Annotated in this window: 111 protein-coding genes and 1 tRNA gene (2 of these 112 running past the window's edge); 36 read left to right on the top strand and 76 right to left on the bottom strand. The window is 68.8% G+C overall.

The features are described 5' to 3' along the window. The 4 genes from modA to NMI01S_RS23415 form a co-directional block, all read left to right on the top strand. Positions 1-633, top strand: the 3' portion of a protein-coding gene (gene modA / locus NMI01S_RS23400; RefSeq protein ID WP_063000471.1) for a molybdate ABC transporter substrate-binding protein. The gene continues 153 nt to the left of window position 1, outside the view; only the last 633 of its 786 coding nucleotides appear in the window; its start codon lies beyond the left edge, outside the window; it ends in the stop codon at positions 631-633. Further along, complete coding sequence (modB, locus tag NMI01S_RS23405; RefSeq protein ID WP_063000473.1) at positions 630-1,445, top strand: molybdate ABC transporter permease subunit; 816 nt, start codon at positions 630-632, stop codon at positions 1,443-1,445. Before modA ends, modB begins: the two co-directional genes overlap by 4 nt. Continuing rightward, complete coding sequence (locus tag NMI01S_RS23410) at positions 1,442-2,491, top strand: ABC transporter ATP-binding protein (protein WP_063000475.1); 1,050 nt, start codon at positions 1,442-1,444, stop codon at positions 2,489-2,491. The genes modB and NMI01S_RS23410 overlap by 4 nt, the downstream gene beginning before the upstream one ends. Before the next feature lie 123 nt (positions 2,492-2,614). Next, a complete protein-coding gene (locus NMI01S_RS23415; RefSeq protein WP_063000477.1) occupies positions 2,615-3,571 on the top strand; it encodes an MspA family porin in 957 nt (318 codons plus the stop codon). A 78-nt stretch (positions 3,572-3,649) separates the two neighbouring features. Here NMI01S_RS23415 and NMI01S_RS23420 read toward each other — a convergent pair whose 3' ends face one another. The 5 genes from NMI01S_RS23420 to NMI01S_RS23445 all read right to left on the bottom strand — a co-directional run bounded on the left by NMI01S_RS23420 (position 3,650) and on the right by NMI01S_RS23445 (position 7,881). Next, a complete protein-coding gene (locus NMI01S_RS23420; RefSeq protein ID WP_063920827.1) occupies positions 3,650-4,828 on the bottom strand; it encodes a glycosyltransferase family 9 protein in 1,179 nt (392 codons plus the stop codon). Continuing rightward, on the bottom strand, positions 4,819-5,253 hold the full coding sequence (locus NMI01S_RS23425; protein ID WP_084513192.1) for an SDR family NAD(P)-dependent oxidoreductase: 435 nt from the start codon (positions 5,251-5,253) through the stop codon (positions 4,819-4,821). The genes NMI01S_RS23420 and NMI01S_RS23425 overlap by 10 nt, the downstream gene beginning before the upstream one ends. Positions 5,254-5,271: 18 nt before the next feature. Continuing rightward, complete coding sequence (locus tag NMI01S_RS23430; protein ID WP_063000482.1) at positions 5,272-6,483, bottom strand: glycosyltransferase; 1,212 nt, start codon at positions 6,481-6,483, stop codon at positions 5,272-5,274. Positions 6,484-7,012: 529 nt separating this feature from the next. Next, entirely contained in the window at positions 7,013-7,435 is a 423-nt protein-coding gene (locus tag NMI01S_RS23440) for a four-helix bundle copper-binding protein (protein ID WP_063000487.1), read from the bottom strand. 29 nt (positions 7,436-7,464) lie between these two features. Next, on the bottom strand, positions 7,465-7,881 hold the full coding sequence (locus tag NMI01S_RS23445; protein WP_063000490.1) for a ChaB family protein: 417 nt from the start codon (positions 7,879-7,881) through the stop codon (positions 7,465-7,467). A gap of 133 nt (positions 7,882-8,014) precedes the next feature. On the opposite strand from NMI01S_RS23445, the gene NMI01S_RS36570 reads away from it, so the two are divergent. Then, the gene (locus tag NMI01S_RS36570; protein ID WP_439956293.1) at positions 8,015-8,137 is read left to right on the top strand and encodes a hypothetical protein; all 123 of its coding nucleotides are present in this window, start codon (positions 8,015-8,017) and stop codon (positions 8,135-8,137) included. A 39-nt stretch (positions 8,138-8,176) separates the two neighbouring features. Here NMI01S_RS36570 and NMI01S_RS23450 read toward each other — a convergent pair whose 3' ends face one another. Next, positions 8,177-10,246 (bottom strand): catalase, encoded by a 2,070-nt coding sequence (locus tag NMI01S_RS23450; RefSeq protein ID WP_063000492.1) that lies wholly within the window; start codon positions 10,244-10,246, stop codon positions 8,177-8,179. Between the two features lie 469 nt (positions 10,247-10,715). On the opposite strand from NMI01S_RS23450, the gene NMI01S_RS23455 reads away from it, so the two are divergent. Beyond that, positions 10,716-11,384, top strand: coding sequence for a chymotrypsin family serine protease (locus NMI01S_RS23455; protein ID WP_063000494.1), 669 nt, complete (start codon positions 10,716-10,718; stop codon positions 11,382-11,384). 215 nt (positions 11,385-11,599) lie between these two features. Here NMI01S_RS23455 and NMI01S_RS23460 read toward each other — a convergent pair. After that, positions 11,600-11,672 (bottom strand) — tRNA-Asn (locus NMI01S_RS23460). A gap of 283 nt (positions 11,673-11,955) precedes the next feature. Here NMI01S_RS23460 and NMI01S_RS23465 point away from each other — a divergent pair. After that, a complete protein-coding gene (locus tag NMI01S_RS23465) occupies positions 11,956-12,201 on the top strand; it encodes a hypothetical protein (RefSeq protein WP_036499775.1) in 246 nt (81 codons plus the stop codon). A 62-nt stretch (positions 12,202-12,263) separates the two neighbouring features. On the opposite strand, the gene NMI01S_RS23470 is transcribed toward NMI01S_RS23465, so the two are convergent. From NMI01S_RS23470 to NMI01S_RS23490, 5 genes are all read right to left on the bottom strand, one after another. Further along, positions 12,264-13,091: an alpha/beta fold hydrolase gene (locus NMI01S_RS23470; protein ID WP_063000496.1), complete on the bottom strand. Its 828-nt coding sequence runs from the start codon at positions 13,089-13,091 to the stop codon at positions 12,264-12,266. A gap of 14 nt (positions 13,092-13,105) precedes the next feature. After that, positions 13,106-15,016 carry a DNA primase gene (gene dnaG, locus NMI01S_RS23475; protein ID WP_063000498.1) on the bottom strand — a complete coding sequence of 637 codons (1,911 nt, stop codon included), beginning with the start codon at positions 15,014-15,016 and terminating at the stop codon, positions 13,106-13,108. A 49-nt stretch (positions 15,017-15,065) separates the two neighbouring features. Beyond that, the gene (locus NMI01S_RS23480; protein ID WP_281186742.1) at positions 15,066-16,328 is read right to left on the bottom strand and encodes a deoxyguanosinetriphosphate triphosphohydrolase; all 1,263 of its coding nucleotides are present in this window, start codon (positions 16,326-16,328) and stop codon (positions 15,066-15,068) included. A 24-nt stretch (positions 16,329-16,352) separates the two neighbouring features. Further along, the gene (locus NMI01S_RS23485; RefSeq protein ID WP_063000500.1) at positions 16,353-17,045 is read right to left on the bottom strand and encodes a YdcF family protein; all 693 of its coding nucleotides are present in this window, start codon (positions 17,043-17,045) and stop codon (positions 16,353-16,355) included. Between the two features lie 78 nt (positions 17,046-17,123). Next, positions 17,124-17,819, bottom strand: coding sequence for an MBL fold metallo-hydrolase (locus NMI01S_RS23490; protein ID WP_063001017.1), 696 nt, complete (start codon positions 17,817-17,819; stop codon positions 17,124-17,126). Positions 17,820-17,883: 64 nt separating this feature from the next. Between NMI01S_RS23490 and NMI01S_RS23495 the strand changes: the two genes are divergently transcribed. Next, the gene (locus NMI01S_RS23495) at positions 17,884-19,881 is read left to right on the top strand and encodes a TPM domain-containing protein (protein WP_063000502.1); all 1,998 of its coding nucleotides are present in this window, start codon (positions 17,884-17,886) and stop codon (positions 19,879-19,881) included. A 10-nt stretch (positions 19,882-19,891) separates the two neighbouring features. Here NMI01S_RS23495 and NMI01S_RS23500 read toward each other — a convergent pair whose 3' ends face one another. From NMI01S_RS23500 to NMI01S_RS23530, 7 genes are all read right to left on the bottom strand, one after another. Beyond that, positions 19,892-20,350 carry a VOC family protein gene (locus NMI01S_RS23500; protein ID WP_063000504.1) on the bottom strand — a complete coding sequence of 153 codons (459 nt, stop codon included), beginning with the start codon at positions 20,348-20,350 and terminating at the stop codon, positions 19,892-19,894. 34 nt (positions 20,351-20,384) lie between these two features. After that, positions 20,385-20,996: a response regulator transcription factor gene (locus tag NMI01S_RS23505; protein WP_218021090.1), complete on the bottom strand. Its 612-nt coding sequence runs from the start codon at positions 20,994-20,996 to the stop codon at positions 20,385-20,387. A gap of 84 nt (positions 20,997-21,080) precedes the next feature. Continuing rightward, complete coding sequence (locus tag NMI01S_RS23510; RefSeq protein ID WP_157126321.1) at positions 21,081-22,274, bottom strand: sensor histidine kinase; 1,194 nt, start codon at positions 22,272-22,274, stop codon at positions 21,081-21,083. Positions 22,275-22,362: 88 nt separating this feature from the next. After that, entirely contained in the window at positions 22,363-23,139 is a 777-nt protein-coding gene (locus NMI01S_RS23515) for an ABC transporter permease (protein WP_063000508.1), read from the bottom strand. 1 nt (position 23,140) lies between these two features. Next, the gene (locus tag NMI01S_RS23520) at positions 23,141-24,076 is read right to left on the bottom strand and encodes an ABC transporter ATP-binding protein (protein ID WP_063000509.1); all 936 of its coding nucleotides are present in this window, start codon (positions 24,074-24,076) and stop codon (positions 23,141-23,143) included. Between the two features lie 68 nt (positions 24,077-24,144). Beyond that, entirely contained in the window at positions 24,145-25,065 is a 921-nt protein-coding gene (locus NMI01S_RS23525; protein ID WP_063001021.1) for an NADP-dependent oxidoreductase, read from the bottom strand. 202 nt (positions 25,066-25,267) lie between these two features. Next, the gene (locus NMI01S_RS23530; RefSeq protein ID WP_063000510.1) at positions 25,268-26,659 is read right to left on the bottom strand and encodes a glycine--tRNA ligase; all 1,392 of its coding nucleotides are present in this window, start codon (positions 26,657-26,659) and stop codon (positions 25,268-25,270) included. Between the two features lie 253 nt (positions 26,660-26,912). Here NMI01S_RS23530 and NMI01S_RS23535 point away from each other — a divergent pair, with 253 nt between their 5' ends. Next, positions 26,913-27,308, top strand: coding sequence for an ArsR/SmtB family transcription factor (locus NMI01S_RS23535; protein ID WP_025351935.1), 396 nt, complete (start codon positions 26,913-26,915; stop codon positions 27,306-27,308). Continuing rightward, the gene (locus NMI01S_RS23540; protein WP_157126322.1) at positions 27,305-27,736 is read left to right on the top strand and encodes a Fur family transcriptional regulator; all 432 of its coding nucleotides are present in this window, start codon (positions 27,305-27,307) and stop codon (positions 27,734-27,736) included. The genes NMI01S_RS23535 and NMI01S_RS23540 overlap by 4 nt, the downstream gene beginning before the upstream one ends. A 76-nt stretch (positions 27,737-27,812) precedes the next feature. On the opposite strand, the gene NMI01S_RS23545 is transcribed toward NMI01S_RS23540, so the two are convergent. After that, positions 27,813-28,406 carry a TetR/AcrR family transcriptional regulator gene (locus NMI01S_RS23545; protein WP_063000511.1) on the bottom strand — a complete coding sequence of 198 codons (594 nt, stop codon included), beginning with the start codon at positions 28,404-28,406 and terminating at the stop codon, positions 27,813-27,815. A 116-nt stretch (positions 28,407-28,522) separates the two neighbouring features. Here NMI01S_RS23545 and NMI01S_RS23550 point away from each other — a divergent pair, with 116 nt between their 5' ends. Beyond that, on the top strand, positions 28,523-29,710 hold the full coding sequence (locus NMI01S_RS23550; protein WP_063000512.1) for an FAD-dependent monooxygenase: 1,188 nt from the start codon (positions 28,523-28,525) through the stop codon (positions 29,708-29,710). A 16-nt stretch (positions 29,711-29,726) separates the two neighbouring features. Here the strand turns inward: NMI01S_RS23550 and NMI01S_RS23555 are convergent, their stop codons facing one another. The 3 genes from NMI01S_RS23555 to NMI01S_RS23565 all read right to left on the bottom strand — a co-directional run bounded on the left by NMI01S_RS23555 (position 29,727) and on the right by NMI01S_RS23565 (position 31,821). Then, the gene (locus NMI01S_RS23555; RefSeq protein WP_036499762.1) at positions 29,727-30,125 is read right to left on the bottom strand and encodes a hypothetical protein; all 399 of its coding nucleotides are present in this window, start codon (positions 30,123-30,125) and stop codon (positions 29,727-29,729) included. An 8-nt stretch (positions 30,126-30,133) separates the two neighbouring features. Beyond that, on the bottom strand, positions 30,134-30,922 hold the full coding sequence (locus NMI01S_RS23560) for an isoprenyl transferase (RefSeq protein ID WP_439956294.1): 789 nt from the start codon (positions 30,920-30,922) through the stop codon (positions 30,134-30,136). An 80-nt stretch (positions 30,923-31,002) separates the two neighbouring features. After that, complete coding sequence (locus NMI01S_RS23565; protein WP_063000515.1) at positions 31,003-31,821, bottom strand: SAM-dependent methyltransferase; 819 nt, start codon at positions 31,819-31,821, stop codon at positions 31,003-31,005. Positions 31,822-31,976: 155 nt separating this feature from the next. Here NMI01S_RS23565 and NMI01S_RS23570 point away from each other — a divergent pair, with 155 nt between their 5' ends. Further along, positions 31,977-32,852 carry an LLM class F420-dependent oxidoreductase gene (locus tag NMI01S_RS23570; protein WP_063000517.1) on the top strand — a complete coding sequence of 292 codons (876 nt, stop codon included), beginning with the start codon at positions 31,977-31,979 and terminating at the stop codon, positions 32,850-32,852. A gap of 9 nt (positions 32,853-32,861) precedes the next feature. On the opposite strand, the gene recO is transcribed toward NMI01S_RS23570, so the two are convergent. From recO to NMI01S_RS23610, 8 genes are all read right to left on the bottom strand, one after another. Further along, the gene (gene recO / locus NMI01S_RS23575; protein WP_063001025.1) at positions 32,862-33,635 is read right to left on the bottom strand and encodes a DNA repair protein RecO; all 774 of its coding nucleotides are present in this window, start codon (positions 33,633-33,635) and stop codon (positions 32,862-32,864) included. A gap of 149 nt (positions 33,636-33,784) precedes the next feature. Continuing rightward, positions 33,785-34,198, bottom strand: coding sequence for a hypothetical protein (locus tag NMI01S_RS23580; RefSeq protein ID WP_104394168.1), 414 nt, complete (start codon positions 34,196-34,198; stop codon positions 33,785-33,787). A 312-nt stretch (positions 34,199-34,510) separates the two neighbouring features. Further along, entirely contained in the window at positions 34,511-35,431 is a 921-nt protein-coding gene (gene era, locus NMI01S_RS23585; RefSeq protein ID WP_063000521.1) for a GTPase Era, read from the bottom strand. Beyond that, the gene (locus NMI01S_RS35585) at positions 35,428-35,808 is read right to left on the bottom strand and encodes a cytidine deaminase-like protein (protein WP_063920844.1); all 381 of its coding nucleotides are present in this window, start codon (positions 35,806-35,808) and stop codon (positions 35,428-35,430) included. Before NMI01S_RS35585 ends, era begins: the two co-directional genes overlap by 4 nt. Next, positions 35,795-37,153 (bottom strand): hemolysin family protein, encoded by a 1,359-nt coding sequence (locus NMI01S_RS23595; protein WP_063000525.1) that lies wholly within the window; start codon positions 37,151-37,153, stop codon positions 35,795-35,797. The genes NMI01S_RS35585 and NMI01S_RS23595 overlap by 14 nt, the downstream gene beginning before the upstream one ends. A 145-nt stretch (positions 37,154-37,298) precedes the next feature. Beyond that, positions 37,299-37,853 carry an rRNA maturation RNase YbeY gene (gene ybeY, locus NMI01S_RS23600; protein ID WP_030512859.1) on the bottom strand — a complete coding sequence of 185 codons (555 nt, stop codon included), beginning with the start codon at positions 37,851-37,853 and terminating at the stop codon, positions 37,299-37,301. A gap of 114 nt (positions 37,854-37,967) precedes the next feature. After that, a complete protein-coding gene (locus tag NMI01S_RS23605) occupies positions 37,968-39,044 on the bottom strand; it encodes a PhoH family protein (RefSeq protein ID WP_063001027.1) in 1,077 nt (358 codons plus the stop codon). A gap of 195 nt (positions 39,045-39,239) precedes the next feature. Beyond that, the gene (locus NMI01S_RS23610) at positions 39,240-40,136 is read right to left on the bottom strand and encodes a LysR family transcriptional regulator (protein WP_063000528.1); all 897 of its coding nucleotides are present in this window, start codon (positions 40,134-40,136) and stop codon (positions 39,240-39,242) included. A gap of 101 nt (positions 40,137-40,237) precedes the next feature. On the opposite strand from NMI01S_RS23610, the gene NMI01S_RS23615 reads away from it, so the two are divergent. Continuing rightward, positions 40,238-41,518 (top strand): MFS transporter, encoded by a 1,281-nt coding sequence (locus NMI01S_RS23615; RefSeq protein WP_063000531.1) that lies wholly within the window; start codon positions 40,238-40,240, stop codon positions 41,516-41,518. Positions 41,519-41,568: 50 nt separating this feature from the next. Here NMI01S_RS23615 and NMI01S_RS23620 read toward each other — a convergent pair whose 3' ends face one another. From NMI01S_RS23620 to NMI01S_RS23645, 6 genes are all read right to left on the bottom strand, one after another. Then, a complete protein-coding gene (locus NMI01S_RS23620; protein WP_063000533.1) occupies positions 41,569-42,309 on the bottom strand; it encodes a 16S rRNA (uracil(1498)-N(3))-methyltransferase in 741 nt (246 codons plus the stop codon). 7 nt (positions 42,310-42,316) lie between these two features. After that, on the bottom strand, positions 42,317-43,465 hold the full coding sequence (gene dnaJ / locus NMI01S_RS23625) for a molecular chaperone DnaJ (protein WP_036499695.1): 1,149 nt from the start codon (positions 43,463-43,465) through the stop codon (positions 42,317-42,319). A 130-nt stretch (positions 43,466-43,595) separates the two neighbouring features. Then, a complete protein-coding gene (hrcA, locus tag NMI01S_RS23630; RefSeq protein WP_063001029.1) occupies positions 43,596-44,627 on the bottom strand; it encodes a heat-inducible transcriptional repressor HrcA in 1,032 nt (343 codons plus the stop codon). Positions 44,628-44,860: 233 nt separating this feature from the next. Beyond that, on the bottom strand, positions 44,861-45,070 hold the full coding sequence (locus NMI01S_RS23635) for a hypothetical protein (RefSeq protein WP_063000536.1): 210 nt from the start codon (positions 45,068-45,070) through the stop codon (positions 44,861-44,863). Positions 45,071-45,268: 198 nt separating this feature from the next. Further along, positions 45,269-46,471 carry a radical SAM family heme chaperone HemW gene (gene hemW, locus NMI01S_RS23640; protein ID WP_084513193.1) on the bottom strand — a complete coding sequence of 401 codons (1,203 nt, stop codon included), beginning with the start codon at positions 46,469-46,471 and terminating at the stop codon, positions 45,269-45,271. 45 nt (positions 46,472-46,516) lie between these two features. Beyond that, entirely contained in the window at positions 46,517-47,326 is an 810-nt protein-coding gene (locus NMI01S_RS23645; RefSeq protein WP_084513194.1) for an AraC family transcriptional regulator, read from the bottom strand. Between the two features lie 54 nt (positions 47,327-47,380). On the opposite strand from NMI01S_RS23645, the gene NMI01S_RS23650 reads away from it, so the two are divergent. From NMI01S_RS23650 to NMI01S_RS23675, 7 genes are all read left to right on the top strand, one after another. Beyond that, positions 47,381-48,445: a zinc-binding dehydrogenase gene (locus tag NMI01S_RS23650; protein WP_084513226.1), complete on the top strand. Its 1,065-nt coding sequence runs from the start codon at positions 47,381-47,383 to the stop codon at positions 48,443-48,445. A gap of 105 nt (positions 48,446-48,550) precedes the next feature. Then, complete coding sequence (locus NMI01S_RS36435; RefSeq protein ID WP_368854180.1) at positions 48,551-48,643, top strand: Ms4527A family Cys-rich leader peptide; 93 nt, start codon at positions 48,551-48,553, stop codon at positions 48,641-48,643. A 132-nt stretch (positions 48,644-48,775) separates the two neighbouring features. After that, positions 48,776-50,554 carry a nitrite/sulfite reductase gene (locus tag NMI01S_RS23655; RefSeq protein ID WP_063000539.1) on the top strand — a complete coding sequence of 593 codons (1,779 nt, stop codon included), beginning with the start codon at positions 48,776-48,778 and terminating at the stop codon, positions 50,552-50,554. A gap of 13 nt (positions 50,555-50,567) precedes the next feature. After that, complete coding sequence (locus tag NMI01S_RS23660) at positions 50,568-51,284, top strand: phosphoadenylyl-sulfate reductase (RefSeq protein WP_063000541.1); 717 nt, start codon at positions 50,568-50,570, stop codon at positions 51,282-51,284. Then, positions 51,263-52,195 carry a sulfate adenylyltransferase subunit CysD gene (cysD, locus tag NMI01S_RS23665; protein WP_157126323.1) on the top strand — a complete coding sequence of 311 codons (933 nt, stop codon included), beginning with the start codon at positions 51,263-51,265 and terminating at the stop codon, positions 52,193-52,195. Before NMI01S_RS23660 ends, cysD begins: the two co-directional genes overlap by 22 nt. Next, a complete protein-coding gene (locus NMI01S_RS23670; RefSeq protein WP_063000545.1) occupies positions 52,195-53,484 on the top strand; it encodes a sulfate adenylyltransferase subunit 1 in 1,290 nt (429 codons plus the stop codon). Before cysD ends, NMI01S_RS23670 begins: the two co-directional genes overlap by 1 nt. A gap of 67 nt (positions 53,485-53,551) precedes the next feature. Then, entirely contained in the window at positions 53,552-54,322 is a 771-nt protein-coding gene (locus tag NMI01S_RS23675) for a sirohydrochlorin chelatase (RefSeq protein WP_063001036.1), read from the top strand. A gap of 45 nt (positions 54,323-54,367) precedes the next feature. Here the strand turns inward: NMI01S_RS23675 and NMI01S_RS23680 are convergent, their stop codons facing one another. Next, entirely contained in the window at positions 54,368-55,156 is a 789-nt protein-coding gene (locus tag NMI01S_RS23680; protein WP_063920828.1) for an HAD family hydrolase, read from the bottom strand. Positions 55,157-55,343: 187 nt separating this feature from the next. Between NMI01S_RS23680 and NMI01S_RS23685 the strand changes: the two genes are divergently transcribed. Then, on the top strand, positions 55,344-56,105 hold the full coding sequence (locus tag NMI01S_RS23685) for an SDR family NAD(P)-dependent oxidoreductase (RefSeq protein WP_063000548.1): 762 nt from the start codon (positions 55,344-55,346) through the stop codon (positions 56,103-56,105). 9 nt (positions 56,106-56,114) lie between these two features. Here the strand turns inward: NMI01S_RS23685 and NMI01S_RS23690 are convergent, their stop codons facing one another. Then, positions 56,115-57,047 carry a helix-turn-helix transcriptional regulator gene (locus NMI01S_RS23690; RefSeq protein ID WP_063000550.1) on the bottom strand — a complete coding sequence of 311 codons (933 nt, stop codon included), beginning with the start codon at positions 57,045-57,047 and terminating at the stop codon, positions 56,115-56,117. Between the two features lie 89 nt (positions 57,048-57,136). Between NMI01S_RS23690 and NMI01S_RS23695 the strand changes: the two genes are divergently transcribed. Then, positions 57,137-57,535: a VOC family protein gene (locus NMI01S_RS23695; RefSeq protein WP_063000554.1), complete on the top strand. Its 399-nt coding sequence runs from the start codon at positions 57,137-57,139 to the stop codon at positions 57,533-57,535. Positions 57,536-57,639: 104 nt separating this feature from the next. Here the strand turns inward: NMI01S_RS23695 and NMI01S_RS23700 are convergent, their stop codons facing one another. The 3 genes from NMI01S_RS23700 to NMI01S_RS23710 form a co-directional block, all read right to left on the bottom strand. Next, the gene (locus tag NMI01S_RS23700; protein ID WP_063000556.1) at positions 57,640-59,934 is read right to left on the bottom strand and encodes an Hsp70 family protein; all 2,295 of its coding nucleotides are present in this window, start codon (positions 59,932-59,934) and stop codon (positions 57,640-57,642) included. A 420-nt stretch (positions 59,935-60,354) separates the two neighbouring features. Next, on the bottom strand, positions 60,355-61,938 hold the full coding sequence (locus NMI01S_RS23705; RefSeq protein ID WP_063920829.1) for an FAD-dependent oxidoreductase: 1,584 nt from the start codon (positions 61,936-61,938) through the stop codon (positions 60,355-60,357). Between the two features lie 14 nt (positions 61,939-61,952). After that, complete coding sequence (locus NMI01S_RS23710; RefSeq protein WP_063000560.1) at positions 61,953-62,960, bottom strand: AurF N-oxygenase family protein; 1,008 nt, start codon at positions 62,958-62,960, stop codon at positions 61,953-61,955. 282 nt (positions 62,961-63,242) lie between these two features. On the opposite strand from NMI01S_RS23710, the gene NMI01S_RS23715 reads away from it, so the two are divergent. Next, positions 63,243-63,902 carry a GntR family transcriptional regulator gene (locus NMI01S_RS23715; RefSeq protein ID WP_063000562.1) on the top strand — a complete coding sequence of 220 codons (660 nt, stop codon included), beginning with the start codon at positions 63,243-63,245 and terminating at the stop codon, positions 63,900-63,902. Further along, the gene (locus NMI01S_RS23720; protein WP_063000564.1) at positions 63,902-65,167 is read left to right on the top strand and encodes an MFS transporter; all 1,266 of its coding nucleotides are present in this window, start codon (positions 63,902-63,904) and stop codon (positions 65,165-65,167) included. Before NMI01S_RS23715 ends, NMI01S_RS23720 begins: the two co-directional genes overlap by 1 nt. A 176-nt stretch (positions 65,168-65,343) precedes the next feature. Here the strand turns inward: NMI01S_RS23720 and NMI01S_RS23725 are convergent, their stop codons facing one another. The 8 genes from NMI01S_RS23725 to NMI01S_RS35565 all read right to left on the bottom strand — a co-directional run bounded on the left by NMI01S_RS23725 (position 65,344) and on the right by NMI01S_RS35565 (position 72,016). Continuing rightward, a complete protein-coding gene (locus NMI01S_RS23725; protein WP_157126324.1) occupies positions 65,344-66,540 on the bottom strand; it encodes an Hsp70 family protein in 1,197 nt (398 codons plus the stop codon). 467 nt (positions 66,541-67,007) lie between these two features. Continuing rightward, positions 67,008-68,003, bottom strand: a complete 996-nt coding sequence (locus tag NMI01S_RS23730; RefSeq protein ID WP_063000566.1) for a sulfate/molybdate ABC transporter ATP-binding protein — start codon at positions 68,001-68,003, stop codon at positions 67,008-67,010. Continuing rightward, positions 68,000-68,809, bottom strand: coding sequence for a sulfate ABC transporter permease subunit CysW (gene cysW / locus NMI01S_RS23735; protein ID WP_036499655.1), 810 nt, complete (start codon positions 68,807-68,809; stop codon positions 68,000-68,002). Before cysW ends, NMI01S_RS23730 begins: the two co-directional genes overlap by 4 nt. Beyond that, positions 68,806-69,717: a sulfate ABC transporter permease subunit CysT gene (gene cysT / locus NMI01S_RS23740; RefSeq protein WP_439956295.1), complete on the bottom strand. Its 912-nt coding sequence runs from the start codon at positions 69,715-69,717 to the stop codon at positions 68,806-68,808. Before cysT ends, cysW begins: the two co-directional genes overlap by 4 nt. Positions 69,718-69,753: 36 nt before the next feature. After that, positions 69,754-70,812 (bottom strand): sulfate ABC transporter substrate-binding protein, encoded by a 1,059-nt coding sequence (locus tag NMI01S_RS23745; protein ID WP_063000570.1) that lies wholly within the window; start codon positions 70,810-70,812, stop codon positions 69,754-69,756. A 189-nt stretch (positions 70,813-71,001) separates the two neighbouring features. Then, positions 71,002-71,094, bottom strand: coding sequence for an Ms4533A family Cys-rich leader peptide (locus NMI01S_RS36440; RefSeq protein WP_310400397.1), 93 nt, complete (start codon positions 71,092-71,094; stop codon positions 71,002-71,004). Between the two features lie 235 nt (positions 71,095-71,329). Beyond that, positions 71,330-71,587, bottom strand: coding sequence for a hypothetical protein (locus tag NMI01S_RS23750; RefSeq protein ID WP_063000572.1), 258 nt, complete (start codon positions 71,585-71,587; stop codon positions 71,330-71,332). A gap of 114 nt (positions 71,588-71,701) precedes the next feature. Next, positions 71,702-72,016: a hypothetical protein gene (locus tag NMI01S_RS35565; RefSeq protein ID WP_157126325.1), complete on the bottom strand. Its 315-nt coding sequence runs from the start codon at positions 72,014-72,016 to the stop codon at positions 71,702-71,704. 111 nt (positions 72,017-72,127) lie between these two features. On the opposite strand from NMI01S_RS35565, the gene NMI01S_RS23760 reads away from it, so the two are divergent. Beyond that, on the top strand, positions 72,128-74,176 hold the full coding sequence (locus NMI01S_RS23760; RefSeq protein WP_063000576.1) for a glycoside hydrolase family 15 protein: 2,049 nt from the start codon (positions 72,128-72,130) through the stop codon (positions 74,174-74,176). Positions 74,177-74,238: 62 nt separating this feature from the next. Here NMI01S_RS23760 and NMI01S_RS23765 read toward each other — a convergent pair whose 3' ends face one another. The 3 genes from NMI01S_RS23765 to lepA form a co-directional block, all read right to left on the bottom strand. Further along, positions 74,239-76,023 carry a P-loop NTPase family protein gene (locus NMI01S_RS23765; RefSeq protein ID WP_245716989.1) on the bottom strand — a complete coding sequence of 595 codons (1,785 nt, stop codon included), beginning with the start codon at positions 76,021-76,023 and terminating at the stop codon, positions 74,239-74,241. After that, entirely contained in the window at positions 76,020-78,449 is a 2,430-nt protein-coding gene (locus tag NMI01S_RS23770; RefSeq protein ID WP_063000577.1) for a hypothetical protein, read from the bottom strand. Before NMI01S_RS23770 ends, NMI01S_RS23765 begins: the two co-directional genes overlap by 4 nt. Positions 78,450-78,693: 244 nt before the next feature. Continuing rightward, the gene (gene lepA / locus NMI01S_RS23775; protein ID WP_083870661.1) at positions 78,694-80,535 is read right to left on the bottom strand and encodes a translation elongation factor 4; all 1,842 of its coding nucleotides are present in this window, start codon (positions 80,533-80,535) and stop codon (positions 78,694-78,696) included. A gap of 223 nt (positions 80,536-80,758) precedes the next feature. Between lepA and NMI01S_RS23780 the strand changes: the two genes are divergently transcribed. Further along, positions 80,759-81,352, top strand: a complete 594-nt coding sequence (locus NMI01S_RS23780) for a type II toxin-antitoxin system PemK/MazF family toxin (RefSeq protein WP_063000579.1) — start codon at positions 80,759-80,761, stop codon at positions 81,350-81,352. On the opposite strand, the gene NMI01S_RS23785 is transcribed toward NMI01S_RS23780, so the two are convergent. After that, positions 81,342-82,133, bottom strand: coding sequence for an aquaporin (locus tag NMI01S_RS23785; RefSeq protein ID WP_063000581.1), 792 nt, complete (start codon positions 82,131-82,133; stop codon positions 81,342-81,344). The two genes, NMI01S_RS23780 and NMI01S_RS23785, sit on opposite strands and share 11 nt — an antisense overlap. A 324-nt stretch (positions 82,134-82,457) precedes the next feature. On the opposite strand from NMI01S_RS23785, the gene rpsT reads away from it, so the two are divergent. Then, a complete protein-coding gene (rpsT, locus tag NMI01S_RS23790) occupies positions 82,458-82,721 on the top strand; it encodes a 30S ribosomal protein S20 (protein WP_030512822.1) in 264 nt (87 codons plus the stop codon). Between the two features lie 198 nt (positions 82,722-82,919). Further along, on the top strand, positions 82,920-83,936 hold the full coding sequence (locus NMI01S_RS23795; RefSeq protein WP_063000583.1) for a phosphatidylinositol-specific phospholipase C: 1,017 nt from the start codon (positions 82,920-82,922) through the stop codon (positions 83,934-83,936). A 39-nt stretch (positions 83,937-83,975) separates the two neighbouring features. Here NMI01S_RS23795 and holA read toward each other — a convergent pair whose 3' ends face one another. The 13 genes from holA to NMI01S_RS23860 form a co-directional block, all read right to left on the bottom strand. Beyond that, positions 83,976-84,950 (bottom strand): DNA polymerase III subunit delta, encoded by a 975-nt coding sequence (gene holA, locus NMI01S_RS23800; protein ID WP_063000585.1) that lies wholly within the window; start codon positions 84,948-84,950, stop codon positions 83,976-83,978. Continuing rightward, positions 84,947-86,467 (bottom strand): ComEC/Rec2 family competence protein, encoded by a 1,521-nt coding sequence (locus NMI01S_RS23805; RefSeq protein WP_245716990.1) that lies wholly within the window; start codon positions 86,465-86,467, stop codon positions 84,947-84,949. The genes holA and NMI01S_RS23805 overlap by 4 nt, the downstream gene beginning before the upstream one ends. A gap of 143 nt (positions 86,468-86,610) precedes the next feature. Beyond that, a complete protein-coding gene (locus NMI01S_RS36035) occupies positions 86,611-87,858 on the bottom strand; it encodes a ComEA family DNA-binding protein (protein ID WP_157126326.1) in 1,248 nt (415 codons plus the stop codon). Positions 87,859-87,993: 135 nt separating this feature from the next. Further along, positions 87,994-88,836: a DegV family protein gene (locus tag NMI01S_RS23815; protein WP_063000587.1), complete on the bottom strand. Its 843-nt coding sequence runs from the start codon at positions 88,834-88,836 to the stop codon at positions 87,994-87,996. Positions 88,837-88,853: 17 nt separating this feature from the next. Beyond that, positions 88,854-89,609, bottom strand: a complete 756-nt coding sequence (gene octT, locus NMI01S_RS36445; protein ID WP_063001044.1) for a diglucosylglycerate octanoyltransferase — start codon at positions 89,607-89,609, stop codon at positions 88,854-88,856. Between the two features lie 475 nt (positions 89,610-90,084). Further along, entirely contained in the window at positions 90,085-90,756 is a 672-nt protein-coding gene (locus NMI01S_RS23825; protein ID WP_063000589.1) for a histidine phosphatase family protein, read from the bottom strand. 101 nt (positions 90,757-90,857) lie between these two features. Then, positions 90,858-91,262 carry a ribosome silencing factor gene (rsfS, locus tag NMI01S_RS23830; protein WP_063000591.1) on the bottom strand — a complete coding sequence of 135 codons (405 nt, stop codon included), beginning with the start codon at positions 91,260-91,262 and terminating at the stop codon, positions 90,858-90,860. 81 nt (positions 91,263-91,343) lie between these two features. Further along, positions 91,344-91,976: a nicotinate-nucleotide adenylyltransferase gene (nadD, locus tag NMI01S_RS23835; RefSeq protein ID WP_084513195.1), complete on the bottom strand. Its 633-nt coding sequence runs from the start codon at positions 91,974-91,976 to the stop codon at positions 91,344-91,346. Between the two features lie 159 nt (positions 91,977-92,135). Then, a complete protein-coding gene (locus NMI01S_RS23840) occupies positions 92,136-92,702 on the bottom strand; it encodes a hypothetical protein (RefSeq protein WP_157126328.1) in 567 nt (188 codons plus the stop codon). A gap of 303 nt (positions 92,703-93,005) precedes the next feature. Then, positions 93,006-93,341 carry an MmcQ/YjbR family DNA-binding protein gene (locus tag NMI01S_RS23845; RefSeq protein ID WP_218021091.1) on the bottom strand — a complete coding sequence of 112 codons (336 nt, stop codon included), beginning with the start codon at positions 93,339-93,341 and terminating at the stop codon, positions 93,006-93,008. A gap of 14 nt (positions 93,342-93,355) precedes the next feature. After that, complete coding sequence (locus tag NMI01S_RS23850; protein ID WP_063001045.1) at positions 93,356-94,795, bottom strand: vWA domain-containing protein; 1,440 nt, start codon at positions 94,793-94,795, stop codon at positions 93,356-93,358. 48 nt (positions 94,796-94,843) lie between these two features. Further along, positions 94,844-95,737 carry an AAA family ATPase gene (locus tag NMI01S_RS23855; protein ID WP_128145391.1) on the bottom strand — a complete coding sequence of 298 codons (894 nt, stop codon included), beginning with the start codon at positions 95,735-95,737 and terminating at the stop codon, positions 94,844-94,846. A 147-nt stretch (positions 95,738-95,884) separates the two neighbouring features. Next, positions 95,885-97,153: a glutamate-5-semialdehyde dehydrogenase gene (locus tag NMI01S_RS23860; protein WP_063000600.1), complete on the bottom strand. Its 1,269-nt coding sequence runs from the start codon at positions 97,151-97,153 to the stop codon at positions 95,885-95,887. A gap of 91 nt (positions 97,154-97,244) precedes the next feature. Between NMI01S_RS23860 and NMI01S_RS23865 the strand changes: the two genes are divergently transcribed. The 3 genes from NMI01S_RS23865 to NMI01S_RS23875 all read left to right on the top strand — a co-directional run bounded on the left by NMI01S_RS23865 (position 97,245) and on the right by NMI01S_RS23875 (position 100,284). Then, a complete protein-coding gene (locus NMI01S_RS23865; RefSeq protein WP_063001046.1) occupies positions 97,245-98,840 on the top strand; it encodes an MFS transporter in 1,596 nt (531 codons plus the stop codon). An 80-nt stretch (positions 98,841-98,920) separates the two neighbouring features. After that, a complete protein-coding gene (locus tag NMI01S_RS23870; RefSeq protein ID WP_063000602.1) occupies positions 98,921-99,379 on the top strand; it encodes an SRPBCC family protein in 459 nt (152 codons plus the stop codon). A 50-nt stretch (positions 99,380-99,429) separates the two neighbouring features. Next, complete coding sequence (locus NMI01S_RS23875) at positions 99,430-100,284, top strand: ribokinase (protein WP_063000604.1); 855 nt, start codon at positions 99,430-99,432, stop codon at positions 100,282-100,284. A gap of 121 nt (positions 100,285-100,405) precedes the next feature. Here NMI01S_RS23875 and NMI01S_RS23880 read toward each other — a convergent pair whose 3' ends face one another. Then, positions 100,406-100,972 carry a TetR/AcrR family transcriptional regulator gene (locus tag NMI01S_RS23880; protein ID WP_063000606.1) on the bottom strand — a complete coding sequence of 189 codons (567 nt, stop codon included), beginning with the start codon at positions 100,970-100,972 and terminating at the stop codon, positions 100,406-100,408. 130 nt (positions 100,973-101,102) lie between these two features. On the opposite strand from NMI01S_RS23880, the gene NMI01S_RS23885 reads away from it, so the two are divergent. After that, on the top strand, positions 101,103-102,794 hold the full coding sequence (locus NMI01S_RS23885) for a nitroreductase family deazaflavin-dependent oxidoreductase (RefSeq protein ID WP_063000608.1): 1,692 nt from the start codon (positions 101,103-101,105) through the stop codon (positions 102,792-102,794). 60 nt (positions 102,795-102,854) lie between these two features. On the opposite strand, the gene NMI01S_RS23890 is transcribed toward NMI01S_RS23885, so the two are convergent. The 5 genes from NMI01S_RS23890 to NMI01S_RS23910 form a co-directional block, all read right to left on the bottom strand. After that, positions 102,855-103,733 (bottom strand): VOC family protein, encoded by an 879-nt coding sequence (locus NMI01S_RS23890; protein WP_063000610.1) that lies wholly within the window; start codon positions 103,731-103,733, stop codon positions 102,855-102,857. Positions 103,734-103,761: 28 nt separating this feature from the next. Beyond that, a complete protein-coding gene (locus tag NMI01S_RS23895; RefSeq protein ID WP_084513196.1) occupies positions 103,762-104,865 on the bottom strand; it encodes a ferredoxin--NADP reductase in 1,104 nt (367 codons plus the stop codon). Positions 104,866-104,918: 53 nt separating this feature from the next. Then, complete coding sequence (locus NMI01S_RS23900) at positions 104,919-105,158, bottom strand: hypothetical protein (protein WP_063000612.1); 240 nt, start codon at positions 105,156-105,158, stop codon at positions 104,919-104,921. An 11-nt stretch (positions 105,159-105,169) separates the two neighbouring features. Beyond that, positions 105,170-106,312 carry a 3-ketosteroid-9-alpha-monooxygenase, oxygenase component gene (locus NMI01S_RS23905; protein ID WP_063000614.1) on the bottom strand — a complete coding sequence of 381 codons (1,143 nt, stop codon included), beginning with the start codon at positions 106,310-106,312 and terminating at the stop codon, positions 105,170-105,172. Between the two features lie 219 nt (positions 106,313-106,531). Continuing rightward, entirely contained in the window at positions 106,532-107,032 is a 501-nt protein-coding gene (locus tag NMI01S_RS23910; RefSeq protein ID WP_157126329.1) for a flavin reductase family protein, read from the bottom strand. Between the two features lie 233 nt (positions 107,033-107,265). Here NMI01S_RS23910 and NMI01S_RS23915 point away from each other — a divergent pair, with 233 nt between their 5' ends. Beyond that, a complete protein-coding gene (locus NMI01S_RS23915; protein ID WP_036501211.1) occupies positions 107,266-108,108 on the top strand; it encodes an IclR family transcriptional regulator in 843 nt (280 codons plus the stop codon). A 38-nt stretch (positions 108,109-108,146) separates the two neighbouring features. After that, a complete protein-coding gene (locus NMI01S_RS23920; RefSeq protein WP_063000618.1) occupies positions 108,147-108,773 on the top strand; it encodes a PadR family transcriptional regulator in 627 nt (208 codons plus the stop codon). Positions 108,774-108,813: 40 nt separating this feature from the next. Here NMI01S_RS23920 and NMI01S_RS23925 read toward each other — a convergent pair whose 3' ends face one another. After that, positions 108,814-109,476, bottom strand: a complete 663-nt coding sequence (locus tag NMI01S_RS23925; protein WP_063000620.1) for a class I SAM-dependent methyltransferase — start codon at positions 109,474-109,476, stop codon at positions 108,814-108,816. A gap of 147 nt (positions 109,477-109,623) precedes the next feature. Between NMI01S_RS23925 and NMI01S_RS23930 the strand changes: the two genes are divergently transcribed. Continuing rightward, positions 109,624-110,865: a bifunctional 3,4-dihydroxy-2-butanone-4-phosphate synthase/GTP cyclohydrolase II gene (locus NMI01S_RS23930; RefSeq protein WP_063000622.1), complete on the top strand. Its 1,242-nt coding sequence runs from the start codon at positions 109,624-109,626 to the stop codon at positions 110,863-110,865. Positions 110,866-110,897: 32 nt separating this feature from the next. Here the strand turns inward: NMI01S_RS23930 and NMI01S_RS23935 are convergent, their stop codons facing one another. Next, positions 110,898-111,260 (bottom strand): MmcQ/YjbR family DNA-binding protein, encoded by a 363-nt coding sequence (locus NMI01S_RS23935; RefSeq protein ID WP_063001049.1) that lies wholly within the window; start codon positions 111,258-111,260, stop codon positions 110,898-110,900. A 54-nt stretch (positions 111,261-111,314) separates the two neighbouring features. Further along, positions 111,315-112,226, bottom strand: a complete 912-nt coding sequence (locus NMI01S_RS23940; protein ID WP_063000624.1) for an LLM class F420-dependent oxidoreductase — start codon at positions 112,224-112,226, stop codon at positions 111,315-111,317. Positions 112,227-112,396: 170 nt separating this feature from the next. Between NMI01S_RS23940 and NMI01S_RS23945 the strand changes: the two genes are divergently transcribed. Continuing rightward, positions 112,397-114,037: the 5' portion of a LuxR C-terminal-related transcriptional regulator gene (locus NMI01S_RS23945; RefSeq protein ID WP_063001051.1), read on the top strand. The gene runs 642 nt beyond the window's last position; the window shows 1,641 of its 2,283 coding nt (coding positions 1-1,641); the start codon lies at positions 112,397-112,399; the stop codon falls past the right edge of the window.

Raw genomic sequence — 114,037 nt, forward strand, 5'->3', positions numbered from 1 at the left:
ACGTTCACGAAACTCGGACACGACTTCGAGGCCGCCCATCCCGGCGTGAAGGTCGTCTACAGCTTCGGCGGCAGCTCGGCACTGGCCGCGCAGATCGAACAGGGGGCACCGGCCGATGTCTTCGCCTCCGCCGCCCCGGCCAATATGCAGCAGGTGGTCGACGCCGGTGAGGTCATCGCGAAACCGGACACCTTCGTGAGCAATCGGCTGGAAATCGCTGTGCCCAAGGGCAATCCGGGCAAGATCAGCGGGCTGGCCGATTTCGGCAGGACCGAACCGCGGATCGCGTTGTGCGCGGTGCAGGTGCCGTGCGGCGCCGCCGCGGAGAAGGTCTTCCAGATCTCCGGCATCACCCCGCAACCCGATACCCGCGAGCAGGATGTCAAGGCCGCGCTCACCAAGGTGACCCTGGACGAGGTCGACGCGGCCCTGGTCTACCGCACCGATGTGCAGGCGGCCGGCGACACGGTGCAGGGCATCGACTTCCCGGAATCGGGGAAGGTGATCAACACCTATCCGATCGCGCCGCTCGCGAAGGCGCCCAATGCCGCCGCGGCCGCCGCCTTCGTCGGCTACATCCACTCCGATCCGGCGAAGAAGGTATTCGCCGCCGCGGGATTCGACACCCCGTGAGCAGGCCGCGAACGCGGCGGCGGGCGGCATCGGGACGGCGGCCGGTCGTGCTGGTGCTGCCCGCGCTCTGCGCGCTGGCGTTCCTGGTGATCCCGCTGATCGGCCTGCTGGTACGCACCCCGTGGGCGAGTCTGACCGATCGGCTGTTCAGCGCGGAAGTCGGTACCGCACTGCGACTTTCGCTGATCTGCGCCACCTGCGCGACCGTGATCTGCCTGGTGCTGGGCATCCCGCTGGCCTGGCTGCTGGCGCGGGCGCAGCTGCCGGGCCGGGGACTGATCCGCGCGCTGGTGACGGTGCCACTGGTGCTGCCGCCGGTGGTCGGAGGGGTGGCGCTGCTGCTGGTGTTCGGCCGGCGCGGGCTGCTCGGGCAGTATCTGTACGACTGGTTCGGCGTCTCGCTGCCGTTCACGACCCCGGGGGTGGTGGTGGCCGAGGCGTTCGTCGCCATGCCGTTTCTGGTCATCTCGGTCGAGGGCGCGCTGCGCAGCACCGACACCCGCTACGAGGAAGCCGCCGCCACCCTCGGCGCGACCCCCTGGCACACCTTCCGCCGCGTCACCCTGCCCGCGATCCTGCCGGGTGTGATCGCCGGCGGCGTGCTGTGCTGGGCGCGGGCGCTGGGCGAATTCGGCGCGACCATCACCTTCGCCGGGAATTTCCCCGGCCGCACCACCACCATGCCGCTCGCGGTGTATCTCGCGCTGGAAACCGATCCCGAGGCCGCGATCGTGCTCAGCCTGGTGCTGCTGCTGGTCTCGGTCGCGGTGCTGGTGTCGTTGCGCGAGCGCTGGATTGGAGGAGCGGTATGACGCTGCGGGCCGAACTCGAGGTGCGGCGCGAGCGCTTCCGCCTCGACCTCTCGCTCACCGTCGCACCCGGTGAGGTGGTGGCGCTACTGGGCCCCAACGGCGCCGGGAAGACCACGGCACTGCGCGCGCTGGCCGGACTGGTCCCGCTCACCGGCGGGCGCCTCACCGTCGCCGACGCGGTCTGGGACGAGCCGCCGGGCGTCTTCGTCCCGCCGGAGCAGCGACAGGCCGGCGTCGTGTTCCAGGATTACCTTCTGTTCCAGCATCTTTCGGCGCTGGAGAACGTCGCGTTCGGCTTGCGGGCGCGCGGTATGCGGCGTGCCCGAGCCCGGGCCCGGGCCGCCGACCGGCTCGAGCGGGTCGGCCTCGCCGAACACGCGCACGCCACCGCGCGCACCCTTTCCGGCGGGCAGGCGCAGCGGGTGGCACTCGCGCGTGCCCTGGCCACGGACCCCCAGCTACTGCTGCTCGACGAACCACTGGCCGCCCTCGACGCCGGGTCCCGGATGCAGGTGCGCGCCGACCTCGCCCGGCATCTGCGTGACTATCGCGGACACACCGTGGTGGTCACCCACGATCCGCTCGATGCGATGGTGCTCGCTGATCGGCTCGTCATCCTCGAACAGGGCACGGTCGTCCAGCAGGGCGCACCCGCCGAGATCGCCCGGCGGCCACGTTCGGATTATGTCGCGGATCTGATGGGGCTCAACCTGTTTCGCGGCACGGCCCACGGCACCGGTGTCGAGATCGACAACGGCGGGCACCTCACCGTCGCCACGCCGGCCACCGGCCGGGTCTTCCTCGCCTTCCCGCCCACCGCGGTGAGCCTGCATCCGCAGCAACCAATTGGCAGCCCTCGCAACTCCTGGCCGGTGACTGTCGGCAGCCTGGAACACCACGCCAACCTCACCCGCGTCCGACTCGACGGAGCGCCGCCGGTGCTCGCGGACATCACCCCGGCAGCGGTGGCCGACCTGCGCATTCAACCGGATATGCGGGTGTGGGCCGCGGTCAAGGCCGCCGAGATCCACGTCTACCCCGCTTGATATCTCGGGGTCGGCGGCGTGGCGCGCACCGATATCCCGGTCGGCGCGGATTCGAGCATTATGCTTGCCGGTCGATAGCTGTTCGCGATCTGCTGCCATGACATCGAGGAACAGGATCCAGCCATGCGACGTCCCCTCATCGCCGCCGCGACAGGCATCGCCGCGGTGACCGCCGTCGCGTCGATCTTATGGACCGGCGGGAGCGAAACGAGCCACGCTCAGCCACCCGGCACGGACGTGACCGGTTCGGGGGTCCATCTCACCGCGTCGGTGGACAACATCGGCGTGAACCCACCCGGTGACCGGACACCGAACTACCTCATGACGTTCTCGCACGCCGCGCAGTTGTCCGGGAATTTCTCGGTCAACATCGACGGTGACCCGATCACCTCGGGTCAGGCGATCGCGGGATTCCTGCTCGGGTGCGGGATCAGCGTGGCCGGCGGTTTCGACGTGGGCATCTCGCCCGAACAGGGGCTCGAATTGAGCATCTCCCCGACCTTCACGCCACCGTCCTTGACGACCGCCGCCGCCCCCATCGCCACCAGCGGCAGCGCCACTCCGACGACGACCACCGGCGCCAAGCCCTCCCCCACGACCGCCCGCACCACGTCCACCCCCACCAGGGCTGTCCGTACGAGTGTTCCGCCCACCACGAGCACCACCCCCACGACGACTGTCACGCCCCCGACCACTGTCACAACCCCGACGACCGTCATCCCCACTACGGACACCCCCACGATCACCACCCCGAGCCTGCCCACCACATCCGGCAGTGCCGGGCTGCCCGGAGTATCGCCGCCCGGATTCGACCTCGGGCCGAGCGTCGGCGGCTCGCTCGGTCTGTCCGAGAACCTGGACGCGAACATCGGTCCCGGTCAGGTCACCACCGCCACCACCGCGACGGCCAACCTGGACAACACGACGGCCTTCCCCTACCACATCGCCTTCAACAATGCCGCGTTGAACGTCTCCCAGTGCGCGTCCCCGGTTGCGGCCGTCCCGTTCGTCTCCGCCACGGTGTCGACGCCCACGGGGCTAGTTCAGACCACCGCGTACGGCGATCAGTTCACCTTCTGAGCCGCACTCCCACAGCACGCAGCCTGGGCCGCCCGCATCGCGGGCGGCCCAGGTGTATTCAGGTCGAGACATCCAGGGTCAGGACATCGCCTCGCTCACCGCGTTCGGGCCGTCGAACATACGGTCGGGCATGCTCTCGAGCGCGTCGACGATCTCCGCGCCGGCGCCGTTACTCCGCGCCGCGCGGACGATATCGCGGCGGTCACACGGATAGTCCACGCCGGAGAGATACTTCTGCACCTGAATGGGATTCACCTTCTGGCTCATCGTTTCTCCTCTCTCGGTACTGTCCGTACGGGATTGGAACGACGGGGCGATACCACCGGAATCGGAGCCGAAACATCGCAGTTGCCGAATCGCTGCCGCGATGACCTGCCCGGCTCCGATCCGCAACAGTCCGGGGTCCGGCACGGCGGCGTGCGGATCGCCGATATGCCCCGCCCACAGGGCGATATGGTTCGCCGTGGGCGGCGGTCCCCACCACGCCGGCGGGGTGGGGCCGAAGATCACCACCGACGGTGTCGCGAAGGCGCTGGCGAGATGTCCGATGCCGGTATCCCCGCTGATCACCAGTGCGGCATTCGCGACGACCGCGGCCAGTTCGGTCAGTGTCAGGTCACCGGCCAGCACCGATCGCCGCGGCACGCCCGCCCCGTCGGCGACCTGCGCGGCGAGCGCGATCTCCTCGGCATTTCCCGTGACGGCGATGCGGTAGCCCAGGCCCTGCAGGTGGGCGGCGACAGCGGCGAAACGTTCCGGCGGCCAGCGCCGCGCTTGCGCACTGCCCCCGGGATGCACCACGACCCGACCAGCCGGTGCGTCGATGCTCGGCTTCCGGATATCGAGGTGGGTGGGATCGGACGGGATGTCCGCCGAATCCAGCAGCCGGCACCAGCGGTGGACCTCGTGTACCTGCTCGGGCCAGGCGGGGCCGGCGACGTCGGGAAAGTCCGGATGGCAGTAGGTGAGCAGCCGGCGGGGACGGATGCTCGTCAGATCGCCGATACTCTGCGGACCACTGCCGTGCAGATTCACCGCCAGGTCCGGCGGCGGGCGGTCCCAGCGCAGTGCGCCCAGCCCCGCGGTGGGCAGTATTTCGTCGGCACAGTCGGCGAGTTCGACCATCGGCGCCAGCCACCGTGGAGCCGCCAGCACCAGGTGATCGTCACCGCGCGCGGCCCGCAACGCCCGCAGGGCCGGCACCGCCGTCAGCAGATCACCCAGGCCCAGCGCCCGCAGGGCCAGCGTCACCCCCATGACGACGGAAATGCCGGCCGGCTCGCCACAGCGGTCACGACCGCGTGGGCCGGTCGCGTCTCGCGCAACGCCGGCAGCGCGGCGCGGATCACCGCCGCCGTACCGAGCAGATTCACGCGCACCACCCGCTCCCAGGCGGCCGCGTCGACCTCCTCCAGCGGGCCGCAGGCATCGACTCCGGCGGCGGTGAACACCCCGTCGATGCGGCCCCCGGCCCGGTCGGCGAGAGCTCGCGTCGCCTCCTCGGCGGCGGCCGAATCGGCGAGATCGGCTTGCTCCCAATCGACTTCGGTGTGGGGACGGTTGCGATCGACAACCAGCCGAACGCCGCCGACGGCGCGTACCGCGTCCACAGTCGCCGCGCCCAACCCGGGCGCACCACCGGTGCCGGCGACAGCGCCCAGGGGTCGAGCCGGTTGATTCATCCGCGAGTCCTCCTGATCTCAGCGAGCGGACGACGCGATATCGCCCGCAGCGGCCGTCGCGGCGGTCCGTCGATAGGCCGCCGAGGTATCTCTGGAGATCCGATCCCACGAATAACGTCCGCGGGCTCGCCGCAGACCCGCCTCCCCCATCGCCCGGCGCGCCTGGCGGGTATCGAGCAAGCCGGAGAGGACCTCGGCCAAAACCACGGGATCACGTGGGGGGACCAGACGTCCGGTCACCCCTTCCAGGACGGTATCGAGCAGCCCTCCGACCGCGGTGGCGACCACGGGCTTCGCACACGACATCGCTTCGAGTGGAACGATGCCGAACGGCTCGTACCACGGCGTGCACACGACCGCGTCGGCCGAACGCATCAGCATCGGCATCTCCGCACGCGGCACCGGACCACGCAACCGGACCCGTTGCGACACACCGTATTCCGTGGCGACGGCGCGCAATCGCGTCTGTTCGGCCTCGTCCTCGGCACTCGCCGAGCCCCCCGCGATCACCAATTCGGTATCGGGAACCTCCGACAATGCCGCGATCGCGGTGTCGAATCCCTTCCTCGGCACCATGCGGCCGACCGAGACGATCCGCCGCGGCAGCTCGGGTTCCTCGGCAGGACCGTCGGGAGTGAACAGCGACAGGTCGACACCGCAGGGCACCACCGACGTCCGCTCGCGCGGCACACCTATTTTGCCCAGCTCCCGGACCTCGTCGGAAGAGGTCGCGACGATATGTGTAGCGCCGGCGGCCACCCTGCGCTCGGACTGGATGCGGGAGCGCGGGCTGGTGTCGGCCAGCCCCTGATAGCGCCGCTTCACGGTCCCCAGGGCGTGGAAGGTCAGCACGACCGGGACGCCGAGATCGTGTGCGGCGCGTTCGGCGGCGATACCCGACATCCAGAAATGAGCGTGCACGACATCGGGGGTATCGGCACTCCACTGTCGGCGCAGGAACGCCGTGAACTCGGTGAGGAACGGCAGGATGTCATCCTTCGGAATGTGCCGCGGCGGGCCGGCCGGAACGTGGATCACCCGATATCCCGCCCCCACCAGCACCTCGGTGGGAATATCGGGGTCGTCCCGGCGGGTGTAGACCCGCACGTCGTGCCCCAACCGGGCCAGTCCCGCGGCGAGCTCGGCCACATGCACGTTCTGCCCGCCCGCGTCCACGCCACCCAGGGGCGCCAAGGGGCTCGCGTGCTCGGACACCATCGCAATCCTCACGCTTCCTCCGATCCGCGTTGCCGCCGGTGGATCTCGCGCTCTCGAACGGCGCCATTGCTGGCGGAAACCGTGCCATGGATGTCGTGCGACTCGCTGCGACCGGCTCGATCGTTCGACTCCTGAACCGGTTCGTGGTCGACATGCCCGCGCAGACTCGATGCAAACTGTCCGGCGGGGAACTGTTCGACGACCGGGCGGGAGTAATCCCGGACCCGGCCTACGGCGCGGCGCCGGAGCGGATGCGCGCGATGACTTGTGATGTCGAGTGGTCGGCAAGATAACTCAGCACCCGCACCTCACCGCCGTAGCCGTTGACGATCGGCGCCTCCGTCAGCATGTCCGGGCGGTAGTCGCCACCCTTGACATAGAGCTCGGGTGTAGTCGCGTGCAGGAGGGCGGCGGGGATGTACCACCGTGGCGTACTGCCGGGCGAGACGATCGATGATCTCGGGAACCGGACTCAGTGAAACCGGTATCCCCGCTTCACGATTCATGTGCCCTCCCTCGAGCCGGCGGGTCTTCGGGGGCGTCAGTGCGACGGCAGCAATTTCTCCAGCACGTCCTGACAGGCCCGCTCACAGCGATGGCACGCCTGCGCACACTGCTCACAGTGGGCCATCCCGGTGTGCGACGCGCATTCCTCGGCGCACGAGGCACACGCCGCCGCGCACGCCCGCACCAGCGCGGCGGCCACGAACGGCACGAACGCGGTGCGCCGCGCCAAGACCCGAGCGGTGGCCGCGCAGATGTCGGCGCAGTCCAGATCCGCGCGGATGCACTGCCGCAGTGCGGCCACATCCGGTTCGGCCAGACACGAGTCGGCGCAGATCGTGCAGGCCGTCTGACAGGCCACACATTCCGCTACGCATCGGGCTGTCTCGTCGGCGGTCAACGCGCCGGATCCACCGGGCCCGGCGGGATGCGTGCCGAACATGTCGAACACCGTCGTCATGGCACCTCCTTCGGGTCGGGGCCGGTGAATCAGTTCCGCCGGCGCGCGCGTTCGTTGGACCGCTGGATGGATTCGATCAATTCCTTCTTCGTCATCCGGGAGCGGCCGCTGATATCGAGGCGTTTCGCGATATCCAGCAGATGCTGTTTCGACGCATTGGCGTCTACACCTCCGGCAGTCTTCCCCGCCGGCTCGGGCCCGCCGTGGCGGGCGCGCTCGTCGGAGGGCCCCTTCTGCTTCTTCGGTTCCCAGTGGTCGCCGACCTTCTCGTAACTGTGTTTCAGCGCGGCGTAGGCGACGCGATGCGCGCGTTGTTCACTCCGATACTCCTCCAGCGCCGAATCGTGAACCTCGGCGAATATCCGCTGCGCGTGCTCATCGGATTTCCGTATAGTGCTGGGCAATTCGGAGAGTCTCGGGTCACCACGCCGAGTGGTCTTGGGCATCGTCTGCTCCCTTCGTCGACGGACAACTGCTCGGGACACCGAACCGGCGCCCCTTGCCGACGCACTACCCGGACTGCTCCGGCATATTCGCCGCAACCATCTCCTGCGGATTGCCGATGTTCACCGGACCGCGATGACCGGACTCCGCCAGCGCGAGCGGCCCGCGGACGGTGTCGTCGACGTAGCAGATCGAGCGCGTCTGCTCACCGTCACCGCGATAGTTGCCCGCAGCGTCTGCACTCCGAGCCAGGCGTAATGGATCGGCGACCGCGAAACCTCGGCGCGCTCGCCATCGTCAGCCTTCGAACCTGGCCCAGTATCGGACTTCCCGGCACCGGCCGAGGAAGTCGGCCACCGATGCGCCCGCAGCGAGATCCGTGACACCGTCGTCGAGTTCACCGGTCAGTCCGGCGGCGGCGAAGAGCGCACCGGCATTGCGATGAGCGATGAATTTGCCGTGCGCATAGGCATCGCTGACGAAATCGCGCGCCGGCGGCAGGGTGGCCAGTTCGGCGGCACCCGCCTCGGTCGCCAGGATGACCACCGCGTCGTAGAGCACCGACGGCCCGCCATCGATCTTCTGATCCGCCTCGATGCGCCCGCCGTCGTCGGTCGTGACACCGCCGACCTTCGGCGCGACGACCTCGAGGATCGCCTGCCCCGCCTGCACCGCGTCGCGCACCTCGGCGAATGCCTTCGCGTCCACACCGTCGGTGACCAGCACGCCGATCTTGCGTCCCGCGACGCTGTCCGGACCGTTGCGCACGATGCTGAGGGCCGGTGAGGGCGGCAGATCCGTGATCGGCTCGCGCGCACAGCGCGCCGGTTCCGGCAGCTCCGCGAGGCCGAGGCCGTCGGCGACCGCCGTGGCCAGATCTTCATGCACGTTGCGCAGGGCGGCGACGACCCGCGAGCGGATGTCTACTCGATCGCATTTGCTCAGCTCGAACACGAACGCCTCGACGATGTGCTGCTGCTCGATGCTCGTCTGGCTCACGAAGAACTGACGGGCCTGGCTGTAATGGTCGGCGAAACTCTCCGGTCGCAGCCGACGTTTGGGACCCGAAATCGTCTCGGGATAGGTCGTGAATCCGCGTTCGGGATCTTCGCGCGGGCCCTTGATTTCGTCGGGCCAGGAATTGGGCTCGTAATTGGCGCGGCCCGTCGGATTCACCATGGCCATATGGCCGTCCTGCTGGAACGTCGCGAACGGACACTTGGGCGCGTTCACGGGCAGGTGCGTGAAGTTGGGGCTGCCGAGCCGCTTGAGTTGCGTGTCGAGATACGAGAAGTTCCGGCCCTGCAGCAGTGGGTCGTTCGTGAAATCGATGCCCGGAATGATGTTCTGCGTACAGAACGCCACCTGCTCCGTTTCGGCGAAGAAATTGTCGACGACCCGGTTCAGCACCAGCTTGCCGACCGGGCGCACCGGCACCTCTTCTTCCGGAATGATCTTCGTCGGATCCAGGATGTCGAAGGCGAAGCGATCGGCGAAGTCGTCGTCGAACAACTGCATGCCCAGTTCCCATTCCGGATAGTCACCGGACTGAATGGCGTCCCACAGATCGCGGCGATGGAAATCGGGATCTGCGCCGTTGATCTTCAGCGCCTCGTTCCACACCACCGACTGCAGTCCCTGCTTGGGCTTCCAATGGAATTTCACGAACGTCGAGCGGCCCTCGGCATTCACCAGCCGGAAGGTGTGGACGCCGAATCCCTCCATGAATCGGAACGAGCGCGGGATGGCCCGGTCGGACATGATCCACAGCAGCATGTGGGTCGATTCGGGGGTGAGCGAGGCGAAGTCCCAGAAATTGTCGTGCGCAGTCTGGGCCTGCGGAAAACCGCGGTCGGGCTCCTGTTTGGCGGCGTGGACCATATCCGGGAACTTGATGGGGTCCTGGATGAAGAAGACCGGAATATTGTTTCCGACCAGATCCCAGTTGCCTTCTCGCGTATACAGTTTCACCGCGAAACCGCGGACGTCGCGGGCGAGATCGAACGATCCCTTGTTCCCGGCCACCGTGGAGAACCGGACGAACGCCTCGGTCCGGCGACCGGCCTCCTGGAACGGGTCGGCCCGGGTCAGATCCGACAGCGAATCGTAGTTCTCGAAGTAGCCGTGCACGCCGAAACCGCGGGCATGGACCACGCGCTCCGGAATCCGCTCGTGGTCGAAGTGGAAGATCTTCTCACGAAAATGGAAGTCCTCGAGCAGCGCGGGCCCGCGCTCCCCCGCCCGCATCGTGTTCTGATCGTCTCCGACCACCACACCCTGCTGTGTGGTCAGCCGCACGTCGTCTCCGGATGCCTCCTGGTGGGTTTCGCCGCCGTTGCCCGGCCGACCTGCCACATCGTCCGTCATCTTCCGACCTCCTGCCGCTGTACGCCGAACCGCTCGGTCACCGAGCCGATACCCACCCGCCACGGCGACAAACGTTCGTACCGCTACAGAGAGGGTCACGAGCCCGAACAGCGGCGATCGAGCCGTCCGAGTCGCGAAATCTAGCGAAACCGGTTGCGGCCCTTACTATCCCGAAATGTCTCCGTCGGCATACACTTGTTCGGTGAACCAGACCAGGTTGTAGTCTTTGTCCTGGGTGCCCGTGGATGGCCCGGTTACCTGTTCCTCTCCCCTCGCGATCCTCCTCGTCGGACCCTCCGCGCCGGACCCTCCTCGCCGGACACGGTTCCCTCCCCATCACGCGCACTACCCGAGTCGATCGCGGCTATTCCTCGGCAGGTGACCGAAGTCCCTACCGACGGCGGACACCGGCCGGTAGACAAGGCTGCAGCGACATCGCAGGCTGCACGGAGGAGTGAGGCCGAGCGCCATGACCGAGCAGACGAAGAGATCGATCATCGCGACCGCGTTGTTGGCCGGGGCCGCCGTCCTGGCGGCGCCGGCGGTGGCTCCCGCCGATTCCCCCGCCCGGGTGGTGAGGCCGGGCACCTCGCTCGGCCTCTGCACGATCACCGCGGCCGGGCACGACGCGGCGGGCAACGCGGTCGCCCTCACCGCCGGCCACTGCATGTTCAGCCCCGGACAGAGCGTGGTCGCGCCCGGCATCGGCAGAATCGGCCACTACGCCAGCTGGACGTCCAAATGGGCCCTGCTGCAATCGGATTCGACCAGCGACTGGGCCGTCATCGCGCTCCGCCCCGGCCTCGGCGTCTCGACGGTGGCCCCGAACGGCGCGGTGATCGACCACTTCGGCGCGCCCCCCGCCCCGGGCAGCCGCATCGACAAATACGGCAGCACCACCCGGTCCACCGGCGGCCGGGTCGATTCGGTCGTCGACAACGTGATCCACACCTCCGTCCCGGGACTGAACGGCGACAGTGGGGCCCCCGCGTACCAGGGCACGGGCCTGGTGGGCATCGACTCGCAGATCAACCCCACGACACCGGCCGGCCCGTTCTGGTTCTCCGGCATCGAGGGTGTGCTGGCCGAGATCAATTCCCGGCCCGGGATCGTCGGCTACGGCTTCCGACTCGGCTGATCCGATGTGCCGCTCCGGCAGATCAACCTCTGCCGGCCGGTCGCGATGAGGGCCCGCCGAGCGTCGCGGACACCGAACACCTCCAGCCTGCGGACGGTGAGCGCGCGCCCGGATTCGAGGACGACGCCGACCATCTCCAGCCTCCCGGTCAGGGATACAGAACGAGTTCAGCCCCTGGCCCGTGATACATTCTCACAGGCCAGGGGCTGTTTTTGCTCCCCCATCTGGACTCGAACCAGAAACCTGCCGATTAACAGTCGGCTGCTCTGCCAATTGAGCTATAGGGGATTGCTCCGGTCGGCCCGTGCGGGTCGGCCGAGCACAAACTTTAGCTCATGTCCGGTCCGCTCCCCAAATCGGCCCAGGAGCTGGGGGAATGCGGAATGTGGTGGGGTGTCGGGGGCGCGCGGCGCGGCCGCCGACCGGGCTGTGCGGGCGGGGAATTCGAGGGGCCGGCGCCGGGGGCCGGAAATTGTCGGTGGGGTCTGGCAAGGTGGTGCCGGATCGACAGTCCGGCTCGGTGTCGGGCAGGATGTACTGCGCGGACAGCTACTGGGAGGAGCCCGAAAGAATGCTGCGGTTGATCATCGGCGTCGCAGCCGGTTATGTGCTGGGGGCCAAGGCGGGGCGGGCTCGCTACGAGCAGATCAGCAAGACCACCCGTGCTGTCGCCGCCAGCCCGGTCACCCGCAAGCTGGTCCAGGCCAGCCGCCAGAAGCTGTCGGATCGACTCAATACCCAGCCGCGGCTCGAACCCATGGAGCCGATCGACGAGCGCACCACCGTCCTCGTTCCCCAGGACCAGCTTCGCCGCTGAGCCGCGAACCCGGTGGCTCGCGGCCGGGCGTCCCCGCCGGACCACGTGCCACCGAACGCGTCCTACCTACCGGTCGAGCCGATCTCCTCGGGCTCTTCCTCGGTCCGCGCGCCCACCGCGGCAGCGATGTGCCGGGCGAGCAGGTGCGGTGCCTGTGCGTGAGCCAGATGTCCCTGCCCCGGCAGAAGGTCGATGCGGGCCTGCGGCAGTGCGTCGGCGATGCGGTCGAAGGCGGTGCCGTAGGGTTCGGCGTTCACGTTGAGTTCGCCCAGCAGGAGGGTGACCGGAACGGTCAGGGCGCGATACCGCTGTAGGTCCACCGGGTATGTGTCGATGGCCGCGAGTTCCGTCGGCAGCGGAGCGGCCAGCGGCAGCAACACCGCCCACGCTGGCGATTCCCGAAGCGCGGCAACATATTCCGCGGAGAAGCCCGACACGTCGGTATTGACCAACCGGACGGCGGCATCCAGATCGCCGCGGTCGACGGCGGCGCGCAGCGGGAGGATCGCGGCGGGAGCGAAGGGCGCCGATACCGGTTCGTAGGCGATCAGCGAGCGCAGATCCGACCGCTCACACGCCGCCTCCAGGGCGATCAGCCCGCCGTAGCTCCATCCGAACAGCTCCACCGCAGCGCCGAGAGTGTCGAGGATGTGGTGCAGGTCGTCGATTTCGGTTCGTACGGAGTAGTCCGGCCCCAGGGGACCGCTAGGCACCCGCCCGCGGCGATTGATCGTCACGACCGGATTGGGCAGTCCGAGCCGCTCCACCACGGGCCGCCAGGTTGCGGCATCGGACATGACCCCCGGGACGATCACCAGCGGCGGGCCGTCACCGTCGACGATCTCGGCGGTCAGTGCGGTTCCGGAGCGATGGAAGGAAGTAGATCTCATTCCGATTGGAACGATCAGGCGACGTTGAAATCATCCGAGTTGCCCATGGCCTGGGTGAGCAGGCTCTTGCGGTACTGCTCGAGGGCGACCAGATCGCCGAACAGGGCCATGTAGTCGTCCGGCTGTTCGGTCGACGAGACCCGCTGCAATTTCGACTTCAGCACGGCGACCTGACGCCCGACCCATGCCTCCTGCACCCGCGCCAGCACGCCGGAGATGAATCGGGGGATGTCGTCCATCGATTTCACCGGCAGCGGCTCGGCGGCCAGTTCGGAGACCAGTGCGCGCAGCATCAGATCGTCGGTGTGATCGGCGACGCGCGAAACCCATTCCGCGCCACCGAGTCCCGCCGCGGTGCCACCGGCGGCGGCGAGCGCGGCGCGCACGGCGGTGTAGGCGGGGTGGGTGAACGCTTCGGGCTCGAGGCTGTCGAAGATCGGGCCCGCGGTCGCCGGATACTGCAGGGCGGCGGCGAGCACCTGCCGCTGCGGCAGTAGTACCGGGTCACCCGGATTCGGCCGGGCGGCGGCCGACTCCACGACCGCTGTCTCGGTGGCCGCTTCCCGGCCGGGCACACCCTTCACCGGCTTGCCGCGGCGGGCATGATCGCCGACCCGGCGCACCACCAGCTGGATGTCGTCCCAGCCGACCCATCCGGCGAGCTTCGTGGCGTACGCCTTGCGTAGCGCGTTGTCCTTGATCTGCGCCACCACCGGAACCGCCCGCCGCAGCGCCTCCACCTGCCCCTCGGGGGTGTCGAGGTTGTGGTCGGCGAGCAGGCCGCGAATCACGAACTCGTACAACGGGACTCGCCGGGCCACCAGATCACGGACCGCTCCGTCGCCGGAACGCTGACGCAATTCACACGGATCCTGCCCGTCGGGCGCGACCGCGATATACGTCTGCCCGGCCAGTTTCTGGTCACCGGAGAAGGCCTTCAGCGCCGCGGCCTGGCCGGCGGCATCACCGTCGAAGGTGTAGATGATCTCGCCGCGCCAGAAATTGTCGTCCATCAGCAACCGGCGCAACATCGACAGGTGCTCGTCACCGAAGGCGGTGCCACACGAGGCGACGGCGGTCGTCACACCCGCCAGATGCATGGCCATCACATCGGTGTAGCCCTCGACCACCACTGCCTGATGGCTCTTGGCGATCTCCCGCTTGGCGTGGTCGAGACCGAACAGCACCTGGGACTTCTTGTACAACACCGTTTCCGGCGTATTGATGTACTTGGCGGTCATCTGGTCGTCGTCGAACAGGCGCCGCGCACCGAAACCGATGACGTCGCCGCTCAGATTCCGGATCGGCCACAGCAGCCGGCGATGGAACCGGTCGATGGGGCCGTGCCGGCCGGGCTTGGACAGCCCCGCTGCCTCCAGCTCCTTGATGTCGAAACCCTTGCGCAGCAGGTATTTCGTCAGGGTGTCCCAGCCCGCCGGGGCGTAACCGCAGCCGAACTGCCGCGCCGCGTTGGCGTCGAAATTGCGGTCGGTGAGGTATGTGCGCGCCACCTCCGCACCCGGTTCCCGCAGTTGCGCCTGATAGAACTCGTGCGCGGCCGCGTTGGCGGCGACCAGCCGGGAGCGGGTGCCACGGTCGCGCTGCACCGAGGTCCCGCCGCCCTCGTAGTTGATGGTGTAGCCGATCCGGTCGGCCAGCTGCTCGACCGCCTCGACGAATCCGACATGGTCGATCTTCTGCAGGAAGGCGAACACGTCGCCGCTCTCACCGCAGCCGAAGCAGTGGAAGTGGCTGTGGTTCGGCCGCACATGGAACGACGGCGACTTCTCGTCGTGGAACGGGCACAGCCCCTTCAGCGAATCCGCCCCGGCACGCTTGAGCGACACATATTCACCGACGACATCCTCGATGCGTACGCGTTCACGTATTGCCGCGATATCGCGATCCGGAAGTCGACCTGCCACGGCAACCGAGTCTAGCCGCGTGCCGGTCGGCCCACGCCGACGACCGGGGTCACCGTGCTGCGATCCGTTCCAGCCTGCTCTCGGTGTAGGAGGCGATCTGGTCCACGATCACGCGTACCCGGGCGGTGTCGTCGGTGGCCGCCTCCCACCACGGCAGCAGGATCGGGTCCAGTCCCTGGGGGGCGCCGGCCAGCAGACGGTCTGCCACGTATCGGATGCGCTCGCGCTGTTCGGCCTGGCGTTTGTGATGTTCGGGGTCCGACATCACGTACCGCAGCGCGACCGTTTTCAACAGCGCGACCTCCGCGGCCACCACGGCCGGCACCTCCAGATCGGCGGCGTAGCGGCACAGCGACTGCCCGGTCCACGCCGCGCGGGTCGCCTCGACCGCCGCGGTCGCGAACCGGCCGACCAGATCGCTGGTGAGCCGCTTGAGTGCGACCGAGGCGCGCAGGGTGCCGTCGTAGCCGGCCGCGTCGGCGATCACCGGCAATTGCGACAGCCGCTGACCGGCCGCGATCAAATCGTCGGCGGACAGATCGCGGTGCTGGCGCTGTCCGAGTTCGGCGAGGGCGGCCTGTTCGTCCGGATCGGCGAGCGCTCGCAGATCGATCCGGCCCGCGATCACCCCGTCCTCCACGTCGTGCACCGAGTACGCCACGTCGTCGGACCAGTCCATGACCTGTGATTCCAGCGACTGCCGACGCTCGGGCGCGCCCTTGCGGACCCAGTCCAGCCGGTCCAGGTCGGCGTCGTAGGCGCCGAACTTCGCGCCGGAAGCCGTTCTGCCCCAAGGGTATTTGACAGTGGCGTCGAGAGCGGCGCGGGTCAGGTTGAGGCCGTGGCTCTCCCCCGCCGTATCGAAGACCTTCGGCTCCAACCGGGTCAGAATCCGCAGGTTCTGAGCGTTGCCCTCGAACCCGCCGTAGGCGTCGGCGAATTCGTCGAGAGCACGTTCGCCGTTGTGGCCGTACGGCGGATGGCCGATGTCGTGGGCCAGTCCGGCCAGATCGACCAGATCCGCGTCACAGCCCAGCCCCTCGGCGATGCTGCGCCCGATCTGGGCGACCTCCAGCGAGTGGGTGAGCCGGGTGCGCGGCGTGTCACCGTCGCGCGGCCCCATCACCTGGGTCTTGTCGGCAAGTCGCCGCAGTGCCGCCGAATGCAGCACCCGCGCCCGGTCCCGCGCGAAGTCACTGCGGCGAGCCGGTGACGGCGACCACCGCAACCCCGCCGTGGGCGAGGTCTCGGACACCATACGTTCGTGATCGCCGTCGACATACGGGCATTCGGGCATCGCGTCGAAACTCATGAGGGATACCGCCTGGTACGTTTCTCACTGCTCCGCGGTGTATATGAAATCCGCGGAGAAGTGGGTGAGCTGATACCACAGCAGGGCACCGGTTTCGCGGGCGATGCCGTGGAATTGGGACTCCCGGGTGTAGACCGCCGGGCCGGTGCGGGTCGGCGCGGTCCACGCGTCCAGACCGGCGTCGCGGGCCATGGTGCGGGTGCGCAGCGAATGCCACGGATCGCTGACCAGCACCGCCGACGACAGATCGCGGGCCCGCATCGCGGAGGCGACCGCCTCGATACTCTGCAGCGTGTCCGATCCGGTCTCCACGGCCAGCACCCGGTCGGCGGGTACGCCTCGATTCTTCAGATAGTTCTTACCGGAGGCGGCCTCGGTGTAGTTGTCGCCCACCTGTTTGCCGCCCACCGTGATCACCAGCGGCGCAACACCTTTGGTGTACAGGTGGTAGGCCTGGCCGAGCCGGGCCTCGAACACCGAGGATGGCGTGCCGTCGTATTGCGCGGCGCCGAGCACCACGATCGCGTCGGCACGGCCGTAGTCGTCGATGCGCGCCACCTGCCAGACCCGGAAGGCGGTGCCGCCGACGAGCACGACCCCGATGAGGACGGTGCCGGCGATCACCCGGCGCACCCAGCGCACGACCGCCGATCCGCGCGGACGGCGCGGCGCGGCGGGCGGGCGGGTCGGTGCGGGATGGGTGAGGGCCGAGGGCATTCCCCGAGTGTGCCAGTGCTCGGTCACGCCACGATTGCGGAGCGCCGGAACGTCACGGTCGCCGGGCACCGGAACCGCTCACCAACCGCGTTGCCGCCACTGCGCGAGCTGCGGCCGTTCGGCACCCAGCGTGGTGTCGTCGCCGTGGCCCGGGTAGACGACCGTATCGTCGCCGAAGCGGTCGAACACCTTGCTGGTGACGTCGTTATAGAGGGAATCGAAATCCTCCGGGGAGGTGGTGCGGCCGACACCGCCGGGAAACAGGCAGTCGCCGGTGAACAGATGAGTGCGGCCGGAGCCGTCGGTGAGCGCCAGCGCGACGGACCCCGGGGTGTGTCCGCGCAGGTGGATGACGTCGAATCGCAGGTCGCCGATCGAGACGGTGTCACCGTCGGCGAGCAGCCGATCCGGTCGCACCGGAAGCGGTTCGGCGTCCAGGGCGTGCGCGGCGGTCGGTACGCCGGTGTCGGCGACCACGGCGCTCAGGGCCTGCCAGTGGTCGAAATGCTGATGGGTGGTGACGATCAGCCGCAGCCGCCCCGGCACCTCCTGGTCCAGCAGCGCCTGGATGCGTTCGGATTCGTTGGCGGCGTCGATCAGCACGGCGTCGCCGGTGGCGGCGTCCTGCACCAGATAGACGTTGTTGTCCATACCGCCGACCGACATCTTGACGATCCGGGCGCCCGGCACGTCGCGCTGCTGCGGATTCGCGCCCGGCGCGACGTGGCCCGTATAGGGGATATCCAGCGTGATCACCCTGCCGATCGTAATCATCGGTTCCGACACGGGTCGGCCGGATCAACGCCCCTCGCGCCGTATCGGCGGATACATTCGTGCTATGCCGCCGCACTCGCGTCCTCGCCGATCACAGCCGCCGACGCTGCTCGCGTTGCTGCTGTCGATCGTGTTCGGGTTCGTGCTCGGCTGCTGCGGCCCGGCCGTCGCCGACGAACCGATGCGGCTCAACGAATACGTGACCGATTCCGCCCAGGTTCTCGACGGTCCGCAACGCGACACTGTGCGCGCGTCGGTGGACGCGCTCTACACCGCGCATCGGGAGCGGCTGTGGGTGGTCTACGTCCGCGATTTCGGCGGCGTGGACCCGCAGACCTGGGGTCAGCGCACGGCGACCGCGTCCGGATTCGGCGAGCGCGATGTGCTGTTGTCGATCGCGACCAGCGATCGCTCCTATTCCTTCACCGGCGCGCTCCCGCCCTCGGTGAGCGACGCGGAACTGAATTCGCTGCTCACCGATCAGGTCGAGCCGCGACTGCACAACGGTCAGTGGGCCGAGGCCGCGGTGGCCGCGGCCGACGGATTGTCCACGGCCATGGGCGATTCCGGTGGTGTCGGGATCTGGCCGCTGATCGTGATCACCCTGATCGTGCTGGGAGTGATCGGTGTGGTGCTCGGCTATTCGCAGTTGCGCCGGCGGGCACGGGGGCACGCCGAGGCCGACGCCGCACGCGCGGTCGACCCGACCGACACCGCCGCGCTGGCTCGGCTCCGCCCGGATCTGCTCGAGTCCCGCTCGGCGCAGGTACTGGTCGACACCGACAACGCGATCCGGGCCAGTGCCGAGGAACTGCGGCTGGCCACCGACGAATTCGGCGCCACCGCGACCGCACCGTTCGCCGCCGCGCTCGAGTCGGCGAAACGGGCGATGGCACATGCCTTTTCGATCCGCCAGCGGCTCGACGACGATATCCCGGAAACCCCTGATCAGCGCCGTGATCTGCTGGTCGAGCTGATCGCCACCTGCGGGCGGGCCGACGCCGAACTCGACGACAAGGTGGCCGAATTCGACGCGATGCGCAATCTGCTGATCGACGCGCCGCAACGGCTGGACACGCTGACTCGCGATGTGGTCGATCTCACCGTGCGGCTGCCGCGCTCGGAGCAGACCCTGCGGCAGCTGCTGGCCGCACAACCGGAATCGGTCACCGCGCCGGTGCGCGACAACGTGGCGATGGCACGGGAGCGAATCGGGTTCGCCGAGAACACGATCGAGCAGGGCCGCCGGGCCGCGGCCGAGCCGGTCGGCCGTCAGGGCGGGGTGGTCGCGGCGATTCGCGGCGCGGAGGCCGCGGTGGCCGCCGCCCGCACCCTGCTCGACGCCGTGGACACCGCCGAAACCGATATCACCCAGGCGCGGGCCGGCCTGCCCGCGGCGATCGACGAACTGGGCCGCGACCTCGAGACCGCGCAAAGCCTGACCGAACACGGCGGCCCGGAACTGGCGGCGGCGATGTCGGGCGCCCGCACCGCGTGGGAAGCGGCCCGGACCGCCGGGGACCGCGATCCGCTCGGCACGTTCCACCGCGCGGTCGCGGCCGATACCGCACTGGATCGCGCGGTGGCGGCGGCCGGTGAGCGCAAACTCGCCGCCGAACAGCTGCGGCGCCGCCTGGACCAGGCCGTGACCGCCGCGCAGAGCCAGGTCCGCGCGGCCGCCGATTTCATCGACACCCGCCGCGGGGGTATCGATGCCGCGCCCCGCACTCGCCTGGCCGAGGCGCAGCGCAATCTCGATCGGGCGCAGCAGCTTTCGGCCACCGACCCGCAGGCGGCACTGAGCAGTGCGCAACAGGCCGCCGATCTGGCCACTCGCGCACTGCACGCCGCCGAGGCCGATGTGCGGGAGTGGCAGACCCGTCGCCCGGCTTCGGGGACGTCACAGGCCGGTGCGGTACTGGGCGGAATTCTGATCGACAGCCTGCTGCGCGGCGCGGGCAGTGGCTATCGCGGCCGTTCGATGGGCGGATCCGGATGGGGTCCGGCCTCTTTCGGCGGCTCCGACAGTTCCCGCCGGATCAGCCGCGGCGGGCGATTCTGATCTGCTCGTCTCACCGTGCCGGCGGCACGGCCTCGCCGGTGCGCGTCGCGAGCCACTGCTGCAGTTCGATCAGGTTGCCCTCGGGATCGCGCAGATAGGCGCAGCGCAGGCGTCCGTCGTATTCGACGGGCTCGCCCGAGATTTCGGCACCGCGGGCAGTGATCGCGGCCAGATAGTCGTCCAGATCGTCGACCCGCAACGACACCATCGCCGCGTCGGCGGGCAGGACCGGCCCCACGTCACCACTCGACGACGAGCGAGAGTCGATCCCGGACCGCAGGGTATCTCCCAGCGCCGCCGCCAGATTCGCGCGCTCGTGCAACGCGAGCGTGCTGCCCAGCTCGGGTATGAACGCCGCGTAGGGCGCGCGCGGGTCGTCGGTTTGCGGTGTGAGTCCGAGAATGTCGCGATAGAACGCCACGCAGCGGTCGAATTCGGACACGATCAGGCGGATCTGCGTCAGATGCACATCGGCGAATCTACGCCCGCCGTGAGGGGGTCGCTCACAACCAGCCGAGACGTTCGGCCGCGCGGACGGCCTCGGCACGAGTGCGGGTGCCGGTCTTGCCGATCGCTGCCGAGAGATGGTTGCGGACGGTTCCCTCGGACAGATGCAGCCGCTTCGCGATGACCCCCGCCGTCGACCCGTCGGACGCGGCGGCGAGCACCTCGCGCTCGCGTGCGGTGAGCGGAGAGGTTCCGGCGGTGAGGGTTTCGGTGGCCAGCGCCGGATCCACCACTCGCAGGCCCATGTGCACGCGCCGCACCGCATCCGCCAATTCCCGCGCGGGCGTGTCCTTCACGACGAATCCGCCGGCTCCGGCGTCGATGGCGCGGCGCAGGTAGCCGGGGCGGCCGAATGTGGTCACCATCAGAATCCGGATATGCGGGAATTCCGCATGCAGCTGCGCCGCCACCGAAATTCCGTCCATTCCCGGCATTTCCACATCGAGCAGCACCACATCCGGCGTGGTGCGCCGCACCGCGTCGAGTACCTCGTCGCCCCGGCCCACCTCGGCCACCACCTCGAGGTCGGCTTCCAGTCCGAGCAGCGCCGCCAGCGCGCCCCGCACCAGCGCCTGATCGTCGGCGAGCAACAACCGGATCACCGGCATCGCCCCCGCCGCGGTTCACCGATCGGCATCATCACACGCACAGCTGCGACCCTAATCCGACCGGTGGGGTATCCGCTGCCCGGCTCACCTCCGGCCATCGGCCGTCGGGAACTCCGCGGCGATCAGCGTTCCCCCGCCGGACGGTGTTTCGACCGTCAGGCTGCCGCCCGCGGCGCGCACCCGATCGCGCAAGCCGGTCAGCCCGGAGCCGAAGGCACCACCGGACAGCCCTTTTCCGTCATCGCGGACCTCGATCCGCGACTCGCTCACCCACACCCGGCAGTGTCCGGCGCCGCTGTGGCGCACCACATTCGTCACCGCCTCGCGCAGGACCCATCCGAAGATCACCGCATATCGCGCGGGGAGCTCGGCAGGATCCGGGAGCTCCGCCTCGATACCGGCGGCGCGCAGGGCCGTCCGGGCGTTGACGAGTTCGGTCGCGAGCGACACCTCGCGCAGGCCGCCGACGGTATCGCGCACCCCGGTCAGCGCCTCGCGGGCCAGGCGCTCCACATCGGCCAGCTCCTGCCGGGCGCGGGACGGATCGGTGTCGAGCAGCCGTTGCGCCAGTTCGGTTTTGACGGTGATGACGGTCAGCGAGTGGCCCAGAATGTCGTGTACGTCGCGGGCCACCCGGTTGCGTTCCTCCACGATCGCCAGCTCGCCCTGCTGGCGGCGAGTCAGTTCCCGCAGCTGTCCGCGCCGCCGGCCGACTTCGCGGCCGGTCCACATCACCACCGGAATGAACGCGAAATACAACGGCGCACTGCCGTAATGCAGCGACAGGCCGATCAACAGCGCGGCTGTCCCGGCCACCACCGCACCGGATTTGGCCGGGGGCAGTACGAACACGGCGCCGGCCGCGACGTAGATGGCGGTGCCCAGACCGGTGACACCCAGCAGCACCGTCAAACTCGCGGCGAGGGCCGCCAGCGCGCCCACCACCACCCATCGCGGCCATTCATAGGAGACCGGCAGCGCCGCGTGCGCATGCTTCTCCTCCCAATCCGGTTGCCGGAACGGACCGAAGCACGAGGCCGTCAGCACCCAGAAGACCGCGAGGCAGGCGGCCGCCGCGACGGCCCGCCCGCGATGCCCGTCCTGCCATTGCGAGACGATCGGCGCGATCAGATACAGCAGCCAGACCAATGCCAGCACCGCGCCGAAGAGCAGGCGTCGATGCTGGATGGCGGTCTGCGGAGCGGGTTCGTGGTCCATTCTGCGGGCGATCCGGTCCAGCGCTCCCGAAATCGGCCGATCGACCGGAGGTACCCGCATCGTCACCCTCCGTCTCCCGCCTCGGCCGTCGCCGCCGGATGTCGACGCTACCGCACCGTCCACCGGGGCGGACGGTGCGGCGCGGTGGTCAGCGAGCGGTGTCACGCCGGAACAGAACCGCGGCTCCGAGGGCGAAGACCGAGGCCCAGACCACGATGTTCAGCACCGCGAGCGCGGCGGAACCGGCAGTGGTGTCGCCGAGCGGCAACCGGGCCAGGGTCGCGACGCCGTTGGTCGGGAAGACCTTCGACACCGTCTCGAACCAGCCGTGCAGCGGCATGAACAATCCACCGGCGAACGACAGCAGTGCCAGCACCGGGCCGAGGATCTGCATCACGTTCTCCGAGGGCAGCACATATCCCATGAACAGTCCGAATGCCGCGAAGACCACCGAGGTCAGCCACGCGATCAGGAAACAGCCCACCCACGCGGCGGTGGTCAGATGCGCGCCGGTCACCGCACCGGCGACGAAAACGACGACGACCGAACACAATCCGAGCACCATCGCGCCGGCCACTTTGGTGGCGACGTAGGCGGCCGGGCTCAGCGGCGTGAGACGGAGCTGGCGTACCCAACCGGCGGCGCGTTCCACCGCCACCATGGCGCCGCCGCTGGTGGTGGCCAGCATCGCCCCGTAGACGGCCATCGACACCATCACGTAGGCGGTGACGTTCGCCGACCCGTAGGTCTCGGTGCGCGACGAGTTCTGGGCGCCGAAGATCACGAAGAACACCACCGGCATCACCAGGGCGAAGATGACGGTGCGCCGGTTGCGCAGCATGCGGCGCAATTCGAGCAGCAGGAATCCCCAGCTGAACCCGTCTGTGCTCGGACGGATGGCGCGGGGCGCGGTCGATGTGGTCATCTCAGTTGTCTCCGGTCAGTGCGAGGAAGGCGTCTTCGAGATTGCGGCCGGTGATTTCGATGTCGACGGCCGGTGTCCTGGTCAGCAGATAGCGGGCGACCACGTCGGAGTCGTTGCCGTGCACCAGCACTCGATCACCGCGCTGCTCGACGCGGTCCACGCCGGCGAGGGCGAGCAGGCTCGCCGGATCGGCGTCGGGCAGCGTCGCCGAGACCGTGCGGCCGGAAGCCAGATTCTTCACCGACGCGGCACTGCCGTCGGCCACGACCCGCCCGCCCCGCACCAGCACGATGCGGTCGGCGTAGGCGTCGGCCTCGTCGAGGTAGTGGGTGGCGAAGACGACGGTGCGTCCGAGACCGGCGTCGGCGCGGATGGCGTTCCAGAAATCGCGGCGGCCCTCCACGTCCATCCCGGTGGTCGGCTCGTCGAGGATCAGCAGGTCCGGATCGGGCAGCAGCGCGAGAGCGAAGCGCAGGCGCTGCTGCTGACCACCGGAGCATTTGCCCACCATGCGGTCGGCGATACCGTCGATTCCGGCGCGGACGAGCACCTCCCGGGCGGGGCGCGGATTGCGATGCAGGGATGCGACGACCCGCACCGTTTCGCCGACGGTGAGATCCGGAAGCAGGCCGCCCGATTGCAGGACCGCCGAGACTCGGCCCGCCGCAATCGCTTCCGCCGGTGTTCCGCCGAGAATGCGGGCGGTGCCGGCGTCGGGGCGCAGCAGGCCGAGCATCATATCGATGCTGGTGGACTTCCCGGCACCGTTGGGGCCGAGAAAAGCGACCACCTCACCCGCGGTGACGGTCAGATCGAGGCCGTCGACCGCGCGGACGGGCCCGGCGGAGCTGCGGAAGGTTTTGGTCAGTCCGCGAAGCTCGATCACCGGTGCGGCGGCGACCCGTTCCGCCGAACCGGATGTCATTGCTGATGTCATGGTTCCACTGTCGCGTGGAACCGGGGGTCGTACCTGGCCCGAGCGTCACGACTGTGCCATGACAGATGTCATGGCAGCAGGACGATCTTGCCCCGGGTGTGGCCGCGCTCGAGTTCGGTGAACGCCGCGCGCACCTCGCCGAGCGGATAGGTCGCCGCGATCGGAATCCGGACGGTCCCCGCGGCGGCCAGTTCGGCGAGCTGGGCGAGCACGTCGATGGTGTCGGCGGCCGCATTGCCCTCCGCCTTGACGCCGTACTTCTCCACGGCGGCGAAGTCGATGATCGTATCGATGCGCTCGGGCTTCACGCCGAGATCCAGGGCGAGTTCGACGTAGCCGTTGCCGTGCGTGTCGATGAAGGCGTCGATACCGCCGGGCGCCGCCTCCCGGATGCGCTCGGCGAGACCGTCACCGTATTCCACCGCGACCGCCCCCAGCTCGCGCAGATAGTCCTGGTTGTCCGGCCCGGCGATGCCGATCACCGTCACCTCGCGGGCCCGGAGCAGTTGCACCACAATGGATCCGACGCCACCGGCCGCGCCGGACACCGCGATGGTGTCGCCGGCCTCCGGGCTCACGGCCCGCACGGCGGCGAAGGCGGTGGTGCCCGCGACGTACAGCGATCCGGCCACCTCCCAGGACAGGCCCACCGGCTTGGGGGTGACCTGCTGGGCAGGCACCACCACCCGGGTGGCGTGACTGGACCGCTTGTCGCTGAATCCGAGCACCTCGTCGCCGACGGCGATCCCGCTCACCCCGTCGCCGAGCGCGACGATGCGCCCGGCGAAATCGGTGCCCTCCCCCTCGGGAAAGGTGGCCGGCCACCGTTCGTGCAGCGAGCCGTTGCGGATCTTGGCCTCGCCCGGATTGATGCCCGCGGCCACCACCTCGACCGCGACCTGGCCGGGTCCGGGCTGCGGATCCGGCACTTCACGAACCTCGAGTACGTCGACATCGCCGTAACGATCGAACTTGACCGCCTGCGCCATGATCAGGACCTTTCGTCGCACCTGTGGGCGGGGTTCGCCGGACCGCAGTCGGCCCGCCGAATCTCGGATTTCTCAGTGCCCGGAACGACTCGGATCACCGCGATATTTCCGTCGTTGCCACTTTTGCGCGCGATTCGCCCCGATGACGCCCGGGTCTTCGGTTATGTCCGGATCCGGAATACCCGCCGGCGCGGCGATGAACTCAGGCGCCGAGCAGACGCTGCGCCAGGTAGCCCTCCACCTGGTCGAGCGCGATCCGCTCCTGCGTCATCGAGTCCCGCTCGCGCACGGTGACGGCCTGGTCCTCGAGGGTGTCGAAGTCGACGGTGATGCAGAACGGGGTGCCGATCTCGTCCTGGCGGCGGTAGCGGCGGCCGATCGCGCCGGCGTCGTCGAAGTCGACGTTCCAGTTCCTCCGCAGTTGCGCGGCAAGGTCTTTCGCCTTCGGCGACAGATCGGCGTTGCGCGACAACGGAAGTACGGCGGCCTTCACCGGCGCGAGGCGGCGATCCAGGCGCAGCACGGTCCGCTTCTCCATGACGCCCTTGGCGTTCGGCGCCTCGTCCTCGGTGTAGGCGTCGATCAGGAAGGCCATCAGCGAGCGAGTCAGGCCGGCCGCGGGTTCGATCACGTACGGCGTGTAGCGCTCGTTGGTGTTCTGGTCGAAGTAGCTCAGATCGGTGCCCGAATGCTTGGAGTGGGTCGACAGATCGAAGTCCGTGCGGTTGGCGACGCCCTCGAGCTCACCCCATTCGCTGCCCTGAAAGTGGAAGCGGTACTCGATATCGACCGTGCGGGTCGAATAGTGCGAGAGCTTCTCCTTCGGGTGCTCGTAGAGCCGCAGATTCTCCGGGTCGATGCCGAGGTCGGTGTACCAGGCCAGGCGGGTGTCGATCCAGTACTGGTGCCACTGCTCGTCCTCACCCGGCTTGACGAAGAATTCCATCTCCATCTGCTCGAATTCGCGGGTGCGGAAGATGAAGTTGCCGGGAGTGATCTCGTTGCGGAAGCTCTTGCCGATCTGCGCGATACCGAACGGCGGCTTCTTGCGCGCGGTGGTCATCACGTTCGCGAAATTCACGAAGATGCCCTGCGCGGTCTCCGGGCGCAGATAGTGCAGGCCCTCCTCGGACTCGATCGGCCCGAGGTAGGTCTTGAGCATCATGTTGAAATCGCGCGGTTCGGTCCACTTGCCGACCGTGCCGCAGTCCGGGCAGCCGACGAGATCCATGGACACGCTGTCCGGATCGTCGATCTTGTGCTTCTCGGCGTACGCCTCCTGCAGGTGGTCCTGCCGGTGCCGCTTGTGGCAGTTCAGGCATTCGACCAGCGGGTCGTTGAAGACGCTGACGTGACCGGATGCCACCCACACCGGGCGCGGCAGGATGATCGCGGAGTCCAGGCCGACCACATCGTCGCGGCTGGTGACCATGGCCCGCCACCACTGCTTCTTGATGTTCTCCTTGAGCTCCACACCCAGCGGACCGTAATCCCACGCCGACCGGGTCCCTCCGTAGATCTCGCCGCTGGGGTAAACCAAGCCACGACGCTTGGCAAGGTTCGCGACGGTGTCGATCTTCGACTTGGGTGCCACGGTAGAAGCTCTCCCTCTGGATGATGGGTGCAATCGATTCGCCCAAGCCTATCGACCCCCAGGAGTGCGCCGCGAAGCAGTGTCGCTTCGCAACGAACGCCCGGTACCGGGCCGATGACGAACCGCCGGCCCGCCATCACAGTCTCGGAGCGCTCACGAGACGCGAAAGACACGGAGAGCCCGGCCTGCCTCCTTGACATGCGCACTTATGCATATCAATAATGGCATCGGTTTCCAATAAGGAGTTGGTTCGATGACCGCCGACAGCGGTGTGCCCGCACGTCGAAGCCGCGTCGCCGTCGAGGCGCCCACGCCGATCCCGCACGACCCGTACCCCTACCGCGCCCCGACCGCTCCCGCGGTCCCCGCCCGCACCACCCTCGACAACGCGGGTGAACTGCTGCGCGCGCTGGCCGCGCCGGTGCGGATCGCGATCGTGCTGCAGCTGCGGGAATCGCCGCGCTGTGTGCACGAGCTGGTCGATACGCTGGGCGTCACGCAGCCCCTCGTCAGCCAGCACCTGCGCATTCTGAAGTCCGCGGGCGTGGTGCGCGGTGAACGCACCGGCCGTGAGGTGATCTACGAACTGGTCGACGACCATCTGGCACGCATCGTCGTCGACGCCGTCGCACACGCCGAGGAAGGATGACCGTGCCGGAGAAGACGGGCACCGCCGAGAAGACCGTCGGAATTCGCAGCACCCGCCAGCGCAGCGCGATCACCGCACTGCTGGGCGATATCGAGGAATTCCGTTCGGCCCAGGAGCTGCACGACGAATTGCGCCGCCGCGGTGAGGGTATCGGCCTGACCACCGTGTATCGCACCCTGCAGTCCCTCGCCGACGCCGGCAAGGTCGACGTATTACGCACGGACACAGGCGAATCGGTCTACCGGCAGTGCTCCAAGGGCCACCATCACCACTTGGTCTGCCGCCAGTGCGGACGCACCGTCGAGGTCGAGGGCCCTACCGTCGAGGCCTGGGCGGCAGCGATCGCCGGCGAGCACGGATTCACCGACATCAGCCACACGATGGAGGTGTTCGGCACCTGCCGCGACTGCGCCCACATCGCGCACTGATCGCGGACGGCGCGCATCGTCCCGCGCATCACATTCGTCGGCGCCGCAACAACTTTCGACGGCACTGCCGTAACACTCAGCCGCCCGTTCCGCCGGTGATGCGATCGGCCAGCGCGAGCAACCCCTCCGTGAGATCGTGCTCGGTCGGCGCATGCTCGGGGTCGAGCGTCCACTGCATGAGCACGCCGGACATCAGGGCCAGTTGCAGAGCGCCGATCGTCCGCACCGCCCGGTCGTCGACGGCGTCTTCGGGGATGCCCAGCAACCCGGCGGCGAGACCGCTGCGCCCCTCGGCCATGGCATGGGTCATCAATTCGCGCACCCGCGGTGAACGCTCCGCTTCCACCCCGGCCTCGACCGAGGCGAGCCAGAGCTGCCGGTTCTCGGAGTACGAGGCGATCGTGTGCTGCCAGAACGCCTCGTAGCGTTCCCGCGGGCCGGCGTCGGAATCGAGCGCGGCGAGCGTCGCCTCCTGGATTCGCAGGCCCCATTCCTCCATCGCCTGGGTGAACGCCTCGATCAGCAGCGCGTCCCGGGAGCCGAAGTGGTAGCCGATCGCGGCGTGATTGACACCGGCCGCGGCGGCGATATCCCGGACCGTGGTGCGGGCCCACCCCTTTTCTTTCAAGCACACCAACGCCCCGGCCAGCAGATCGTCCCGGTTACCCATGTCGGCGATGCTAGCCAATGGGTATTCCAAGCGGTTTATCCAAATGGATTGACCAAATGGATAAGACGTTTGTATGGTCGAGCTGTCACGCAGTAGCCCACCCGCAGGGAGCAGTCATGAGCCTGTCCGTATTGATCTCCGGCGCCGGTATCGGCGGCCCGTCACTCGCCTTCTGGCTGGGACGCCTCGGATACCGGGTCACCGTGGTGGAGCAATCGCCGGTGCTGCGCGCCGGCGGCGGCGCGGCCGTCGATTTCCGCGGCGACCAGGTCACGTTGCTGGAGCGCATGGGGGTCCTCGCCGATATCCGCGCCCACGAGACCGGTATGGGCGATCAACTCGTCGTCGACGCCGCGGGACGCGCCGTGTCGCGATTCCCGTCCGCACTGTTCAGTGGCGAGGTCGAGATCGATCGCGGGGATCTGGCCCGAATCCTCCACCGCCACAGCAGCACAGACGCCGACTACGTCTTCGGCGATCGCATCACCGCCATCGACCAGGACGCCGACACGGTCCGGGTGCAGTTCGCCCACGGCCCCTCGCGCAGCTACGACCTCGTCGTCGGCGCGGACGGACTGCACTCCGGGGTGCGGCGACTGGTCTTCGGCGACGAGGACGAGTTCCGGAGCGATCTCGGCTATTACGTCGCCGCGTTCAGCGTGCCCAACACGTTCGGACTCGATCACAGCGGCGTGATCTACAACGAGCCGGGCCGCTACCTCTCACTCGCCAGCGCCCGCGATCCCGAACAGGCCATGGTCGGCTTCATATTCTCCGCTCCCCCCACGGAATTCGACCGCCACGATGTCGCCGCGCAGAAGCGGTTCATCACCGATCACTTCGCCGGCGTCGGCTGGCGAGCGCCGCAGATGCTCACCGCACTACAGGATGCCGGAGACCTGTATTTCGATTCGCTCAGCCAGATCCGGCTCGACCGGTGGTCCAGCGGCCGGGTAACGCTGCTCGGCGACGCCGCCTGGTGCGCGGGGCCCGGCGGTAACGGCACCGGCCACGCCATGCTCGGCGCGTACACCTTGGCAGGCGAGCTGGCGGCGGCAAACGGCGATCATCGGATCGGTTATGCCCGCTACGAGCGCATCATGCGTCCCACGGTCGAGAAGTCGCAGAAGTTCGCCACCGGCGCGGGCCGCTTCCTCGCGCCCGCGACCCGGTGGCAGATTCGCCGCCGCGACCTCACCTACCGCGTGCTGTCCTCGGCGGCGATGTCCGAGATCTTCACCCGGATGAGCAGCCGTTCCGCGAAGACCGGGACGCTGTCGTCCTATCCACTACCCGTGGCCTGAACGGGCTTCGGGCCGGTCAGGGCACCAGACCCTGGCGGGCGCGGCCCGCACCGGACAGGACGAGCAGCAGCATCGTCGCCAGGGCGTCGTCGTCGAGGCCGGCCGCCGGGAAGGTGTAGCGCAGCAGGACGTCGGCGAGCTTCTCGTGGGCGATGATCGTCAGCGAGCCGAACTGCAGGGCGTTGTTGCGATCGGCGACGCGCTTGTGCAGTTGTGGCTTCAAGGGGCGATCCCAGGCGAGCACGCAGGTCAGCGTGAGGACATCCAGCCCCGGCGCCAGCGTGACGCCGCGCAGGGAGCACAGCGCGCCCTCGTATTCGAAGCCGAGGGCGTCACCGTCCTCCTCCCGCACGGCGATATCGCATCGACGCAGGCAGGCGGCGGCTTGGGCCTGCAGTTCCCGGGCGACGGTCAGATCGTTGCTCACTTCACGCCACCGAACCGGCGATCGCGCTTGGCGTACTCCACACAGGCCTCCCACAGGTCGCGACGGTCGAAATCGGGGAACAAGGTGTGCTGGAAGACGAACTCCGCATAGGCGGACTGCCAGATCAGGAAGTTCGAACTGCGCAGCTCACCGGAGGGGCGCAGAAACAGGTCCACATCCGGCATATCCGGTTCGTCGAGATACTTCGCGAAGGTCGATTCGGTGACCTTCTCCGGATCCAGCTGCCCGGCCGCCACCGCCCGCGCGATGTCCCGTGCCGCGTCGGCGATTTCGGCGCGGCCACCGTAGTTGACGCACATGGTCAGCGTCATCACGGTGTTGTCCTTGGTGAGCTCCTCGGCGATCTCCAATTCCTTGATCACGCTGCGCCACAAGCGCGGTCGCCGGCCCGCCCAGCGCACCCGCACGCCCATCTCGTGCATCTCGTCGCGGCGGCGCCGGATCACGTCGCGGTTGAAGCCCATCAGGAATTTGACCTCGTCCGGGCTGCGCCGCCAGTTCTCGGTCGAAAAGGCATAGGCGGAAAGCCATTTCACGCCGATCTCGATACAACCCTCGACGGTGTCCATCAGCACCGCCTCGCCGCGCTCATGCCCGGCGGTGCGCGGCAGCCCCCGATCCTGGGCCCACCGGCCGTTGCCGTCCATCACCAGCGCCACATGCCTGGGCACGAATTCCGGCGGCAGCGCGGGCGGGGTGGCGCCCGACGGGTGCGGTGACGGCGGACGAATCGTGCGGGTGGTCTGGGAGCGGTTACCGATCACGCCACCTATCCTGCATCACCGCGCGCCGCTCGTGACCGGTGCCGTGGGATTTCCCCGCCGACCTGCGCCCGCGCATCCGCTCAGGGCTTGACGCCGACCGCGGCCCAGACGCCGAACGCCTCGTCGGCCCACGCGAGCCGCTCCTCCGGGATGTAGAAGTCCGGATTCGGGTGCCAGCGGTGCATCGGGACCACGCCGGGCTCGACGATCTCCAGCCCGTCGAAGAAGCGGGTGACCTCGGCCTTGTTGCGCAGGGCGACCTTCATCCCGGCCTGGGCGTAGACCGCTGCCACCTTCGCGAGCCGTTGCGGATTCACATCGCTGGAGGCGTGGGTGATGCTGAGGTACGACCCGGGCGCGAACGCGTCCATATAGCTGCGCACGATGTCGTAGGCGCCCTCTTCGTCGGTGACGAAATGCATGATCGCGGCCAGGTTGAGCGCCACCGGCTGGGACAGATCGATCACCGCGCGGAACGGCTCCGAGCCGAGGATCACGTCCGGATCGCGCACATCCGAGGGAATGTATTCGGTACGCCCCTCCTCCGAACCGATCATCAGCGCGCGGGCATGGGCCAGCACCAGCGGGTCGTGGTCGACGTACACCACGCGGCAATGCGGATCGACGGCCTGCACGGCGTTGTGCAGATTCGGTTCGGTCGGAATTCCGGTGCCGATGTCGAGAAACTGCCGCACGCCGTGACGCGCCGCGAAACGTGCCGCCCGATGGACGAATTCGCGATTGGCCCGCGCGGCCTGCGCGGTCTCCGGAAACGCCTCCATCACCTTCGACGCGGCCTCGCGATCGGCCGGATAATTATCCTTGCCGCCGAGGTAGTAGTCGTACATCCGCGCCGAATGCGCCTTCTCCGTATCGAACTCGACCAGCTCGTGGGACATCGAAGCTTTCTCCGTAAGGTTGGTGGCACCTTCAAGTGAAATTACCCCGTCCGAGCCGCGCACAGGGCCCGCATTCCCGGAAACCTCTTGACCTGGAGTGCGCTCCAGGGCATAGCGTTCTCCCCGGGAAGTCAGTCACTGACGAGGAGAACTCCATGGAGCTCGGATTTCACATTCCTATCTTCGATATCGACGGCGGCACCCCCGCGATCGCGGGAGAGCTGGCGCGTGTGGGGCAGGCCGCGGAGGCGGCGGGCGCCACCTGGTTGTCGTTCATGGATCACTACTTCCAGATCGAGCCGACCGGGCTACCGGCCGAGGCGAATATGCTGGAGGGATACACCACGCTGGGATACCTTGCGGCACATACCACCTCGATCGATCTCGGACTGCTGGTCACCGGCGTGACCTACCGGCATCCGGGTCTGCTCGCCAAGATCGTCACCACCCTCGACGTGCTGTCGGGCGGGCGGGCCACGCTGGGGATCGGGGCCGCGTGGTTCGAGCGCGAGCACCGCGGGCTCGGGGTCGAGTTCCCGCCGCTGGCCGAGCGGTTCGAGCGGCTGGAGGAGACGCTGCGGATCTGCGCGCAGATGTGGGATCCGCGCGACAACGGGCCGTTCGAGGGCAAGTACTACCAGCTGGCCGAGACGCTGTGCTCACCGCAGCCGATCCATCGCCCGAACGTGCTGATCGGCGGCGGCGGCGAGAAGAAGACGCTGCGGCTGGTCGCACAGTACGGCGACGCCTGCAATCTGTTCGGCACCTCGCCGGAGGATGTCGCCCACAAACTGGACGTGCTGCGCCGCCACTGCGACGACGTCGGTCGCGATTTCGACACCATCCGCACCACGATCATGGCCAACAACCCGCGCCCGAATCCGGACGTTCGCGACGAATTCGTCCGCAGCATGGCCGATTACGCGAAACTGGGCATCGACGCGGTGCTGATCACCCCGACCACGGGCTCACCCGCCGCGTGGATCGAGGGCATGGCGCCGGCGGTCCCGCAGCTCGCCGACCTCGGGTAGCCGGCCGGTCTATCCCACCCGCGACGCCGGCGACTCCGCCGCCTCGTGCGGACGAGAGCGCTCGATCAACGGCAACGTCCGCAACTGCCGTTCCAGATGCCATTGCAGATGGGCGGCGGTGAGCCCGCTGGCCTGGCGGCGGACGGACTCGGCCACCACGTCGAGTCCGGTCCAGTCCCCGCGATTGAGCGCACTCATCAATTCCAGGACCCCGACCGCGGGCGTGGCCGAGCCGGGCGGGCGGCAGTGCACGCAGACCGCACCCCCGGCGGCCACGTGGAAGGCGCGGTGCGGGCCGGGGGTGGCACACCGGGCACACTCGTCGAGAGCGGGCGCCCAGCCCGCGAAACCCATGGCGCGCAACAGGAACGCGTCGAGGATCAGTTCGTGCGGGCGCCTACCGGCGGCGATCGCGCGCAGGGCGCCGGCGGTCAGGGTGTGCAGGCGGGGCGCGGGGGCGCGCTCCTCACCGGCGAGACGTTCGGCGGTTTCCAGCACCGCGCAGGCGGTGGTGTAGCGACCGTAGTCGGCGACGATATCGGCGGCGAACGCCTCCACCGTGGACACCTGCGTCACGGTGTCGAGGTTGCGTCCGGGATACAGCTGCACATCGATATAGGCGAACGGTTCCAGCCGCGCGCCGAATTTCGACCGGGTGCGGCGCACCCCCTTCGCCACCGCCCGCACCAGCCCGTGCTGACGGGTGAGCAGCGTGACGATGCGATCGGCCTCCCCCAGCTTGTGCTGGCGCAGCACAATCGCCTGGTCCCGATACAACAACACGTTCACAGTCTCCCACGCCACCCCGACGTGCCCGCGTCCCCACGCCACTCGGCCCCCGGCCGGGCGACACGTGCCGCGCCCGGCCGACGTAGCCGCCACCGATTCGCCGGGCATCCGTCCCGCTCGGATGCGCCGGGCCGTCGTGGCCTCTACACGCTGCGCGGCAGGCCCTCCGCATACAGCTGCGCGATGCGCGGTGCGTGAATTGTGCGCAGCAGCAACGTGGTCCAGCCGGTGCGGATCGGGTCGATCGCGCCGCGGTCGGCCTCGACGAGCATGCGTTCGGGCCCCTGCAGTTCCATGGTGACGGCCGGGTGCCCCAGCCAGACGTCGACCAACGCCTCCCGATTTCCCCAGATGACCAGGCGTTTTCTGCTCATCCCGATGGTTCCGCCGACGATATTCTCCCAACTGGAAGAACCGTAGTGCAGTGGTGTCCGATAATTGCGTCTGGCCAGCGATCCACTCACCGGGCCGAATACGACGATCCCTTCCGATTCCAGATCCGAACGCACTTGTGGCGGCAGCTCTTTCGAGCCGAACGCCCGGGACATCCACTTCACGCCAGGATCGTAGGCCCGTCTCACAATGTGCGTGCGCACACAGTTCGCGCGCTCCTGCGGAAACACCGGAATCGCACATCACAATTCGACTACGGCCAACTGCGAATCCGATATGAGCGGGTGACCAGATCGGCGCGGCGTCGCGGGAGCGCCCGCGAGACGGAGATCACAGACCATGGCGCCGGAAAGAGACCAGGGGTTCGAGCGAACCCGCCGAGGCCGAGCAGACCGACCGCCGGGTCGCGGCCGGAAAACGCCTGCCGCCGATGCGGGCGGCCGGAGCAGCGGCCCGCTCCGTGGCGGGAGCCCCGATCAGAAGCCCAGCTTGCGCAGCTGCTTGGGATCGCGCTGCCAGTCCTTGGCGACCTTCACGTGCAGATGCAGATAGATGCGGGTGCCCAGGATGTGCTCGATCTGCTTGCGCGCCGCAGTGCCGACCTCCTTGAGCCGGGCGCCGCGTCTGCCGATGATGATCGCCTTCTGACTCGGCCGCTCCACGTACAGCAGGGCGTGCACGTCGAGCATGCCCTCGTGTTCCTCGCGCGGCATGATCTCCTCGATCACCACCGCCAGCGAATGCGGCAGCTCGTCGCGCACCCCCTCCAGCGCCGCCTCGCGGATGAGCTCGGCCATGAGGGTTTCCTCGGGCTCGTCGGTCAGCTCACCGTCGGGATAGAACGCCGGGCCCTCCGGCATCTTGGACGCGATCACATCGACCAGCAGTTCGACCTGTTCGCCCTTGGCCGCCGAGACCGGAACCACCTCGGCCTCGGGACCCAGCAGTTGCGAGACCGCGAGCAGTTGCTCGGCGACCTGCGGCTTGTCCACCTTGTCGATCTTGGTGACCACGCCGATCAGGGTCGTCTTCGGCGCCATCTGCTTGACCTGCTGCACGATCCAGCGGTCACCCGGTCCGATCTTCTCGTCGGCCGGGATGCACAGCGCGATCACGTCGACCTCGGAGTAGGTGTCGCGCACCAGATCGTTGAGGCGCTGCCCCAGCAGCGTGCGCGGCCGGTGCAGTCCCGGAGTGTCGACCAGGATCAGCTGCGCGTGGTCGCGATGCACGATGCCGCGGATGGTGTGGCGGGTGGTCTGCGGCCGCGAGGACGTGATCGCGATCTTCTGGCCGACCATGGCATTGGTCAGCGTGGATTTACCCGTATTGGGCCGGCCGACGAAACAGACGAAGCCGGAACGGAATTCGCCCTCGCCGGGCTGCTGGACGCTCATCGCGCCGTCTCGGTTCCGGCATCGACGGTGCGGTAGGTCGCACCCTTGCGATCGGTGACGATGACCGCGGCCGACGCGCTCACCTCCCGCACCGCGGCCACGCCCGGATCGGCATCCTGCCCGCCGACCAGCACCGCCGCCTCGAACCCCTCCGCACCGCTGGAGATCGCGGCCGCCACCGCCGCCTGCAGCGCCGACAGCGACAACGCGTTCAGGTCCACCGCGCCGGCGGCGTAGGTGCGGCCGTCGGTATCGCGGATCGCCGCGCCCGCCACCCCGCCGGTGCGTCCCATCGCACCGCGGGCCAGCACCAGCAGTTTGCCGTCCTCGGCACTCAATTCGGTGGTGTTCAATTCGGCGGTTTCACCCTCGGTCATCGCCATCTCCGTTCTCGTATCTCGACGTCTCTTCCCGCCCCCGACGGTCGCCGCGCACCGCCTCCGCGAGCGCGCCCGACAGGTCGCCCGGCTCCCCCGCCCGGCGCGCGACGACGGTGTGCACGCGCACCCGCCCTCTGGCATCGGCGCCGCCTTCCCCCTGTAGCAGCAGCCCGTGCGCGACCACCTCCGATCCCGGCAGCGGCACCCGGCCCAGCGTGTGGGCCAGCATGCCGCCGACGGTGTCGACGTCCTCCTCCTCGATCTCCAGGCCGAACAACTCGCCCAGATCCTCGACCGGCAGCCGGGTGGAGACGCGGTAAACCCCCTCGCCCAGCTCCTCCACCGGCGCGATCTCGTCGGTGTCGTATTCGTCGGCGATCTCGCCGACGATCTCCTCGAGGACGTCCTCGATGGTGACCAGCCCGGCGATGCCGCCGTATTCGTCCACCAGCAACGCCATGTGATTGCGGCGACGCTGCATCTCGTCCAGCAGAGCGTCGAGCGGTTTCGAATCGGGCACGAACACGGCCGGCCGCATCACCGCCCGCACCTGCACACTGCGGCCCCGATCCGCATACGGCACAAGATCTTTCAGATAGACCACGCCGAGGATGTCGTCGACGTTCTCGCCTACCACGGGAATGCGCGAATGCCCGGACCGCACGGCCAGCGACATCGCCTGCGCCACCGTCTTGTCCGCCTCGATCCACACCATCTCGGTGCGCGGCACCATCACCGCCCGGGCCGCGGTGTCGCCGAGTTCGAACACCGACTGGATCATGCGGCGTTCCTCGGAATCGACCACACCGCTCTGCTGCGCCATGTCGACGATCTCGCGCAGTTCCACTTCGGAAGCGAAGGGGCCGTTGCGAAATCCGCGACCAGGGGTGATGGCGTTACCGATCATGATCAGCAACCGGCTCACCGGGCCGAGCAGCGCCCCGATCGCCTGCAGCGGCAGCGCGGCCGCCAGCGAGATCGAATACGCGTGCTGGCGGCCCAGCGTGCGCGGGCCGACACCGATGACGACATAGTCGATCACGACCATGATCACCGCCGTCACGGCCAGCGCCCACCCCCAGCTGAGCACCTCGCTCAGCGCGGCGGCCAGCAGGACCGTCGCCGCGATCTCACAAGCCAGCCGCAGCAACACCATGAGGTTCACATAGCGCGGCCGGTCGATCGTGATCCGGGCCAGGCGGCGGGCGCCCGGACGGTCGGCGCGGACCAGATCGTCGACCCGCGCCGGTGAGACCGTCATCAACGCGGAATCGATCGCCGCGAAGACACCGCCGACCGGCACCAGCAGAATCGCCAGCAGCAGTGGGATCAGCCAGTTCACGCTCTGCCCTCGGCCGCATGAGCTCGGGCCTGCGTGGTGACGCTGCGCTGCCGCCTCCGGCCCTGACCGCTCATGCTGTATTCGATGGCCGCATGAGCTCGGGCCTGCGTGGTGACGCTGCGCTGCCGCCTCCGGCCCTGACCGCTCATGCGGGGTCCAGGGGGTCGCCCGGGGCGGTGAATCCGGTCTTACCCAGCAGGCGGCGGTCGCGCTCGGCCAGTTCGGCGCGGCGGGCGGCCTCGCGCAGGCTCTCGTACCATTCGGCGAGCAGACGGTTCTGCAGGCCGAACATCACCTTCTCCTCTTCCGGCTCGGCGTGGTCGTAGCCGAGCAGATGCAGCACTCCGTGGACGGTGAGCAGCGCCAGCTCGTGGTCGAGGGAATGGCCGGCCTTACCGGCTTGGGCGGCGGCGAATTCCGGGCAGAGCACGATGTCGCCGAGCATCGAGGGGCCCGGTTCGGCGCCGTCGGGGCGGCCACCGGGCTCGAGTTCGTCCATCGGGAACGACATCACATCGGTGGGCCCGGGCAGATCCATCCACCGCATGTGCAGGTCGGCCATGGTATCGAGATCGACGAGCACCATCGACAATTCGGCTGCCGGATGCACGTCCATCCGTTCGATCGCGAACCGCGCGACGCTGACCAGATCCGGTTCCGATACGTCGATGCCCGACTCGTTGGCGATCTCGATACTCACCCTGCCAGCCTAATGGGGGCCGCGCGGGGGCTCACCACCACATCAGCGGCGAGCCGCTGCGGTCACTCAGCGGCGAGCCGGTCGAGCTACTCAGCGGCGAGCCGCTCGAGCTACTCAGCGGCGAGCCGCCTTGTCGGCCGCGCGGCGCTGGGCGCGGTTGCCGCCCGGGTAGTGCCGCGCCACCTGCGGGCGGGCATCGGACTCGTAGCGGTCGTAGGCGTCGACGATCTCCGAGACCAGCCGGTGGCGCACCACATCGCTGGAGGTGAGCTCCGCGAAATGGATGTCGTCGATATCGGTGAGGATGTCGCTGACCACCCGCAGTCCGGACCTGGTCCCGCCGGGCAGGTCGACCTGGGTGACGTCGCCGGTGACGACGATCTTCGAGCCGAAGCCGAGCCGGGTCAGAAACATCTTCATCTGTTCCGGCGTGGTGTTCTGTGCCTCGTCCAGGATGATGAACGAATCGTTGAGGCTGCGGCCGCGCATGTACGCCAGCGGGGCGACCTCGATCACGCCGGAGGCCATCAGCTTCGGAATCGCCTCGGGGTCCATCATGTCGTGCAGGGCATCGTAGAGCGGGCGCAGATACGGGTCGATCTTCTCGTTCAGCGTGCCCGGCAGGAAACCCAGCCGCTCCCCTGCCTCCACCGCCGGACGGGTGAGGATGATGCGGGTGACCTGCTTGCTCTGCAGCGCCTGCACGGCCTTGGCGACCGCCAGATACGTCTTACCGGTACCGGCCGGCCCGATGCCGAAGACGATGGTGTGCTCATCGATGGCGTCGACGTAGCGCTTCTGGTTCAGCGTCTTCGGGCGGATCGTCTTTCCGCGCCGGGCGATGATGTCCAGACTCAGCACCTCGGCCGGAGAATCGGAGGACCCCTCGGTCAGCATGGAGACCGTATGCCGGACCGCTTCCGGGGTGACGACGCGATTGTGCGCCGTCAACGCCACGAGCTGCTCGACCACCCGCTCGGCCAGCGCCACATCGGCGGCCTTACCGGTGAGGGTGACCGAATTCCCGCGCACGTGGATGTCGGCGTCGAGGAGACCTTCGAGTTCACGCAGGTTCGCGTCGGCGGAACCGAGGAATCCGAACACGGACTCGGGGGCCAGTTCGATGCTGGAACGCACCGTCCGGGCCGCTGGACCCGAACCGTTACCATTGCCGGGGGCACCGGCTCCGATGCCGGTCGTGGGTGTTGTCGGGTCGCCGATATCGCCTGATGTTCGCAAAAGGGGCTATGGCCTGCTTTCCGGTCTCGAACGGATCCTCTCCTGTTCTCAAAGTCTATCGCGCGGCACCGACACCGCCCACTTATTTGATCTCCAGCCCCAGCTCAGGGCCGCTCACCCGGAAGATGAGCAGTCGTCATCGCCCGTTCACCGACCGCTGCGGTGCGCCCATTCGACGGCGAAGTCGCGGAAGGTGCGCACCGCCTCGCCGGGCACCGCGTCGGCCGACCAGATCAGCCCGACCGCGCGGGCGGCGCCCGGATCCGACAGCGGAACCAGCACCGGCCCGGGCTGCGGGCCCCGCACCGCGGGTTCCTCCAACGGCAGCAACGCCACGCCGAGTCCTGCCGCCACCAGACCCGAAACGGTCACCAGATCACTGGATTCCAGTGCGATCCGCGGGCGGAAATCCGCTGCGGCACAAAGCTCGTCGAGAATTCTGCGCATCCCGTAACCGGTCGGCATGGCGATGAATTCGGCCTCGGCGGCCTCTGCCAGCCGGATCTGCCGCCGTCCCGCCAGCCGGTGGTCGACCGGCACTCCCAGCGCGAGGCGCTGCCGGAACAGCGTGCGCCAGCCCAGTCCCGGCAGCGCGGGTTCGGGCGAGGTCAGGCCCAGATCCGCCGTGCCGGCGAGGACCTCGGCGGCCACCACGTTCGCGGGCCCCTGGTCGAGCCGGAACGTGATCCGCCCCGACACCCGCCGGAAACCGGCGATCAACTCCGGCACCACCCGGCCGCCGAAGGAATGGACGAACGCCAGCCGCACCGACCCCCGCGCCGGATTCGCCAGATCCGCGAGTGCCCGGCCCGCGGCGTCCAGTTCGGCTTGGGCGCGGCGGGCGTGTTCGTAGAAGATGCGCCCGGATTCGTTGAGCGTCAGCCGCTTACCGTGCCGGTCGAACAATCGCGTGCCGAGCCGCTGTTCGAGCCGGGCGAGCATGCGCGACAGCGTGGGCTGGGCCAGATGCAGCCGGTCGGCCGCCGCGCCCACGCGCTCGAGTTCGGCGAGGGTCAGAAACCAGTGCCAATCGTCACTCGCCATCGGAAGGCTCCCCGCGCTCAGCTCGCCTAATGCGGCAATTGCATCAACTTACCGATCATTATGCATTTCCTTTTCCAGCCGTGCGGAGCCACGGTGGAGGAATGACCAGCGCGACCGTGACCACCGCTCCCACCCGGACGGCCGAGGACGCGCGCCGCGAACGACGGATCACCCTCGCCCTCTTCGCGGCCGGACTCACCACCTTCGGTTCGATGTACAGCGCGCAGGCACTGCTGCCGAGCCTGTCGGCGGCCTTCGGCGCGACGCCCGCGCACGCCGCACTGGCGGTCTCGCTGACGACCGGACTGCTGGCGGTGGCGATCGTCCCGGTGAGCGTGCTGTCGGGGCGGTTCGGGCGCACCCGCGTGATGATCGCGTCCGCGGTGGCGACCAGCGTCATCGGCCTGTTGCTGCCGTTCAGCCCGAATCTGGACGTGATGCTGGCAGGGCGGGCGGTTCAGGGCATCGCCGTCGCCGGCGTCCCCGCGGTGGCGATGGCCTATCTCGCCGAGGAGATCGGTTCGGCCGGACTGGGCGCGGCGATGGGCATCTACGTCTCGGGCACCACCATCGGCGGTCTGGCCGGCCGGCTGATCCCGGCCTTCACCCTGGAGGTGGCGTCCTGGCGTTGGGGCGCAACGATTTTCGCGGTGGGCGCCGCGCTGTGCACGGTGTGGTTCGTGCGGATGCTGCCGCCCTCGCGCTACTTCGTCGCACGGCCTCTCGGCGTCGGTGCCCTGCTGGGCGATCTCGCCGCACATCTGCGCGACCGCGCGCTGCTGCCGCTGTTCGGGCTGGCCTTCCTGCTGATGGGCGGATTCGTGTCGGTGTACAACTTCCTCGGCTACCGGCTCATCCAGTCACCGTTCGGTTTGTCCGCGGCCACGGCGGGGGCGGTGTTCCTGATGTATCTGTCCGGCACGGTCTCGTCCACCGCGGCGGGCCGGCTGGCCGATCGGCGCGGCCGGTTCCCGGTCGTGGCGATCTCCCTCGCCACCATGGCAGTCGGGCTGCTCCTGACCATTCCCGACCATCTGGCGATTCTGCTGCCGGGTCTGCTGTTGTTCACCGCGGGCTTCTTCGGTGCGCATTCCGTGGCCAGCGCCTGGGTGGGAGCCACCGCGCACGGCAACCGCGCGGCGGCGTCGTCGCTGTACCTGTTCGCCTATTACGTCGGCAGTTCCGTGGTCGGCGCGCTCGCGGGACTGGCCTACGGCTGGCACGGCTGGGCCGGACTCGCGCTGTACGTGGGCGTGCTGATCATCGTCGCGGCGGGACTGGTGGCCGCCCTCGGATTCCGGCTGCGATCCGAAAGCGCCCGGTCACGCCTTCCGGCCGGCGCATCCGAGGCCGCCCCTGCCGGTCTCGACGGCCGCGCCTGACGACCACGCCGCAGCACCCGGGGACCGCAGATGCCGGACGGATCCGGGACCTACCAGCGCGGAGTCAGAACCCCCACCGCACCGAGCGCGACCGCCGCGGCTGTGGAGGTGCGCAACACCGTGGGCCCCAGGAGCGCGACCGTGGCCCCCGCCGCGGTGAGCGCATCCAGCTCCGACTCGTCGAGACCGCCTTCGGGGCCCACGATCAACACGATCGGCGCGGTCTGCGGGAACGGCAGCTCGGCGAATCGCGCCGCCGCGGATTCGTGCAGTGCGATCGCCAGGCCGTTGTCCGCGACGGTTGTCCGGACCAACTCCACGACATCCGCGGTCCGGTGCAGCTCGGTCACCTCGGGGATGTAGGCCCGCCGCGACTGCCGGGCCGCCGCCCGGGCCGCCGCCCGCCATTTGTCGACCCCCTTGCGCGCCTTGGCTTCCCAGTTCGCGACACACCGCGCGGCCTGCCACGGCACGATCACGTCGGCGCCCGCCTCGGTCATCAATTCGACCGCGAGTTCGGAGCGATCCGATTTGGGCAGCGCCTGCACCACCGTCACCGCGGGCGACACGGGCGGGGCGACCACCCGGTCGAGCACCTTCAGGTCCAGTCGATCCCGTGCGCTGGCCACGACCTCGGATTCGGCGAGCAGTCCCGCACCGTCGGAGAGCGTGATCGGCTCGCCGGCCCGGATGCGGCGCACGGTCGCGGCGTGCCGTCCCTCGGGACCGTCGAGCACCGCGATCGCGCCGACCGGCGGTATGTCGTCGAGGTAGAAAACCGTTGCGGCCACGGCGTTTTCAGCGACCGCTGAACGAGGCGCGCAACCGCGCGAACAATCCGCTGTTGTGTTCGGACTGGGCCGAGAGCACCTCGGTGTGTTCGCCGTTGCGCATCGCCTGATACTTGCGCAGCAGATCGAACTGCTTGTTGTCCAGTTTGGTGGGGATCACGATGTCCAGGTGCGCGACCAGATCGCCGCGCGAGCTGGAGCGCAGCTTCGGCATGCCGTGGGCGCGCAGCACCGACACCTCGCCCGGCTGGGTGCCCGGCGGAATGGTCAGTTCGGTGGGCCCGTCCAGGATGGTGTCGATGACGACCGTGGTGCCGAGTGCGGCATCGACCATCGGCACCCGGATCGTGCAGTGCAGATCGTCGCCGTCGCGGACGAAGGTGTCGTGCGGCTGCTCCACGATCTCGACGTAGAGGTCGCCGGCCGGTCCGCCGCCGGGGCCGATCTCGCCCTGCGCGGCCAGCCGCACCCGCATGCCGTTGGCCACACCGGCCGGAATCGGCGCGGCGATCTCGCGGCGGGCACGCACCCGGCCGTCACCACCGCATTTGCGGCAGGGATCGGGGATGGTCTCGCCGGTACCGCGGCAGGTCGGGCACGGCCGGGACGTCATGACCTGTCCCAGGAAAGAGCGTTGCACGGTCTGCACCTCGCCCGCGCCGCCACAGGTCTCGCAGCGCACCGGCTTGGAATTGCCGTTGGTGCCCGAGCCCTGACACAGATCGCAGAGCACCGCGGTGTCGACGGTGAGGTGTTTGGTGACGCCGACCGCGCATTCGGCCAGCGACAGCCGGGTCCGCAGCAGCGAATCCGCGCCCGGTTGCACCCGTCCGCGCGGTTTGCGCGAACTGGTCGCGTTCATACCGCCGAAGAAGGCCTCGAACACATCGCCCAGACCCCCGAAGCCGGCGCCGGAGAAGCCACCGCCCGCGCCCGCCGATTCCATCGGGTCGCCGCCCATGTCGACGATGCGGCGCTTCTCGGAGTCGGTGAGGACCTCGTAGGCGGTGGATACCTCGCGGAACCGCTCCTGCGCGTCGGGATCCGGGTTGACGTCGGGGTGCAGTTCCCGGGCCAGCTTGCGGTAGGCGCGTTTGATCTCCTGGTCGGACGCATTGCGCCCGACGCCGAGGATTCCGTAGTAGTCCCGTGCCACTTGAGTCTCTAGTCCTGTTCCGAATGGGTGTCGTCCAGCATCCCTGCTCACAGCCGATGCTGCCATGTTCACTGTGGCCGACCGGCGAACGCGTTGCCGACCGGCGCGGATCCCGGTTACCGGGGCGGGCTCATCGTTCCGCGAGCACCTCACCGATATAACGGGCGACCGCGGCGACCGAGGCGATCGTGCCGGGGTAGTCCATCCGGGTCGGGCCGACCACTCCCATACCTCCCAGCACGGTACCCGGCATACCGTACCCGGTGGATACCACGGAGGTACCGCGCATCTGCTCGACCCGAGTCTCCTCGCCGATCTGCACCGTCACCGTGCCGGGCTGCTGCGCGGCGGCCAGCAGCTTCAACACCACCACCTGCTCCTCGAGCGCCTCGAGTACGGCACGCAGCGAGCCCGGGAAGCCGAAATCGCCGGCGTTGCGGGTGAGGTTGGCCGTGCCGCCCAGCACCAGCCGCTCCTCCGGATGTTCCACCAGGGTTTCGACCAGTACGGTCGACACCCGGATCAGCACATCGCGCAGCCGGGCGGGTGCGTTCTCCGGCAACGCCGCGACGGCGCTCGAGGCAGCGGACAGACGCTTACCGTCCATCGCCTTGCCGAGCATGCCGCGCAGGGCCGCGAGATCCTCGTCGTCGATCACCGCCCCCAGGTCGACGAGCCGCTGATCGACCCGCCCGGTGTCGGTGATCACGACCAGCAGCAGCCGGGCCGGATTGAGGGCCACGACCTCCAGGTGGCGCACCGTCGACGCCGAGACCGTGGGGTACTGCACCATCGCGACCTGCCGGGTCAGCTGCGCCAGCAACCGCACCCCGCGGCGCAGGACGTCGTCGAGGTCCACGCCGCTTTCGAGGAACTCCATGATCGCGCGGCGCTCGGCATTCGACAGCGGCTTGACTTCGGCGATGTTGTCCACGAACTGGCGATAGCCCTTGTCGGTCGGGATGCGACCGGAGCTCGTGTGCGGCTGGGTGATGTAGCCCTCGGCCTCGAGCACTGCCATATCGTTGCGCACGGTGGCGCTGGAGACACCCAGATTGTGCTTGTCCACCAGCGTTTTCGACCCGATCGGCTCCTTGGTCGCGATGTAGTCCGCGACGATCGCGCGCAGGACCTCCAGCCGCCGCTTCTCGGTGCTCGACATCGGCCCCACCTCCTCGCTCGCCTTCGGGGTCCACACGGCCGCACACGGGCAGCATCGACCACGCGGATTCCCGGTTGATCCGACACCAGTTTAGTTCCTGTGCGGACGAGTTCCCGCGTGTGAGGTCGCACAGTGATACCGGACCGGCGCCGGCTACCCGGTCGCGCAGTGGAACGGGGTGGAATCACCGGAGGCGCGGGCGACGACGTCCGATCGTCGCCCGATGCGCGAACTCAGTCCGATTCGCCGACGAGTTTGCCTGCCGCCGCATCCAATCCGAGCATCGTCAGCAGCGCCTGGCAGTCGTCGACTCCGGTCGAATGACTGGCCACCGCCCGCGCGGCGAGCGCGCCGCGCCGTGCGGCCTCGGCTTTCTCCGCGGCACGCGTTTCGGCGAACTCGCTCTGCTCGTGGACAAGTGTGATGTGGCGTGCCTGTGACATGGATCTCCTCAAGTTGTCTCGAACCCTACGCTGTCCGGGCCCGCGTCCGGGCGGCAGCGCCGAATTCGGGGCGAAATCGGCCGATCCACCGGATCGCTGCCAGGTGGCGGGTTGCTCCTCGCGCAGGCGGCGAACGGCTCTTTCGATCCAGGTCTCGAAGTGCGCGGCCAGATTTCGGCTCGCCGCCGGGGGCGACTGTCAGCTCAGCAGATCGCGGACGACTCCGTCGGCGAGCAGGCGCCCTCGATCGGTCAAGACGAGCCGATCACCGCTCACCCGGGCCCATCCCTCGGCGACCACACTCTCGAGTGCCGCACGCCCATCGGCATCCAATTCCTCGACCGGTAGCCCGGACCGCAACCGCACGCGCAGCATCACCCGCTCGGTGTACTGCTCGGCGTCGGTCAGCGCCTCCCATCCGGCGGCGGGTAGTCCGGTGCCGGACGCGATGCGCTCGGCGTAGCGGCCCGGATGCTTCACGTTCCACCAGCGCACCCCACCGAGGTGGCTGTGCGCGCCGGGGCCGGCGCCGAGCCAGTCGCCGCCGTCCCAGTAGCCGAGGTTGTGCCGGCAGCGGGCGGAAGGTGTTGTGGCCCAGTTGGATACCTCGTACCAGTCGAAGCCGGCGGCGCTGAGGCGGGCGTCTATGCGTTCGTAGCGGGCGGCGAGGGTGTCTTCGTCGGGTGCGGGGAGTTCGCCGCGGCGGACCTTGCGGGCCATGGCGGTGCCGTCCTCGACGATCAGGGAGTAGGCGGAGACGTGGTCGACCCCGGCGGAGAGGACCGCGTCGAGGCTGGCGTCGAGGTCGGCATCGGATTCGCCGGGCGTGCCGTAGATCAGGTCGAGATTGACGTGGTCGAAACCGGCGGCTCGCGCCTCGCGAGCGGCGGCCCCGGCGCGGCCGGGCGTGTGGGTGCGGTCCAGGATGCGCAGGACGTGGCTCGCGGCCGATTGCATACCGAGCGAGACGCGGGTGTAGCCGGCGGCCCGGATCTGGTCGAAGAACCGCGGTGAGGTGGACTCCGGATTGGATTCCGTGGTCACCTCCGCGTCGGCGGCGAGGGAGAATTCGGCGCGGATGGCGGCGAGGACGGCGGCCAGGCCGTCACCGCCCAGTAGCGACGGGGTGCCGCCGCCGACGAACACCGTCGAGACCGGCGGTTGCGCGCTGGGCAATTCCGCGAAAGCCGCTGCCGCCGTGGTCAATTCCCCGCGCAGCGCCGCGAGCCACGACTCCGGCGAGGCGCTGGAACCCAGCTCGCCCGCCGTGTAGGTGTTGAAATCGCAGTAGCCGCAGCGCGTCGCGCAGAACGGGACGTGCACGTAGATCCCGAACGGCCCGCCGCCGAAATCGCGCAGCGTCGGCGCGTCGGTGGTCTGTTCGGGGGCGGATGCGGTCACCCCACCAGTGTGCCCGGTGCGGTGCAGTGACCGGCGGCACACCGGCTAGTCGACCGCCTCCGGCGCCGGTTGCCCGTGATGGGTCCGATGCGAGCGGGCGTATCTGCCGGGGGTGGTGCCGACGATCTCGGTGAACGCCGCGATGAAACCGCTGGGGTTCGCCCACCCGCAGGTGTGCGCGGCATATGTCGCGTCGTGGCCCTCGGCGAGCAGCACCAGAGCGTGCGAGATGCGCAGCTGGGTGCGCCATTCGTAGAAGGTCATGCCGAGCTCGTCGTGGAACAGCCGGCTCAGCGTGCGCGCACCCGCGCCGACCGCCCGCCCGAGTTCTGCCAGCGCGGTGGTGTCGGCGGGGTTGTCGTACAGGATCCGCGCGACGGCCTGCAATCGGTCGTCGCGGGGTTGCGGCAGTTGCAGCGGACGCTCGCGGGCTTCCCGGAGTTCGTCGACGAGAACGCGGTGCAGCCGGGCGCGCGCACCGCGGTCGTGGTCGCGAGGCCCGGTGAGACTGAGGACGACCTCGCGGGCCAGATCGGTGGCCTCGAATACCGCGGGGCGATCCGGGAGCAGCCGGGCCGGCGCCGCGGAGAGGAAGACGATCCGCATGTCGGTGCGTCCGTGCGCGCGGTGTTGATGTGTGAATCCGGCTGGGGTCCAGCCGATCCGGTTGGCCGGCACGATCGACGTCGCGCGATCGGTGTGCACCGAGAGCACACCGCGGGCGGCGTACACCAGATGTCCGCGCGCATGGGCGTGGACCGAACTCGACGCTCCCGAAGCCCACTGGTGAACGCCCCCGGACGGCCACAGACGCGACGTCGGCCCCGTCTCGGCGGCGTGGCGGCGAACGGGCATAACGTGGCATTCTATCGGTGGTCGGCCGGCCTCGCAGTCCACGACAGTGAACGCATGAGCGAGACGACGATGCGTGCGGTGGTCTGTGTGCGGGCGGGCGGACCGGAGGTGCTGGAGATCGGAGAGCGCCCGATTCCACAGGTCAGGCCGGGGTGGAGCCTGGTGCGGGTGCGCGGGGCGGGGGTGAACCGCTCGGAACTGCGGACCCGGCAGGGCCATTCCCCGGCGGTCGAGTTCCCGCGCGTACTCGGTATCGAATGCGTGGGCGACGTGGTGGCCTCGACCGATCCCGGCCTGCCGGAGGGGACGACGGTCGCGGCGGTGATGGGCGGGATGGGACGCGAATTCGACGGCGGGTACGCGGAATTCGCGTTGCTGCCGAACGCGCTGCTGATGCCGATCCGCACCACATTGCCGTGGCACGTACTGGCCGCACTGCCCGAAACGTATATGACGGCCCATGGCGCGCTGGCGACCTCGGGTGTCCTGTCCGCGCGGCGGCAGCGCGCGGCGCGGCTGCTGATTCGCGGCGGAACCTCGTCGGTGGGCATGGCCGCGATCTCCCTCGCGGCCGCCGAGGGTATCGAGACCGCGACCACGACCCGGCAGCCCGCGAAGGTGCCGGCGCTGATCGCGGCGGGCGCCGATCACGTCCTGACCGACGACGGCGGATCTCTGGCCGAGGCCGTGCGCGCGATCTGGGCCGAGGGCCCCGACTACGTCCTGGATCTGGTCGGGGCGCGCACGGTAGTGGATTCGCTTCGTCTGGTTCGCCGCGGCGGCACGGTCTGTGTGGCGGGTTCGCTCAGCGGGTGGTTGATCCCGGACTTCGAGCCGATCGCGATGATCCCGTCCGGAACCGGGCTCACCGCCTTCCACAGCGACGACTGCGCGGGCAGCACGGCCGTGCTGCAGCGCATCGTCGACAGCGTCGAAGCGGGTGTTCTGCGTCCGAATATCGACCGGGTTGTCGCGCTGGACGACATCGCCGAGGCCCACCGCCGGATGGAGAACGACGAGGCGACCGGGAAGCTCGTCGTGCTGCCTCGACCGACCCGCTCGGCGCCCCCGCGAACGGACCCGCCGGTATGGCAACCGGCGAATCCGCTTGATCTATGACGCATCTCACAAATTAGGACGGCCGTCCAGGGAATTTCCCGCTTTTTTGCGGAGAATATGACCCACCCGTCGGAAAGACCCATCTGACATGGCACAATAACTTTCATGACCGGACTTGGAGTACGACTCGTGGCGCGCCGCCATGTCGACTTCAAGCGTGTCTGCAGTGCCAGTTGTCTGCCGGATCGCCTCCGGTAGCTCGGCCTCCCCTTTCCCGGTTCCCGGCATCCGTCGCGATGCCCATCGGCCCGATTCGCTGAACACCGAAGGCGCGAGCCAGCCCCTCCCGCCTGCCGCAAGGCCTGATCCATCTTCTTCAGGAGCGACCCTATGACGTCGAGTACCGACGCCGGTCCCACCCCCGAGTCCGTTCGCGCCGATCGTGAACGCCTCGCCCGCGAGCGTCGTGCCCGGCCCCGTCCGGAGGCCTCCGGGCCGCGCGAACGCACCGGCAAACCGGTCCGCCGCAAGTCCGAGGGCCAGTGGGCCCTCGGGTACCGGGAGCCGTTGAACGCGAACGAGCAGAGCAAGAAGGACGACAATCCGCTCAACGTCCGCGCGCGCATCGAGAACATCTACGCCAAGGGCGGATTCGACTCGATCGACAAGAGCGATCTGCGCGGCCGCTTCCGCTGGTGGGGCCTGTACACCCAGCGTGAGCAGGGCTACGACGGCACCTGGACCGGTGACGAGAACATCGATCTGCTCGAAGCCAAGTACTTCATGATGCGCATCCGCTGTGACGGTGGCGCGCTGAACGTCGAGCAGGTACGCACCCTCGGCCAGATCTCCACCGAGTTCGCCCGCGACACCGCCGATCTGTCCGATCGCGAGAACTTGCAGTACCACTGGATCGAGATCGAGAACGTCCCGGAGATCTGGCGGCGTATCGAGGCGGTCGGGTTGCAGACCACCGAGGCATGCGGCGACTGCCCGCGTGTGGTGCTCGGTTCCCCGCTGGCCGGTGAGTCGCCGAACGAGATCATCGACGGCACCTGGGCGGTCGAGGAGATCACCCGCCGCTACATCGGCAAGAAGGAGTACTCGAACCTTCCCCGGAAGTTCAAGACCGCGATCTCCGGCCAGCAGGATGTGGTTCACGAGATCAATGACGTGGCCTTCATCGGCGTCGAACACCCCGAGCACGGCCCCGGTTTCGACCTGTGGGTCGGCGGCGGCCTGTCCACCAACCCGATGCTCGCGCAGCGGGTCGGCGCGTGGGTGCCGCTCGAGGAGGTGCCGGATGTGTGGGAGGCGGTCGTCTCGCTGTTCCGCGACTACGGCTACCGCCGCCTGCGGACCAAGGCGCGGTTGAAGTTCCTCATCAAGGACTGGGGCGTCGAGAAATTCCGAGAAGTTCTCGAAACCAAGTACCTGCAGCGCAAGCTCATCGACGGCCCGGCGCCGGAGAAGCCCACCCGTCCCATCGATCATGTGGGTGTGCAGAAGCTGCGCAACGGGCTCAACGCGATCGGTTTCTCCCCCATCGCGGGCCGTGTCTCGGGGACGATCCTGACCAAGGTCGCCGACGCGGTCGAGCGGATCGGCGCCGATCGGATCCGGTTCACCCCGTACCAGAAGCTCGTGGTACTCGATGTTCCCGACGACAAGGTAGACGAACTGATCAGCGAGCTGGAGCCGCTCGGACTTCAGGCCCGCCCGTCCGTGTGGCGGCGAAACCTGCTGGCCTGCAGCGGTATCGAGTTCTGCAAGTTGTCGTTCGTGGAGACCCGCAAGCGTTCGCAGGTGCTCGCGCCCGAACTCGAGCAGCGCCTGGCCGACATCAACGCGCAACTCGAGGTTCCGGTCACGATCAACATCAACGGCTGCCCCAACTCCTGCGGCCGCTCGCAGATCGCGGATATCGGCTTCAAAGGCCAGCTCGTCGACGACGGCAACGGGAATCAGGTCGAGGGCTACCAGGTTCATCTGGGCGGCACGCTCGGGCTCGATGCCGCCTTCGGCCGCAAGCTGCGCCAGCACAAGGTGACCAGCGAGGAGCTCGGCGACTACATCGAGCGTGTCGTCCGCAATTTCGTCAAGAACCGCAACGGCGGTGAGCGGTTCGCGCAATGGGCTGTCCGCGCCGACGAGGCCGACCTTCGGTAACGGGAGATTCAGTATGGCAACCACATTGGACAAGCTGAGCGAAGCCGAGCTGCGCAGGATCGCCGAGGACGGCGCGGCGCGGCTGGGCCCGGACGCCTCGGCGACCGAGCTGCTGCAGTGGACCGAGGACACGTTCGGTTCGGGCTACATCGTCGCCTCGAACATGCAGGACGCGGTCCTGGTGCAGCTGGCCGCGCAGGTGCGGCCCGGCGTCGACATCCTGTTCCTCGACACCGGCTACCACTTCGCCGAAACCATCGGCACCCGGGACGCGGTCGAGACCGTGTACGGCGTGAATATCGTGAACGTGCGGCCCGAACACACTGTCGCCGAACAGGATCGGTTGCTCGGCAAGGATCTGTTCGCCCGCGACGCCGGTGAATGCTGCCGGCTGCGCAAGGTGGTGCCGCTGAAGAAATCGCTGGCTCCCTACAACGCGTGGGTGACCGGCATCCGGCGCGTGGAGGCACCGACCCGGGCCAACGCCCCCCTGATCTCCTTCGACGAGGGCTTCGGCCTGGTGAAGATCAACCCGATCGCCGCCTGGTCCGACGACGAGATGGCCGCGTACATCGACCAGCACGGCATTCTCGTCAACCCTCTCGTCGAGGAGGGATATCCGTCCATCGGTTGCGCTCCGTGCACGCGGAAGCCGGAACCGGGATCCGATCCGCGAAGCGGCCGTTGGGCCGGCCTCGCCAAGACCGAATGCGGGTTGCACGCCTCATGACTTCCACGGTGACCGATACACAATTCGATACCCTCGCCGCCCTCGAGAGCGAAGCCATCCACATTTTCCGTGAGGTGGCGGGCGAATTCGAGCGGCCGGTGATCCTGTTCTCCGGCGGTAAGGACTCCACGGTCCTGCTGCATCTGGCGCTCAAGGCATTCTGGCCCGCGCCGCTGCCGTTCTCGCTGCTGCATGTGGACACCGGCCACAACCTCGACGAGGTGCTGGCCTTCCGCGACCACGTGGTCGAGAAGTACGGGCTGCGGCTGCACGTCGCCAGCGTCGAGGAGTACCTCGCCGACGGCCGGCTCACCGAGCGGCCCGACGGTATCCGCAACCCGCTGCAGACCGTGCCGCTGCTGGACGCCATCGCGGAGAATCGCTTCGACGCGGTCTTCGGTGGCGGCCGGCGCGACGAGGAGCGTTCGCGGGCCAAGGAGCGGATCTTCTCGCTGCGCGACGCGTTCGGCCGCTGGGACCCGAAGCGGCAGCGCCCGGAACTGTGGAACCTGTACAACGGCCGGCACGCGCCCGGTGAGCACGTGCGGGTGTTCCCGCTGAGCAACTGGACCGAACTCGACATCTGGCGCTACATCGCGCGTGAGAACGTCGAACTCGCGACCATCTACTACGCGCACGAGCGGCCCGTGTACCAGCGCGACGGCATGTGGATGACCCCCGGTTCCTGGGGTGGTCCGCGCGAGGGTGAGGAGCTGGTCGTCAAGTCGGTGCGCTACCGCACCGTCGGTGACGGATCCACCACCGGCGCAATACTTTCCGATGCCGCGACCAACGACGACATCCTCGCCGAGGTCGCCGCGTCGCGACTCACCGAACGTGGCGCGACCCGCGGCGACGACCGCGTCTCCGAGGCCGCCATGGAAGACCGCAAGCGAGAGGGTTATTTCTGATGTCCGACCTACTGAGACTGGCCACCGCCGGCAGTGTCGACGACGGCAAGTCCACACTGGTCGGACGCCTGCTCTACGACACGAAATCGGTGCTGGCCGACCAGATCGACGCCGTCACCCGGGCCTCGGTCGACAAGGGTCTGGCCACTCCCGATCTCTCGCTGCTGGTCGACGGGCTGCGCGCCGAACGCGAACAGGGCATCACGATCGATGTGGCCTACCGGTACTTCGCGACGCCGAAGCGGTCCTTCGTGCTCGCCGACACCCCGGGCCACGTGCAGTACACCCGCAATACCGTGTCCGGCGCGTCGACGGCGCAGCTGGTGATTCTGCTGGTCGACGCCCGTAAGGGGGTCATCGAGCAGACCCGGCGCCATGCCGCGGTGATGGCGCTGCTGGGTGTGCCGAAGCTGGTGCTGGCGGTGAACAAGATCGATCTGGTGGACGATGCCGAGGCGGTGTTCCAGCAGATCGTGGCCGAGTTCACCGAGCTGACGAGCACACTCGGCTGGGCCGCCGAGGACGTGGTGGAGATTCCGGTGTCGGCGCTGCACGGCGACAACATCGCGTCGCGGTCGGAGAAAACCCCGTTCTACGACGGCCCCTCGCTGATCGAGCACCTGGAGTCGGTGCCGGTCGATGCCGACAGCACCGGCCGCCATCAGGTGGGGCTGCGCTTCCCCGTCCAGTACGTGATCCGTCCGCGAACGGCGGAGTATCCGGACTATCGCGGCTATGCGGGACAGGTCGCCGCGGGCGTGGTGTCCAAGGGCGACGAGGTCGTGGTGCTGCCCTCCGGCATCCGGACCACGGTCGACCGCATCGACACCGCCGACGGCGAACTGCCCTCCGCCCAGCCGGGTCGCAGTGTGACCCTGCTGCTCACCGACGAGGTCGACATCTCGCGCGGCGACACCATCGTCGCGGCCGCCGACGCACCCGAACCGATCGATTCGTTCGACGCGACCGTCTGCTGGCTCGGTGACAAGCCGCTGCGGCCGGGCGCCCGCCTGCTGCTCAAGCACGGCACCCGGACCACGCAGGCCATCGTCGGCGCGCTGATCGAGCGGTTCGACGAGCAGAACCTGGCCGCCGATCCGAATCCGGAATCGCTGGCGCTCAACGATATCGGCCGCATCTCGGTGCGCGTCGCGGAGCCGATCGCGGCCGACGACTACCGGGTCAACCGCTACACCGGCAGCTTCCTGCTCATCGACCCGGCGGGCGGTAACACCCTGGCCGCCGGCCTGGTGGGCGACGTGCTGACCTCGGTCGAGGTCGGTAACTGAGATGAGTTCGGCCGGTGGGGCATTCGGGAACGGCGAGCGGTCGCTGCGGCCGTTCGCCGCGCATGCGATGCCCTCCGGCGCGGGGCTTGCCGGAGACGGGGACGGGCGCGCCCCGGCATTCATCGCGGTCGCACACGGCAGCCGTGATCCGCGTTCCGCGGCGACAATGTCGGCCGTGGTCGCCGAGATCGCCGAGCAGCGTCCGGATGTCGACGTACGACTGGCATTCCTGGATCTGAACACCCCCTCGGTGGAGCAGGTCATCGATGCCGTTGCGGCACAGGGACATACCGAAGCCATCGTCGTTCCGTTGCTGCTGGGCAGCGCGTTTCACGCCCGGGTGGATCTGCCCGGCATGCTGGCGGCCGCCCGCCACCGGCATCCGTTGCTGCGGATCACACAGGCCGATGTGCTCGGAACCGACGCGCGACTCGTGGCTGCGTTGCGGGATCGAGCGCTCGGCGCGGGCGCCGATCGCGACGATGCCGGCCTGGGTATCGCGGTCGCAGCCGTCGGGTCCTCGTCCGCGGCCGCCAACCGGATCACGGCCGAGGTCGCGGCGGCGCTCACGCACGGCACCCGCTGGCGGTCCGCGATCTGCTTCGCGACCACCCAGCCGTCGCCGGCCCGAGCGGTGTCGGAACTGCGCAGCCGGGGAGCCCGCCGGGTGATGGTGGCGCCGTGGTTCCTCGCCCCGGGACTGCTCATCGATCGGCTGGCCGAGGCCGAACCCGGCCTCGTACACGCACCCCCGATCGGGCCGCACCGGTTCCTCACGGAGGTCGCGCTCGACCGTTATCACGCCGCCGGGCGGCCGTCTCTCGAGCTCTCGGCCTGATTCGGCCCGGCCTCGCGTCGGTCGCGCGGCTTCGGACGCCGGGGCTCATCCTCCGAACCAGCGCTCCAGCACCAGGGCCGCCCCGTCCTCGCTGATATCGGCGGTCGTTTCGTCGGCGAGCTCGTGAACCGGAGGCACCGCGTTCCCCATGGCGACGGAATGCCCTGCCCAGGTGAGCATTTCGATGTCGTTGTAACCGTCGCCGATGGCCAGGGTCTGCTCCAGCGGGATGTCGAGAGCCAGGCGAAGTTGTTCCAGCGCCCAGCCTTTGGACACACCCTGTTTGGACGCGACCAGCCACGGCTCGTCCTCGCCGTGCACCCAGCCGGCACCGGGGAGATCGAGTTCGCCGACGGCGTCGATCATTTCGTCGAGGCTGCCGCCGGGCCACCAGCCGTTCAGCCGCGTGGTGGGTTCCAGGCTCAACTCCGCGTCGTCGACGAAGCGGAATTCGCCCAGCCGGAAACTGCCGGGGTAGTAGCCGGTGGCCCAGGTGCCCACGCCCACCTTCTCCACCGACAGCACCATGTCGGGCAGCAGTGCGCGCAGTGTCGCGACCGCCGGTTCCGGATCGAAGGTGTGCACAGCCAGCGGCTCCCAGTTCGAAATATCGACGTGCACAGCGCCGTTCGAGCACAGCGCCTGGCCCTCCTCGAGTCCCAGCTCCTCCATCACGAGACGGGTGGCCAGCAGGGTGCGGCCGGTGGTGATCACCACATGAGCGCCCGCGTCGACCGCGGCGCGCACGGCCGCACGCACCCGCGGGCTCATGGGTGCGCCCGCCTGCAGGATGGTCCCGTCCACATCCAGGGCAATCAGTCGAGGACTGTTCACCGAGTCATTGTCACCGATCGTGCATCTGCACTGACAGTCCCGCCTCCGTTACCCGGCGGTATGCCGGCCCGGCCGTTGCATGACGTATCAACTACAGGTCCGAATCCCGCCAGCTTTGCCGGCTCCGCGCGACTTGACTGGCATCTGCCACGAGATCTCGTGGCAGACAACGGATATGGAGACGACAATGGACAACCGGTTCGAATCGAAGGTCGTGCTGATCACCGGCGCGAGCAGTGGGGTCGGTGCGGCCGTGGCCCGGCGCGTGGCAGCCGAGGGCGCCGCGGTGGTGCTGGGCTCCCGAGGTAAGGAGGCCGGGGACCGGATCGCAGCGGACATTCGCTCCGAGGGCGGCCGGGCCGTCTTCGTGCCGACCGACGTCACCGTGGCCGAGGACGTGGAGCGGCTCACCCGCACCGCCATCGACGAATTCGGGCGACTGGACGCGGCATTCAACAACGCCGGGGCCGTCAACTCCTTCGGCCAGGTGCAGGACATCGACGAAAACGGCTGGCGCGCCGATCTGGAACTGAATCTCACCGGCGTGTACTTCGGCCTGCGCTCCCAGGTCCCCGCACTGCTGGCGTCCGGCGGCGGGGCGATCCTGAACAACGCCTCCAACCTCGGCGTGGTCGGCATGGCCTCGGTCGCTCCGTACGTCGCGGCCAAACACGGCGTGGTCGGCCTGACCCGCGCGGTAGCGCTGGAGACGGCCGCCGAGGGCGTGCGGGTCAACGCACTGGTCTCCGGCGCGGTGGATACTCCCGCATTCCGCTCATCCATGGGTGCCACGCCCGAAGGCGAGGCAGCGGTCGCGGCGCTGCATCCCCTCGGCCGGATCGCCCGCGCGGAGGAGATCGCATCCCTGTGCGCCTACCTTCTCTCCGACGAGGCGAGCTTCGTCACCGGCGCGGCGGTCGCCGTCGACGGCGGTTTCACCGCCTGCTGAGCTCTCGGATCAGCGATAGATCGCGGTGAGTTCGGCCGCCAGCGCGGCCAGCTCGCGCCGAACCGATTCGGGGGCAACGACTTCGAGGCGTCCTCCGAATCCGGCGAGCTGTTCGGCGATCGCGCGCGGCAGGTGGGCGCTGACCCGCAGCCGCACCCGGCCGTCGTCGACCGGACCGTCCTCGACGCAGTGCCGGCCCAGCCGATCACGCAGGACCGGCACGATCCTGGCATCGGCGTGCACGATCGCCGACACGTCGCCGCGGCGGCGTTCCATCTGCTCGACGATGTCCGACCACGCCTGCGCCAGGTCGAAATCCGCCGGGACGACGGTGACGCCGTCCTCGACGGTCACCTCGCTCATGCGATCGACCCGATAGGTCCGGCGCCCTCGGCCGGTTCCGGCGATCAGGTACCACACCGCGTCCTTGTCGACGACGCCCCACGGCTCGACGACACGTTGGCGACCGTCCGGGCCGTAGCGGAAGCGGACAGGTCGTCGCCGGGTGACGGCCTGCTGCAGCACCGCGACCTCCGGCGGCTCCGAGTGTGGCTGCCGGCCCCAGCCGACCGGGTCGATCAGCGTCGCCGCCGAGGCGGCCAACGCCTCCTCGCGAAACGTCTCCGGCAAGGCCCGCAACAATTTTCGCAGCGCAGATCGGGTGGCCGGCGAGGCCGAGGCGGCCGGGCCGAGCAGCAGGAACAACGCCCGCGCCTCGTCGGCTTTCATTCCGCTGAGGTCGGTCCGGGCGCCGCCGACCAGCGCCCACCCCCCGCCGCGTCCGGGCTGCGGATAGACCGGAACCCCCGCCGAGGACAGCGCCTCGAGGTCGCGGCGCGCGGTCGCCACGGATACCTCGAGCTCCCTGGCGACCTCGGCGGCGGTCACCCGGCCCCTCGCCTGCATCAGGAGCAGCGTGGCGATCAGACGGTCGGCGCGCATACGGCCATTCTGCCGAACAAAGTGCTCATTTGGTGAGCACTTTGAGCGCGAAGATCGTATGAGAGACCGCAACGACCGAGGAGAGACCGATGCTGCGAGGAATGACAACGGTGTCCTACTACGCCGACGACCTGGCCGCCGCCAAGCGCTGGTACAGCGAATTGCTCGATACCGCACCGTATTTCGAAGTGCCGGGCTATATCGAGTTCCGCATCGGCGACTACCGGCAGGAACTCGGCATCATCGACCGCCGCTACTGCCCGGACCCCGCCCACCGGACCGGCGGCGCGCTGCTGTACTGGCATGTCGACGATGTGGACGCGTCCCTGCGCCGGCTCCGGGAACTCAGCGCTGCCGAACATCAGCCCGTCACCGAACGCGGTCCGGGCTTCGTCACCGCCTCGGTGATCGACCCGTTCGGCAATCTGCTCGGCATCATGTCCAACCAGCACTACCTCGACGTCCTGGATCAGCGGCCGGCCTCGTAACCGCAGGCCCGGCATCGTAGCCGCAGGCCCGGCATCGTAGCCGCAGGCCCGGCATCGTAGCCGCGGGCCCGGCATCGGTGGCCGAACCCGGTCGGCACACCGTGTCAGTGACCGAAGCCGCCGGCGTGAAAACCACCGCCGAGCCCACCACCGCCCAGTCCACCACCGTGGAAGCCACCGCCGGGGGTGGCACCCAGGCCGGGATGGCTCGGCGCGACGCCGCCGGGGCGAACGGGGGCGGCCGGGGCGGGGTTCGTCGCGCCGGGGCGGGTAGCGCCGCCGGGAGGTGTGGCCGTGCCGCCCCCGGGGCCGGGAGTGCGGGCCGTTCCCGCGCCGGGGACGGTATCGGAAGACGGTGTACCGGGAGCGGTTTGGGCGCCACCGGCCGGCGCGGAATCGGTGCCGCCACCCGCGGGAGCCGACGAACCGGGCTTCGCGTGGTCCCCCGCGTTCGCCGCACCGTTGGAGTTCGTGCCGTCGCCGGACGTTCCCGCACCACCCGGATTCGTTCCGGTGTCGGAGTTCGTAGCGTCACCGGAGTGTGCCGCGCCCGAGTTCGCGGCTCCCGAGCTCTGCGTATCGGAGTTGCCCGTACCGGAGCTCTCGGCACCGGAGCTCTCGGTACCCGAGTTCTCCGCGCCCGAGTTCTGCGCACCACCGGAGTTCGCGGAGTCGCCCTGCGGCCCATGCGATTCGGCACTGGTCGAACCCGGGCCGTTCGACGGCGTACTCGCGCCTCCGGCGGGATTCGAGTCGGCGTCCGACGTCGCGCCCGAGCCCGCACCGCTGTCCGCGGTGCCGCTCGAGTGGCCCGATCCCGGAGTGGACGCGGCCTCACCGGAATGCGAATCTCCGGACGTCGCACCGGCAGGCGCGGTCGTGTCGCCGATGGGCGCGGGGTTCGTACCGGGCGCGGGCGTGGTCGAACCGTCCGGTTTCGGCGCCGGGTTCCCGGACTTCGACGAGTCCCCGGATGTGGAACCGTCGGGCGGGGTGCCCTGGTCACCGGATCCCGGCTGACCGGGATGTCCCGTGCCGGGCAGGTTACGGGCCGCGGCGCCGGCGGCCAGGAGCGCCGCCGCACCCGAGTTCACGAACGGCATGGGATTGGTGAAACGCGCCGGATCGGAGTAGGTCCTCGCCCGGGGCGGAACACAGGGTGTGACGGCACCGTATTCGCGCAGCGCGTTCTCCACCCGATCGGTCATGCTGCGCGAAAAGTCGTGCGCCGCACCGGCGTAGCCACGCAAACCGGACAGCGAGGTGCCCATCAGGGTGTCGGCCCGGGCCGCCAGCGCCGCGAATCCGGCCCCGAATCCCGGCGCCTGCGGCAGCTCACCGATCTGCTCGCGCAACGCGTCCGCCGGGCCGGCCAGCGCGGGGGCGAATTCCATGATCGGACCGTCGGTACCGAGCGGGCCACCGCCGATCATGGTCGCCGCCGACATCGCGAGGGCGGAGACGACCGCGGCGGAGGACACGACCGCCGCCCCCCGGGCATACCGCCCGACCGTGCTGTTGCTCGCGGCGAATCGGGCCGAGGCGATGGCGGCGCCGGTCGCGACCGTATGCGCCGGATCCGGCGGGACGATCACGGGAGGTCCCAGTTCGGCCAGCACCTCCGCGACCTCGACCGGCCGCGCGGCGCCCCCGACCAGCAGCACGCGGTCGATGTCGTCGATGCTCACCCGCGCACGCTTCAGGCAATCGCGCACCACCCGAAGGGAATTGCGCACATGCCACGCGCGCAGGCGCCGGGTGTCCTCGGTGGGCACCACCTTCGACACCGGGGCCGGTACGTCCGGAGCCAGCGCCCGCGCGTAGCGCGCCAGGACGGCGCCCAGCGGCCGGCCGCCGTAGGCATCGGAGCGCAGCGCCGAGCCGAGCACCCCGCGCTGATTCCATTCCGCCTCGGTCCGGACCACCGCGACGTCCAGGCTGTTGGCGCCCAGATCGTAGACGAGCGTGGAACTGCTTGTGGTAAGGCCGTATTCGTCGTCGAGCCATTCCACGGCGGCCACCGGTTCGGGCATCAGAATCACATCGAAGGCGCCGCGGCGATGCAGCGCGTACTGCAGTGACGCGATCTGCCGGTCGGTATAGCAGGCGGGATAGGTGAGGACCGGCCCGGCCTCCGGACCGCTCGCATCGATCAGGCAGGTGGCCACCGCGGCGACCAGATCGGCCGAGGATCGGATCCGGCCGCCCAGCGACACCGGCTCGCGCGGCTGGGTGAGATCGGCGAAATCCGTGACCACCGGTGCGAATCGAGGCGCTCCCCCGACCCGCACCGCTCCGGACCGGTCGACGGTGACCGCCGTGCGGCGCACGCGGACCGCCGGACGGTCGCGATCACCGGCAGTTGCCGCCCACACGGAATTCACTGTGCCGATGCTCATGCCGAAGCCAACCGTCATTGCCATCCCGTCAACGCACCGAGACCACGGCCCCAGTGGTTCAACCATGTGGTCGCGGTCGTTTACCAAATAGCGAACACAGGTTAGCTGGTCGGTCTCGATCACGGAAACCGAATGGGCGGAAAAGCTTTCACGCTCACCGGTCGATCACGCAAAAGACCTGATAGGACACGGTAGATGACAAGATCGGAAGACTGAATTCACCTACCGCAGGAGAATAGCTGGCAAAACTGGCCATTTCACAGTTGATCCCACGGAATACCGACCGGTTTTCTATGGAATTGCGACAATGACATTCACGAGACCGAATTCGAGGCAGTCATGCCGAATGACTGGACGGTTGCCGAAAACGACAACCGCCCCGATCCGTACGGATCGGGGCGGTCGGTCGAGATATCCGGCTCAGGAGCGAGCGAGCAGCTTGCGCTTCCACCACGGCTGGGCCGTGGCACCTCCGCGCACCGCGTCGGGACGGCGGCGCTGGACCAGCCGATCGAAATCGGCGGCGTCGGCGGTGGGCCGGCGCAGACGGCCGGCATTGAAGTCGTCGACCAGCTGCCGCACCGTCTGCTGTGCGCAGGACTTGTTGGTGCCGATGAAGCCCGTCGGGCCGCGCTTGATCCAACCGGTCACGTAGGTTCCCGGAACCACCGCGCCGTCGGCGGATTCGAGCACCCGGCCGTCGGCGTTCGGGATGACACCGGCGCGCTCGTCGAACGGCACCCCCGCCACGGCCACACCGCGGTAACCCACCGAGGCGAGAACCAGCGCGGTGTCGAGGGTCTCGATCTCCTCCGTCGCGACGGCCCGGGTGACACCGGCCTCGTCGGTGACGAGTTCGTTGCGCACCAGCTCGATCCCGGTCACCCGGTCGGTACCGACCAGCGCCACCGGCGAGGACAGATAGCGGAAGACGATGCGCTTGCGGGCGCCCACCGGGCGGTCGGCCACACTGCGCAGTAACTTCAGCTTCTGTTCGACCTTCTGCGGCAGGTCCGGAGTCGGTTCCGGCACATCACCTTCCACGACGATGTCGAGATCGGAGCCGAGCAGCCCCACGAATTCGGGGACGGTGAAGGCGGATTCGGCCGGGCCGCGGCGACCCACGATCACCACTTCCTCGATCTTGCTGTGCCGCAGTGCGTCCAGCGCCGCCGGCGAGACCTCGGTGGCATCGAGCAATTCGGGATCCATGGTGAGAATCCGGGCCACGTCGAGCGCGACATTGCCGTTGCCGACGATCACCGCGCGCCGCTGTGACAGATCGAAACTGCGGCGCGCATAGTCGGGATGGCCGTTGTACCACGCCACGAACTCGGTCGCGGACAGGCTGCCGGGCAGACCCTCGCCGGGAATACCGAGCTTGCGGTCGGAGGAGGCGCCCACGGCGTAGACCACCGCGTCGAAGTGGTCCAGCAGTTCGGCGTGCGAGATATCGTCGCCCACCGCCACATTCAGATACGACCCGAATCCGGGCTGCGCGGAGATCACATCGAACAACCGGCTCACCTGCCGGGTCCGGGTGTGGTCGGGTGCGACACCGTGGCGGGCCAGGCCGTAGGGCACCGGCAGCCGGTCGAATACCGTCACCGTCACGTCCGGCTGGGTGAGCAGCTCGTCGGCGGCATACATCGCCGAGGGGCCCGAACCCACGATTGCGACGCGCATCGCGCCCCGATCGGTGTCGACCTCGGCGGCGGGCACCGGCTTGGCCAACAGGGGACGCGGGCGCGCCTGACGATAGAAATCGGCGTTGATCTCGATGAACGGCTTCTGCTCCGCGGTGAGCTTCTTCGAGGAGGTGATGGCGTCCACCGGGCAGGCCGTGGCACACGCCCCGCAGTCCACGCATGCCGCGGGGTCGACGTACAACATCTCCGCCGTCAGAAAATCCGGTTCGTCGGGCGTGGGATGGATGCAGTTGACCGGGCATGCGTAGACGCAGGAGGCGTCGCTGCAGCACGACTGGGTGACTACATACGGCACTGTATGGCTACCCTTCAGGCGGCTTTGGTCTTGGCGCGCTGCGGCTCGGAGCGGTACCGGCTGGCCGGACCGTCGATCTTCAGCAGCTTCCAGACGTTCTTCGAGATCGGGTTCATCAGGCCCAGCTCCTTGGCCAGCGCCCGCACGTCGATGAAGTAGTCGGCGAAGGTCTGCCGCGCCTCGGCGGAGCCGTAGAACAGTTCCTTGCGGACGTCCTCCGGGATGTCGAACTCCTTGAAGAAGGACTTCGGCGGGGTGGCGATGGACCGGCCGAGGATCCACATCACGATCGGCATGGCCAGCGACAGCACGAACTTCGCGGCCGGATTCGACTCCGGCACATGCTTCTTCAGGAATTCGTGCGCGAAGGAGATGTGGCGCGCCTCCTCGGCGACGTGGATCGCCATGACTCCGCGCATGATCGGATGCACTTCCTCGCCGGAGCGCAGGATCTGCTTCTGGATGTGGTCGATCGGCTCCTCACCGGCGAGGACCGCCATGAAGAACAGGTTCGGGAACCGGGCGGCGACCGGCGCGGCGAAGTAGCGGAGCTTGCGGACCAGCGGGCCCATCCCCGGCACGTCGATGCCGATCCGGTTGACCATCTCCTGGAACATCAGGGTGTGGTTGTGCTCCTCGATCATCTCGTGGGAGCAGTACCGGAACTCGGGCGAGCCGTTGGGCAGGCTGAAGTTGTGCGTGACCATGCCGCTGATCAGGATCGACTCGAACTGCAGGCCGACCTTGGCGACATTGGCCTGGCGGTACTTGCCGAGGGCGATCTTCTGCTCGTCCGACAGCGCCTTGTACCAGGGGTGACGCCCCAGCGGGTCGGCGGATTCCGGAAGGATCCACCGCTTCTCGCCGGCGGTCGCGGCGAAATCGGGGTTGTCCCAGTCGATGTCGGTGAACGGATCGAAGTGCTTGTTGACCGACCCCTCGGACAGCAGGAGCAGCTTCTGGGCGTATTCCATGGCCTCGGCGACCACAGGGTCTACTTCCGGCGTCGCGGCAACGGACATCGTCGTCACAGCCTCTCCATCTCGCATGGGTAACTGTTTCCCATAGTTACACCTATAGCGGCGGAGGTCAACACCGGCGACCGGCCCTGCCGGACACGATCGCGCAACCCCGCCGATAGTGGGCCGTATTCCCAGCTCAGCGACAGCCCAAACAGCATTACCGGGCCGTACTGTGCGGGGCGTCACATCGGTTGCGATGCCCTCGCAACACACCGCGGGGCCGCCCGGACGTGTCCGCACCCACATGGCAATTCATCCCATGTCCCCGCTAAGCTACAACTTGTGTCTAAGACGTATTCAGCGGCTGAGCGCGCCTACCGGGAGATCAAGGAGCGCATTCTGACCGGCGCGCTGCCCGGCGGAGAGCTGATCAGCGAGGGCGAGATCGCGAACGATCTGGGTACCTCCCGCACTCCGGTCCGGGAGGCATTCCTGCGGTTGGAGACCGAGGGCTGGATGCGGCTGTATCCCAAACGCGGCGCACTGGTTGTCCCGATCCCCTCGCACGAGGCCGAGCACGTCGCCCATGCCCGCTATGTCGTGGAGACCGCGGCGGTACGCGCCCTCACCGCCGACGACCGGCCGCCGCTGCTCGACACACTGCGCGAATCGCTGACCCGCCAGCGCGAACTCGTCGCGAACCTCGATGCCTCCGACGGGCAGGCGCTGTCGCGCTTCGCCACCGAGGACACCGACTTCCATCGCGGCTACGTGGTCGCCGCGGGCAACCCGCTGCTCACCGGGTTCTACGACTCGCTGCGCGAACGCCAGCGGCGGATGAACAGCGTCGCCCTGCACCGCGCGCCGATGAATACCGCCCGCATCGTGGAACAGCATGCGCGGCTGACGGATCTGATCGCCGCCGGAGATACCACGGCCTTCGATACCGCACTCGCCGACCATCTGTCGGGTGTGCACCAGCTCGAACTGAGAGGACTGTGATGACCGCACCGGCCGCCGTCGATTTCCGCCCGGCCCGCGTCGCCACCGCCCCTCGCGCCTGGTGGGGCGTGGCCGCGGCGATCTTCGCGATCGCTTGGGGCGGAAACGAATTCACCCCGCTGCTGGTGATGTACAAGAACGACGGCCTGCCGGTCACCACCGTGAATCTGTTGCTGTTCGAGTACGTCCTGGGCATCGTGCCGGCGCTGCTGATCGGTGGACCGCTGTCGGATCGCTACGGCAGGCGGCGGCTGATGCGGCCCGCCCCGCTGATCACCGCGGTGGGATCGACGCTGCTGGCCTTCGGCTCCGGCGTGGTGCCGATGTTGTCGATCGGACGCGTCCTGTGCGGAGTCGGTCTCGGGCTGGCGATGGCCGTGGGCAGCAGCTGGTTGAAGGAGCTCTCGCAGCCGCCGTTCGGGCCCGCCTCGGCCCCCGGCATCGGGGCTCGGCGCTCGGCGATGAGTCTCACCGGCGGTTTCGCCATCGGAGCCGGAGTGGCCGGCGTGCTGGCACAGTGGGCGCCGTGGCCTGCCACCCTGGCCTATCTGATCAATGTGGCGCTGTGCCTGATCGCGGCCGTGCGGGTACTGCGCGCACCGGAAACCGTGGCGCCGCAACCGGTTCGCAAGCCGCTGCGCGACGATCTGCGGATTCCGGCGGCCGGCCACCGGCGGTTCCGCCGCATCGCACTACCGCTGGCGCTGTGGCTGTTCACCTCCGCCGCGGCCGCGTACGCGATCCTGCCGACGCTGGCCGCCGATCGCATCACCGGGATGCCGATCGCGTTCTCCGCGCTGATCACGGTGATCACACTCGGATGCGGTTTCGCGATCCAATCGGTGGCGCGGCGAATCGACCTGCCGGGTACCGCGCGAATCGCGGCGCTGTCGCTGGCGCTGACCACGGCCGGCATGGCCGCGTCGGTGTACGCGGCGGCGACCCTGCAGTTGTGGGCCGTCATCGCGACCGCGGCCGTGCTCGGTTTCGGATTCGGCATCGGCATGGTCGCCGGACTGCAGGAGATCGAGCGGATCGCCCGGCCGGACGATCTCGCCGGGCTGACCGCGGTGTTCTACTCGGTGAGCTACCTCGGATTCGGTTCGCCGGCGCTGCTGTCGCTGCTGCACAACGCGCTGCACATCGGTTATCCGGTGATGTTCGCGGCCGGCGCGGTCATCGCCCTCGGATGTCTGGCGGTGGTACTCAACAACTATCGGGATCCGGACCGCGCGAGTGTCGTCGAGCGACGAATGAGCCGGTAGGTCGAGTCGGGCAGGGGCGTCGTCGGCCCGCGCCACCCGGCACCTCGGCATCAACGCGCCCCGCGACTGTCGGCATCAACGCGCCCCGCGACTATCGGCATCAACGCGCCCCGCGACTGCCTCCGCTGCCGGCGGGTGCAGTCGCGGGGACAGTCCGCGTGCGCGGCGGCAGGCCGTCAGCGCTGCACGTGCACGATTCCGGCGCCCATGGATTGCGCTCCCGCTTCGTCTCCCACCACAGCCGTCGCCGCGAACAGCGCGCCGCCGGCCGCGACCGCGATGGTGACCGCGACCCGGGTCAGGCGGCGGCGCAGCATGCGCGGCGGCTCGGCCCGTTCGGGGGCATCGGCGATATCGCTCTCCCGGGCCGATTCGGCGGCGCGGCGCGCGAGAACGGCCGCGCCCTCGGCGATCGTGCGCTCCGGATCCGGGGCGACGATCACCGGCCGCGCCAGCGCCGAGGCCAGGACCGCGGCGACTTCGGGCGGGCGGGCGGCGCCGCCGACGACCAGCACACAGTCGACATCGGCCATCGTGACCCGGGCCCGTCCGAGGCATTCGTACACCACATCCAGCGACTCGCGGACGTGCGCGGTGCGCAGTGCCGTGATCGCGGAGTCGGCCGCCGACGACTCACAGGCGCGCCAGTCGTCCTGGGCGGCCATCTTCGCGCCGAAGGCGCGGCCACCGAAGGCCGTGGAGCGCAACGGTTCCCCGATCACCGGCCGGGCGGGTGTACCGGCGCCGATGCGCACCAGAGTCACGGTCAGCCCGGATCCGCCGAGGTCGTAGACCAGCGCCAAGCCCGGCATCAGCGGCCCGTGCGCCACCGACAGCCAGGCCGCGGCCGCCACCGGTTCGGCCACCAGGGCGGCATGGGACAACCCGATCGCGTCGAGGGCCTCGCGCAGTTCGAGTACCCGGTCGTCGCCGTAACTCACCGGATGTGTCACGGCGACAGCGGTTTCCGGATTGCGAGCGTCGGCGGTGGCCACCACGTGGGCGGACACGTCCGCGACCACGGTACGCGCCACGGTCGCCACCAGATCGGCCGCCGACAGTGAACGATGACGCACGCGCGCGGTGCGTCCACGCTCGGTCAGATCGGCGAAATCGGTCACGGCACGGCCGTGGCGCGGGATGCGGCCGACACGCGCGGCGCCGCTACTGTCGAAAGTGAGTGTCGTGCGCCAGGTTCCCGGCGCCGTGCGCTGCTGCGACAGCGCTGATCCAGGGCCGGAGGCCCGTCTGCGCCCACCGGATTCGCCGGACGCGCCGCGCTTGCGGCCGCGCGCGTGCTTGCCGCTCTCAGCAGTATCGATGGCGCACACCGTGTTGACCGTGCCGATACTCACTCCGAGCCCAACCGTCATCACAATTCCCCTCGATCGACGAGCGTACGTTCGCTGACATGTCCCGAGCAGGCATCAGGCAATCATTGTGCTGAGAACTTGCCAAGCACCGGACAATCAGTTGTCCGCTCAACCGCCGCACTTCGCGGTGAACCCCCCGACCCCACAGATATACCGGTTCACCTGCGGTAACAAATCAGGCAATTTATACGCGCAGTGGACATTTCGCGACACCGACCGACCGGTACGGGTTTGCCAGCAAACGTCCGAATACCCTCGGACACCGTATACCGGCGCTCAGGCAGCCGGGGGCGCATCCGGCGAAAGACCCGCTCCCCCAGTGCCGCACGAACACCGATGCGCATCGGCGATTCCAGGTCGCGGTCCGCTCGACAGCGAGCCGGCGGATGGCCACCGATGAATGAGCCTGGCGAATCCAGGGTTTCGGCCGCCGCGGACAACCGGCGTCCGTACCACCGTCGGTGAGATCAGGCGGCCGGCAGTTCCGGGATGCGGGTGGCGCGGGCGAAGACGGTCTCCCCCTCCGTCAACCGCAACGCCTCCGCGTCACCGCGCGTGACCTGCGCGGTGAACAGGTCGCCGGTGGCCGCGTTGCGCAGTTCGAGGCGAACCTCGAAACCCAGGCGGACGACCCGCTCGACCGTCGCGCGGGTGACCCCCGCCGATTCCGCCGTGCCCTCGTGTTCGGCCAACGCCATACCGGGATCGCGGCCGATGCGAATATCGTGCGGGCGCACCAGATGTCCGTTCAATTTGGCCACCGCACCGAGGAAGGACATGACGAATTCGTTGGCGGGGCGGTCGTATACGTCCTCGGGCGTTCCGACCTGTTCGATGCGACCGGCGTTCATCACCGCGATCCGGTCGGCGACGTCGAGCGCCTCCTCCTGATCGTGGGTGACCAGCACGGTGGTGACGTGCACTTCCTCGTGCAGGCGGCGCAACCAGGTGCGCAGATCGTGGCGCACCTTGGCGTCGAGAGCGCCGAACGGTTCGTCGAGCAGCAGCACCTGTGGATCGACGGCCAGTGCCCGGGCCAGCGCCATCCGCTGCCGCTGACCACCCGACAGCTGCGCCGGATAGCGATGCTGGAAGCCGTCCAGGCCCACGATGCCGAGCAGTTCGTCGACGCGCTTGCGGATTTCGTTCTTCGGCCGCTTGCGGATCTTCAATCCGAACGCCACGTTGTCGCGCACGGTCATATGTTTGAACGCCGCGTAGTGCTGGAACACGAAGCCGATATCGCGCTTCTGCGGGGAGACCCGGGTGACGTCGCGGTCGGCGATGGTCACGATGCCCGAATCCAGCGATTCCAGGCCGGCGATCGAGCGCAGCAGCGTCGACTTCCCGGAACCGGAAGGCCCGAGCAGTGCGGTCAGTTCACCGGAGGGGATGTCCAGGCTGACGTTGTCGAGGGCGGCGAACGAACCGTAACGCTTGTTCGCGTCGGTGACGGTAATCATTTGGCAGTGCCCCGCTTGCGTTCGAGGAGGGTCATCAGGATGAGCGTGACGAGCGCCATGGCCATGAGCAGGGTCGCCGCGCAGTAGGCGCCGAAGGTGTTGTGGTCGTTGATGTAGCGACCGTGCACCAGCAGCGTCAGGGTCTGGGAAATGCCGGGCAGTCCGGACGACACCATGATCACCGCGCCGAATTCGCCGAGGGCGCGAGCGACGGTGAGCACGATGCCGTAGGTCAGGCCCCACCGGATGGCCGGCAGGGTGATGCGCCAGAAGGTCTGCCAGCGGTTGGCGCCCAGGGTCGCCGCCGCCTGTTCCTGATCGTCGCCGATCTCGTGCAGGACCGGAACGACCTCGCTGACCACGAAGGGCAGCGTCACGAAGAGGGTGGCGATCACCATGCCCGGCAGGCCGAAGATCACCCGGAATCCGAAACTGTCGAGGCCGCCGAACCAGCCGCCGACACCCCACAGCATGATCAGCGATACGCCGACCACCACCGGCGACACCGCGAACGGCAGATCCACGACACCCTGAATCAGCGTGCGCCCCCGGAAGTTTCCGCGCACCAGCGCGATGGCGGTGATGACTCCGAAGACCACGTTGAGCGGCACCACGATCGCGACGATCAACAGCGAGAGGTTGAACGCCGAGATCGCGGCGGGTGTGGTGATGGAATCGAGGAATGCGCCGATTCCGTGCTCGAAGCTGCGCCAGAGAATGATCACCAGCGGAGCCACCAGCAACACGATCAGATACGCGAGCGCGATCACACGCAGCGAAATCCGGGACGGGGCGGACAGTTTCATCGGCTGGCCTGTTCCTTGCGGGCGGTGCGTTCGGAGAAGACGCGCAGGATCAGCAGGGTGGCGAAGGAAATCGCCAGCAGCGCCACCGAAACGGCCGCCGCGTTCACCGGACGGTCCACCTCGATCTGCTGCTGGATGTACTGCGACGCCACCTGGGTACGGCGCGGAATATTGCCGCCGATCAGCACCACCGACCCGTATTCGCCGATGGCGCGCGCGAAGGCGAGACCACCGCCGGAGATGATGGCCGGCGCGAGCGACGGCAACACCACGCGCCGGAAGATGGTCAGATTGTTCGCGCCCAGCGACGCCGCGGCCTGCTCCACTTCCTTGTCTGCTTCGATCAGCACCGGCTGCACCGAGCGCACGACGAACGGCAAGGTCACGAACGCCAGCGCTACCACCAGTCCCGGCTGGGTGGCGTTCAGGTGGATACCGACCGGGCTCTGCGGCCCGTAGAGCGATAGCAGCACGATGCTCGCCACGATCGTCGGCAGCGCGAACGGCAGATCGATCAGGGCGTTGACGAAGCTCTTCCCCGGGAAATCGTCGCGCACCAGCACCCACGCCACCACCGTGCCCATGACGACGTTGATCACGGCGACGACCACCGAGACGAGGACCGTCACCCGCAGCGCGTCCAGTGCCGCGGGCGCGGTGACCGCGTCCCAGAAGCCCGACCAGCCGTCGTCGAAGGAGTGGACCGTCAGTGCGGCCAACGGCAACAAGACGATGACGCTCAGCCACAGCACCGTGATCGCGAGGCCGAGCGAGCCGGCCGAACCGGTGAGCCGCGACCGCCAGGCCGGACCGGCGGACTGCTTCTGCTGCTGCCCGGAAACGCCGGGACCAGGGGTCCCGGCGTCGGTACTACTGCCGATATCGACCTTCGTACTGCTGTCAGTCACAGTTATCCAGTATTCCGTGCGCTCCGGGCCACCGGTCTACTTGGTGGCTTTGTCGTAGAGCACCGCGACGCTGCCGGTGTTGGGGGTGAACAGATCCTTGTCGACCTGCTTCCACCCGCCCAGATCGGCGATCGTCCACAGCTTCTGCGGCGCCGGGAAATCCTTGCCGTACTGCGCGGCGACCTGCGGATCGACGGGACGGAAACCGGCCTCCGCCCATGCCTTCTGACCGGCCTTCGAGTACAGGAAGTCCTTGAACGCCACGGCCGTGGTCGGGTTCTTGGCGTTCTTCGTCACGGCCACCGGATTCTCGATCTTGAAGGTGGTCGGCGGTATGACGTGTTCGATCGGATCCCCGCTGCGCTCGGAGAAGATCGCCTCGTTCTCGTAGCTGAGCAGCACGTCACCGGTGCCCTGCAGGAACGTCTCGGTCGCCTCCCGGCCGGACTTCGGCTGCACCTTGATGTGGTCCTTGGAGATCAGCTTGCCCAGGTAGTCCAGGCCCGCCTGCGGATTCTTGCCGCCGTCGCTCTCCGCGGCATAGGGCGCCAGCAGGTTCCACTTGGCCGAGCCGGAGCTGAACGGGTTCGGGGTCACCACCTCGACGCCGGGCTTGAGCAGGTCGTTCCAGTCGTGGATGCCCTTGGGGTTGCCCTTGCGGACCGCGATCACGACGACCGAACCGAACGGCACGCCCTTGTTGGCGTCGGCATTCCAGTTCGAGTCGACGAGTCCGGCGTCCACCAGCCGGGTGATGTCGGGCTCGACCGAGAAGCTGACGACGTCGGCCTGCGCCCCGTCCTTCACCTTGCGGGACTGGTCACCGGAGGCGCCGTAGGACTGCTGGATCTGCGCGCCCTTGCCGGCCTCGGTCTTGTTGAATTCGGTGATCACCTTGTCGTAGCCCGGCTTGGCGACCGAGTAGGCGAACAGCGTCAACTGCCCGCCACCGCTGCTGGCGTTGCCACCCGCGGTGTCGCTCGAACCACCACTGCAGGCGGCGGTCAGTCCCACGGCCGCCAGCGCGGTGAGCGCGACGGCGATGCGCCCTCGGCGCACCGAGAACCAGGATCTGCTGGACGATCTGCGAGACATGGAAGCGACCTTTCCTGCCGCCCGCCACCGGCGCACACTGCGGCCGGGGCGGATGTAACTGTGATTGAGCGGTAGACCTGCCCCGGTGGATACCGGACAGTGGCGCGTGCGGCAGAGCCGCGGGAAGCGGAGACGCTGCGGAAGAGATGTGCGCCGGTCCGATGGAGAAGGCGCAGCGTGTCCGATCAGCTATCGACGACAGTGAATGTCCGCGACGACGAGACAGCCGACCGCGATCAACGCCAATTCATGGCGGACCTGCGGAACAACGCTCGATGACACGGGCAGACTCTAACAGAGCGTCCGGAACCGCGCGAATCGGTCGAAGAGGAAATCCGCCCGGCCCGGCGAGTCCGCGAAACCCGCCGATGACCGGCGGGAAGTATTAATGTTTCGGATTCCTGGCGGTCACCCGACGGCCCCGGAAACGAGATCCGGGGCCCGCGCCGACGGTGGTGAAGACCACAGTCACGCGAACCCCGGGGTGGGCACGTCCGGCACGAGCCGATCGGGCCGCCTACTCCTCGTCGGCGGACTCGGGCGGGCTCTCGTAGAGATCGAGCACCCACTCCTCGACGGCGATGTCCTCACCGTCCTCGTCGGGCTCGTCGGCGCGGAGCCGGTTCTGCAGCCGCACGCCCAGACCGAGCATTTGCGCGGCGCGCACCATCTCGATCGCCTCGTCGGCGGTGGTGTAGTGGGTCGCGATCAGTCGGGGGCCGTCCTCGATCTCCAGGAGCTGCTCGAGGTCGACGAATTCCTCATCGGTTGGCATGGGCTGCACAGTACCTGCAACCTCCGACAGCGGGGGATTATCGCGTCAGCAACCAGGCGACGACGATCAGCACGAGCAGCGCGATCAGCGCCAGCTGGACTCGCGAGCGGGGCATCAGATCGCTTCCTTCGGCATCGGACCCGGAGTGTGCATCGAGGCGCCGGCCAGCGCCGGCTCGGGCGGTACGAGGGTCGCCGCATCGGGCACGATCTCGGATGCGGCGTCGGCGGCCGCGAGGTCGGTCTCGGCGGCGGCCGACCGGTCCCGGCCGAGCAGTCGCAGCACGACCCGAAGTCCACGATCGAGCAGGTAGGCGATCAGGAAACTGACCGGCACCGCCCCGACCAGAACCACGACGAACTGCGGGAGGAACGGTAATCCGGCCACCCACAACTCGAAGCCGTCCCACCAGCCCGCGACATGATGCACGACCACCAGCCTAGTAGGTCACGGGTGCGTCGGCCGCGGGGCATGCCGACCGGCCGAGATCGAGCGCCGGCAGTCCCGGCGAACGCGACCGGAATCCACCATGATGGCTGTATGGCGGCCTACGACGAACCGATCACCGAACAACCCCTCATCGAGACGCTCGACGACATGTCTCCGCCGCGCGATGCCCTGGCCGATATCTCCGATGCCGAGATAGGGGCGAACTACCTGCCCATCTCCGCGGGCGTCGTGCACAAGTCGTCGTATCCGCCGATCGACGACTACGCCTTCCTCTCCGATTGCGAAACCTGCTGCCTCATCGCACGCAACGGCGCGGTCGAATGGATGTGCCTGCCCCGCCCGGATTCGCCCAGCGTGTTCGGCGCCATGCTCGATCGCAGCGCCGGGCACTTCCGGCTCGGCCCCTACGGCGTGAACGTGCCCGCGGCGCGGCGCTATCTGCCCGGCGGCATGATCGTGGAGACGACCTGGCAGACCGACACCGGCTGGATCATCGTCCGCGACGCACTGGTCCTGGGCCCCTGGCACAACAACGACCGGCGCAGCCGGACCTACCGCCGCACGCCGGAGGACTGGGACGCCGAGCACATCCTGCTGCGCACCGTGAAATGTGTCAACGGTGTGGTCGAACTGGAGATGAGCTGCGAGCCGGCCTTCGACTATCACCGGGCGCCCGCGAACTGGGAATACACCGGTGAGGTCTATGAGCGTGCCACCGCCACCGCCACCTGCTCCCACGACGAATTGCCCTGCGGGGAACTGGTTCTCACCACGGATATGCGGCTGGGCCTGGAGGGGCGCGAGGCGCGCGCCCGCACCCGCATGCGCGAGGGCGATCAGTTGTTCGTGGCGCTGTCCTGGTCGCCACTGCCGGCCCCGCGCACCTTCGCCGAGGCGGCGGAGAAGATGTGGCAGACCACCGAATGCTGGCGGCAGTGGATCACTCTCGGCAAGTTCCCGGATCATCCGTGGCGCGGCTTTCTGCAGCGCAGCGCACTCACACTCAAGGGCCTGATCTACTCCCCGACCGGCGCCCTGATGGCCGCCGCCACCACCTCCCTTCCGGAAACGCCGGGCGGCGAACGCAACTGGGACTACCGCTACAGCTGGGTGCGCGACTCCACCTTCGCGCTGTGGGGCCTCTACACGCTGGGCCTGAACCGGGAGGCCGACGACTTCTTCGCCTTCCTGCACGATGTGGCTACCGCGAAAGACGGTGAGGCGCAACCGCTTCAGGTGATGTACGGCATCGGCGGCGAACGTGATCTGGACGAGTCCGAGATCCCGCATCTGCACGGTTACGACGGCGCCAGGCCGGTTCGCATCGGCAACGGGGCCTATCAGCAACAGCAGCACGACATCTGGGGCACCATCCTCGATTCGGTGTATCTGCACGTGAAATCGCGGCAGCAGGTGCCGGAAACGTTGTGGCCGATGCTGAAGCGTCAGGTCGAGGCCGCGATCGAGAACTGGCGCAAACCCGACCGCGGAATCTGGGAGGTGCGCGGCGAACCGCAGCATTTCACCTCCTCGAAGGTGATGTGCTGGGTCGCGTTGGATCGCGGCGCGAAACTCGCCGAATTGCACGGCGAGGCCGACTACGCCGAGAAATGGGCCGCACTCGCCGCGGAGATCCACGCCGATGTGCTCGCCCACGGCGTGAACGACAAGGGCATCTTCACCCAGACCTACGGCGGCGACACCCTCGACGCCTCGCTGTTGCTGGTCGTACTCCTGCGTTTCCTGCCGCCCACCGATCCGCGGGTGCGCGCCACCGTGCTGGCCGTCGCCTCCGATCTGACCCAGCACGGTCTGGTGCTGCGCTACCGCACCGACACCACCGACGACGGATTGTCCGGAGCGGAGGGCACATTCACCATCTGCTCGTTCTGGCTGGTGTCGGCGCTGGTCGAGATCGGCGAGGTGCGCCGGGCGCGGCATCTGCTGGAACGACTGCTCGGATATGCCAGCCCGCTCAAGCTCTACGCCGAGGAGATCGACCCCTACACCGGGCGGCATCTGGGCAATTTCCCGCAGGCCTTCACCCACCTGGCATTGATCAACGCGGTGATGCACGTGATCCGGGCCGAACGTTCCACCGGCGCAGGCGGATTCCGTCCGGCTCATCCCGCGGGCTGACAGCGAGCGGGTGGTCCGATGTGCCCGGACCACCCGCCATGAATGTCACCGCACCCCGAACGCTAGGGCACGTCGGCGTTTTCGCGGATCTCCCGCAACCGCACCATCGACCGCTCGATTTCGGTGAGCCGCCGTTCGCGGCTCTCCGGCGAATTGATCGCCGCCGCCTCCTCGGCCGCGCGCAGTGATTCGTCCACCGACCGCAGCGTCTGATCCGCCAGATCCGTGAAGTGGTCACGCAACATGCGCTGCATGGCGCGCAGCCGGTGCCGCGATTCCTTGCCGACCTGGAAGATCACATCGTCCATCAGGCGGGCGACCGCCACCTTGGCCTCGGACTGGCGCCGCTCCCGGCGCTGCTTGCGGTCCTCCCACAGCGCGTTGATACCCAGCAGGGCGGCGGCCGCGCCCGAATACCAGTTCACCAGCGGCATTTTCAGCAAGCTGGTGAGCAGACCGACCATGAGCAGGCCACCGTAGGAACCGCGCATCACGTTCAGCAGCGACGAGGTGAAACTCCCCTTGGCGGTGTCGAGCGGCTCCAGCGAGGCCACGGGTTCGAGCACGTCGCCCGGATCCTCGAGTCGCAGATCGGGCAGCGGCACATCGCGCGAGTCGGCGGGGAATTTCGCGGTCACCTGCTCGGCCAGTTCCACCGCGCGATAGTGGGCGACGACGAAATTCTCCTCGACCGCTTCACAGATCCGGGAGTCCAGATCGGCGCCGAATTCGTCCCAGTTGCGGGCCGGGTCGCGCTTGGTGATCTCCGATTCGGCGTGGCGGACCAGACTGCGCAACCGGTGCCGCAGATCGTGTTCGATATCGGCCATCAGTTCCGAACAGCCGTCGGCGAGGGTGACCTGCCAGTTGGCGCTGCGGTGGCGCAGATCGGCGGCCTCGGCGCGCGCGGTGCGCAATTGGTCGGTGATCGCGGTGTAGCGCCGCGGATCACGCAGGGTTTCGGCCTCACTGCGCAAGGCCAGCCCCAGATGGTCGGTGATGGTGCGGATGTCGCGCAGCGCCGCTTCCCGGGCGACCGCGTCGGCGCGGGCGAGGACGTATCCGCGCAGATGGTCGATCAGTTGCGGCACACCGGATTCGATATCGCGGCGGTGATCGTTACCGGCGCGCAGATGCAGGTCGGCGGAGATCGGGGCGACCGCGAAACCCAGGCCGGCGGCGTCGAGCAGATCGCGGTTGCGCTGCTGCACCTGGCTCCAATGGCCGTAGCGGTCGATCTTGTTGAGCACGCACACCACGGTCGGGCACACCTGCCGGATACGCTGCAGCAGGGCGATCTGCTCGGCGGTGTATTCCGCGGCCGCGTCGCTGACGTAGAGCACGGCGTCGGCCGCGGCGATCAGCGACCAGGTGGTCGGCGCGTCCGCGGGGGCGCCGGGCGCGTCCATCACGACGAACCCCTCGGCCAGCAGCGGACTCGGATCGGTGAACTCGGCCCGGATCACGCCGGCCGCGCTCAGGGCCGGCCCGGGGTTCAGCGGGTCGACGGGCTGGCGTTCGGTGCGACCGCCGGGCAGTGAGCGCACCAGCGTGGCGCTCGCTTCCGGACCGTATTCGGCGATCACCGGAACGCTGACCTGACTGCCGGTCGCGCTGACCGCGCTGCCCACCAGTCCGTTGACCAGCGTGCTCATCCCGTTCTTGGGTTCACCGACGACCACCAGCCGCACGCGCGGGTCGGCCACCCGGGCCCGCGACATCCCCAACCGCGCGGTTAGGTCGGCCCGCCCCGCGGCGCGGGTCAGCTCGAGCAGTTCGTCGAGCTGCGCGAGCAGCGGCGCCATCGCGTCGGGATGTTTGGCACCCGGCGACTCCACCGCCGTCACAGCGGAAGCACGTGGAAATCGACGGGATGGTCCACCGGGTGGTGCGTCTCGGCGAAAGTGGTCTCGTGCAGGCCGCCGGACAGTCCGGCGGCGGACACGGTCGCCAGGCCGTGGCCGGAATCGGACCACAGCGAGGTGTCGTACGAATCCGTCACGGCCGCAACCGGTTTCACCGGAACGTGGGCGTTCGGCGCGGGGTCGATGGTGGCCGGTGGTTTGATCACGGTCGGCGGCTCCACAGGTGCGGTGTGCTGCACGGTCGGCACGGTCGGTTCGTGTGTCGGAATGGTCTGCTCGTGACTCGGCGGCATCGACTGCTGCGTCGGAACCTGCTGCGTCGGAACCTGCTGCGTCGGAACCTGCTGCGTCGGTACCGAATCCGGTTGCTGGGTCGGCAGCTGGGAACCGTGTGTCGGTGCGGTCGGATCGTCGGCGTTGCCGGACGCGGAGGTGTCGGCGCCCGCGGAGGTGCCCGGCGCATGCGTCGCGGTATGTCCCGGCGTCGACGCGTCCGAACCGGCGGAGGTCGACGGCCCGGAATCGCTGTCGGCATCGGACGGCGTCGTACCGGGGGTGCGGGTGGGATGACCGGAATCGGTGTCGCGGGGCACCGTCACGGTCGGCGTGGGCCGATCGACGGAATCGTGATCGGCCGAATCCCTGCCGGTCGAGGTACCCGGACGGGTGGCGGTGTGCTCACCGCCGGGCGTGGTCCCCGGCGCGTGCGAGGTGCTCGGCACGGCCGGCGTCTTCGTCGCATCGGTGCCGGGGGTCGTGGTGGCGTGCGACGTGGTGGTCGGCGTGTGGGTGGTGCTCCGCCCGGCGCCATCCGAGGGATCGTTCGCACCGCCGCCCGGCAGTCCGGCATCGGTATGGCGGGGCCGGTCGTCGAAGAGCGCCGGAACGGCCACCGCGGGTGCGGTCAGCGGGGACGGTCCCGCATGCGTGGTGATCACATTCGCGATCGGGTGGGTGGCGGCCTCGGGCTGAATCGTGGTCTGCAGCGGCGTCGCCGAGACCGGTTGGACGAACGCCGGCGCCGCAGCCGGCGCGACCGGAGCAGGGGCCGCGACGACCGGTGCGGCCGAAACCGGTTGCGGGGCCGCAACATTCGTCACCGGCGCGGACGCCTGAGCGGTGGAGAACGACGTCGGGCCGGGAGCGGCCGATGCCGCCATCGGACCGGACTGCGGCGCGAACGCCGGCGATCCGGGCACCGCGGCGCCGGGTCCGCCGGGCGCGGCGCCGGCCGGGCCCGCCGCGGCAGCAGGATGCGCGGCCTGCGACTGTGCGGCCGATGCGGTCGCCCCGGGCGCGGGCACAGTCGTGCCGTCAGCGGAGGTACCCGCAGCGTGGGTGACATCGGCGGCCGGGCCGACGCTCTGCCCTGCCGCAGCCGTGGCGTCGGGTTGCGTGGCGAAGCCGGGAAATTGGTGCGCGCTGTTGCCCAGCCAGTTGCCGTAGTCGTCGAGTTGATGGCCGACGTCGCCCACGGCGACGTCGACCTTCGTCTCGGTCGTGACCCAGATGCCGTCGAAGCCGATGTGGGCGTCCACCTTCATCTCGGTGCCCAGGAAGATCCCCATACCTCCACCGTCGCCGACTCCGTCGAAGGCGCCGGGGTGCCCGTCCTGAAGTCCGTTGTCGGAGCCGAAACCACCCGCGCCGAGACCGTTCATACCGGGCAGGTGCAGCCCGTTGGTGCCGGGAAGCCCGAGGCCGTGGCCGAGCAACGGCGTAGTCGGATGCGGGTCGGTACCCGACAGGCCGGAGTCGTCGCGCTGCTCGCCGGTCGTGTGGGCGCCACCGGGCAGGTCGAGTCCGCTCGAACTCGAGGCCGGACCCGACTCCTCGGCGCCGAAGCCGAACGGAGCACTCGAGGTGTGCAATCCGGGCATCGAAAGCCCGTGCCCGCCACCGAATTCCGGTGAATCGAAGTCACCGGTGCCGCCGAACCCGTGGTTCGAATGGGGGAACGGGAAAGGGGAGTCCGGAGATTCGCCGCCGGCCGCCGCCGGGAACTCGCCGAACGTCAGCGGCGACTGGTTGCCCTGCGGGAACTGCAGGCCCGGAAACGCATCCGTGCCGTGTTGTTCGGGCAGCGCGAGTCCCGGCGCGGGTGCGGCCGGGGCGTGCGGCGCGGAAGTCCCGAGATCCGGCGGAACGGAGGCCGGCGAGGGATCCGGGTATGTCACCACCGGGCTCGGCACATCGGGATGCGGATCGGCGGTGGACCAGCCGGTGATGTGACTGTTGTGCGATTCGTTCTCCGGCGCGGGCGAGCCGTTGGAAGCGATCAGCGCGCCCCCGGTGACGTACGCACCGGCCCGAGCCACCCGCGCGACACCGGTCGCCACGCGATATGCGGCATCGTTCGCATGATCGCCCGCGTCCGCATCATCGTCGAAGGGCAGCTCACGCGTCATACAAACTCCGCTCTCAGCGTTCGGCTGGCGAAACCGAACGGGGTGTTACCAAATCCGGGTCTTTTTACACCTTATTTCCGGAAAACTTGACTGTCACATCCTTCAGTTTTCTTTCAGGTGGACAGTTGACAGGTCACAGCGGCATCTTCCGAGCTTGCCACCGGAGGCCGTCTCCGGAAAGCCCCAAGATCAACCGGCCGTCGAGTCGGTCAACGGTCCAACTGATCTCACGGAACCTTGGAGACTACCTCTTCGGCTTGTCCGATGACGAATCGGTGGAGAGCGCGGCCACGAAGGCCTCCTGCGGAACATCGACGCGGCCGATGGTCTTCATCCGCTTCTTGCCCTCCTTCTGCTTCTCGAGCAGCTTGCGCTTGCGCGAGATGTCGCCGCCGTAGCACTTGGCCAGCACGTCCTTGCGGATCGCGCGGATGTTCTCGCGCGCGATGACCTTCGAGCCGATGGCCGCCTGGATCGGCACCTCGAACTGCTGCCGCGGAATGAGTTCGCGCAGTTTGGTGGTCATCTTGTGGCCGTAGGCCTGAGCCGCGTCCTTGTGCACGATGGCCGAGAACGCGTCGACAGCCTCGCCCTGCAGCAGGATGTCGACCTTGACCAGCGCGGCCTCCTGCTCGCCCGCCTCCTCGTAATCCAGCGAGGCGTAACCGCGCGTGCGCGACTTCAGGGAATCGAAGAAATCGAAGATGATCTCCGCCATCGGCAGCGTGTACCGCATCTCGACGCGAGTCTCGGACAGGTAGTCCATGCCGAGCAGTTCACCGCGGCGCGACTGGCACAGCTCCATGATGGTGCCGACGAACTCGCTCGGCGCGATGATCGTGCACTTGGTCACCGGTTCGAAGATCTGGCGCACCTTGCCCTCGGGCCAGAACGACGGATTGGTGACGACCTGTTCGGTACCGTCCTCCATGATCACGCGATAGATCACGTTGGGCGCGGTCGAGATCAGGTCGAGGTTGAATTCGCGCTGCAACCGCTCCCGGGTGATCTCCATGTGCAGCAGTCCGAGGAAGCCGCAGCGGAAACCGAAGCCCAGCGCGACCGAGGTCTCCGGGACGTAGGTGAGCGCGGCATCGTTGAGCTGCAGTTTGTCCAGCGCGTCACGCAGATCCGGATAGTCGGAACCGTCCACCGGATAGAGACCGGAGTAGACCATCGGACGCGGCTCGCGATAGCCGGTCAGCGCCTCGGTGGCGCCGTCGCGGGCGGTGGTGACCGTGTCACCGACCTTCGACTGACGGACGTCCTTCACGCCGGTGATGAGATAGCCCACCTCCCCCACACCGAGGCCCTGGGTGGGCTTGGGCTCGGGCGAGACGATGCCGATCTCCAGCAGCTCGTGGGTGGCGCCGGTGGACATCATCTTGATCTTCTGACGTGGAGTGAGCTTGCCGTCCACCACGCGCACGTAGGTGACGACACCGCGATAGGTGTCGTAGACCGAGTCGAAGATCAGCGCGCGGGCCGGGGCATCGCCCTCGCCGACCGGCGGCGGAACCGTCTCGATCACCTTGTTGAGCAGTTCGGGCACGCCGACGCCGGTCTTGCCGGATACGCGCAGCACGTCCTCGGGCTCGCAGCCGACGATATGGGCGAGCTCGGCGGCGTAACGGTCCGGATCGGCCGCCGGCAGGTCGATCTTGTTCAGCACCGGGATGACCTCGAGATCCTTGTCCAGTGCCAGATACAGATTGGCCAGCGTCTGCGCCTCGATACCCTGGGCGGCGTCGACCAGCAGAATCGCACCCTCACACGCCTCGAGCGCCCGCGAGACCTCGTAGGTGAAGTCGACGTGACCAGGCGTGTCGATCAGATGCAGGACGTAGTCCGTGCCGTCGACATTCCAGGGCAGCCGCACATTCTGGGCCTTGATGGTGATACCGCGCTCGCGCTCGATATCCATCCGGTCCAGATACTGCGCACGCATCTGCCGTTCCTCGACCACCCCGGTCAACTGCAGCATGCGGTCGGCCAGCGTGGACTTGCCGTGGTCGATATGCGCGATGATGCAGAAGTTCCGGATCCGCGAGGGATCGGTGAACGTCGTGTCGGCAAACGTGCTGATGGGACACTCCTACCCGTGAACAAGTCGATAAGTCGCCATGCGGCAGTCTACGTGCGCATACCGCGTGGTCGTGCACGCACCGGCGGGCCGGCATCGGCGGCAACGGCGCAGTTCCGGGGGCCGACGGCCCCGATGTGAGCGGCGGCACACCCGATTCACCGCCCGGCACAAGCGAATCCGACAGGGATGAGCCGAGCGCGGTTCGCCGTTAAGCTCTGCCGATATGGCCAGCACGTGGAGCTCTCTGGGCAAGCAGTTGGGGACCATCGCCAAGGAGCAGGGGCCCAGGATCGTCAAGAAGCAGGCACCGAAACTCGTCGACCGGATGCAGCGTTCCTCGATGTGGGATCGCGCCCTCGGCGGCCGCCGCAAGGACACGGTCGCGGTACGGCCGGCGGCCTCGACTCCGGTACCCACCCGCGAACGTGCCCGCCAGATCGTCTACTGCCCGCAGCTCGACGGCCGCGCCGACCCGGGCGAGATCGTGTGGACCTGGGTGCCGTTCGAGGAGGATCCGGCCAACGGCAAAGATCGTCCGGTACTGGTCGTGGGCCGCGAACGCAAGACCCTGCTGGGTCTGATGCTGTCATCGAACCCGGCCCGTGGCGCCGAACCCAACTGGATCGGAATCGGCTCCGGTCCATGGGATTACGAGGGGCGCGACAGCTGGGTCCGGCTGGATCGGGTCCTCGACGTTCCCGAGGCCGGCATCCGGCGCGAGGGCGCGATCCTGCCGCGGAAGACCTTCGATCTGGTCGCGCACCGGCTGTGCGCGGAATACGACTGGGGCCGGCGCCGCGACGACGTCAGTCGGTGAGGTGCCTGGTGCGCCCGAACAGCGCGCTGTAGACCAGCGCTCCCAACAGGCCGCCGACCAGCGGAAAGACGACGAAGGCCCATACCTGCGCGAGGGCGCCGTCCTGGTACGGGGCGACGGCCAGACTGCGGGCGGGGTTCACCGACGTGTTGTCGATCGGTATGGAGATCAGGTGGATCACCGCCAGGGTGATGCCGATGCTCAGACCCGCCATCCGCACATGGGAGAGCCGGTCCGTGGACGCGAGCACGACGAACACCAGCAGGGCGGTGAGAACCACTTCGACGGTGATCGCCGCCGCGAGGCCGTAGCCGTCTCGAATGAGGGTGGCCATCGGCCCCCGAACCTCCACCTTCGACGGACTGTGCGGGCCCCAGCCGTTGGCCGCGAGTCCGTCGGACGCGCGGTTGTACGACGGCAGATCCCTCGCGATGGCGAAGATCACGGCGCCGGCGACGAAGCCGCCGATCAGCTGGGCCACGATGTAGTAGACCGCGACGAGCCACCTGATCCGGCCCATCGCGAGCTGGCCGATGGTGACCGCCGGGTTCACGTGACAACCCGAAATCGGGCCGATGGCGTAGACCAGCAACAACAGACTGAAGCCGAAGGCCAATGCGATCCCGAGCGCACCGACCCGGGCTCCGGCGAAAACGGCGGTGCCGGCGCCGCCGAACACCAGGACGAATGTGCCGATCGCCTCGGCGATCAGTTTGCGAGCGAGCGGGACTTCGCGCTGCTCGACCACATCTTCGATCACTTCCTGAGCAGTCGGAGACATCTGCCACCTTCCCTCTTCGATCCGAGTTTCGAAACCAGGTACTACGCGGAGATTCAGGAATTAACCGTCCGACCGGTACGGTCGTACCGGTCGGACGGTACGCGAAAGAGATCGGGCTCACAACGACAATGCACAGGTAAGTCGCTCCGGCGGCACCGGCGTTCCCGATCGAGCGGCCCGGGCGGGACGATTTCACTTCCCACCACCCCAGCTGGTAACCTCGATCGTCGGCGCGGCGCTACCTGTTTCCATGTAGTGCGCCCAGAGACTTTTCACGAACATCAAGAGCACATCAACTGACGAGAAGGAATCAGAGGAACAGGCGTGGCCAACATCAAGTCCCAGATGAAGCGGATCCGCACCAACGAGGCGGCGCGGGTGCGCAACCAGTCGGTGAAGTCCGCGCTGCGCACCTCGATCCGCAAGTTCCGCGAGGCCGCCGCGGCGGGCGAGAAGGACAAGGCGCTCGAGCTGATGCGTTCGGCGAGCCGCAGCCTGGACAAGGCCGCCTCGAAGGGCGTCATCCACGCCAACCAGGCCGCCAACAAGAAGTCCGCCCTCTCGCTGGCTCTCAACAAGCTGGGCTGATTTCCCGGGTTCCGGCCGGACCGGAACCGACGCGGTATGTACTGCCGCACAACAGCATTCGCAACGCCGCCGTGGCAGAGGATCTGCATCGCAGATGACCACGGCGGCTTTTGTCGTTGATTCACCTCGGCTACCGTTGTCCGGGTGTGGGGTGGGGAGATTCGCAGAAGTACGGGCCTTGTTCTTGCGGTAGCCGCGATGTCGAGCGCCCTGTCGACCGGGTGCGGGCAGTCGGTCCCGGCCGCGCGACCGGTCCCCGCGGCGCGGTCGGCGCCGCCGTCGGCCGTATCCGGCACCGAATCGGCCGGCATGCCCAAGGCCGCCGCCGTCGGCGCGATCGATCATCTCGATTCCGCGAGCAACCCGGACTGGATGGGTGCGCTGCCCGACAGCACTCCGCTCAGCGCGATGTCCGTCCCCGGCACTCACGACACCATGTCGATCCACGGCGGCAAGGCCGGCCCGGCCGTGGTCACCCAGGAGAAGTTCGACACCGGGTGCACGGAACCCGCCTGTGCGTCGGAACGGACCGCGAGCACCCAGCTCGAGGCCGGTATCCGGGCGCTCGACATCCGTGTCCGGCGCGACGAGGCCGGCAATCTCGGCGTACAGCACGGCAGCTTCTATCAGCAGGCCGGCCTCGACGACGTGCTACGGATCGCCGAACAATTCCTGGACCGGCACCCGCGCGAAACGATCCTGATGCGAGTGAAGGCCGAATGCACGAACGAGGACAAGACCTTCCAATGCGAGGACGCGGGTGGGCTACCGCCCGACCCACCACTGCTGGACCGGTACCTGAACGCGCATCCGCGGGTCTGGCGACCGACGGCTACCGGCACCGTCGCGATTCCCCGGCTGGGTGACGTGCGCGGCGCCATCGTCGTCATTCGCGCCGACGGGATCGACGACCGGGGCGTGCCGATCGACGCGCAGGACCGGTGGGACAAACCCACTCGCGAGGACAAGTGGGCGGCCGCCGCCACCCATCTCGCGCAGGCCCCGACCATCGGCACCCGGGCATTGTCGATGGACTTCCTGTCGGCCTCCGGCGTTCCCGATCCGGCGAAATTTCCCCACCGCTACGCCGAATACGAGAACCAGCACGCACTCGACTACCTCCGCTCCCGGCCGGGCGCGGCGACCGGCGTCGTAATGGCCGACTTCCCGGGTCCCGCACTCGTCGGCGAGATCATCGCGCACAACCACCGCTAGGTCCGGACGGCACACCGCGAGCGCAGCGGCCGACGGGACTCAGTGCGCGGCGGCGTGCAGATCCAGGATGCTGGCCAGGGCGTGTTCGAGCGCGTAATCCGTATCGGCCGCACCGCCTTTGACGTCGGCGTTGAGTGCGGCCACCACCTGCAGGGCACTGCCGATGGTGGCGGCGGTCCACCCGCGGGCCTGGGTTTGCGCCTTCTTCACCTTCCAGGGCGGCATGCCGAGCTGGGAGGCCAGCGCGAACGGGTCGCCGCGACCGGCGGATCCGACCCTCGCGATGGTGTGCACGGAGTCGGCGAGCGCGTCGGCGAGCAGAACGGCCGGGACGCCGCGGTCGGTCGCCCAGCGCAACGCCTCCATGGCCGCGGGACGGTCACCGGCGACGGCCAGATCGGCGACCTCGAATCCGGTGACCTCGGCGCGACCGGAGTAGTACCGGCGCACCGCGTCGACATCCACCTTGCCGCCGGTATCGGCGGCCAGCTGGGAACAGGCCGCGGCCAGCTCCCGCAGATCGGATCCGATGGCCTCCACCACCGCCTGCACCACATCGCCCGAGACGCGGACGCCGGCTGTGCGGAATTCGTTGCGTACGAATTCGTTTCGCTCGTTCGCCTTGCTGATCTTGGCGCAGGTGTGCACCTCTGCGCCCTGCTTCTGCAGTGCCGGCGCCAGCGCCTTGGCCCGTCCGCCGCCCGAGTGCAGGACCACGAGCACGACGCCCTCGGGCAGATCACCGGCGGCCGCGGTGACCAGCGCCACCGCATCCTTCCCGGCCTCCGCGGCGGCCTCCAACACGATCACCCGATCCTCCGCGAACAGCGAGGGGCTCAGCAGTTCGGCCAGTTCGGCGGAGCTGGCATCGCCCGCCCGCAGCCGATCCACCGGCATCGCGCCGGGATCGTTGGTCGCGGCCCGCGCCTGCGCCACGATCGAGGCGACCGCCCGTTCGATGAGCAGTTCCTCCTCACCGAGTACCAGATGTAAGGCAGCCAGGTGATCGGTCACGGCACGATCCTACGGGTGGCCGGTGACACGTTCACCGACCCGTCGCCGGGCACCGGTGGCGGCGCCGGCCCCGCGGGCGTGCGTGTGTGGCGCGCGCCCAAGCGCCCGAGCACCGCGACAGCACCCCCGATGAGCGCTCCGGCCAGTACCGCACCCCGCACTCCGGCGGGCATCGGCAGCGAAATACCCAGTGCCGCCGCGTGTTCGGCGACGAAGAGTAACCACCACATCGGCGGCTCGGCCAGGTTCAGCACCCAGATCGCGGCCGGTTGCCAGCAGCAGGACAGGGCGGCCGCGCCGACCCCGAGCAGCGTGATCGGCGCGACGACGGGTTCGACCAGCACATTCGCCACGATCGCGACCCCGCTGACATGTCCAGTCAGTGCGGCGATGATCGGCGTGGTGACCGCGAAGGCCGCCGCCGCGACACCGAACGCCTCGGCCGCGAGTGGGGGCCAGCCGCGCTGTTCCAGCCACTGCGACCAGCTCGGCGCCAGCAGGATCAGCCCCGCGGTCGCCAGCACCGAGAGGGCGAAGCCGATATCGACCGCCAGCTGCGGTGACAGCGCGATCAGCACGATCACCGCGGCACACAGGGCCGGCAACGCCTGTTTCCGGCGTCCCGTCACCATCGCCAGCACCGCGATCGCGCCCATCACGGCCGCCCGCAGTACCGACGGCGACGGCCGCGCCAGAACGACGAATCCGATGAGCGCCAGCGCCGCGAGTACCGCACCCCAGCGCGGGTCGAGCGTCAGAGCTCGGGCTGCGAGCAGCACACCGGCGAGCACGATGGAGACGTTCGTCCCGGACACGGCGACCAGATGCGTGAGATCGACCGCCCGGAAGTCCTCGCGGACGTGATCCGGCAGTCCGGAAATATCACCGTCGATCAGCCCCGGCAGCACGCCGGCCGCGTCCGGCGGCAACGCGCGTGCGGCCGCCTCGGACAGATTCCCCCGCACCGCCGCGGCCGCAGACTGCCACCACGGCCGGGTCCCGACCCGGATCGGCGGTCCCTGCGCCCGCAGCACGGCGACCGTCAGATCACGTCGCCATGGATGATCGAGCCGAGCCCGGACGGTGACGTGCTGCCCCGGCACCAGATCCGACCAGACCCGCTCCGGCATGATCACCGTCACCGCCGCATCGCCGTGTACGGATGTTGCGCCGTAACGGAATTGGCGAACCGTCGCGCGCATCGCCCATTGCCGCCCACCGAAGGAGTGGGCCGGGAGTGGTTTCGGATCTCCGGCCACCATCTCGGCCGTCACCACACTGCCCGCCGCCAGCCGCCCCAGCGGATGGGCGCTCACCCGGTAGGACTGCCACGACGCCGCCACTCCGAACCCCGCGGACGCCAGCAGCGCGGCCAGCACCACCCACCAGGCCGCTCGATGCGGAGCACGAAATCGGCTCCGTGCCAGAACGATTCCCGCTGCGGCCACCGAAAGGCCCAGCCCCGCGCACACCCACATCCCGGCTCGCCACCCCAGCGTGATCCCGGCGATGGTCACACTCCAGCACCCCAACGCGGCGGGAAGCAGCCGCGCGTCCAATGGAGGGCCATCCGCCCCGACCGTTACGCGTTCTATGCCACCGGGGGCGGAGTTCGCGTCGGGTTCGCGCCGGCGCCGAGCGTGCCTCGATTCGCCGCGGTTCACAGGGTGACCTGGTCACGGAGGCGGTTGAGCTTGGCGGGGCCGATGCCGGTGACTTCGGCGAGCTGGTCGATGCTGGTGAAACGGCCGTGCCGGTTGCGCCAGCCGATGATGGCCGCGGCGGTGGTGGGCCCCACCCCGGTGAGGGAGTCGAGATCTTGTTCCGTAGCCGTGTTGAGGTTGACCTTGTGCGCCGGTGGGGAGGCGGCGCCCGACGTCGCGGCCGAATGCGAGGCGCCCGCAACGACCATGCTGCCGAGGCGCGGGCCGCTCGCGGGCCCCGGCTCACCGACGACGATCTGGTCGCCGTCGGCGAGCCGCTGGGCGAGATTCAGCCCGGCGAGGTCCGCGCCTTCCCGCGCGACGGCCACCGCGACAGCGTCGGCGACCCGTGTTCCGGGTGCGAGATGCAGCAGACCCGGATGTTCGACCAACCCGATGACACTGACCACCAGATCGCCGCCGGGAGTCGGCGACGGGGCCGCCCGGCCCGGCGAATCGGACCGCACGGCCAGTCCGGGGCCGTCCACCGGCGCGGGGACCATCGAGGTCTCGGCAGCGGCCGTGCGCACCGCCGGAAGCGGCGCCACCGGCGCCGCCACCGGATCGTCTCGATGCGCGGCGGCCGCCGCCACGATCACCGCCGCCACGCCGACACCGGCCAGCACCCACACCCCTTTGCGCCCGGGATCCACGCGAACACCCCGGAATCGCTCGGGAACCAGCCGCTGCCAGATCGTCACCGATCCCACCGGTTCGCTGAGCCACTGCGGAATTCGCGGACTCTCCGGCGCCTCGGGAAACGTCGCCGCCGCGCCGGTCACCGCGGGACCTTCGCCACCATCCCGATCGTCACCGTCGGGTCGGCCGGGGGCTCCCGCACTCCCGGGCTGGGCCGCGGCGTCGTCGCCCCTCTGCCGGCTACGGCTCGGCGAAAATGGCCGCCTCGGCCAAGTTCCGCCGTGGCCGCCGGCCCGCACACCGGCGGCGGCATCGTCGAGGCCACTCACCGGTTCGGCGGGCGGACCCGGTTCGCTACCGCGCAAGCCGAAATCCCGGCTCCCGGAGGGGCCGCCCGAGGGGTCGCGGCGCTGCCCGGCCGAGTCCGCCCGTGGTCGGGCGAGGTCCCACAGCCCGTCGTGGGCCGGATCACCCGGGCCGGGAGCCAGGGTGCCGAGCGTTGCCGTTCCGGGTGATACGTCGTGCAGTCGCTGCCGCAGTAGGGTCCGATCCTCGTGTCGCGCCATGACGGTGACCGTATGTGCGCGGCGGGCCGTGACTCGGTGCGCGAGCTGGGGTTTCGGAATGTCTGGGGACAGCGGCTGAGTTGTGGACAACCTGCGGCGCGTCGACAGAGTTCGTCGGCCGGCGATGGTAGACGCTCAGCCGCAACCGCCGGGGACCACCAGGACGCCGACCGCCCCGGTGCCCACGTGCACGCCGAGCGTGGGACCGAATTCGGCGGTCACGAGCTCCCGCATCCCGGGGATGAGTTCGCCGAGCTGTCCGGCGATGGTGGCCGCCGCGGAGGCGGCACCCAGATGCTGCACGGCCACCGCCGCCCCGTCGTCACCGGCCGCATCGACCGCTGCCGCAACGAGTTTCGCGTACGCCTTGGACCGGGTGCGTGCCTTCTCCCGCAGCTCCAGTTTGCCGTCGACGATCTGGAGTATCGGCTTGGTCACCAGTTCGGTGCCGAAGAACATGGCCGCGGTGCTGAGCCGCCCGCCGCGCCGCAGCTGCTCGGTCCGATTGACGACGATGAACGTGCGCGATCGCCCGGCGGCGGCGACCGCGGTGTCGTAGACCACGTCCAGCGCCGCACCCGACCGCGCGCGACGGGCGGCGGCGAGTACGGGCAACCCGGTGCCCAGGCCCGCGCTCAGCGAATCCACCAGGCGCACCCGGTCGGCGGCGTCCATATCCTGCACGGCCTGGCGACCGGCTTCCCAGGTCGCCGACAGCTGTCGCGAAATATGCACGGCCACAACACCGTCGCCCGCGCTGAGCTCCAGAGCGCGCTCGTAGGCGGCGCGCAATTCACCCGGGGAGGCGGACGAGGTCGTCACCGTGGACGCGCCGTAGTCGATCTCGCAGTCGTCGACGCCCTCGGCGATCGCCCGGTCGTCGACCAGCACATGCAGCGGCACCACCACGATGCCCAATTCCGATACCAGTGCGGCGGGTACGCTCGCCGCCGAATCCGTGACCACCACGACGGTCATCGGCTATCCGAACCGATTCATGCACCGGCCTCGACCGAACGCACCTCCGACAGCACCTTCACCATGGCTCGCGCCACCGCCGCATGCCCCTCCCAGCCCCAATGGATTCCGTCCGGATTCGCCTCGCCCGAGAAGATGTCGTCGTGCACGGCCTCTCCCAGATCCACCAGCGGCACACCGGTTTTCGCCGACCACTCCCGCAGCGCACGCACCGCGGGAGCTCGCCCGGAGTGCACCTTGCCGTAGGCCTCGCAGTCGTGGACGGACGGCAGCACCGAGACCACCGGCAGATCGGGCCGCAACTGGGCCAGCGCATGCCGTGACTGTTCCAGGTAGTCGATGCTCACGTGCGGCGGAAGTGCCACGGGGCGACCGAGTTTCGACAGTCGCGGTTGCAGCCACTGATATCCGGTGCGCACCTGCCGGCGCAGCACCGGCGGGCGCAGATACCGGATCATTTCCCGCAGCGCCGTGGGCAGCGGCGAGGGCAGCGTGTCCATGCCGCCGGTGGCCAGGACCACCGCTCCGGCGCGCGGCACCGCGGCCCATACGCGCGGATCGCCGATGAGCGCCCAATAGGCGTCGCGGCAGGTCCAGCCGATCCGCGCCACCAATTCGACGTCCCAATCGAGTTCCGCGGCAACCAGATTCGGCCAGATGCGCGGATGGTCGGCGGGCAGGCCGCCCTTCGGGCCGAAGTACGACAGCGAATCCGCGATCACGACCAGAACCGGTCGTGCCGAAGCCTCGGGTGCGCCGGTCCCGTCGCCGATGCTCGGCGGCGCTTCCGCGGAGACCGCGTCGTCGATTCCCGATACGGCGTCGACGGGCGCGCTCGACACGCTCCGCTCGCCGGGAGTTGCCGCGCCGGAACCGGTGTCGGACTTCCGGTGCGCGTCGCCGTCACCGGCTACCGCCGCATCACCGGAGACGGCATGCGTAGTTGCGGGCTCGGTGGACGGTTCCTTCTCGGAACGGCCGGGCACGCTGTCTTCCCCCGCGCCCGCGGCCGGTTCCGCATCCTCCTGTGCCTCGGTGGGCGTATCCACGAGAACGGCCGGCGGACCGGTCGATCCTCCGTCGTCGTCCGCATCACCCGGTTCGGGTGCAGCGTCGGATTCCCCGGCCGGCGCGACCGGACCGCCGAACAGCGCGTCCGGCAGCCGCCGGACGGGCCCTTCGGATGCCTTGCGCAACAGTTCGTCGGATACCTGCCGGACCGGTTCGTCCCGGTCGTCGGAGGAGCGTTCAGAGGACATCAGGTGCTACCTTCGCCGCCGCATTCCACACATCCAGCCGCCAACCCGGCTGCTCGATGCCCGGACCGTGGCTGCTCAGCTGCACCCAGCTGGTGTTGGCCAATCCGCCCAGGATCGGCCATTTGTGCTCGGGCAGTTCCAGCAGCGCGGCGGTCAGGGCCGCGATCAGCCCACCGTGCGCGACCAGGATGATGGTACGGCCGGGCCAGTCCGCACGCTCGGCGAACAGCTCGCGAACCACCGGCAGCGCCCGCGCGCCGACCTCGAGTTTGCTCTCCCCGCCCGGCGGCGTGACCGTGGGATCGAGCCGCCACGCCTTGCGCGCGCCCGGATACCGCGCGTCCACCTCGAGATGGTCGAGACCTTCCCAATCACCGAGGCTGGTCTCCCGCAGCCGCGCATCCCGCACGACCTCGAGTCCGCTGTGTTCGGCCAGGGCGAGTGCGGTGTCGTAGGCGCGGCGCAGATCCGAGGAGATGATCGCGACGGCGTCCTGGGAAACAAGCTCGCGCGCAGCGTCTTTCGCCTGGCGCCGACCCAATTCGCTGAGCTCGGTGTCGATCTGGCCCTGCATGCGGTCGGCGGCATTCCATTCCGTCTGCCCGTGTCGCAGCAGGATCAGCCGGCGCACCCCCGGATATTTCGACGCCCGCGAACCCACTACCGGCGCACCACCTTCGGACGCGTCGCTCACATCGGAGTCGACGCCGCGTGCCCCGGACACCTCGGGATCACGCGCGGTCCCCCCTTCGGGCCCGCGGTTCACGCGGGGTCCCCGCTCCCACTCGCCGGGGCCTGCGCGGGTGCCTCCAGACCCGGCACCTCGACCTGCGGGCAGTCCTTCCACAACCGTTCCAGCGCATAGAAATTGCGTTCGTCGCTGTGCTGGATGTGCACCACGACGTCGACATAGTCCAGCAGCACCCAGCGACCTTCCCGAGTGCCCTCACGACGGACCGGCTTGTGCCCGGCGAGACGCAACTTCTCCTCGACGTTGTCGACGATCGCGTTGACCTGACGCTCGTTCGGCGCGGAGGCGATGACGAAGCAGTCGGTGATCACCAGCTGATCGGAGACATCGAGGACGACGACGTCGGTCGCCAGCTTCTCGTCGGCGGCCCGCGCGGCGACCTGCGCCATCTCCACCGCCTGTGCCGATGCCGTCATGCGTTCTCTCCTCGAGCATGAGCGGGGCGTTCCGTGGTTACGCTCCGCTGCCTCCTGCGCGCCTGACCGCTCATGCTGGGCTCACCTTCCGTTCCCTCCCGGCACGTACAGGTGCCGTTTCGATATGTACTGCACGACGCCGTCGGGAACGAGGTACCACACCGGGCGCCCCTCGGCGGCACGGCGACGGCATTCGCTCGACGAGATCGCCAGGGCCGGGATCTCGATGACGGTGACCGCATCGGCCGGCTGATTCCGCAGATGTCCCTCGAGGTGGTCGACATTCAATTCGTACCCCGGACGGCTCACCCCGACGAACTTCGCCAGCTCGAACAGTTCCGCCCAATCCTGCCATGTCAGGATGCTGGCCAGCGCGTCCGCACCCGTGATGAAGTACAGATCCGCGTCCGGATGCTGATTCTGCAGGTCACGAAGGGTATCGACGGTGTAGGTGGCCTTTTCCCGGTCGATGTCGGCACGGCTGACCGAGAACCGCGGATTGGACGCGGTGGCGATGACCGTCATCAGATAGCGGTCCTCCGCCGGTGAAACCTGCCGCGTGGACTTCTGCCACGGCTGCCCGGTGGGTACGAAGATCACTTCATCGAGGTCGAAGCGGTTGGCGACCTCACTGGCGGCAACCAGGTGCCCGTGATGGATCGGATCGAACGTACCGCCCATCACGCCCAGTTTGCGCCGGCCTGTGTTTTGCACGAATGCCGAGCTTACTGGGCGGGCCCGATCAGGGGCGGGCCTCGTCGACCGATCCGCCTCCGAGGGGCCCGCGAGATGCCGATTCCGGGCCCGGTTCAGGGGCGCCGGACCGAGGCGCGTCGCCCCTGCGGCCCGGTCCGTGACCACGGGCCGTGCTGCTCACCGCGTCCGCCGCGCCGAAAGATACGCCCGCACCATCGCCACCGGATTGCGCGCCGATCGCCGGGATCGGGTCGCCGCCTCGATCAGGTCGCCGTGCAGTTCGTGCCATTGGGGTCTGCCGGCGACGGCCGCCGCACCCGCGGCGTAGGCCCGCGCCGCGGCACGGTGGCGGTGGCTCAGCCCCAGGCACCGTCCGAGCTGTTCGTACAGCACCGCGATCTCTTCCGACGGGTAGGGCAGCGCATCACAGCCGAGGGCAGCGGCGAACAGGGTGGCCGCGAGGCGATGGTGACCGCTGCGATAGTGGACGCGGGCGGCCAGCAGGGTGTGATGGGCCGCGTCGGCGGCGGAGATGCCGGTCCAGCTCTCGGCCGCCGCCACTGCCGCGGCCGCCAGGTCGTGCTCCCGGCCCGGCTGATTGGCGACCGCCGTCACCACCAGCGAGGACAGCCGCGCGAGTTGGTCACCGGACAGCACGCCGCCGCCGACTTTCAAGGCCTGCGCCAACATTCGTTCCGCGGCGGCGGGACTGGTCCCGAGCAGGGCGGTCGCGGCCTCGGTCAATGCCTGCGCTCGTGACCGCGGATCGTCCGCCGGTGGTTCGGCCGGCGCGTGTGTCGGTGCCGGGTACTCGGGTACCGGGCTTCCCGTGTGCGGCATCCGGCCGGCCGGATCGGAGCCGGACCGTCCGGGATCGGAGGACTCGGCATCCCGGACGCGGGGAGGTCGTCGCGCCGCAGGGGCGCTCGGCTGGTCGGCGGGGATTTCGTCGGCGAACTCCCCCGGTGGGCACGGCACGCGCGAATGATCGACGGCCCTGCTTGGAAAGCGCTTAACAGCCGCTGATGATGCGGGGCAAACGGCACGCTATCCCGTCGGCCGCTTGGATTTCGGCAGTTTCGCGACGATCTCGGCGTAGGACTGGTCGATCAGTTCGCGCACTTCCGCATCCGACACCGAGCCACCCAGCCGGACGGTGTTCCAGCCGTAACGCCCGATATAGGCGGAGGCGGTGACGTCGTCGGGATGGATATGCACCAGTTCGTCGGCTTCGAGGCGGTTGCGCCCACATTTGAGCGTCACCGTCTCCGGGCTGACGAAGGCGAAGATCTTGTCGCCGACCTTCGCGACGACGTCGCCCTCCCAGGGTTCGTCGCGCCAGGCTCCCGGCTTGCGGAGGCAGTACCGCAGGAGATCGCTCATGCCCATCCTCGTGACTAGACCGGAAGCAGCCTGCTAACCACACCGGTCAGCTGGCGCGCCGACCGGCATTCGTGCATCTCGATGACCTCGGCGTAGCGGTTGGCCGCCGAATCACCGGTGCCCCACATCTTTTCGGCCTCCGGATTCAACCAGTGCGCGTGCTTGGCCACCCCGACGAGTTCGCGCAGCGTATTCAGCGCCGGATCCCGATAGTTGGTTCGGGCGTCGCCGAGAATCAGCAGGGAGGTGCGGCTGGTCACCACATCGGGCCAGTCCTCCGCGAAACCGCGCAGTGCCGCACCGTAATCCGAGTGCCCCTCGAATCCGACCACCTCGGTCTCGGTGAAGATGCGCCGGGTCACCTGGTCCAGCGGCGTGACCTGATCGAAGATGTGTGTCACTTCGTCCACCTGGTCGACGAACGCGAAGATCCGCACCCGCGAGAATTGCTCACGCAGCGAATCCACCAGCAGCATGGTGAAACTGGAGAATCCGGCCACCGATCCCGAGATGTCGCACAACAGCACCAGATCCGGGCGGCCGGGCCGCGGTTTGCGGGTTTGCAGCGTGATCGGCACCCCGCCGGTCGACATGGACTTGCGCAGCGTCTTGCGCAGATCGATTTCGCCGCGCCGGGAACGGCGACGGCGAGCGGCCAAGCGGGATGCCAGGACGCGCGCCAGCCGTTGCGAACCGCGCCGCAGTTCGGCCAGTTCGTTCTCCGAGATGCGCAGGAAGTCGGCATCCTCGGCTTGGCGCTGGACACCGTAGGTCGCGACTCGCTCGCGGCCCAGCCGCTCGGCCACCCGCCGCCGGGTCTCGGCCTCGACGGTGCCGCGAAACGCCTTGACCCGTTCGCGGGCGGCGCGGCGGCCGACTTCGGTCTCGAACTCCGAATTGTTCTGCCCGGCAGCCAATCCCGCGAGGATCCTGCTGATCAGCACCTCGGGCTGCACATCTTTCAGCGTTTGATACGCCGAGAACGACGGCCCGTTCGCCGACTGGTACTGCCCCATCTGCTCGACCATCTGCGCGGCCAGATTCTGCAACTGCCGGGTCTGGTCACCCGTGGGTTCGGCGGCCAGCATCTCGGCCAGCATCCGACGCAATTCGAACAGGTCGATTTCACCGTCGTCGCGCCGCGGCAGTTCGATGTCGTCGGCGCCCGCGCGCTCACCCAGCGCGGCCGGGAACCACAGCTCGAACAATCCGTCGAAGGTGGCGCGCTGCGTGGGCCGGCGAAGCAGCGCACAGGCCAGGCCCTCGCGCAGCATCTCGCGATCCATCAGATCGACCACGGTGAGCACCCGGCCGGCATCCACTGTTTCCGACGGCCCGACCGGAATTCCCCTGGCGCGCAAGGCCTCCACGAAACCGACCACATGCCCGGAGAGTCCGTGCGGCGCGGTCTGCCCGGGTGGCGGCGCGGCCTGCGCGGCGGACCCGCCACGCAACGCCGCGGAGACCAGCGCGCGGGGGGTGGTGCGCTTACCGGACACGGCTCAGGCCAATTTCAGCTCGGCCAGGGCGCGCTGATGGTCGCTCTGGTGTTTGAGCACCACACCGAGCGTCGCGCGCACGGTCTTGTCGTCGAGATCCTTCAGTCCCAGCGCCAGCAGCGTCCGGGCCCAGTCGATGGATTCGGCGACCGACGGCAACTTCTTCAACTGCATCCCGCGCAGCACGTGCACCACACGGACCAGTTGGGCGGCCACGGCCGGTTTCAGCTCCGGCACCCGGCTGGCGAGGATGCGGCGCTCGAGTTCCTCGTCCGGGAAGTCGATGTGCAGGTAGAGGCAGCGGCGCTTCAACGCCTCCGACAGTTCGCGGGTCGCGTTGGAGGTGAGTACCACGAACGGGCGGCGGGTGGCGGTGATCGTGCCGAGTTCCGGGACGGTGACGGCGAAGTCGCTCAGCACCTCCAACATCAGGCCCTCGATCTCGACGTCCGCCTTGTCCGCCTCGTCGATCAGCAGCACGGTCGGGTCGGTGCGCCGGATAGCGGTCAGCAGCGGGCGCTGCAGCAGGAATTCCTCGCTGAACACATCGGCTTTGGTGTCGGCCCAGGCGTTACCCGAATCCGGCCCGCCGGAGGTCGCCGACTGGATGCGCAGAATCTGCTTGGCGTGATTCCACTCGTACAGCGCACGCGCCTCGTCGATCCCCTCGTAGCACTGCAGGCGAACCAACTCGGCATCGGCGACCTGGGCGACCGCGCGCGACAATTCGGTCTTGCCGACGCCGGCGGGCCCCTCGATCAGCAACGGCTTGCCGAGCCGGTCGGCCAGGAACACCGAGGTGGCGGTGGCCTTGTCGGCCAGGTAGCCGGTGGTGGCCAGACGGTCGATCACATCGTCGACAGAGGCGAAAATCGGCTCGTGCACGGTCGTCTGCACAGTTGGGCCCTCCTTCGGGAACAGCGCAGCCCACTGCAGGTATGCACCGTAAAGAACAGCTGATCACGACGGTACACACCCGCGGGCCGGGTTCGATACTCCGGTGTCGGCGAGACCACAGGACGGGATGGGTTCGGCCGGGCCGCTTCAGCTCGGCCGAATCTGGCCGTCGCCCCAGACGATCCACTTGGTGGAGGTCAGCTCGGGCAGCGCCATCGGACCGCGGGCGTGCAACTTCTGCGTGGAGATGCCGATCTCCGCGCCGAATCCGAACTGCTCGCCGTCGGTGAACGCGGTGGAGGCGTTCACCATCACCGCGGCCGCGTCCACCCGGGCGGTGAATTCGCGGGCCGCCTTCAGATCGGCGGTCACGATGGCCTCGGTGTGGCCGGTGCCCCACTCGTTGATGTGGTCGACCGCGGCGTCGAGATCGTCGACGACCTTGAGCGCGATATCCAGCGACAGATATTCGTCGGCCCAATCCTCGTCGGTCGCGGGAACCAGGCCGGGCAGATCGCCGTGGATGGTGACCTGCGCCTGTTCCAGCGCGCTGATCAGGCGCGGAACCGCGGTTTCGGCGATCGCGCGATCGATGAGCACCGTCTCGGCGGTATTGCACACGCTGGGCCGGCGGGTCTTGGAGTTCAGCAGGATCGATTCGGCCATCTCGAGATCGGCGGCGGCGTGCACGTAGACGTGGCAGTTGCCGGTGCCGGTTTCGATGGTCGGGACCTGCGCGTCGCGGACCACCGCGTTGATCAGTCCGGCGCCGCCGCGCGGGATGACCACGTCCACCAAGCCGCGGGCCTGGATCAGATGGGTGACGCTGGAGCGATCCTCACTCGGCAGCAGTTGCACCGCGTCGGCCGGAAGACCCTGGGCCACAAGGGCTTCCCGCATGACCTCGACCAGGGCCGCATTCGACCGGGCCGCCGAGGACGATCCGCGCAGCAGGGCCGCGTTACCGGATTTCAACGCCAGGCCGAAGGCGTCGACGGTGACGTTCGGCCGGGCCTCGTAGACCATGCCGACGACGCCCAGCGGCACGCGCACCTGCCGGATCTCGAGTCCGTTGGCCAGGGTGGAGCCGCGCAGCACCTCGCCCACCGGATCCGGCAGGCCGGCGACCTGACGCAACCCGGAGGCGATGCCGTCGATGCGCGGCTCGGTCAGCCGCAGGCGATCCAGCAGCGAGGCCGCGGTTCCGCTCGCCTCCGCGGTCGCGATGTCCTCGGCATTGGCGGCCAGGACGGCATCCTTGTGCGCGAGCAGCGCATCGGCCGCGGCGTGCAGGGCCGCGTCCTTCTGCGCGGTCGTCAGCTGTGCCAGCGTCCGCGACGCCACCCGAGCCCGCCGCGCCGCCTCGTGCACCGCTTCGCGCACGGTATCCACTTCGCCGACAGTTCCAGCAGTCATGGTGAACAGCCTACTGACCGGGTCGCGGACGCCGACGTCGGATAACCGCCGAACGCCCGCTTCCGGCGACGCCCACCGCTACCGTGTCCTCATGGTCGCCACCATCCGGTTGTCCTCGGGTTCGGGTCGCTGGGTGCTGCTGGCCACGGTGCTGGGCTCGGGAATGGCGATGCTGGACGCGACCGTGGTCAATGTGGCGCTCCCCCGCATCGGTGCGGAATTCGGCGCCTCGATGGCGGGTCTGCAGTGGACCGTGAACGCGTACACGCTCACGCTGGCCGGGCTGATTCTGCTCGGCGGATCGCTGGGCGACCGGTTCGGCCGGCGGCGGATCTTCGTCGTCGGCGTGGTGTGGTTCGCGTTGGCCTCGGCGATCTGCGGTGCGGCTCAGGGCATTCCGATGCTCATCGCCGCCCGCGCGCTGCAAGGGGTGGGCGGTGCGCTGCTGACGCCCGGTTCGCTGGCGATCATCCAGGCGTCGTTCGCGAAATCCGATCGCGCCCGCGCGGTGGGCGCGTGGTCCGGGCTCGGCGGGGTCGCCGGCGCGATCGGCCCCTTCCTGGGCGGATGGCTGGTCGGCGCCGCCGGGTGGCGGTGGGTGTTCCTGCTGAACATTCCGCTGGCCGCGGTGGTGGTGCTGGTCGCGGTGCGGCATGTGCCGGAGACCTATGGTTCCGGCGCGGCCGACGGCTCGGCGTCCACCCGTCCGGCTGCCGAATCCGGCGGCCCGGCACACCAGGGGTTCGACGTGCTGGGGGCGTTCCTCGCGGCACTGTGCCTGGCAGGCATCACCTATGCGCTGACCATGGCCCCCGAACACGAGAGCAACCGGACGGCCGTGGTGGCGACCGCGGCGATCGGCGTCCTCGCCGGGGCGGCCTTCGTCGTCGTCGAGCGGCGGCGGTCGGCACGGTACGAGGCGCCCGGCCACCACGGCGGGCCGCCGCCGATGCTGCCGGTCGAGATCTTCGCTTCACGGCAGTTCAGCGCGATCAACGCCGTCACCTTCGTGATGTACGGCGCGATGGGCGTGGTGTTCTTCCTGCTGGTGCTGACCCTGCAGGTGGTGGCCGGTTTCAGTCCGATGGCGGCCGGGACCGCGATGCTGCCCGTCACCGTCCTGATGCTGCTGTTCTCCGCACGCTCGGGTGATCTGGCGCAGCGCATCGGACCGCGCATCCCGATCACCGCGGGTGTCCTGCTGGCGGCCGCCGGGATGCTGCTGATGATGCGGATCGGCCCCGACGCCACCTATGTCACCGACGTGCTGCCCGCCGCCCTCGTCTTCGGCCTGGGTCTCACCCTGGCCGTCGCACCGCTGACCGCGACCGTGCTGGCGACGGCCGACGAACGGCACGCGGGGGTGGCCAGCGGCGTCAACAACGCCGTCGCCCGAGCGGCCGGATTGCTCGCGGTGGCGGCGATCCCACCGCTCACCGGACTCACCGGCGCCGCCTACACCGACCCCGCCGCCTTCGAACAGGGATTCCGAGAGGCCATGCTCATCTGCGCGATCGTCATGGCGGCGGCCGCGGTGCTGACCGTGGTGACCGTCCGCGACGACGCGCTGCGGGACGCGAGTCCCGAGGCCACGCCGCAGTGCAAGATCAACTGCCCGGTGGCCGGTCCGCCTCTGGAGCCCCGGCACGCCGAAGCGACGTCCGGCCCGGTCGGTGAGCAGGAATGAGACGCACACCGAAAGGGCTGTGTCCGAACGATAGTCGTGGCCGCGTTGTCGACACTGCCGGTGAATGATTCGATGGTCGCATGGCAGATATCGACAGGGTGGTGTCGGCGGAGCGCGAAGTCGCCGCGCCGGCCGGGCACATCTTCGAATTGATCGCCGATCCGGCGCAGCAGCCGCGGTGGGACGGAAACGACAATCTCGACCGGGCGGAGACCGGACAGCGCGTGCGGGGTGTGGGCGAGGTCTTCGCGATGACCCTCACCAACGGGAGCGTGCGGGAGAACCACGTGGTGGAGTTCGAGGAGGGCCGCCGGATCGCCTGGCTGCCCGCGGAATCCGGGCAGCGCCCGCCGGGGCATCTGTGGCGCTGGGAGCTCGAACCCGTCGACGAGAGCCGGACGCTCGTGCGGCACACCTACGACTGGACCCGGCTGACCGACGAGGTCCGGCTGCCCCGAGCCCGGGCGACGACCTCGGACAAACTACTCGGGTCGCTCGACCGGCTGGCCGCGGTGGCGACGGCGGCCGACCACGCCTGACGGCGGCGACGTTCGAGCCCGCAGACGCCACGGCGGGTTACGGTGCGTGCATGGCACGGATCGCAGTGGTCGGCAGTATCAACATGGATCTGGTGACCCGCACGCCGCGGCGGCCGCGGCCCGGTGAGACCGTCCTCGGCACCGCCTTCGATACGGTGCCCGGCGGGAAGGGCGCGAACCAGGCGATCGCCGCTCGACGTGCGGGCGCGGCGGTCGATTTCGTCGGCGCGGTCGGAACCGACGTCTTCGGCGTCGAGTTGCGAAAAGTGCTCGAGGACAATGAGGTCGGGACCGCCGGACTGCGCACCGTCGAGGGGGCCAGCGGGACCGCCACCATCGTGGTCGACGACGCCGGCGAGAATACGATCATCGTGGTCGGCGGAGCCAATGCGGAGCTGTCCGGGCTCACCGACGGTGATCGCGCCCTCGTCACCGAGGCGGATATTCTGCTGTGCCAGCTGGAAATTCCGGTGGAGACCGTGCTCGGCGCCGCCCGCTGCGCACGTGAGCACGGCACTCTCGTTCTGCTCAATCCGTCCCCCGCGCGGTCACTGCCACCGCAGCTGTGGGATGCGGTCGACATCGCGGTGGTCAACGAGGGCGAAGCGGCGCAACTGGATTCGGAACTCCGGGCGGTCCCGCATGTGCTGACCACCCGCGGCGGCGAGGGCGCGCGCTATCGCGGACCCGAGGGCGAGCTCTCTCATCCGGGCGTGCGGGTCGAGGTGGTCGACACCACCGGCGCCGGGGACACGTTCACCGGCGCGCTGGCCGCACACTGGCACGAGGGCCCCGCGACCGCTCTGGCGTGGGCCTGTACCGCCGGCGCCCTGGCCACCACCGTCGTCGGCGCCACGGCGGCGATCCCCACCGCGGCGGCGATAGCGCGGGCACTCACCGAATAACGCACCGGGGGCGCCGGAGGTGTTCGGCGCCCGGGGCCCGGCCGTCATGCCCGCACCGGCCCACGATGTCGTATCCACCGCGGCTGCGCACAACCGGTATGCCCTCCGAAGCCGGCGACAACTACGGCGTGGCGGTGTGGCGAGCGATGAGTTCCGACATCTGGGCGCCCACCCGTTCCAGCGGCGCCATGGAACGGGTCGCCAGGGACAGGATCACCGCCCCCTCGAGCGCCGCGACCACCGTGGTGGCCAGCGATATCGCGAGATCCGGTGCGACGTCCTCGGTTTCGAGGCGTTCGGCGAGAATGGTCTCCCATTCGGTGAAGGTCGCCCCGGCCGCGTCGGCGGCCTCGGGCGCCTCCGACCGGCCCAGCGCGGCCGCGACGATCGGACATCCGGCGGTGAAGTCGCTGACCGCGAGTTTCTCGCGCCAGAGGGCCGGGAAGGCACCGACACACGACGCCACGTCGGCCCCGGCGGTGATCGTGCGCAGCAGGGTGCTGTAGGCGGCGCCGGCCGCGCGGGTCGCCTCGGCGATCAGTTCCGACTTACCGCCGGGAAAGTTGAGATATACCGAGCGGCGCGAGATGCCGCTGTGGTCGAGCAGTTGCGCGATACCGGTGCCGGCCACACCGTTGCTGCGCATCAGATCCACGGCGCTGTCGATGAGCCGGTCGCGGGCTCCCATGATGCGACCCCTTTCCTCACGCACCTTGTCCGGTCCAGCCTACCGTTGCCCTAGACCGATCGGTGTACTACTCTGCCGACTATACCGATCGGTATACCTCATTTCCGAGCCACGCCCTGGAGGAATAGGCATGACCGGACTGCACGACCCACTTCCCCTGCCCTGCGGCCAGGTGCTTCCCAACCGGATCATGAAGTCGGCGCTCAGCGAGGGGCTCGGCACCGCGGCGCATGCTCCCGACGACCGGCTGGTCCGGCTGTATCGCCGCTGGGGAGCCGGCGGCTACGGCCTGATCGTCACCGGCAACGTGATGATCGATCGCACCCAGCTCGGCGAGCCGGGCAATGTGGTCGTCGACGACGACCGCGATCTCGCGGCCCTGACCCGGTGGGCGAAGGCCGCCAAGGACGGCGGCACCCCGATCTGGATGCAGCTGAATCATCCCGGCCGCCAAGCCAATCCGCTGGCCACACGACAGCGGCCGGTGGCGCCCTCGGCGATCGCCTCGGGTGCGCCGGGGCTGCCCACACCGCGGGCGCTCACCGAAGCCGACATCCACGATCTGATCCGGCGCTTCGCCGACGCGGCGCGAATCGCGGAATCGGCCGGCTTCGACGGGGTGCAGATCCACGGCGCCCACGGCTACCTGGTGTCGCAGTTCCTGTCGCCCCTGGCCAATCAGCGCACCGACGACTGGGGCGGTGACGCGTCACGCCGGGCGCGCTTCCTGCTCGAGGTGGTCGGCGCCGTCCGCGCGGCGGTCCAGCCGGGCTTCGCGGTGGCCGTCAAACTGAACTCGGCCGATTTCCAGCGCGGCGGTTTCACCGAGGACGAATCACGCGCGGTGGTGCGGCAATTGGCCCGGCAACCGCTGGATCTGATCGAAATCAGCGGCGGCAGTTACGAATCCCCGGCGATGATGGGCAGGTCCCGCGACGCGGCGGCGAGTACCCGGGCACGGGAGGCCTACTTCCTCGAGTACGCGGAGACGGTGCGCCGGGTCGCGGCCGCGGTGCCGCTGGCGGTCACCGGCGGCTTCCGCAGCCGGACGGCGATGGCCGGTGCGGTCGCCTCCGGCGCCTGCGATGTGGCCGGACTCGGCCGCCCCACCACGGTGTACCCCACCGCCGCCGCCGATCTGCTCACCGGCGGCACGCAAGAGCTTCGGCCGCCGTCGATTTCGCTCGGCCTGCGCGGCCGCATCGCCCGCAGCGGCACCCTGCGCGCCGTCGACGGCGCCCTCGATCTGCAATGGCATACCGATCAGCTGCATCGCCTCGGCGCCGGGCTCGATCCGGATCCGGCTCGCTCACCGTGGTCGACGGCGCTGACCATGCTGCGCCGCAACGGGTTCGACGCCTTCCGATCTCGGCGCGGAACGGCCGGCGGCGACCGGAAGTCGACGAAGTTCCGGATCGAGCGCGCCGTCGGCCGCTATCTGGTCAATCCCGGATTCGCCGCATTGGACCGGATCGGTGTGCGGTCCACCTTCGCGACCGAACTGGAGACCGTCGGCCGCAAATCCGGTCAGCCGCGACGCGTTCCGGTATCGGTGCGATTCGACGACGACGGCGCCTGGATCATCTGCCAGCACGGCATGCGGTCGGGCTGGGGCAACAATGTACGCGCCAACCCCTCGGTGCGATTGCGGCACAACGGAATCTGGCGCACGGCCACGGCCGAGTTGCGCCCCGACGACGATGTGGTCGCCCGGGCCCGCGCCTTCGCCCCGCACCCGGCGCTCGCGCCGCTGACCGCCGCCGGATTCGCCGCTCTGCAGACCGATCCGATCTCCGTCCGGGTCACCTTCACCGACGTATAGGTACCCTCGGCGGCCGGTTCGCGTCACCGCGTGTTGGCCGCCGGGCGATGTGACGGCCGCTCAGCCGCGCGCCCATTCATGGCCCCAGTAGCTGTCGGCCGTCATCTCCTCCGCGACGTAGTCCTCGCCCACGAGCATTCCCTCGCAACCGAATTCGAGGTCCCAACCGCCCGGGGTACGAACGTAGAAGGAGATCATCTTGTCGTTGGTGTGGCGCCCGAGCGTCGAGGACAGGTGGTAGCCCGCCTTGGTCACCCGGTCGAGCGCCCGGCCGACATCGTCGAGCGCGTCGACCTCCACCATCACATGCACGATGCCCGGGCCGTCGCCGCGGCCGCCGGGAATCAGCGCCAGGCTGTGGTGGCGGGGATTGACACCCATGAACCGGATCCAGATCGGATGGTCGGGCGGACCGACCCGGAACGAACCGCGCGAGGCGAAGTCCAGCACCTCGGTGTAGAACTGCCGCGCCGCCTCGATATCGGGCACCGGCAGCACGACGTGGCCGAGCCCCAGATCGCCGGAGACGAAACGGTTTCCGTACTTGCCGACCACCGGGCTGTGGTCGAGCAGGGGGCCGTGGAAGATCTCGATGGTGAATCCGGCGGGATCGGTGAAGCTGATCGCCTCCTCGACGTGGCGCGCGGCGGATTCGGCCGGCGACAGCTCGGTGACCTCGATCCCGGCCGCGGCGAGGGTTTCGCGCACCAGCGTCAGCGAGCGCCGGTCGGCGACCTGCCAGCCGACGGCGATCACCTCGTCGCGATCGCCCGGAACCAATTCCAGGCGGTAGGTGTGCTCATCCGTCCGCAGGTAGATCGATTCCGGGTTGGGGCCCGACCCTTCGGCGAATCCGATGGTGTCGAAGGCGAATTCACGCCATGCGGCGACATCGGCGATCTGCGCCCGGACATATCCGAGCGAGCTGACGGCGGCCATGTGCACTCCTTGCAAGGGGTCGGGTGGTTCAGGAATAACTGATCGAAACGTCGTCGGTGACCGGCACCGCCTGGCAGGCCAGCACATAGCCCTCGGCGAGATCCTCCTCCTCGAGGACTTCGTTGCGGCGCATGGACACCTCGCCGGACACCACCCGGCATACGCAGGCGCTGCATGCGCCCTCGCGGCACGAATACGGCGCCTCGAGACCCGCGGCCAGCAATGTATCCAACAGGACCTGGCGGCGCGGCCAGGCCATCCGGTGATTCTCGCCGTCGAGTTCGACCTCGACGTGCGCCGCGTCGGCGGGGTCGGCGGCATCGCCCACCGGAGCCGCCGCCTCGAACGGATTGCCGGTCAAGGAGACGAACTTCTCCATGTGCACGCGCCGCCGGTCGGCGCCGTGCGTGGCCATCGCGGCGCCGACGGCATCCATGAACGGCCCCGGACCGCAGACGAACGTCTCACGGTCGGCCCAGTGCCGCACCAGCGCGGACAGTTGCGGCACGCTCGGCAGGCCCTGCACCGATTCCAGCCAGTGCAGCACCTGCAGCCGATCCGGGTGCGCGGCGGCGAGTTCGGCGAGCTCCGCGGCGAAGATCACCGATGATTCGTCGCGATTGGCGTAGACGAGGGTGCAGTGCCCGCTGCCCTGTGCCAGCGCCGATTTCAGGATCGACAACACCGGGGTGATGCCGCTACCGCCGGCGAACAGCAGCAGATCCGTGTCCAGCGAGGCCGGGGTGAACAGTCCGGCCGGCGGCAGCACCTGCAAACTCTCACCGGCGACGGCGTTGTCGCACAACCAGTTCGACGCGTAACCCCGCACCGTTCGTTTGACGGTGACCTTCATCGGACCGTCCTCGTGCGGTGCGCTCGACAGCGAGTAGCACCGGCTCACCGAACCGGTGCGATCGCTGGGGATGCGCAGGGTGAGGAACTGTCCGGGCCGGTAACCGAACCGCTGCGCGTGTTCGGGCCGCGGAGCCAGCTCCAGCGACACCGCGTCCGCGGTTTCGCGCACCACACGCACGATCTCGACGACGACCGGATCGGCCGCCGGATCGCGCGGGCCGGCATCCTCGGGCGCACCGCCCGGCTCACGCACGTCGAGTTCGATCGCGGTATCCATCGAGCACCACCACATCCGTTTCTCTGCCGTTCATTCAGCTTTCCGACCCGCCGTCAGGCCACGGTCCGGCCGCGGGTGCGCACATCGACATCGCGGGTACTCACGCTCACCCGCCCCGACTCCACCGCCGCGTCGATGCTGTCGCGCAGGGCGGCGCAGGTGTGCGCACCCGGTGCCGACAGTTCGGTGCACGCGCGCATCGCCGACCGGCTCCACTGCACGCTCGTATGCTGCGGGCTGAACTTCTCCACCAGCACGCATGTTCCGCAGGATCGGCACGAAACCTCGTCCATCGCGATGACTCTCAGCCCGCCACGGCCTGTTCGGCCCGCTTGGCGAGGTTTTCCGCGACCTCGGCCTCCCAGGCGGTGACCGCGCGGGTGGTGTCGACCTCGAATTCGAAGCGCGCGGTCATCTCCTCGGAGATGTCGGCGACGTCGGTGTAGAACTGCTCGTACCAGCGACGCAGCTGATAGACCGGCCCGTCCTCCTCGCACAGCAGCGGATTGTTGATGCGCGACTTGCGCTTCCAGATCGCCGCATCCTGTTCGAACCCCTTGCCGAGACCGCCGACGAAGGCCGCCGCGATCTGCTCGGCCTGCTCCGGCGACACGCCCTCCGGCTTCTTCGCGATGGCGCCGTACTGCAGGACGAACCGGTTCTCGGTGATCGGATAGTGGCAGTTGATCAGGTAGCCCTCGACCGTGAGCCCGGCACTCTCGCTGCGCAGATAGTCGATCATGTAGGAGGGGCCGTAGTACGACGCCTCCGAATGCAGAGTGTTCTTGCCGCCCAACGCCTTCGCGGTCGCGCCCATCATGTCCTCGCGCGAGATCGAGGTCATGTACTGGCTGGCGACATGACCCTCGAACACGTTCTTGAAGAAGGTCGGGAAGCCGTAGTGCACGTAGAAGAAGTGCGCCATGTCGACGACGTTGTCGACGACCTCGCGGCAGTTGGCCTCGACGATCATCGAGTTCCAGGTCCAGTCGGTCCAGCCGTCGTCGAAGGCGGCGTCGACGCGCGGGATGGTGATATCGGCGGGTGGCTGCTTGCCCTCGGGATCGTTCCAGACGAACAGCTGCTTGTTCTGCTCCAGCGTCGGCCACGCCTTGGTGCGGGCCAGCGGAGGCACCCGGCGCGCGTAGGGGATTCCGGTGCATTTGCCCTTGCCGTTCCACCGCCAGTCGTGGAACGGGCAGGCCAGCGAATCGCCCTTGACGGTGCCGTCGGCGAGATTGCCACCCATGTGCGGGCAGTAGGCGTTGAGGACGTTGAGCGTGCCGTCCTCGCCGGCGAAGACGACCAGTTCGGTGCCGAAGGCGGCGACGGTGTGCGGCTTGCCGTCGCGGAAGGAGTCCGCCAGGCCCAGGCAGTGCCAGCCGCGGGCGAACCGGGTGGGCGGTGCGCCGGCGTCGATGACCCGCACTTCGCTGTCGCTGTTCATGATTCCTCCGTCTCGATTGCGTTCGGCCTCGATCGCGATCGGCCTCGACTACCCGCCGGCCGAACCCGCCCCGGGTGATGACTCGATGCTCGCCATCGGAACGGGGGTCCGGCACGCGAAGTCCCACTGGCCGGGAGATCGGCTCCGACCATCGGCAGTGACGCGACCCCGCGGCGGTGCGTGCGGGTACGCACCCCGCCGGCCACCACCCCGCACGCGTCAGTGCCCGTGCAGACGCTCGAACGAGGAGCGGTAGAACAGCAGCGGCGCCTGGTCGGAATGTTCGGCCAGCGCGGTGACCCGGGCGATCACGATGGTGTGGTCGCCGCCGTCGACCTCGCGATCCAGCTCGCAGTCGATACTGGCCAGCGCGCCGCTCAGCCGCGGCGACCCGTTTCCGGACAACTCCCAGTCCACGCCCGCGAATTTGTCGGTGCCGCGGCGGGCCAGCGCGCGGCAGATCTCGTCCTGGTCGTGGGCCAGGATGTTCACGCAGAACCGCCCCACCTCACGGATGCGCGGCCACGACGTCGAGGTCCGCGCGGGGAAGAAGCAGACCCGGGGTGGGTCGAGGGACAACGACGAGAAGGACTGGCAGCTGAACCCGACCGGCTCGTCGCCGGACCGGGCGGTGATCACCGTGACCCCGGAGCAGAACCTGCTCAGCACGGCTTTGAAGGTCGCCTCCGAGATCTCGTCCACCTGTACTACCGGCTCCACGGCCACTCCTTGTTTCGGACAGACATATAGCTGTAAGTCATGACACCAGGTCGGGGGGAGACTCCGTCAACAGCCAGGTCCGGTGAACGGGAGAGATTTCGGTAGCACTTACGTAGTTCCACCGATTCGCGATCGGTGTGGTGGCAGCCACTGTGATAGGTGACACAAATGCCGAAACCAAACATGCCTAGTCGAAATACTTCTAGACTGCATATGAGCCAACGGAGGTACATATGACCGTCACCGTGCTGCCCTCCGCGGAACGCACCACCACGGCCGCGCATCATGCGACGACGGGCGCCAGGGCTCATCGAGCCGGCGCGCCGATTCCGGTGTCGATGATCGAGCGGATGACGCTGATCCTGGATGCCTTCGACGCGAACACCCCGACGCTGACACTGCTGGAACTGGTCGAGCGGACCGGACTTCCGCGATCGACGGTCCATCGCATCCTGGATCAGATGATCCGGCTGCGCTGGCTGGCGCATTCCGCCGGCGGCTACCGCCTCGGCATGCGCACGCTGGAACTGGGCGGACTGACCGCGGACCACAACGAGATTCGCGATGCGGTGAGCCCGCTGCTGCACGAGTTGTCGCAGCGGACGGGCATGGTGGGCCACTTGGCCGTGCTCGACGGCCGCGAGGTCGTCTACTTGGACAAGGCCGGCGGCCGGTTCGGCGCGGCGCTGCCGACCCGCCTCGGCGGCCGGATGCCCGCGCACGCAACGGCTTTGGGCAAGGCGATGCTGGCGGCGCTGGAACCCACCATCGCCGAGGCCGCGTTCCGCGGGCGGCTGCCCCGGCTCACTCCGCGCACCCTGGCCGAACCCGATGCGCTGCATCGCGAACTCGGGCAGATCCGGCTGCGTCAAGGCGTGGCGATCGACCGCGAGGAGGCCATGGTCGGCATCGCCTGTGTGGCCGCGCCGCTGCGTGGCCGCGGCGCACCGCCGGCCGCGCTCTCGCTGTCGGGACGTGCCGAGGCGATGAGTTACGACCGGCTGGCCCGGGTCGTCCTCGAGGTCGTGCACGAGGCCGGGCGGGCACTGTTCCCGCACCGCACCCGCTGGCGCTGATTTCGGATCCGCATATGACTGGGCGGTATAGTTCGGCGATGACATCTGGCACCGATCTGCCGACCACTTCGTGGGCCGTGCTCGGGATGCTTTCGCATGCGGACGAATTGTCCGGCTACGATCTGAAGAAGTGGGCGGACTGGAGTTTGCAGTTCTTCTACTGGAGCCCGTCGTTCAGCCAGATCTACGCCGAACTCAAACGCCTCGAGAAGCATGGGTACGTCACCTCGCGCACCGTGACCTCCGAGGACGGCGTGCGCGGCAAGCGGATGTACGCGATCACCACCAGTGGCCGGGATGCCGTGGCGCACTGGGTCAATCACTCACCGGTGGAAGCACCGGTGCTGAAACACAGTGTGCTGCTGCGAGCGTGGCTCGGACATCTGGCCGAGCCGGAGCGGCTGCGCGAAATCCTCACCGCGCATATCGATTACGCGGAGAAGATGCGCCGCCGCGCCGCCGCCGACGCCGAAGGATCCGACGCCAACCCGGATTGGGCCTTCCCCAGCGCGGTGTTGCGCTGGTGCATCCGGCACTACGAGGCGGAGCGCCAACTGGCCGAGGATCTGCTCGACGACCTGGAGGCGTTGAACAAGCGCGGCCGGCTGCCCCGCAATCGCGAGGCACCGCTCGCACCACCGAAGCCGAAGGCTCGTCCCCGATAGAGCGCAGAACCGGCGCGCCCGCTTCGCACCGGATCCGTCGCTACACTCGCCGGATCCGGGCCAGCCAGGCGGCGGTATTCACGGTTCCGTTCGCGGCCACGTCCAGTCCGGCGACCTGGTCGGCGACCACCGAGGTGACCCGGCCGCGATAGGACGCGGGTCGCAGATCCTCCAATTCCCAACCCGCGTCGAATGATTCACGCAACAGCCGATCGCTGATGCGCGGCCCGAAGCCCGGGTCGGTATCGGAGAGTGCCAGCACATGTACCAGACCGCCCGGAGCGCACAGGCTGTGCAGCGACCGGACGTAGTCGGCGCGGGTGCCGGGATCCTCGCGGAAGATGTGGAACAGGGCGCTGTCGACGATCGTGTCGAAGACGCCGAGTTCGGCGGTCGCCGCGGGATCGGCGCCGAGCCGGACCGCGTCTGCTACCCGGAAGCGCGCCGCGGGCACCCCCTTCGCGGCCGCGTTGCGCCGCGCGTACTCGACCGCGCTCGGCGACAGGTCGATACCCAGCACGTCGTAGCCCAGGGCGGTGAGGGCGATGGTGTGCTCCCCCGCACCCGTTCCGACGTCGAGCACCCGCCCTCGGATCAACCCCGCGCGCTCCACTTCCACGATCGCCGGCTGCGGCTCACCGATCACCCAGGGGGCGGTGTCGTCGTCGTAGGCGGTGTTCCAGAACTCTGCGGCCTGTGTCATGACTCCAGCGTGCATCCTCAACCGCACTCGAGGTCAACGCCGGCGCCCGAGCCCCGGAATTCGCCGTCCCCAAAATCTCACTGAGCGGAACCCTTCCTAGCGAGGAGCGTTTCGGAATATTTCTATTAGGCATACAGGAGGTGCACGATGACCGGTGAACTCGATTCCATCCAGAACGCACTCGACGCCCTGGCCGCCGGCCGGCCCGTCGTGGTGGTCGACGACGAGGATCGGGAGAACGAAGGCGATCTCGTCCTGGCCGCGGAATTCGCGACCGCGCAGACCATCGGATTCCTGATCCGCCACACCAGCGGCGTGCTGTGCGTGCCGATGCCCGGCGCCGACCTCGACCGGCTCTCGCTGCCCCCGATGACGGCGGTCAACGAGGACCCCAAGGGCACCGCCTACACCGTATCGGTCGACGCGGCCGCGGGCGTCAGCACGGGTATCTCGGCGGCCGACCGCGCCCACACCATGCGACTGCTGGCCGATCCGCGCACCACCCCGGCCGACCTCACCCGCCCCGGGCACGTCTTCCCGCTGCGGGCGCACCCGCGCGGCGTGCTGGGCCGGGCCGGGCACACCGAGGCGACCGTCGACCTGCTCCGCGCGGCCGGATTGCGGCCGGCGGGGGTGATCGCGGAAGTCGTGAACGACGACGGATCGATGGCACGGTTGCCGCAGCTGCTGGTCTTCGCGCGCGAGCACGGGCTGCCGATCATCTCCATCGCCGACCTCATCGAGTACCGAAAGCATCGCGAGCACACCGTCACCCGGCTCGCGCAGACCCGGCTGCCCACGCGCTACGGCGATTTCCAGGTCTTCGGCTACCGCGACACCGACTCCGGCACCCAGCCGGTCGAACATCTGGCGCTGGTCTTCGGCGATCCGTCCGGAACCGACGTCCTGGCCCGGCTGCATTCGGAATGCCTGACCGGCGACGCCTTCGGCTCGCTGCGCTGCGACTGCGGTGAACAACTCGACGCCGCGCTGCGCGCGGTGGCCGCCGAGGGCCGCGGTGTCGTGGTGTATCTGCGGGGGCAGGAGGGCCGCGGCATCGGCCTGCTGAACAAATTGCGCGCCTACGAACTACAGGACGCCGGCGCCGACACCGTGGACGCGAATCTGCGCCTCGGGCTGCCGATCGATGCCCGCCGCTACGGAGCGGGCGCGCAGATCCTGAGCGATCTGGGTGTCGAATCGGTGCGCTTGCTCAGCAACAATCCGGATAAGCAGGCGGGCCTGCAGGCGCACGGCATCGCGGTCACGCGCCGGATTCCGCTGCAGACCGACCCGACCGAGCACAACGTCCGCTACCTGCGCACCAAGCGGGAACGGATGCGTCACCAACTGGCCGGGCTCGACGTCGCCTCCGCTGCGGCGAACTGACACTCCTTGTGCCGCAACGGATTCAGCGCGATTCAGAGGCGGTGTTCGGCCAGCCAGCGCCGGGCCCGCGTCGCCGAGGCCCGGGAGAGCCAGGCGTCCTGGACGACCTCGCGCAATTCGTCGAGATCGAGTTCACCGATGTGGGCCCCGCGCAGCAGTACCGATAGATGCCCGTCGAAATGAGCGGTGGTGAAGAACGGCGAATCCGGATCCTGAACGAGTGCACGCTTGTCCGATTCCGACGGCACCCAGAAGACGATCACATCGGGGTACCGTTCGCCGGTGTCCGGATCGACGGCGTCCGGGCGCGGGGTGCGGAAGAAGATGAACGACTTGGCCCCGACCTGAAAGACCGGATTGCCGCTCGAACCCCGCACCACCGTGACGTGCGGCATCGCGAGGGCGAGTTCTTCCACGTCCTCGATCCGCGCCCGGCGCGCCACGGTCGCTCAGTCCGCCAGCTGGGTGAGCAGCTTGCGGGTGCGCTCGGCGGCCTGCCCGCCGACGAACGGGGCGGCCACGAATTCCGTGGCGCCGGCGGCGAACACCTTCTCGATGCGGGCTGCCACCTGCTCCTCGGTACCGATGATCGCCAGATCGGCCGGCCCTTCGGCGCCCTCGCGATCCATCATGGCCCGATACGAAGGCAGCGAACCGTAGGCGGCGAAGACGGTGGCGGCCCGCTCCCGGCCGCGCTCCACATCGTCGGTGACCAGCACCGGCAGCGAGCAGACCACCCGCGGTGCCGGCCGGCCGGCTTCGGCGGCGGCCGCGGTGATGGTGGGTGCGATGTGGTCGGCGATGGTCGCGGGGCCGGTCATCCACAGCACGGTGCCGTCGGTGCGCCGCGCCGCCAGTTTCAGCATCTGGGTTCCCATGGCGGCCACGAGCACCGGGATCCGCCCGGTCTCCCCCGCGGTCAGGCCGAGGTTCGCGCTCAGGGTCTCGCCCTGGTAGGTCACCGGCTGCCCGTCGAGCAGCGGCCCGAGAATCGACAGGTACTCCTTCATGTGCCGGGCCGGGCGGCCGAAGTCGTAGCCGAACATGTTCTCGATGACGATCTGGTGCGACAGGCCGATCCCCAGGGTGAGCCGGCCGCGGCCGACCGCGAGCGCGGTGGTGACGGCCTGCTGTGCCAGGGCGCCCGGGTGCCGCGGATAGGTCGGCACCACGGCCGTGCCGAGTTCGATGTTCGGCACCTTGCTGCCGGCGACGGCGAGCGCGGTCAGCGCGTCGAGACCGAAGATGTGCGACAGCCACGCCGATTCGAAACCCTCGCCGGTCACCTGCTGCAGTTCGTCGGTCAGGCGCACCAGCGCATCCGGTCCGGTCTGTTCGCTGAGCATGATGCCGATCCGCACGGGGAGCCTCCTGGGGACGAGGGGTCTGTGGGTTCGCGGCCCGGGGGGACCGCGGCGCGAGCCTCGGTTCGCGGTCTCAGCCTATTCCCGTTCTCACCGTCCGCGGGCATGCGGGACCGACATCGCCGATGTGGTCCGAACGCGTTTCGATCACGATAGGGTTGGCGATCATGGCGCGGCGTGTCACCGGGAATCTTCCCGCCGAGGTCACCAGTTTCGTCGGCCGCCGCGACGAACTGGCCACCGCGAAACGGCTGCTGCCCGCGACCCGCGTGCTGACTCTGCTCGGCCCGGGTGGTGTGGGTAAGACGCGGCTGTCGCGGCAGGTCGGCGCGGCGATGGCGCGCGCCTTCCCGGACGGGGTGTGGCTGGTCGAATTGGCCGATGTGCACGATCCCGATCTGGTCACCCTCAGCGTCGCCGAGGCGTTGGCTCTGCGCGACGACACCACCGCGCCGCTCGACCGGCTCACCGAGTTCCTCGCCAGCAAACGACTCCTGCTGATCCTGGACAACTGCGAACATCTCATCGACGCGTGCGCGGCGCTGGTCGCCCATCTCGTCGCCGCGACCCCCGAGGTGCGGGTGCTGGCGACCAGTCGCGAGGTGCTGGGCATACCCGGTGAGCAGGTGATGCCGATTCCGCCGCTGTCGGTCGCCGACGTCGACAGCGATGCGATGCGACTGCTGGTGGAGCGGGCCACCGCGGCGAATCCGGATTTCACCTTCACCCCCGCCAACCGCGACACCCTCGCCGCGATCTGCCAGCGCCTCGACGGCATCCCGCTGGCGCTGGAACTGGCGGCGTTGCGGTTCCGGGTGTTCACGCCCGAGCAGATTCGCGACCGGCTCGACGACACCATGGACCTGCTCAGCGCCGGACCGCGCACCGCACCGCAGCGTCAGCAGACCATCGAGGGCGCGATCCGCTGGAGTTACGAACTGTGCACGCCCGCGGAACAGCGGTTGTGGCAACAGCTGTCGGTCTTCGCCGGTGGTTTCGACATCGAGGCCGCCGAGGCGGTGTGCCTGCTGCCACCGGGGCCGCAGGGATTGCTCGACGCGCTGACCGGCCTGGTCGACAAGTCGGTGCTGCGGTTGCGGTACGACGTTGTGGCGCCGCGCTATTCGATGCTGGAGCCGATCCGGCAATTCGGCCACGACCGCCTCGTCGAACACGGTGACGAACGCCGGATGCGGGCCCGCCACCGCGATCACTACCGCGGACTGGCATTGCGCGGGCAGACCGCGTACTGGAGTTCCGACGATCTCGCGTGGTTCCGCGAATTGGCCCGCGAGCACGCCAATCTGCGTTCGGCCCTGCAGTTCTCGATGCTCGACGCACCGCAGCTGGCGATGGAGACCGCGACCGTGCTGCGGCCGTTCTGGGAGCACTACCGGTTCCTGTCCGAGGGGTATCGATGGCTGACCGACGCCCTGGCCCGGAATCCGGAACCGAGCTGGGAGCGGGCGCGGGCGCTGTCGTCGGCGGCCTCGCTGGCAGCGCTGCTGTCGGATCGGGAGTCGGCGGCGCGGCTGGCGAGCGAATGCGTCACCGTGGCCACCGATCTGGGCGCCACCGACATCCTCGCCGAGGCGGAACTGGATGCGGCACTGATCGATTTCACCGATGCCGATACCGCCGGTGCCCTGCGCCGCAGCGGTGAGGCGATCCGGCTGGCGCGTGCCGACGAGCATCACGCCACCGAAATGGACAGTCTCGCTTTCGGTTTCATGTGCGCGACCCTGCTGGAGGACCCGCGCGCGACCGAGATGGCACGGGAGTTCCATGCGCTCACGCAGCGCTACGGT

The organism is Nocardia mikamii NBRC 108933, assembly GCF_001613505.1.
Taxonomy (GTDB): domain Bacteria; phylum Actinomycetota; class Actinomycetes; order Mycobacteriales; family Mycobacteriaceae; genus Nocardia; species Nocardia mikamii.

Bases quoted from the DNA above. Each gene is read 5' to 3' on its own strand.
- NMI01S_RS23410 (WP_063000475.1), top strand. From the start codon at position 1,442: ATGACGCTGCGGGCCGAACTCGAGGTGCGGCGCGAGCGCTTCCGCCTC.
- NMI01S_RS23415 (WP_063000477.1), top strand. From the start codon at position 2,615: ATGCGACGTCCCCTCATCGCCGCCGCGACAGGCATCGCCGCGGTGACC.
- NMI01S_RS23420 (WP_063920827.1), bottom strand. From the start codon at position 4,828: ATGGGGGTGACGCTGGCCCTGCGGGCGCTGGGCCTGGGTGATCTGCTG.
- NMI01S_RS23425 (WP_084513192.1), bottom strand. From the start codon at position 5,253: ATGAATCAACCGGCTCGACCCCTGGGCGCTGTCGCCGGCACCGGTGGT.
- NMI01S_RS23440 (WP_063000487.1), bottom strand. From the start codon at position 7,435: ATGACGACGGTGTTCGACATGTTCGGCACGCATCCCGCCGGGCCCGGT.
- NMI01S_RS23445 (WP_063000490.1), bottom strand. From the start codon at position 7,881: ATGCCCAAGACCACTCGGCGTGGTGACCCGAGACTCTCCGAATTGCCC.
- NMI01S_RS36570 (WP_439956293.1), top strand. From the start codon at position 8,015: ATGACCGGACTCCGCCAGCGCGAGCGGCCCGCGGACGGTGTCGTCGAC.
- NMI01S_RS23450 (WP_063000492.1), bottom strand. From the start codon at position 10,246: ATGACGGACGATGTGGCAGGTCGGCCGGGCAACGGCGGCGAAACCCAC.
- NMI01S_RS23455 (WP_063000494.1), top strand. From the start codon at position 10,716: ATGACCGAGCAGACGAAGAGATCGATCATCGCGACCGCGTTGTTGGCC.
- NMI01S_RS23465 (WP_036499775.1), top strand. From the start codon at position 11,956: ATGCTGCGGTTGATCATCGGCGTCGCAGCCGGTTATGTGCTGGGGGCC.
- NMI01S_RS23470 (WP_063000496.1), bottom strand. From the start codon at position 13,091: ATGAGATCTACTTCCTTCCATCGCTCCGGAACCGCACTGACCGCCGAG.
- NMI01S_RS23480 (WP_281186742.1), bottom strand. From the start codon at position 16,328: ATGAGTTTCGACGCGATGCCCGAATGCCCGTATGTCGACGGCGATCAC.
- NMI01S_RS23485 (WP_063000500.1), bottom strand. From the start codon at position 17,045: ATGCCCTCGGCCCTCACCCATCCCGCACCGACCCGCCCGCCCGCCGCG.
- NMI01S_RS23490 (WP_063001017.1), bottom strand. From the start codon at position 17,819: ATGATTACGATCGGCAGGGTGATCACGCTGGATATCCCCTATACGGGC.
- NMI01S_RS23495 (WP_063000502.1), top strand. From the start codon at position 17,884: ATGCCGCCGCACTCGCGTCCTCGCCGATCACAGCCGCCGACGCTGCTC.
- NMI01S_RS23505 (WP_218021090.1), bottom strand. From the start codon at position 20,996: ATGCCGGTGATCCGGTTGTTGCTCGCCGACGATCAGGCGCTGGTGCGG.
- NMI01S_RS23510 (WP_157126321.1), bottom strand. From the start codon at position 22,274: ATGCGGGTACCTCCGGTCGATCGGCCGATTTCGGGAGCGCTGGACCGG.
- NMI01S_RS23515 (WP_063000508.1), bottom strand. From the start codon at position 23,139: ATGACCACATCGACCGCGCCCCGCGCCATCCGTCCGAGCACAGACGGG.
- NMI01S_RS23520 (WP_063000509.1), bottom strand. From the start codon at position 24,076: ATGACATCAGCAATGACATCCGGTTCGGCGGAACGGGTCGCCGCCGCA.
- NMI01S_RS23525 (WP_063001021.1), bottom strand. From the start codon at position 25,065: ATGGCGCAGGCGGTCAAGTTCGATCGTTACGGCGATGTCGACGTACTC.
- NMI01S_RS23535 (WP_025351935.1), top strand. From the start codon at position 26,913: ATGACCGCCGACAGCGGTGTGCCCGCACGTCGAAGCCGCGTCGCCGTC.
- NMI01S_RS23540 (WP_157126322.1), top strand. From the start codon at position 27,305: ATGACCGTGCCGGAGAAGACGGGCACCGCCGAGAAGACCGTCGGAATT.
- NMI01S_RS23545 (WP_063000511.1), bottom strand. From the start codon at position 28,406: ATGGGTAACCGGGACGATCTGCTGGCCGGGGCGTTGGTGTGCTTGAAA.
- NMI01S_RS23550 (WP_063000512.1), top strand. From the start codon at position 28,523: ATGAGCCTGTCCGTATTGATCTCCGGCGCCGGTATCGGCGGCCCGTCA.
- NMI01S_RS23565 (WP_063000515.1), bottom strand. From the start codon at position 31,821: ATGTCCCACGAGCTGGTCGAGTTCGATACGGAGAAGGCGCATTCGGCG.
- NMI01S_RS23570 (WP_063000517.1), top strand. From the start codon at position 31,977: ATGGAGCTCGGATTTCACATTCCTATCTTCGATATCGACGGCGGCACC.
- era (WP_063000521.1), bottom strand. From the start codon at position 35,431: ATGAGCGTCCAGCAGCCCGGCGAGGGCGAATTCCGTTCCGGCTTCGTC.
- NMI01S_RS35585 (WP_063920844.1), bottom strand. From the start codon at position 35,808: ATGACCGAGGGTGAAACCGCCGAATTGAACACCACCGAATTGAGTGCC.
- NMI01S_RS23610 (WP_063000528.1), bottom strand. From the start codon at position 40,136: ATGGCGAGTGACGATTGGCACTGGTTTCTGACCCTCGCCGAACTCGAG.
- NMI01S_RS23615 (WP_063000531.1), top strand. From the start codon at position 40,238: ATGACCAGCGCGACCGTGACCACCGCTCCCACCCGGACGGCCGAGGAC.
- hrcA (WP_063001029.1), bottom strand. From the start codon at position 44,627: ATGTCGAGCACCGAGAAGCGGCGGCTGGAGGTCCTGCGCGCGATCGTC.
- NMI01S_RS23635 (WP_063000536.1), bottom strand. From the start codon at position 45,070: ATGTCACAGGCACGCCACATCACACTTGTCCACGAGCAGAGCGAGTTC.
- NMI01S_RS23645 (WP_084513194.1), bottom strand. From the start codon at position 47,326: ATGCCCGTTCGCCGCCACGCCGCCGAGACGGGGCCGACGTCGCGTCTG.
- NMI01S_RS23650 (WP_084513226.1), top strand. From the start codon at position 47,381: ATGAGCGAGACGACGATGCGTGCGGTGGTCTGTGTGCGGGCGGGCGGA.
- NMI01S_RS36435 (WP_368854180.1), top strand. From the start codon at position 48,551: ATGACCGGACTTGGAGTACGACTCGTGGCGCGCCGCCATGTCGACTTC.
- NMI01S_RS23655 (WP_063000539.1), top strand. From the start codon at position 48,776: ATGACGTCGAGTACCGACGCCGGTCCCACCCCCGAGTCCGTTCGCGCC.
- NMI01S_RS23660 (WP_063000541.1), top strand. From the start codon at position 50,568: ATGGCAACCACATTGGACAAGCTGAGCGAAGCCGAGCTGCGCAGGATC.
- cysD (WP_157126323.1), top strand. From the start codon at position 51,263: ATGCGGGTTGCACGCCTCATGACTTCCACGGTGACCGATACACAATTC.
- NMI01S_RS23670 (WP_063000545.1), top strand. From the start codon at position 52,195: ATGTCCGACCTACTGAGACTGGCCACCGCCGGCAGTGTCGACGACGGC.
- NMI01S_RS23675 (WP_063001036.1), top strand. From the start codon at position 53,552: ATGCCCTCCGGCGCGGGGCTTGCCGGAGACGGGGACGGGCGCGCCCCG.
- NMI01S_RS23685 (WP_063000548.1), top strand. From the start codon at position 55,344: ATGGACAACCGGTTCGAATCGAAGGTCGTGCTGATCACCGGCGCGAGC.
- NMI01S_RS23690 (WP_063000550.1), bottom strand. From the start codon at position 57,047: ATGCGCGCCGACCGTCTGATCGCCACGCTGCTCCTGATGCAGGCGAGG.
- NMI01S_RS23695 (WP_063000554.1), top strand. From the start codon at position 57,137: ATGCTGCGAGGAATGACAACGGTGTCCTACTACGCCGACGACCTGGCC.
- NMI01S_RS23700 (WP_063000556.1), bottom strand. From the start codon at position 59,934: ATGAGCATCGGCACAGTGAATTCCGTGTGGGCGGCAACTGCCGGTGAT.
- NMI01S_RS23710 (WP_063000560.1), bottom strand. From the start codon at position 62,960: ATGTCCGTTGCCGCGACGCCGGAAGTAGACCCTGTGGTCGCCGAGGCC.
- NMI01S_RS23720 (WP_063000564.1), top strand. From the start codon at position 63,902: ATGACCGCACCGGCCGCCGTCGATTTCCGCCCGGCCCGCGTCGCCACC.
- NMI01S_RS23725 (WP_157126324.1), bottom strand. From the start codon at position 66,540: ATGACGGTTGGGCTCGGAGTGAGTATCGGCACGGTCAACACGGTGTGC.
- NMI01S_RS23730 (WP_063000566.1), bottom strand. From the start codon at position 68,003: ATGATTACCGTCACCGACGCGAACAAGCGTTACGGTTCGTTCGCCGCC.
- cysW (WP_036499655.1), bottom strand. From the start codon at position 68,809: ATGAAACTGTCCGCCCCGTCCCGGATTTCGCTGCGTGTGATCGCGCTC.
- NMI01S_RS23745 (WP_063000570.1), bottom strand. From the start codon at position 70,812: ATGTCTCGCAGATCGTCCAGCAGATCCTGGTTCTCGGTGCGCCGAGGG.
- NMI01S_RS23750 (WP_063000572.1), bottom strand. From the start codon at position 71,587: ATGCCAACCGATGAGGAATTCGTCGACCTCGAGCAGCTCCTGGAGATC.
- NMI01S_RS23760 (WP_063000576.1), top strand. From the start codon at position 72,128: ATGGCGGCCTACGACGAACCGATCACCGAACAACCCCTCATCGAGACG.
- NMI01S_RS23770 (WP_063000577.1), bottom strand. From the start codon at position 78,449: ATGACGCGTGAGCTGCCCTTCGACGATGATGCGGACGCGGGCGATCAT.
- NMI01S_RS23780 (WP_063000579.1), top strand. From the start codon at position 80,759: ATGGCCAGCACGTGGAGCTCTCTGGGCAAGCAGTTGGGGACCATCGCC.
- NMI01S_RS23785 (WP_063000581.1), bottom strand. From the start codon at position 82,133: ATGTCTCCGACTGCTCAGGAAGTGATCGAAGATGTGGTCGAGCAGCGC.
- NMI01S_RS23795 (WP_063000583.1), top strand. From the start codon at position 82,920: ATGTCGAGCGCCCTGTCGACCGGGTGCGGGCAGTCGGTCCCGGCCGCG.
- NMI01S_RS36035 (WP_157126326.1), bottom strand. From the start codon at position 87,858: ATGGCGCGACACGAGGATCGGACCCTACTGCGGCAGCGACTGCACGAC.
- NMI01S_RS23815 (WP_063000587.1), bottom strand. From the start codon at position 88,836: ATGACCGTCGTGGTGGTCACGGATTCGGCGGCGAGCGTACCCGCCGCA.
- rsfS (WP_063000591.1), bottom strand. From the start codon at position 91,262: ATGACGGCATCGGCACAGGCGGTGGAGATGGCGCAGGTCGCCGCGCGG.
- NMI01S_RS23845 (WP_218021091.1), bottom strand. From the start codon at position 93,341: ATGAGCGATCTCCTGCGGTACTGCCTCCGCAAGCCGGGAGCCTGGCGC.
- NMI01S_RS23860 (WP_063000600.1), bottom strand. From the start codon at position 97,153: ATGACTGCTGGAACTGTCGGCGAAGTGGATACCGTGCGCGAAGCGGTG.
- NMI01S_RS23865 (WP_063001046.1), top strand. From the start codon at position 97,245: ATGGTCGCCACCATCCGGTTGTCCTCGGGTTCGGGTCGCTGGGTGCTG.
- NMI01S_RS23870 (WP_063000602.1), top strand. From the start codon at position 98,921: ATGGCAGATATCGACAGGGTGGTGTCGGCGGAGCGCGAAGTCGCCGCG.
- NMI01S_RS23875 (WP_063000604.1), top strand. From the start codon at position 99,430: ATGGCACGGATCGCAGTGGTCGGCAGTATCAACATGGATCTGGTGACC.
- NMI01S_RS23880 (WP_063000606.1), bottom strand. From the start codon at position 100,972: ATGGGAGCCCGCGACCGGCTCATCGACAGCGCCGTGGATCTGATGCGC.
- NMI01S_RS23885 (WP_063000608.1), top strand. From the start codon at position 101,103: ATGACCGGACTGCACGACCCACTTCCCCTGCCCTGCGGCCAGGTGCTT.
- NMI01S_RS23890 (WP_063000610.1), bottom strand. From the start codon at position 103,733: ATGGCCGCCGTCAGCTCGCTCGGATATGTCCGGGCGCAGATCGCCGAT.
- NMI01S_RS23895 (WP_084513196.1), bottom strand. From the start codon at position 104,865: ATGGATACCGCGATCGAACTCGACGTGCGTGAGCCGGGCGGTGCGCCC.
- NMI01S_RS23900 (WP_063000612.1), bottom strand. From the start codon at position 105,158: ATGGACGAGGTTTCGTGCCGATCCTGCGGAACATGCGTGCTGGTGGAG.
- NMI01S_RS23905 (WP_063000614.1), bottom strand. From the start codon at position 106,312: ATGAACAGCGACAGCGAAGTGCGGGTCATCGACGCCGGCGCACCGCCC.
- NMI01S_RS23915 (WP_036501211.1), top strand. From the start codon at position 107,266: ATGACCGTCACCGTGCTGCCCTCCGCGGAACGCACCACCACGGCCGCG.
- NMI01S_RS23920 (WP_063000618.1), top strand. From the start codon at position 108,147: ATGACATCTGGCACCGATCTGCCGACCACTTCGTGGGCCGTGCTCGGG.
- NMI01S_RS23925 (WP_063000620.1), bottom strand. From the start codon at position 109,476: ATGACACAGGCCGCAGAGTTCTGGAACACCGCCTACGACGACGACACC.
- NMI01S_RS23930 (WP_063000622.1), top strand. From the start codon at position 109,624: ATGACCGGTGAACTCGATTCCATCCAGAACGCACTCGACGCCCTGGCC.
- NMI01S_RS23935 (WP_063001049.1), bottom strand. From the start codon at position 111,260: ATGCCGCACGTCACGGTGGTGCGGGGTTCGAGCGGCAATCCGGTCTTT.